Raw genomic sequence first — 115,343 nt, forward strand, 5'->3', positions numbered from 1 at the left:
GTATCATCTATCCTATTATGAAATCTATGGCCATCAGCTTCGACTCTGTTCCGGAAAAACCGGAAACCCACAGAAAATTAGGTTCTTTTTTAACGCTGAACAGTTATTACATGAACCTCATCGCTTCTTCCATGTTCCTGACAGGGACTGCGAGTAACCCGATGTGCCAGAAGTTTGCGGCCAACCTTGGCATTGATATTACCTGGATGTCATGGGCTGCTGCCGGTTTTATCCCCGGAGCGGTTGCTTTCTTTATCGTTCCTTTGGTTTTATACAAATTGTATCCGCCTGAATTGAAAAAAACAGGGGACGCTCCCAAAATGGCCGCCCAGAAATTAAAAGAAATGGGTCCTATTTCAAGAAATGAATGGTTGATGCTATTGGCATTTTTTATCCTTCTGGCTCTTTGGATATTTGGAGGCGCTCTTTCTATTGATGCTACAACGACAGCTTTCATCGGATTAACCTTATTGTTATTAACATCAGTATTAACATGGGAAGATGTAAAGGGTGAAAAAGGAGCATGGGATACCATCGTTTGGTTTGCTGTTCTTGTGATGATGGCAAGCTCTTTAAATGAACTGGGCTTTATCGGCTGGTTCAGTAACCTTATCAAGGTCCAGATCGGTGGCCTGAGCTGGCAGGTAGCTTTCCCGGTGATTATTGTTGTCTATTTTTTCAGTCACTATATTTTTGCAAGTGCTACAGCTCACGTAGCGGCTATGTATGCAGCCTTGTTAGGCGTGGGAGTTTCTTTAGGAATTCCTCCTATGTTACTGGCAATGATGCTGGGTTTCATGGGTTCAATTTATGGGGTTCTCACCCATTACGGACACGGCCCGGCACCGGTATTCTTCGGAAGCGGATATGTTGATCTCAAAGCCTGGTGGCTCAGAGGTCTTGAAATCGGGATTGTATTATTAATTATCTACATGGTTGTAGGAGGATTGTGGATGAAAGTTTTAGGATATTATTAATTATTAAATCAACTCTATGTTATCAACATTGTCAAGAAAAATGCTGATGTGTCTCACGGGACTCTTTCTGGGATTCTTCCTGCTGATTCACTTTCTGGGAAATCTCCAGTTATTTTTACCGCAAGAACAGGCACATCTTCAGTTCAACGCCTATTCTCACTTTTTATCAGGAAATATTATCATTAAGATCGTGTCCTATGTTTTGTATGCCAGTATTATTCTGCATGCGGTAGATGGATTAATGATTACTTTAAAAAACAGAAAATCAGGAGGAAGCTATCAGAATGACAGACGCGGAAGAGCCAGCCAATGGGCTTCCCGTAATATGGGAATTCTGGGAACATTAATTTTAATCTTCCTCGTGATCCACTTCCAGAATTTCTGGTATATCTATAAGTTCGGAAACCCGCCATTGGATGAAAACGGAAATAAAGACTTATACATTCTTGTCGTAACGGTGTTCAGAGAATGGTGGTATGTGATCATTTACGTTATCTCCATGATTGCGTTATGCTATCACATGATTCACGGAATTCACAGTGCGGTAAGAACATTGGGATTATACCATCCAAAGTTTGTCAAATGGGTTAAAATAACAGGAATTGCCTACTCCGTCATCATCAGTGTAGGTTTTGCCCTGATGCCCGTTTATGTATTCTTTACTTATCATTAAACAGACCTCATCATGATTTTAGATTCAAAAATACCACAAGGCCCATTGGAGCAAAAATGGGACAACTATAAAAAGAAAGCCAAGCTCGTTAATCCTGCGAATCGTAAAAAACTGGATGTTATTGTTGTAGGAACGGGGCTGGCAGGAAGCTCAATTGCCGCTTCATTGGGCGAGATGGGATATAATATCAAATCCTTCTGTTTTCAGGACAGTCCCAGAAGAGCGCATTCTGTAGCCGCTCAGGGTGGAGTAAATGCAGCTAAAAATTACAAAAACGATGGGGACAGTGTTTACAGAATGTTTGTAGATACGCTAAAAGGCGGAGATTTCAGAGCACGCGAAGCCAATGTATATCGCATGGCTGAGTGTTCTTTAAACCTTATCGATCAATCTGTTGCTCAGGGAGTTCCTTTCGGACGTGAGTACGGAGGTTACCTCAACAACCGTTCATTCGGGGGTGTACAGGTGAGCCGGACATTTTACGCAAGAGGGCAAACCGGGCAGCAATTGCTTTTGGGAGCCTATCAGGCGCTAATGAGACAGGTCGGAAAAGGTTCTGTACAGCTTTTTTCAAGACATGAAATGCTGGATCTGGTTGTTATTGAAGGGAAAGCCAGAGGAATTATTGTAAGAAATCTAGATACCGGGGAAATTGAAAGACATGCGGCCCACGCCGTCATCCTGGCAACAGGAGGATATGGAAAAATCTATTACCTTTCTACTTTAGCTATGGGATGTAACGGATCTGCAATTTGGAGAGCTCATAAAAAAGGAGCTTTGATGGCCTCACCAAGCTGGATTCAGGTACACCCTACTTCGCTTCCTCAGTCCGGAGATTATCAATCGAAATTGACATTGATGTCCGAATCATTGCGTAATGACGGAAGAATCTGGGTTCCTCTGAAAAAAGAAGAAAACAGACTACCCAATGATATTCCTGAAAATGAAAGGGATTATTACCTGGAAAGAAGGTATCCGGCTTTTGGAAATCTGGCACCAAGAGATATTTCTTCCCGCGCTGCCAAAGAAAGGATTGATGCAGGTTTCGGAATCGGACCCTTAAAAAATGCGGTATATCTTGACTTTTCAAAAGCAATCAAAGAGCAGGGAAAAGAAAAGATCAAAGAGAAATACGGAAATTTATTCGATATGTATCTTAAAATTACGGGATATGATGCGTATAAAGAACCTATGATGATCTCGCCTTCCGCTCACTTTTCAATGGGTGGGCTTTGGGTAGATTATGAACTGATGACGACTATTCCAGGGTTATTTGCATTGGGAGAAGCCAATTTTGCAGATCACGGGGCCAATAGACTGGGTGCCAACTCTCTTCTGCAAGCCTCTGTAGACGGATATTTTATTGCTCCCTATACGATTGCGAATTATCTGGCGGATGAAATCCACACAGGTAAAATTTCACCGGACGCCCCGGAATTTGAACACGCTGAAAATGCCGTTAAAAAACAGATTCAGGAATTAATCAATATCAAAGGAACAAAAACCGTTGATCATTTCCACAAAACATTGGGAAAGCTTCTTTATGATTACTGCGGACTGGCAAGAAACGAAAAAGGATTACAATTTGCCATTCAGGAAATCAGAAAATTAAAACAGGAATTTTACAACGATGTAAGGGTTTCCGGACAAGGAGACAACATGAATTCCGAACTTGAAAAAGCAGGCCGCGTTGCCGACTATTTTGAAATCGGAGAGCTGATGTGCTACGATGCTTTAACCCGTAATGAGTCCTGTGGTGCTCACTTCCGGGAAGAATTTCAAACACCGGACGGTGAAGCCCTTAGAAATGATGCGGAATATCAATTTATTTCTGCATGGGGGTGGACAGGTGAAAACAGCGAGCCGGAACTGAACCGGGAACCTCTGATTTTCGAAGAAATACAGCCAACGGTAAGAAGTTACAAATAACAAAAAACAGAAATTATGGATTTACACCTTAAGATATGGAGACAGAAAGACAGAAAAAGTGAAGGAAAACTGGTCGATTATGACCTGAAAGGATTGAATTCCCACATGTCTTTCCTCGAAATGCTGGATACTTTAAATGAAAAACTGATTACTGAAGGCGATGAACCGGTAGAATTTGACCACGATTGCCGTGAAGGAATTTGTGGACAATGCGGAATGATGATTAATGGTATCGCTCATGGTCCGTTAAAACATACCACAACCTGTCAGCTTCACCTAAGATCGTTTAAAGATGGGGAAACCATTTTAATAGAACCTTTCCGTGCAGAAGCTTTTCCGGTTAAAAAAGATTTAAAGGTAGACCGTTCTGCTTTTGACAGAATCATTTCTTCAGGAGGTTTCGTCTCTATCAACACCGGGCAGGCGCCGGATGCCACGGCCATTCCGGTTACCCACCAAACGGCAGAGGAAGCTTTTGATTCTGCGGCATGTATCGGATGTGGCGCCTGCGTTGCGACCTGTAAAAACGGAAGTGCGGCTTTATTTACCTCAGCAAAGATTACGCATATGGCACTTCTTCCTCAGGGTAAAGAAGAAAGAAGCAAACGCGTTGTAGATATGGTTACCCGGATGGATACAGAATTATTCGGGCACTGTTCAAATACGGAAGCCTGTGAAGTGGAATGTCCGCAAGGAATTTCGGTACTCAATATTGCCAGAATGAATTTTGAATATAACAGAGCATTATTCTTTAAAAAGAAATAGTTTAATGTAAAGACTGTTAAACATAAAAACAAACCACATAGACACATAGTTTTTTAATTCCTGTTATAAAGGGAGGTCTATGTACCTATGTGGTTTTATACAATTTAAATAAGCTCAGTACATACAATGATGAATTTCGTTTAATTTTTTAAGCCGTCCTCTTATTTGTTTTATCAGGTACTGATATTTGGATCTCTAAAAAATCTTCGGGATCATAATTTTTTTAGGATCATTCTCATCATACAGAATCTCTATATTGCCATGTTTAGGAACTGACGAAAGATTCAAAAGGGTGACAATCTTTTTATATACGGCAATATGTTCGGTTCCTCTGAAATCTTTGAAACCTACCTGGATCATAATTTCAGGCTGGTCATTAACGGTTAAGCCTGTCTGGCTTACACTGATGATATCCGCTTTTGCATTTCTTCCCGAAAACAGGATTTTTTCATCCTTTTTATTTTTAAAAAACTTCCCGACAATCAACTGAAAAACCAAAACATAAATAAGGGTCATCACTCCACTGAAAATAATGGGATGCATAAAGGTGAGGAACTGCCAGCCGAAATCAAAAGAGTCCCTCATGTAGAAATAATAGTATAATCCCACAATATAAGCAATCAACAATCCCACGAATATTCCTCGCAAAATGATTCCTGATGCATTGATAGCCACTTTCTGGTCGCTTAAGATAAAGTATGGCTCTTGTGAAATATTTGGATTCAGCAGGACTTTTACTTTCTTTCCGACATCAAATCTTTTTTCCTGTGGCTTGGAGTCGTGGAACGTCATTTCATGCTCAATGACTGTATTTCTGAGGTTAGGAAAAGATAGTACAATCTGAATGGCATTCATATTGGATTCGGGGAAATATTTTATGAGCTGGTAACGTGTAACAGCAGCTTCTCTTGGAATTCCGTTTCTGAGAATGGAATAAATGGTGCTTCTCTGTTGAAATGTTTTAACAAAAAGGTTGTTCACAAAGAAAACAATAATGTACCCCCAGATTAACAAAGAAAAACCGAGGTATCCATAGCTGATCGCTAATGAATTTCTCGGTTCTGTTGTAAGTTCCTCCGTCATCATATAAATGAATATCGGAAAAGGAACGCAGAAAAAGAAGAGGAAAGCTCCCCAGAAAATGATCATGAACTTCATAGCTGTTGTTTTGTAATCAGCAATAAAGTTATGATATTATTACTTAATCTGAGTTGCGCTACGAAAAATCTACAGTCCTGAAGCCAGAAGGTACTCCCAGCTTCTTTCTTCCAGCTTCCAGCCGTTATTTCTCATCTTCAATAACGCTTTTCTACTTATACTTCTTTGTCAAAATAAAGTCTGTAGTATTTTCCTTTATCATCTTCGCCGGTTTCGATTTTCTGTCTGTCTCCGTGAATATAGATGTGGAAATTTTTATCAAGTTTAATGATACTTTTAAAATGCCTCTGTGTCTTTTTCACCGCTGCCTCACTGATTGGAAATTCTTCCGCAATATTAACCTGCATATCCTGCTCGTAATCAGTTTTAAAGTTGACAAAGCTCTCAATAACATGCTCATCACCCAACACTTCATTAGCGAAATCATCCAATTTAAACTCTTCTTTTTCCTTGAAGAAATTGATGGATTTATTAAGGAAATCTGCCTGATCAGCTTTAGAGACTTCAAATTCCTGTGGTAACTGTTTCGTGATATAATCTTTATACACCATTAACGCTTCCTGGGTATGGAAATATTCGTCGTCACGTTGTTTCACTTTCAGGAAGTCTTCGAACCAGTAGTACATATCTCCGTTTTTGTTGTTGTCAACCACAGAAAGTACGTAGCCCGTATCTTTATCATTATTATATATTAAGGCTGCTTTATCAATTTTAGATAAACCGATTCCCTGGTCTTTTTCAATATCAAATGTTTCTTCCCCCGGATTAATTTTCAGGAAAGATTCTCTTTTCTCGGTTTTAAAGATCCCGATTTTATCCACTCTGTCCGGGCGGTCACTATCATCTTCAAAAAGAACAATGAAAAGCTCACCACTCTGAACTCTAGGGTTCTCTGCTGCTTCGAAAAGGTGCTTTGCAATATTTTCAGATTCCCATATAAATTTGGATTTATCATCAAAAATTTCAGAAACCGCACTGTAAACCGGATTGTTTACCAGATACGTATCACTGTAAAAATGAAAAGTTTCTTCCGATTTGAAAGATCCTAAAAAGTAATCTTCAAGCAATTCTGCCATTCCTTCCTCAAGCTTCAATTCCTCCTGGGAAAGCGTTAGGGAATCTCCGTTGATCTTATTTCCGACTCTGTGTACTATTATTTTTGAAAACATCTTTCTGAATATTTGGACTGCAAAGATATTCATTCTAATCTTTATGCGAAACTTAAAAACAAGGTTGATCTACGGAGTTTTGAACAGAAAAAGAACAGAAAATCTGTTCCGAAAACACTTTAGTTCACTTGATAACTTCAAAGCTTTGCTTTAAAAAAGACCAACCAGGATAACATTCAGGGATATTCAAAATGTAAGTGTTACCATTCTTACTAAGTTTTATAGCGGATCCTGATATTTTTTTCCAATTTGATAAAAACCTTCTCATTTTGAAATGCTTTTTTATTCTAAAACATGAACACAAAAACACGCAAAACATTAGAAATCAAATAATTGCATTAAAATCATTTTCAACGGAATAGTCTTGGCATCATAGTTTGAAAACATAGAAAAAATGGACTTAAAAACATTAAACAGAATAGACAAGTTAAGAAGATTAAAAAGCAGAGGTCCTAAAACACCTTCGTGGTTGAAGCCTTATCACATGCTATTTTTTGCTTTTTTGATCGTTTTCATCTTCGGAGCATTTATGAAAATACTTGAACAGAATCACTTTTAATATATCATCTTATGAATTATTTACAAGCCGTACAGGAAATCACTGATGTGGTTCCTGACTTTGAAAATGAAGTAAAAGAAATTAAAATTCAAAACTCCTACAGCATTATCCGGACATTTACAGAGCGCATAAAAAATATGATCCGCCAAAATGACAGAAATCTGCTGTTCAGAAGTTTACAGAAAATGGACAAAATCTATACTGACGGAGATACGGTATTAAAAAATGCTATTGAGACTACATTTATTTATTCTCTGGACAATTGTACCGCTTTTTGCAGCGAAGAATACAGAAAAGTGATCTTTAGTCATATTTCTGTCAATCTTCAGAAGGTATATTCCAGACAAATTTACAATCACGGTATATAGCGCTTTATTACATTTTTCGTCCCTTTCATTACAAAGTGTTTAAATTAAACAAAAATTAAAATAACTCACAATCAATAGATTATGAAAAATAAAATCAGAAGAATTTCAGACTGGAAAACCTGGAAAACCACGACAAACAGACATAATTCCGAAATACTGTTCACTCATATCGCAGTGATTGCAGCCGTATTTATTTTTGCAGCCTGCCTTTAAATTTTGGTATACATTTCGCTGCAATAATAAGTGTTTGAAAAATTCTTAATTATGATGAAAGTACAAATGCAAACAATTAATCAAAAAACAGCTGTTGAATACTTAAAATTTTTCTATCCGCCACTTCGCAAAGAAATCATACAGTTATCCGCTCAGGATAATTTTGCCGGGATCATGCAGGCAACGGTTAATTATCTAAAGAATCTCCTTCAGGAATCTAAGATCAGCATTATTGCGCATCACATCAAACTGATGGACTGCATCTACAGGAATGGGAATTCGTATGTAAGAAGCATGATCGAAAATCTCTTTGTAAGATCATTCGAAAGCTTTAAAAAACATGCAAAAATCCAGCATTGGAAAATCCTTTATCAATACATGCCTGTAAGCTTCCAGATTATTTATAATGAGCAGCAGAAGCAGGACAGGATATATTTTAAAAAATAATATGATATAGAATCAAAAAGACGAAATGGGCATTTCGTCTTTTTGATTTTACTGTGATTAGGTATATCTTTACAAAAAATTAATATCGATGAAACACCTTCTCTATTCCATGGCCTGTATGGCTTTCTTTTCATGTGGAAATAATGACAATACGATTGATGATCCTAAACCTATAGACAAGGATGTTTATCATTTCCAATTTAAGTATTACCGGGTAAAAGATACTGTTTTGTATCAAGGATCAACAGGTAAAAAATCGACACCTGAGGAATCTTACCTCAATACGTATTGGGAATTTTATAAAGAACCGGCCTGGAAGCAGATAGAGCTGAATATGAAAAGCCACTCCATCACCCTGATCTCAGGAACTTCTGAAAATACCACTTATCCTTTTACGTTATCCAATGACTCTGTTCTGATTCATAACAACAATGCCAAGCCAGATTATATAGGTGACTTTGATAAAAACAATGCATCCTTTACTTTAAAAAGAACTTTCAGATATATTAAAAAAGTGCCAAGAAATGATTCTGAGGGACTGTTGATCCATAAAAATTCTCTTTTTGGAACCACCGAATTCCAGAATATATTTGGAACTGTCTTTACCAACCCTGCTGATATGACAAAATCAGAAGATCAGATTTTATGGACTAATATTGAGTATACATTTTCATTGCAGTAGGTCTTCCATTCTTGACATTTCGGATGGCAACCCCATAAAAACTCCCTGGAAAAATTTCCGGGGAGTTTTTTATTTCCAAACATGATTAATATCATCATAAAGGGAATTACATTCATTAAAACCAGTGAGTTACATTTTAAAAAATCAATATTAATAAGGCTTAACAAAGAATTAATACAATATTATTTCCCTTATTCGTGTAAAAAATATATTTTTGGGGCTCAAACTTTAACCATGAAGAAACTAATTTTACCAATGACATTATTGGCTCTTGCCGGTATTACGTCAATTTCGTGTCAGAACGACATTAATGAAGAAGCTCAGCCAACTGCTGAAACTTCAAAATCCTTTAAAGGAATCAACCCAGTAGTAAGTCTTCCTTCAAAATACCTGAATTATGACGAGGTTTCCGTAGGAGGTAAAAAAATTGCCAATACTCAAAAAACAACTACTGTGACCTTAAACAGCGACCAGATGGTTGTAACGTCACCTAACAAAACATTTATTGGTGGTGTTTATAACTCTACTACGCTGGATAACCTTACCTATACACCCATCTCATATCCGACGAAACCTATTACCGTATCGTATTCGTTTCCTTCAGATTTTATTGTTGATACTATTGAAAAACCTTCGCTTTCAAGCATGAGATCATCCATGTTTAAAGCGATGAAGAGTGCAAATTTCAGTGGCCAGCAGTCATTGGCATTTGATTACAACATCAAGCAGTTCTCCTATTACAGCGAACTTAAAATCGCATTTGGAGCGAATGTAAATATTGGAAGTATTTTCAGTATTGATATCAGCGGCAGTAATAATAAGGTAAAAAAGAATACCGGAATTTTTGCAAAATTCACTCAGAAGAATTTTACCATCGATATGGATATTCCTGACAATGGTAATATCTTCAAAAATGAATCCGATCTGAATCTGGCAGCTTCTAAAAACCCGGTATACATCAACTCAATCACCTATGGAAGATTAGGAATTATTTCTCTTGAATCGGACTACTCTTACAATGAAACTGCTTTTGCTCTTAAAGCAGCATTAAATGCAAAGATGGTTAACGGATCGATCAGCATTGATGTACAGAGTAAAAAAATCCTTGAGGAATCTGACCTTAAAGTATATATTCTGGGAGGTGTAGGATCTGATGCCGTAGAGGTAGTACAGGGATACCAGGGATTCATCAACTTTATTGTTAACGGAGGTGAGTTTACCGCCAATGCTCCGGGAGTTCCAATTAACTTCACAGCAGCACACGCAGGGGACAATTCTGTATACTATACAACATTCACTGTAGAAAAATAATAATGAAAAAATTAATGTATATGATGGCAGCCATTTCAATGGTTGCCTTATCAAGTTGTGCTAATGAACTGGATAAACAAGGGAATGAAAAACCTTTGAACCGTACCCCTGAGCAGGTAATCAATATTACTTCGTTCGGAACTTATCCATCGGTATTACAATCGGGCAAGAACAGAAGCATGCTGGGCAAAGGAGATCCTGAAACATTTACGGAGACCCGCGAGTTTGAATCTTCAGAATCTATCGTATTGCCCCATTTGCAGATGTATATTTTCCCAGGGTCCCTGCTGAAAGGAAATTCTATACAGGACATGAATTTTAAACCGATTACAGCTTCTGTAAAACCAATTACCGTTTCCATGTCAATTCCGGCATTGAATAAAAAAACCGCATTTACCATAGATAAACCTTCTTTGTCAAATACCAGACAGGTGGTCCAGGATTATATCCAGTCTGCGGACTTTACCCAAAACGGAACATTAAGCTACAGTGTTGAGCAATTTACTTCTTATGATGAGCTTAAAGTGGCTTTCGGGTCTAATGTTAATACAAGATCTTTGTTTGGAAAAAATTCTTCTTCTACCAATATTGAAGAAGGGATGATCACTAAGAGAACGGGGTTCTATGTAAAGTTTTACCAGACGTCATTCACGCTGGATATGGATATTCCATCCGGATCACTGGTTAATGATACCAACCTTGATACCGGAGGTGTAGAACCTGTGTATGTAAGTTCTATATCGTACGGAAGAATGGGAGTTTTGGCCATTGAAACGAATGAACTGGCAGAAACAGCCAGAACGACAATCAATGAAACGTTCAGTAAGTTATTTGTAAAGGGAGAAAGCTATCTTACTCAGGAGGAAAAAAACTTTTTGAACGGGGCTGATTTCAATCTTTATATGATCGGAGGCAGCGGCGTTACGGCAGCGCAGTCTTTCAAAGGATATGAAGCTTTCGTTAATCATGTTTCCAAAGGCACATTTTCAAAAAGCCAGCCGGGAGTTCCTATTTTCTGTACCTATTCTTATTTAAATGATAATTCTCCGGTAAAGACTTCATTTAAATTTGATATTAAAAATCCACCGGTTTATGTAAAACTGGTTAAAGAAAATATCGTAACCAGCGGACGAATTAAAAATGCGGACATCAAGCTCTACTTTTATTCCAGTAAAAGCCAGACCAATACCATTGCCCACCCCAGCATCCGCTTTGTCATTAATAAAACAACAACGAATGGAGTGAGCGGCAACGGAGATCATTTTACTTACACGACTACCACAGAGCCTATTGTATTGCAAAATGCAGGTTTGAATACCAATATGACCATTCCCAATCAACGTTTATCAAGCCAGCAAGGAGTCTGTAAGCCAAGAGGGCAACATCCTTGTGAATTTATAATCACCAAAACGGAAGATGTAGCATACACCATCGCTCCAAGCGATAAGTACAATTATATTGTGATCAATTAAAAGATCATCGTAATTTTTATAGTTAACCAAAATTCCCCGGACTTCGTCCGGGGAATTTATTTTATTAATTTTTCTTCATAAAAACATTCTGAATCTTCTGGCTTTCTTCTTTTGTCAGCGGAGAAGCTTTTCCCAGCTTGGCAATGAAATCAGATACTTCATCCTGAGTAGCGGGAGATCCCAGGTTTTCACCTTTAGCATTGAAAGAATCAGCCAACACCTCTCCTTTGGAATTTAAGACCAGCCAGAAAGGGAGACCTGCATTTTCACCTTTGAACTTATTCATCAGTTCCTGCCCGCCTGGATTTTCAAGGGCTTTCTTTTCACCTCTTTCCTGAACATCGATGTATGCGGTAACAAATCTTTTATCAAAAATAGGCTGTGTTTCCGGCAGGTTCATATTTTTTTCCATCATTTTACACCATTTGCACCATGAGGCATGGAATACCAGCAAAACATTTTTCTTAGCTGCTTTAGCCTCTGTCAGTGCATTATTGATTACAACATCTGCTTTTTCCTGAGCCATTCCCCATTGAAAAAACAATAAAGCTGCAACCAACACGATCTTAGAATATTTCATTTACATTTTGTTTTTTAATTCTCTACGAATGTAAACATTTTCTTTAATTTAGTATATGATAAAAAAATAATCCATCAATCTAATTATTAAAGTTGATACAAACATAAAAAATGGTTGAAATAAAAAAATATTATAATCAGGAAGGCCATTCTGAACCGAGAAGGGTTATTAAGTATACTCTATTCTGGTGCTCAGGAGGAACGGCAGAAATTCTTGTTGATGAACATATTTTTGCGTTGAAAACTCATCAGACAGTAACGATTACCTCGGGACAATATCATCAGCTGATAACTGTAAACGGAGAGGTCATCGCTCTTGAATTTACGCTTGATTTTTTCAGTAAAAGCGACAGCGATATTGAGCTTATCTTTCACAACGGACTTTTCTGTCATTTTGGAATGAACGAAATAATCACGATCCGGAATGCTTACTTTTTCTCTGAAACCCTTGACAGGATTGAAAAAGAAATCGAGGAAAAACCTTATCAATATCTGATTTCCACTCATTCTATGATTGAATTACTATTGGTAGAAATCAACCGCAGCAAAATTGCCAACGGCGATGAAATCTGGAAACCGGATGCCTTGTTTTTAAAATTTCTGGAGAAGGTACGCCAACATTTTTCAGATAATTATCCGGTAGCTCAGTTTTCAGACTTATTAAATACAACTGAGGCGAAATTGAATGAAGTATCAAAGCTTCACACCCAAAAAACAGCCCAAAACGTCATTTACAGTCTCATCATTTCTGAAGCTAAACGGCTATTGCTCTATGAAAAACTGACCATCAAAGAAATAGCGTATCAACTGGGCTTTAATGATCCCTTTTATTTTTCCAACTTTTTTAAAAAGCATACCTCATTATCCCCCAAAGACTATCAAAAAAACTTAAAAAGATCTTAAGTTCAGACATCCATATCCTTTCCATCTTCAACTTTCAATTCTCAATTTTCCACTCTAATAAATTTTACATGCTTTTCCCGAAATTGTCTATTCTTTAGGCCCTGTTTTTCACTGAACTTTGTCCCTATAATTGAAAACAAAAATTACAGGTATGAAAACCAGACAAGACATCGCCGTTTTCTTATTAAGAATCGCATTAGCAACGGGGTTTTTATCGGCAGTAGCCAGCAGGCTGAATCTTTGGGGAACCCGATCATCCGGATGGAAAAGTTTTGTACAATACACGGCTGAAACCAATTCTTTCCTTCCCTCTTCATTTGCTCCTTTTTTGGCGATCCTGTCAACCATTGCGGAGTTATCTTTCGGACTTCTTCTTCTTGCAGGATATCAGGTAAAAAAAACAGCTCTTTTTGCCGCTGTCCTTAGTCTGTTATTTGCCATGGCGATGAGTATTTCTTTCGGCTGTAAAGAACCGCTGGATTATTCAGTTTTTGTTTTCAGTGCCGGAGCATTTTTATTGAGTACTTTTTCTCAATATCAATGGAGTATTGACCAGATATTACCTCAAAAACAATAACTAAAAATCATTTATCATGAATACCAACATCAACGATTACATCGTAAAAACAACACAAAACGAATGGCAACCTTTAATTGAAAAAGGAATTCATTATGAAGGTATTTTCGTACAATCATTAAAATTTGATCCTGAGAAAAACCGTTCTACCAACATTCTTCTGAAATTTGAACCGGGAGCAAGCTATCCTTATCACAATCATCCGGCAGGAGAAGAACTCTTTATCTTGGAGGGTGAAGCTTTCATTGCAGGTGCCCATCTTGAAAAAGGAGATTTTTTATACACCCCGCCGGGTTTTAAGCATTCAGTAAAATCAGAGAACGGATGTATTATATACTTCATGATTCCTGAAGAAGTTGAAATTCTCTGACAACAGTACTTTATCTGAAAAAAGTAAAAGCCACCGTAAATCATTCTTACAGTGGCTTTCTTATATGCCCAGAATATACATTTAAAATCATACACTTTCTTCCATGGAAGTTCTCCGTAACAGAACAAGTGTTTTTCTCTTTCTTATCAGGTCAATACTGATCTGAACTGAAAAAGTAAGAACGATATACAATACAATAAGTACCATCACATAACCTATTTCGTGCTGTCTGTACCCGAATATTCCTTTTCCCCAGGATATCAGAATCCATTGGATTATATACATGGAAGTCAGATTTTTGCTGCAATATTGTAACAACTGCATGAATCTGTTTTTTTTGACATTTAAGGTGATTCTGAAGATAATCCATAGAAAAATTAACGTCCATCCGGCAAAATAAATAACACCTCCCGGCCCCATATGATAAAAACCATTGTAATTGTATTTGCCATATTTAAAAACCAATGGAGCCCCAACAGCTATGAATAAAAGTCCAGCATACAACATATTTTTAAATAATTTTTTGCTGTCGTACTTCAGTTCCTGAAACCATTTTCCAAAGAACATTCCAATAATAATAAAGGACATCCACGGGAAAACAGGAAAATAAACATAAGCAGGATAATCGGTACTAAAAAGAAGATCAAGAATATAATTGATCACCGGTACATCTGCATTAATGCCGCTCACCTCTCTTGAAACGAGTGCTACCAGCAAACCAATCACCAGAATGACATACTTATTTTTAACATACTCTCTAATAAAACCAACAAAAAGCAAAGACATTCCCGCCAGCTGTAAAATATCACCCAGTTGCACCAGATACACATATTGTTGTTCTATCGGGGCATTCCATCCGTATTTCTGAATAAAATTATCAGGAGCAAAGCCAAAGATGAAAGGGATCATAAACTTCATAAAGTTCATAAAAAGTCCGGCTAGTACAAGTAAAACTCCCCGTTTTAAAGCACTGCCGAGGCTTTGGTGGCTTGAAGTCATAAAGGTAATTCCCATACAAATCAGAAAGATAGAAGTTCCTCGTCCAAGGAAAACAATAAAACTTCCTATAGTGGTTTCCGATTGTGATTTTACATTGGCATAAATAAGCAAGGTATGTATAATAATCATTCCCAATACGCTCATCCCCTTTATTAGGTCCAACGCAAGTATTCTTTTATTGTATTGTTCCATAGTGTTTAGTTTTTTAAAAACAGATTGATAAATAATATGTACAGAGGTATTTTTCTTAACATTTTTTCATGTATTATTTTGAAATTTTATTTATTCTAAATAAAAACAAATATACAGATAAAATACACATCATTGATTTTTCGATTATATTTTCATAAAAAATTAATAAAGCTCTCACAGAAAGAAGCACCAGTCACTTGTTCTTTCCTTTTGAATCATCTATCTTTGAACTTACCTAAATCACTTAGTTGAATGAATGCAGACTTACAAGCTTTCAGAAAAAATATTCCATGGATAATCAGCGACTCTGATCATTTGGAGTTTTCAGAAATGGAAAAAGGAATTACATTATCTGAAAAATTTACAGAGACATTTCCTGTTCTTACCAATCTCATCAATAATGCAAGAGTACTGGACCTAAAGATTAACGGCCAATCTTATTATCTCCTGTCATGGACTAATAAGGATAATGAGAGCTGTGGTTGGTTAAATAAAATTGAACAAGATTCTTCTCCCATACCGTTTATCGAAGAACATCAGTTATTGTTAAATGAAATAGGCGGTATTCAGGAATCTTATCAGCAGCCGGACCGGGCTTTTACCAATAATCAGAATTTCCTGTTTCTCGGATCTGCCTGTTCAACAGGAATTGAAGGTTGGGAGAATTATTACGAAGAAACCTGCGGTCAGGATCAGAAATCACCTATTGACTACAATAACCTCATCAGTTTTGCGGAAGAAGTTAATGGCAATTTAACATTATATGATCCAAAAACAAAGAAAATTTTACTTTTTGCTCCTGGTCATGCTTTTGAAAATGTTGAGCCTTTGAAAAATCAACCTGAGTATACATTTTATACCATTAATTCCGTCCCTACTTTTGTAGATTACGTAGAAACTTTAGCAACTGAATGGAAAGAAGAAATCAGAACAAGTATATAAAAAATCTCCTGCTTGATACAGGAGATTTTCAAATCAATTATTTAGTCGTTTTAGGTAATTCCGGCGGGCGCATTTTATATTTGTAGCTGTTCAGAGTTTTCAGAAATGCTACAATATCAAAGACCTCATCGTCTGTTAAATTAAGTTTTTCAATCATTCCGGATTTATGTGGAAACTTCGGATCATTTACCTGGTCTCCTTTCGGAGTTTCCCTTCCCATTCCAGCGTTGTACATCATAACAATATTGGCCAGCTCAGGGAAAAGTCCATTATGCATATAAGGCTTATTCTCTGAAACTTCTCTTAGTGTAGGTGTTTTAAACTTTCCTACATCTTCATTTTTTTGGGTTACAATATATCTTCCCAGGTCTTCATATTTCTTTCCATAGTAGGTAAGTCCTAAGTTATGAAATTTCTGATCAGAAAAATAGGATGTATTGTGGCAGTTAATACAGTTTGCTTTGGTTCGGAATAAGTGAAGTCCGTTAAGTTCAGAATCATTTAAAGCATCTTTTTTTCCGGATACAAATTTGTCAAATTTTGAAAGTGGGCTTATCAAAGAACGTTCAAATGTGGCAATAGCTTTGGTGATCTTCTCTTCTGTAACTTCTCCATTTCCGAAGGCTTTTTCAAAAAATGGCTTATAACCCTTAATTTTCCTGATATTTTTTGTAGCAAGAGACATATGAAGATTCATTTCCACAGGATTTTCAATGGGTGCTTTTACCTGTTCTTCCAATGTTCCAGCGCGGCCATCCCAGAAAAAAGTTTTAGCATATCCAATATTCACCAAAGTAGGTGCATTTCTAACTCCCGTCTGACGATCATGACCGAAAGAAACCCTGCTTCCATCTGACCAACCGATTTCAGGATTATGGCAGTTGGCACAGGAAATCTGCCCACTCTTTGAAAGTCTCGGATCGAAGAAAAGCATTTTTCCAAGCTCCATCTTATCTTCTGAATACGGATTATCTTCAGGGAACTTCATTTTGGGTAATGGCCCGATATCCTGAAAACCATCTTTGGCTTCCGGAAACAAATGAGGTGCTGGCCATTTTGACTGGTCACCACTGCTATATAATGTACGCAGTTCTTCAAGGCTATATCCGGTAGGCTTCACCGAAGTATAACTTAATAAACATACTGCTCCTATAATCGCTAAGAAAGCGAGATACCTGTCTTTCATTTCTTTTTAGTAATAAACGTTCAGTCCTACAGAGGCCATCTGATTGGCACCTCCATTGTAATCTACTGCATTTTTATAAGTACTGTTCATTATCCAGATTTGTGTGAAATTTCCAAATAATTCATACCTGATTTTACCCTGGTCAAAGATATATCCGGCATTAAAAGCAAGTCCTAACTTAGATGTTGCATCATATGCAAAATCGGGTTGAGCAATCTTTGTTACAAAGATATTCTCTTTTGAACTTTGATAAGGCTGATAATTGAATTCTTTTTCTAACGGAAGATAAAGGGTTTGTGTAATTCCCACAGACAATTTATGAGATGGCATCAGGACAAATTCCTTTTCAGCTCCCAGTCTATAATTAACATAAGAAAGTCTTCTATCCATAACCACAGAAATATCTTTCACATGATTTTTTCCATACGCTGCATCTAATCGAATTTTAAAAGCCTCATTTTTATGATTAAACCATATCACGCTATTCTGCCAGTTCAGATTTTGTTGCTCCAGTCGATAGCTTCTGTATTCTAAAGGATAATTATAATTGGTATCCAACTGATCCATGTAGGTTACCGAAGAGGCCCATTTTTTACCATTATAGTTTCCTAAAAAGTTAAGATAGAAACTATGCAAATCTGTTTTTAACCCTGAATATTTTGTATAATCTTTATGATAAGTATAACTGGCATCCTGATATTCATAGCCCCGATAAAAACGCTCGACTACATTTTTATAATCATATCCGACTGAGAGATGAGTATTATTACTATTAAAAGCATATTCACCACCCCAGATATATCCTGCTGTTTTATATTCAGAGTATTTATATTGTGTATTACCGATATACTGATTTCCGTACCCTTCATTATATCGTATATAAATACTGTCATTGGCAGGTACATGCAAATTAGCATTCACAAACATAATATTAATGTTTTTATAATGGTTGAGATAACTCATTTTACCAAAAATAGTATGTTGATGCCATTTTAGTCCCACTTTTCCGAAAGCTTTATAGGTATAGTCATCTACCTGAGGTCTCGGGTCAGCATTTTGCCGATAGGATTTGGCATACCGTCCTTCTGCTCCTACCTGGAGGATAACAGGTTTTACAGGATTATAAGCAAACTGTCCGTTGATAAAATAACTTTGTTTCTGCCATCTGGCCGAACGAGGTGCCCAGTAGTAAGAAGGGTTATATATAAATGAGGCATCGGTAGTCCTTTCATCACTGAGGATATAAGGAACATTATCTTCAGCTGTTTTATCAGCCATTAATCTTCCAGAAAGTGCAATTTTAGAATTCAGTTTATAAACTCCTTCAGATCTAAAATTAAAGCTTGTTATTTTATCGGGAGATTGAACTCTTTTAAAGTTTTGTTTTAGTGTGGAAAATTGAAAACTAGTTTGTGAAAAATCCAGTGGTTTAAAAAAAGAAAGATAAGGATTGTCTATCCTGATATTCTTCTCTACCGTACTGATATTGATACTGTCCAAATGTGATGTCTGTGCATAAAGGAACTGACTGCCAAACAAAGCCAATCCCACCATCAGGTATTGAAAAACTTGTATCGTTGCTTCTTTCTTATTGCGCATATCCTCTAGGGTTTGCTTTAATCGTTACAAAATCATTGGCTGAGTTATTAGTATCCTGCAAAATAACACGTCCATCAATAATTTCTTTTGTTTTTCTGATCACAGAAAGTCCGGAATAATTGCCCGCTGCCAACCCTAATTTATTGACTACAAATGTTCTGGATGCATCGATATCAAAAGGGAAGTCTTTAGGGGCTTTCTGTTCATCATCTGTGATATCCACTCCATCAATAATGTATTTTTTAGGAATTTGTAAAGTCAAAGAACCTGCGGTGGGAGATTTAGGATTAGCTATTTTCCTCCAGCTGGCAACTTCAGCATCAGAAGCTCTTACAATCCCGATTCCCAACATGGAATTAAGATTAAGCAACAAATCATTAGAAGCGCTTCCCCAATATGTAATCGCCATATCCGGAACCAAAATATTCTGAATATCCCATGCATAAGGCTTTTTACCTATACTTATGTTGTAATCTCCCAGATAAGTTTCAAAATCAGCCTGACTGAGATCAACTGTTTCGTCAGGGTTTTGTATGGCAACGGATTTCCCGTTAATATCATCATATGGGGCTTTATGGTTCACTGCTGTTTGTGCAATGACAATGCTTTTCCCTGGTAAAATCGGATATTGAGATCCTGCACCGGGTATTTTAATAAATGTATTGGCATATACATAATCCGTATTGGCTGAAGAGCCACCTCCTGCAGTCAAGCTCCAGTCAAACTGACCATTAGGCAAAGTATAATTCGTTACATTATTATTAATATTTCCTTCCAGTAACACTACATATAAGCCATCCGCATATATAATCTGGTCAGAGTTGTTATGAATTTCAATAAACTGATCCCTGAAACTGGCTCCGGTTTTGGCATTTGACCCTGCATAATAGTATTGTTTGATAACCAGATCCCCAAGGTTTCCACTGGAAATTCTTACTAAAGCAGCGGAAATATTGGCATTAACCGTTACTTTCTCCTGAAACCCTCCGAAGTGTACAATTTCATAGCTTGTCTGTTCTCCAACCTCTGTTTCATATTCGCTTTTCTTCAATTGCAGTTCAGCCCTGACACTATAGTTTCCCGGTAATACTGCATCCAGTTTCAGATCTCCGTTGGCATCTGTCTTTCCTATAATTTTATCGCCGGTAGCAGCATTTTCCATCGTTACGGTTGCATTGGCAACACCTTTATTGGCAACAGCAGGATATTTTGATGCATCATATTTAATATTTACGGTAAATGGTACTGGTTTAATTTCATTCTTTCCTCCGAAATCATCATCTCTGCTGCAACTTATAAGCGCAAAAAACGGAATTATTAACAAAAATATTAATCGTTTCATTATATTCATTTTTATATTATTAAAATCGATATGAAATATTTCCCCCAAAAGAAGTGGAGGTAAAATTACTGTAGACGTATCCTTTTTCGTCATATGCTTTCAAGTTGAAAACATTACTCACATACACGGAAAGCCTGAAGCCACTTAAAAAATCCTTAGTTACTCTCAAGTGAACATTGTGTAGCGTTTTATTATATAAACCTGATAATTTTTCGGCAGTAGGCTTTCTGAAGATATTCTGATATTTGATATTATCTCTTTCCCCCTCTGCAATCATCGTGATCTTTCCGTCATGATCCATGTATCCGACCGGGTAAATATCGTTAGCATTTGTAAAACTACGGTCTGAAAGGAAATGATCGGTTCTAAGGCCTATGATCAATCCTGAAGCGGCCAAGTGGTAATCAAAACTAAAACTTGCTCTCGCCATGGATGACTTATTTCTGGTGTCATTATATATTCCATACTGAAAAACAGGGTCATTTACTTTAGGATCCTGAAATGTATAAATATCAGAATCCTTTTTACCTGAAGTTTCTACATAACTTGCATTAAAACCTATGACCAGATTGAGTGCTTCTATCTTTTTGAAACTGGCCATAAGCTCAAGCCCTTTATCTACGGATGTAAAGCCATTGACAATTCTGTTCTGGAGATAATTATATTTTTCGGTTCCAACGATCTCGAAAGTAGGCACTTCCGTTCCAGTTATATTGATATTTACTTTAGCCTTATCCATCATCTTAGGAACACTCATCGTTGTAAAACCATCAAATAATCTGTTGTAGTATCCGGTAAGATTAAATGTGGCAAATGGAAACTTGTAATCAATCCCTATTTCTGTTTTCCAGCTTCTTGATGGCTTTAAGTCCGAGTTATCTCCCGGTGTAACAACCGTCTGCATAATAGCTGCTGAATAATATCCGGGCAAACGATAATCTCCCAGCAAAAGGTCATAATATCTTGGAGCAGTGTAAAGCTGATTGAGGGAAGGTGCTTTTGAGGTTAAACCTACTCCTCCTCTTATGGAAAGATTTCCCATCTGATAAGAAGTATTCACCCTGGGCGAAAAAGTTGAAAAAGAATTCTGAAGATCATAACGAAGTCCCAGATTAGCTCTGAAAATATGCCGGCTGGCAAATGCCTTGGTAACATTATCCTGAATATAAACTGCATACTGCTTGCTTGCAAATACATTATCCCGATAATTATAATCCCTCATCCCATTTGAACTTTGCCCGGCTGCCAGAATGGTATTAAATTGTCCTGCTGTTCCATACCTTCCTTTTCCTAAATTATTTCCATATCTGAAATTAACACCTACACTGTAGGAATGCAACCACTTGGATAGGGTTAAACGGGTTCCATCCACACTAAAATTCGTATAGATATTAAGTGGTTTTCCGTCTGCATATGCCTGATTTTCATAATTTGGTGGTGTATAAGGAGCATAATACACCTGATTACCTGTAGCATTTCCATAAGGACGAGCTCCCTGATTCATCCAGTACCTTCTTTCGGTAAATTGTGTTGCATAACTGATTCCCACATCCCCGCTGATCATTCTGAAAAAAGGCTTGCTGCCATTACGCGCAAAGGAATAACTCATATTATTCCCCAGTGAAAAGCTTTTGTTATCTACATTGATAATAACTCCTTTAATATCATCCGGATCCTGTTTACCTTTACTTGTATTGGTAGAAAATGCTGCTGATAGTTTATTTTTAAAACCGCTTTTCCCGTTGGAAGACCAGAGAAGATTTAAAGTAGTTCTGTCATATCCCACCAGGCTTGTTCTTGGATCTGAAAGCGAGTTCATATAATCTGCAGAGACATTAAGGGCATTGTTTTTATTAATTCCAAAACCTTTTGTTACGCCGATCTGGTAAGTTCCTTCTCTTAGTGAGGCATTCAGTCGGAGTGGAGAAGACTTTGCAGTAGTAATCACTTTGATAAGTCCTGAGGTTAAATCGCCATATTTGGCATCAGGAACACCTTGTATCACCTCAATGCTTTCAATATTATCTGTAGGAATTTCTCTGAGATCCACACCGTAGTTGGGCTGTCCGGGCATTAAGTTACCTCCGTTCGTTGAAGTATTAAAACTTAATCCAAACGCGGAGCTGTTCGCAGAGTCATAGCTTTGCATATTTTCGTTGTTGGATAGAGCAATATCGTTAACCATCAACTGTACTCCAAATGCTCTGTTTCCAAAATCGTCACCTCCGGGTATACTTCCTGAACTGGTTACAGAAGAACCGCTGGCTGTTCTGAATACAATATTTTTAAACTGGGTATTATCAAATTGTTGTACATATTGACCCGGAAGTTGCTGAAGCACATCACCAATAGAAAACGACTGAAGATTCTGGAGGGCTTCCTGCTGAATAACAATTTCAGAAAATTGCTTTTTTCTTGCCGTAAGCTGTACGCTTTCAATTCTGATTTCTGATTTTTCCCGGGAAGAACTTTTGGGAGAAAGTATTTTAAGTCGCAATTCATCACCGTCCTTCAGTGTAATGGTTTCTTCCTGATTATGATCATTACGAAAGGTCAATTGACATTTTCCTCTCAGAACCATAGAATGATCATTTTTAGAAAATTCTTGGCACTCCTTCACTCCACCATTAATAAGTTCTACTTTTTGAAGCTTGCCATTGTGGAAGAGCTCAACGGTCTGAGCAGACAACAATCCTCCTGTTGCAAAAAATACAACACCAGCTAATAACGATACTTTCACCCTTAGAATATTTAGAATGGCAAAATTAATTATAATTATTCTAAATAAAAAAAAAGAAATATAGAATTATTTTAGTTATTATTTCTTAAAACAAATAAAAGTAACTATACAATTCCCTCTATGAAGAATAAAATAATAAAATATTCAAAGGAGGAAACCGGATGATAGGGATGAAAATTATTCTGAGCGGAAACTTCTATAATACAAAACCCCGCAGCAAACTTTGTTTGCTGCGGGGTTTATCTTTATACTTAAAGTGTTCCTTACACTTATTTATTATTTTACTTCTTCGAAGTCTGCATCCTGTACATCATCAGCACCCCCTGCATTACCTCCAGGATTTTGTCCTGCTCCTGCATCAGCACCCGGCTGTTGACCCGCTGCATATAATTCTTCAGAAGCTGCCATCCATGCTGCGTCTAACGCTTCAGTTTTAGCTTTTACGTCATCAACATTTTTAGCTTCGAAAGCAGTTTTCAATTCTCCGTGAGCCGCTTCGATTGCTGCTTTTTTATCAGCAGAAAGTTTTTCACCGAATTCTTTCAATTGCTTTTCAGTCTGGAAGATCAATCCGTCTGCTTTATTGAAGATTTCAACTTCTTCTTTTTTCTTGGCATCCGCTGCAGAGTTTTCCTGAGCTTCTTTTTTCATTCTTTCGATTTCTTCGTCAGAAAGACCTGAAGAAGCCTGGATTTTGATAGACTGCTCTTTACCAGTTCCTTTATCTTTAGCAGATACACTTAGGATACCGTTAGCATCAATATCGAAAGTTACTTCAATCTGAGGAACTCCTCTTGGTGCCGGTGGAATATCTGTAAGGTCAAATCTACCGATTTCTTTATTATCGTTGAACATAGATCTTTCTCCCTGTCCTACTCTGATGCTTACAGCTGGCTGGTTGTCAGAAGCTGTAGAGAATACTTCAGATTTTTTAGTTGGGATGGTAGTATTCGCTTCAATTAATTTTGTGAATACAGAACCCATAGTTTCAATACCTAAAGAAAGTGGAGTAACGTCAAGAAGTAATACATCTTTCACATCACCTGTTAATACACCTCCCTGGATAGCTGCACCAATAGCTACAACCTCATCCGGGTTAACTCCTTTAGATGGTTTTTTACCGAAGAATTTTTCTACTTCTTCCTGGATGATCGGGATTCTTGTAGAACCACCTACCAAGATTACTTCGTCAATATCAGAAGTTGATAAACCTGCATCTTTTAATGCTTTAGCAACCGGCTCCATAGATCTTCTTACAAGATCAGCAGATAATTGCTCGAATTTAGCTTTAGTTAAAGTCTTCACTAAGTGCTTAGGACCTGTAGCTGTAGCTGTAATATAGGGTAAGTTGATTTCAGTCTGTGGAGAAGAAGATAATTCGATTTTAGCTTTTTCAGCAGCTTCTTTCAATCTTTGAAGAGCAATAGCATCAGTTTTTAAATCTACTCCTTCTTCAGCTTTGAATTCGTCAGCCATCCAGTTGATGATCACATCATCAAAGTCATCACCTCCCAAGTGAGTATCACCGTTTGTAGACAATACTTCGAATACACCGTCTCCCAAGTCAAGGATAGAGATATCGAAAGTACCACCTCCAAGGTCATATACTGCGATTTTCTGATCTTTATGATTTTTATCAAGACCGTAAGCTAATGCTGCAGCTGTAGGCTCGTTGATAATTCTTTCTACTTTAAGACCAGCAATTTCACCAGCTTCTTTTGTAGCTTGTCTTTGTGCGTCGTTGAAATAAGCAGGAACAGTGATTACCGCTCTTGTTACTTCTTGTCCAAGATAATCTTCAGCAGTTTTCTTCATTTTCTGAAGAGTCATTGCAGAAATTTCCTGTGGAGTATATTCTCTATCGTCAATTTTTACTTTTACAGTATCGTTTGGCCCGGAAACCACTTTATAAGGTACTCTTGCGATTTCTGAAGCATCATCTTTAAAGTGTGTTCCAATAAATCTTTTGATAGAGTAAACAGTCTTTGTTGGATTCGTTACAGCCTGTCTTTTTGCAGGATCACCTACTTTTCTTTCACCATCTTCTGTGAAAGCTACAATCGAAGGTGTTGTTCTTTTACCTTCTGCATTCGGGATAACAACAGGGTCTTTACCCTCCATCACAGCAACACAAGAGTTGGTTGTTCCTAAGTCAATTCCAATTATTTTACTCATAATATTTTATATTTTTTTCTAATTTTTAATTTAATTTACACTCTCAATTTCTCAATATCTGTACCATTCAAAGTTTTGTGACAAAATGACACAATAAAAATAAAAACTCCGCTTATACCGGGGTTTTGAAATCAGATTCAGGCAAAAACATCATTTTTTTGAACAGGGATATGCCAATCTTCACTCTGAGTTATTTACTTTCTTTTAAAACCTGAATGAGAAAATATCCAACATCAGGATCTACCGGATATATCCTTCCCGTATTGATACCAATACCCATTCCATTCGTGCCAAAACCAACTCCGTCTATACCCAAGCCTGAAAAACTATAAAATTTACTAAACTGTTCCGGCTTCCATTTCACCCACACAGCCATTCCCGTGATCCCTCCTTTTACAATCTTCACTTCTTCACTTTCTTTTAAAGTGATTTTCATAAATGTGTTGTCTCTCACTTCTTTTTTTTCTCCGTTTACTTTAAATTTTGAAGTTTTATCAGTATTCAAAACCGGTTCTCCAATAATATAAACATTGTTTTTTTCAACCCAAAGACTCTGTTGTTTGATATCTGAATCCTCAAGATAATAAGTATCCAAAACCAGTTCAGCGTCATTTTGGTTATCCGCTTCCTTAAAACTTACGACATGATAGGCATTAGCTCCTGATCGTTTCGCCTCATCAGCGATCGCTGTAAACAAATGTCCAAGATACGTGTTGGGGTAATGAGCTTTGTACTGTGCTACAAATGAAGACTTATAGTTGGCTTCGTTCTTTAAAGGAATCATAAATTCCCGGGGAGTCAGATTCTCCAATTTCCCTTTTTCTATTATATCTACATATTGGCTGTAGTTCCAGGTAAACAACTGCAAAAGAAGCACGGTAATAATTTTTTTCATGATTAATTTTTTTTTGGGTTTTCTGAAAATTCTGTTCCACGCCTGGTAAATAAAACATCAGAATTTCTCACCCTGGCCGTCCGTTTTTTCCAAATAAATATATTAAAAAAACATTGATATTCAGACACTTTAAAAAGACACCATTATCATAAAAAGGAATAATTCACAATCCTCTCTAAAATTAATCAAAGTTTAACCTTAGAAATAGGGGTAAAAACTTTGCGAATTCTTATTTTTGATAAAATATATACATTTAAGAATGTCTTTACACTTTAATCCAAGAGATATTACATGGCTTGCCTTTAATGAGAGAGTTTTACAGGAAGCTATGGATGAAAAAGTTCCTTTGCATTTAAGAATACGTTTTCTCGGAATCTTCTCCAACAACCTCGATGAATTCTTCAGAGTACGTGTTGCCGGATTAAAGCGTGCCATGGATTTTAAGGAAAAAGTGATTGCTGAGTCTTTTTATCAGCCTCCATCCAAAATCCTTCAACGAATCAATGAAGTGGTCATGAGGCAACAGCTTAATTTCGACAAAACCTGGAAAAAGATCCAGGCCGAAATGGCTGAACATAAAGTTTACATTAAAAACGCCAAAAATCTGACCGCAAAACAGAAAGAGTTTGTCAGAACTTACTTTGATGAAGTCGTGGAATCTAATGTAATCCCTATTCTCCTTCATGAAAATACTCCCATGCCTTACCTGAGGGACAAAAGTCTCTATCTGGGGGTAGCCATGAGAAAAAAAGACTGGCAATATTCCAGTAATTATGCTATTATTGAAATTCCTTCTCGTTTTGTCGGAAGATTCGTATTGTTGCCAACAGAAGATCCTGAAGAGAAAAATGTCATGCTTCTTGAAGATGTAATTACCTTTAACCTGCCTCACATTTTTTCCTATTTCGGGTATGATGAGTTTGCAGCCAATGCTTTTAAAGTAACAAAAGATGCGGAACTGGATCTGGATAATGATATCCGCACCAACTTCGCAGAAAAAATAGAAAAAGGACTCAAAAACAGAAGAAAAGGGAAACCTACGCGTTTCGTTTTTGACAAAGATATGGATAAAGCCCTGCTGGAGCTTCTCATCCGAAAATTGAACCTGACCAAAAAAGACAGTATTATTCCGGGAGGAAAAATCCATAATTTCAAACATTTCATGGATTTTCCTGATGTTTTTGAAGCCTATGCAAGACCCGTGGAAAGAACCTCCTTTACTCATCAGGCTTTTGAGCACGGTGAAAGAGTAACGGATGTGATTCTTAAAGAAGATGTACTGCTAACGTTCCCTTATCACAAATATAACCCGGTCATTGACCTTCTTCGTGAGGCCGCAATGGATCCCGATGTAAAGTCAATACAAATCACCGCATATCGTCTTGCAAGCAGCTCAAAGATCATCAATGCCCTGATCTATGCAGCCCGAAACGGCAAAGAAGTTACGGTAATGCTGGAACTTCAGGCAAGATTTGATGAGGAATCCAACCTGGAATGGAAAGACATGCTGGAACCGGAAGGAATCACCGTACTTGTAGGGCTCCCGAATAAAAAGGTACATGCCAAATTATGCGTTATCAAAAAGAGGGCTCACAACAAAACCATTCAGTACGGGTTTGTAAGTACCGGAAATTTTAATGAAAAAACAGCAAGAATCTACGGTGATCATTTGCTCCTGACATCAGACCGTGGCATTATGGCAGACATTAATAAAGTATTCAATGTATTAAAAAAACCGAAAGATGACTTCATTTCAGTTTTGAAAACATGTAAAAATTTATTAGTTTGCCCTCAGTTTATGCGCGAAAAGATTGTTCACCATATCGACAAGGAAATTGAGGAGGCCAAAGCCGGAAGAAAAGCTGAAATCATTGTAAAAGTAAACTCTCTAAGCGACCGTCTACTGATTGAAAAATTATATGATGCCGCCACCGTGGGCGTCACCATCAAACTTATTGTCAGGGGAATTTATTGCGCAGTAAATCAGAAAGAATTTAAAGAAAAAATAAAAGCGATAAGTATTGTAGACGAATATCTGGAACATGCCAGGGTGATGTATTTCTATAACAAAGGTTCGGAGGATCTGTATATTTCTTCGGCAGACTGGATGACCAGAAACCTTGATTACAGGATTGAAGCAGCTGCTAAAATCACTGATAAAAACCTGAAAAAGGAATTAAAAGACATTCTTGACATTCAGCTCAGAGATAATGTAAAAGCCAGAATTTTAGATAAAAAACTGAGCAATGAATATATCAGAAACGATAAAAAAGAATGCCGATCACAAATTGAAACCTATATATATTTAAAAGCTAAAACCAACAAAAAATGAAGATAGCAGCGATAGACATAGGAAGTAATGCAGCCCGACTTCTTATCAATGAAGTAAAAATAAATAACAGAAAACCTGAATTCATCAAGCTCAACCTTCTGAGAATCCCTCTCAGGTTGGGAATGGATGTTTTCACCATGGGTAAAATCGGTCACGAAAGGGAGAAAATGGTCATCGATTCTATGAAAATCTTTAGTGACCTGATGAAAATCTATAAAGTAGACCATTACAGGGCCTGCGCTACAAGTGCCATGCGTGACGCAGCCAATGGAAATGAAATCATCAGGCAGGTAAAAGATACATCGGGAATCAACATAGAGATCATCTCCGGTGACGAAGAAGCAAGTTTGGTTTTTGAAAACCATATAGCAGAAGGTCTCGACAAAGAATTCGCCTATTTATATATTGATGTGGGAGGAGGTTCTACAGAGCTTACGTTCTATGAAAATAATAAAATGGTATACGAGAGATCTTTCAACATCGGAACCATCCGTCTTCTGAATAATCTGGTTACTTTAGATAACTGGAAAGAAATGAAAGATGAGATCAAAAATAATATTGTCAGCAAAAAACCGATCGTGGCCATTGGTTCAGGAGGAAATATCAACAAAGTATTCTCCATGAGCAAAACCAAAGACGGAAAACCGATGTCACTTTCTCATCTTAAAAAAGTATACAAGGTTTTTAATGAGCTTTCTGTGGAAGAAAGGATGACCAAATACTCTCTCAGAGAAGACAGGGCTGATGTCTTGGTACCTGCGTTGAGTATTTTCAATAACGTCATGTCCTGGGCGGATATCAACAGAATCTTTGTTCCGAAAATATCTGTAGCAGACGGTTTGATTCAGAATATCTACAGCCAGCTGCAACATAAAAAATAAGTTTTCAAGAGATCAGTCATATGGAAGCCGGCATCATTGTCCGGCTTTTATTTTTCAGGAGCTGTTTCCCGCTTTCCGCTATATCTTTTTCGCCTCCCCTTTCCTCTCAGAAAAAGGATGCCGCTGCAATCGGGGCTATTTAAACAAAGGTCGCTGATTGAGTGGATAAACCCAGAAGGTTTCTGAAATCTGACAGGTTTGTTTTGATAACCATCTTATAATGTTAAAATACCTGCCGGCAGTTAAAGAAACCTCGTTATTTGTTGACGATAAATTTTGGCTAAAGCCATTGGATGCTTTCATTTTTATTGAAAGGGCTAAAGCCCGATGCTCCTATCTGTGATCTAAAAAAAGCCTTCCTTCATTCTTAAGCAAAAAAATTCATAACTTTAAAGTAAAGTACTTCTGTCAATCGTTATCTAACTAATAACATCAAAACAATGAACTCAATTAAAATAATTCTGACCGGGGCTACCGGAATGGTAGGAGAAGGAGTTTTAATGGAATGCCTGGAAAACCCCAATGTTTCTGAAATCCTTAGCATCAGCAGAAAACCATCCGGAAAAACTCACCCAAAGCTGAAAGAATATATTATATCCGACTTCTTGTCAATGGATTTCAATGATGAAGCCATAAAAGGATATGATGCCTGTTTCTTCTGCGCCGGAGTCAGCAGTGTTGGAATGAATGAAGAAGCGTATACCAGAATCACTTACGATACCACCATACATTTTGCCGGAGCCGTTTTGAATCAAAATCCTGAAATGGTTTTCAATTATGTCTCCGGAGCTCATACCGATCGCACAGAAAGTGGAAAGGTCATGTGGGCAAGAGTGAAAGGCAGAACAGAAAATGCTTTAAAGAAAATGAATTTCAAAGCAGTTTACAATTTCCGTCCCGGTTTTATGAAACCGGTTGAGGGTCAATTGAATGTAAAATGGTTTTTTAAACCTTTTATTTGGTTTTTTCCTGTTTTTTTACCGTCAAAATCACTAACTTTACACGAAGTGGGTAGAGCAATGATCAATGCCGTGCAAAAAGGATACCCTACCTCCACTTTAGAAATTAGAGATATTAAAAATTTAGCGATATGAGAGACATGTTAAAAAGAATAGTTCTGGTTATTTTTGTACTCTTACTTCTGACGGCCATTTCAGGATTTTTTTACATGCAGAAACATCCGCTGGAAGGAACCAAGTCAGGGAAGATTTTAAATTTTCTGGGTCAGCCTGCAAAATAACCCTATTCTGAAAAACACTGTGATCTATTATTTCGTTATCGATTTTTTATTTAAAAAAAACTATTTTTTAAACATTTCTTAAAATTCCATTAAAATAGTTGCGAAACATAAAGTTCATTTTTGTATTCATCTAATTGAAGTAAAAAATGATCAACAACTACCTTTTAAAAGGGTCTGTCATTGCCGCATTCTTTTTTCAGAGCGGGCTTTTCGGACAGACACTTATTCATTACTGGAATTTTAATGACAATACTTCCGCAGCTTCTATAACTGCGCCGTCCTCTACGTTGGCAAATGGTTCTATGGTAGCCATTGCAGGAGGTACCAGTGACATAGATTTTGCAGGCGGTACCGGACAGAATTTCAATATCAGTAATTCGAATGCGAGAAACGGAGACCCTTCCGGAACCCATTTAAGATTCAACAATCCTATTGGTGGAGCTTTGCAATTTAATCTGCCAACAACGGGCTACCAAAATGTTGCGGTAAAATTTACTACAAGAAGGTCCGGACAGGGAGCAGGAACCCAGTCCTGGTCTTATTCCGTCGATGGAAATACTTTTATTCCTTATCAAACCGTAAATCCTCAGGATGCAAATCCCCAGTTGATTTCGTTTGACTTCTCTGCCCTTTCAGGAGTGTCCAATAACCCGAATTTCAAATTAAAAGTGGAATTCTCGGCTACAGGAGGAGGAACAGGCGGTAATAACCGCTTTGATAACTTTACGGTAGATGCTACTTCAACGGGAGCAACAGACACAACTCCCCCTACAGTCACTTATCTTCCCATCAACAACACAAATACTGCCTCAACAACCATTAATCCTACCATTTCTTTCAACGAAAATGTCAGACTGACGGATAATTCCTCGATTAACGATTCTAATGCACAAAATCTTGCAGAGCTCCGTCTCGGAAGTTCTACAGGTACCCAAGTTCCCTTTACCACTACTTTCAGCAACAACACCATCACTATTGTTCCGACTTCCGGGTTGGTGCCCGGGCAAACCTATTATCTTGCCCTTAAGCCCAATATGGTTGAAGATTTTAGTGATAACGGTATAACAGCCGTTACTTCCAGCATTTTCACCACTGCCGGAACAACGGTTTCTCTGGATAAAAACTTCATTAAAGTCAATGAAAATTCAGGAAATCTGGCATTCAAGATTAATGTAAGTAATCCTTCTTCTGCGACCGTCAATCTCGTTGTAAAACCTGCTCCATACAGCACGGCTGATCAAAATGATTTTACATTAACCAATCAGACCATCACGATCACTCCTTCCACTTCCAGTTATACAGTCAATATTCCGATTATTGATGATACCCTTGAAGAGCAGCAAGCCGAATATTTTGTGGTAAGCCTTGAAAACCCTGTCGGAGCAAGCATTTCAGGAGATAATTCATCAACAGTTTATATTATAGACAATGATAAAGCCGCTCCGGTTCCTTCTCATCAGATCCAATTGAATTATATCGGAAGCTTTGATCCTTCCGGCACGAATAACAGTTCGACGGAAATTGTTGTACATGATCCTTCCACTCAAAGGTTATTTACGATAAGTTCCATTACCGACGTTTTTGATATCATTGATTTCAGTAATCCAACATCTCCATCGGTAGTTAAAACTGTAAACATGGCTCCGTACGGTGGAATCACCAGCATTGCCATAAAAAACGGAATTATTGCCACCGCTTCGCCCAATACCGACCCGCAGCAAAATGGTTCTGTAGTATTTTTTGATACTAATGGAAATTTCCTTAAACAGGTTACCGTAGGTGCTTTACCGGACATGATTACCTTCTCACCGGACGGTACGAAAGTAATTACAGCAAATGAAGGAGAGCCAAATGATGCTTATACTGTAGACCCTGAAGGAACTATAAGTATCATCGATATCTCAGGAGGTATTGGCAATCTTACCCAAAGCCATGTAACGACACTCAATTTCAATAATTTTGATTCACAGGTTGCTGCTCTTACTGCTACAGGGTTAAGGAAAGTGAGATCCAACAATAGCCTTTCCCAGGATTTAGAACCTGAGTACGTTACCGTAAGTGCAGACAGTCAGAAAGCCTGGGTTACCCTTCAGGAAAACAATGCCATTGCTGAAGTTGATCTTACTTCCAAAACGGTTACAGGTATCTGGGGATTAGGTAAAAAAGACATGAGTCTGCCTGGTAATGGCTTTGATGCATCAGATAACAACGGTGAAGTTTTAATTGCCAACTGGCCTGTAAAAGCCTACTACATCCCCGATGCCGTTCAAAATTATAAAGTCGGAAATACGAATTACATCATCACCGCCAACGAAGGAGATGAAAAAGACCTTCCCGGATATAGCGAGAGGACAACAGTGGGAGCTGGCTCCTATATTTTAGATCCTGCTATTTTCCCGCAGTCTGCCTTATTAAAAGCATCTTATAACCTTGGAAGATTCAGAGTATCATCTGCTACGGGAAATACGGACGGAGATGCAGAGTTTGAAGAAATTGCAGCACTGGGAGCACGCTCATTCTCCATCTTCAATGCCGATACCAAACAACGGGTTTACGATAGCGGAGATCAGTTTGAAAGATATATCGCAGCCAATTACCCGCTAATTTTCAATGCAGATAATGAATCCAATACCATTAAAAGCAGAAGCCGTGCGAAAGGTCCTGAACCGGAAGGTGTGGCATTGGGAACCATAGGCGGACAAACCTACGCTTTTATTACCCTGGAAAGAACGGGCGGCGTAATGGTTTACAACATCACTGATCCTAATAATGTAATTTTTACAGATTATAAACATTCCCGGACCACTTCGGCGTATGGTGGCGATAATGGTCCAGAAGGGCTTATCTATATTGCTCCGGAAAACACAACTACAGGAAAAGGATATGTTATTATCGCCAACGAAATCAGCGGTACGCTATCGATGTATGAAGTAGCCCCGTCACCTACACTAGGAACCGGTGAAACAAAAGACAGTCGTCCGACCTTCAATATATTCCCTAATCCTGTAAACAAAGGAAACATTCTGTATTTTAACAGAAAACAGGATTACGAATTGTTTGATATGTCCGGAAAACTGATCGGAAAAGAAAAAAATGCACTCACCATCAGTACAGCAAATCTTTCTACGGGAGTTTATCTTGTAAAAACTTCAGAAGGGCATCTCAAGAGGATTATAATAAAGTAAAACAAATAGTCTTTCTTTTTATTCAAAGCTTCGGAAATTCCGGAGCTTTTTTGGTAACAATACCGTATAATTTTAAGATCATTTAACTTTTAAACCCGGAATGGAAGGCCATTTTCTTCTTATATTTACCTGCAACAAAAACCAAAATCAATATGAAAAGTATTAAAACAGCAGGAATCTTAGTCATTCTGTTCCTTGGGACCGGGACCGCTTTTTCTCAATCCAGAAAAACAGAATCTATCCATGGTGTAGAAAAAACAGATAATGACAAAAAAATACAGGTGGAAAGAGTTGGTCACAAACTTAATTACACGCTTAATGGCGGAGTTGTAGAAGTCGAAGGTGGCGACAATATTGTTATGATCAAAGGAAGTGCGAAAAAAATATCCGTTTCGGGGACTGGTAATAAAGTATACATCGATAAAGTAGATAAAATCGTTATGGAAGGTGGTAATAATACCGTCTTCTATAAAACATCCGGAACCAAAAGCGGAAAGCCTGATACGTCACTGACCGGAGTAGGCAATAAAGTAGCAAAACAATAAAGTAAAGCTTGTTGACCTATTGAAATTCAAATTCAACAATACAAAAAATATTTATTTATAAAGATTAGCTTCAGAAAATTCTGAAGCTTTTTTTATTATTTAATTCAAATTAAATCACTTTTTTTTGATTTTCATAAATTAAGAATACCACTAAATAAATGAGATATAAAAATAAAATAAGTCAAACAAAAACCACATTAAAAACAAAATATCTACGCATATATTACAATAATTTAACTATAAAAAAGCAATAATTACATGTAATTATTCTTATTTTTAATAAAACAAAAAAAAATGCAAGAAAAAAATTTCATTCTCCTTTGCATGTTCTTTTTAATTTTCGGCCATGCACAACAAGGAGGAGTAGGGATTGGAAATACCGCTCCCAATTCGTCTGCGATCCTCGATGTCACTTCAACAAATAAAGGTTTCCAGCTTCCGGTTGTTTCTCTCACCTCAACGGCTGATATTTCTACGGTTCAGGCTCCTAAACGGGGTTTTGTCATCTATAATACAGCCGTTGCGGGTACAGGAATGTCGAGTGTCAATAAAGGATTGTATGTTTTCAACGGAACTGCCTGGGAAAAGATGTTTACGAAAGCTAATATTATAACGGAGGTTGAAAAAATTCCTTTCATTACCCCTGTTTTTGCGGCCAGTAATATTGCTACATCTTCAAGTATAGCTGGAGGTACAACGACCGGTCTTACTTTCAATACCCTTTTCAAAAACCTGCCGGCAGGTGTACAGGGTCCTGCAGGAGCCTATACCGGTTATCAGATCAAAGAAAACGGAATGTATGTGATCACTTATAATGTAGATACCAGAAACACGACAGGAGATATTAACGGCAGCTCTGCCCTGTTTGTTCAAAAGAACGGAGCTACCGTATGTACGTATGCTATGGAAAGAGATTACCAGTTTGCAGGCTTATCCAGTACCTGTACTTTAGAGCTCGTCATTGGAGATACGATTTCCTTCAGTGTTCAGTCTAACGGTACGAATTATCAGATAGGCAACACCAATGTATCTATTTCTAAAATATTAAACAACTAAATATGGTACTTATGAAAACACGTCTTTTCTGCCTGTCTTTTCTGCTGTTTGTTTCACAACTGTATTTTGGCCAGTTTGTCATAGGATCTACCAATGTTTCACCGGGAGCTATTGTAAAATTAGATGCTAATAATAAGGCTCTGAGAATTCCTAACCTGGCTATAACGGCCCGAAACAGTACAATGACACCCATTACTGCTCCTGCTCTAGGGGTGATGCTTTATAATACATCCATGGATATTAATAATGATTTAACTCCTTCCCTCGCTTATTGGGGAAGTGATAATCAATATCATTCACAGGCAACATCCACTGCTACTGAAAGTATTATTTCCTCAGCTAATATCCCATTGTTGATTTTCTCCGCAAATATAGGTCAAAAGCCTTATACTGTATTAGGTACTGCCAGTGGAGGAAGTGCCACTCCACTTACTTTAACTTCCCAGGAAATTCTTGTGGACAAATATTCAGGATGGAACCTGGGAACCAGTCAATATACAGTTCCTTCTACGGGAGTTTATCTGGTAGAATTTGTATCGGTTATGTCTAATACTGCAAATTCAGGAGGAACCAGTACTAACAGGCTGTTGGATAACGGATCATTTATTGGCTTTGTTTCGGGCAGATTTGTACTCAACAGAATGTACACTACTTTAATTAATACCCGAAATCTCACTGTAAACCATCTTCTTAGCTTTCAATATTCTTATACAGCAGGTAATTACAGAATGGAATCAGGGACAATAAACATTTATAAATATTAAAATATGGGCTCAAAATATAAATTTATATATATACTCTTGCTTATCAGTACCGGTTTAGCAAAAGCGCAAGTAGGAATAGGTACTTCAACGCCTGATCCGGGAACAATCTTAGACTTGGTAAGCCCTAATAAAGGATTACTGATTCCGAGGGTACAGTTATCCGGTAGTAACGATACCTCGACCGTTCCGGTTATTTCATCTGCAACATCAACGGATCAGGGACTGCTGGTTTATAATCTTCAGAATTCCGGTACTGCACCCAATAATGTCCTTAAAGATACTTTTTATATTTGGACAGGGACTCAATGGGAGCCAATCGCAGAGGTAACAGATACCCGTACGGAAATCAATAACCGAAATATTACTGAGCTGGTATTTACCGGAAGCCCCAGCGCCTCGACAACAGCCTACACTGCCACTGCTTACTCTCCGTGGACTACTTTAGACTTTGCTACAGAACGTGTTGATATCGGTAATGTACATACTGCAGGCACATTTACAATACCTACTACAGGATTATATTCGTTTTCAGGAATTGTTCAACTGGGAATATCCACAGCTTCGGGTACAGCAAAGACCTTTGCAGCGCAGATCATTAATACAAGTACTTCCACCGTATTGGCGACATCCTACTTTGGAACCGGTGGCGGAGGGAACGGAGGGAGTATGCCGCTGTATTGGATGGGAAATCTTACAGCCGGAACGCAAATCCAGATTCAATACAGAATGCGGGACACCACCAGTAGTAACTTAAGTGTCAATGTTATCTCCAATATTTCATTAAGAAATCATTTTAATTAAAATAAAACGACAAGCTTTTAAAAGGAGCTTAATTATATTTTTCATCAAAAAAAGACAGGCCTTGCAAAAAGCCTGTCTTTTAAAAATATATCAGATATAATTTTATTCTACGTTAACTACCTTTTCGATTTCCGGAGCATGTTGTTTAATGGTATTTTCTACACCTAGTTTTAGGGTTGAAAAATTCAAAGAACATCCGGAGCAGTTACCCAAAAGTTTTACAAAAACCTGATTATCTTTCACGTCAATAAGCTCTATATCACCTCCGTCTTTATTCAAAAACGGTCTGATGCTTTCCAGAGCTTCCATTACTCTTGTTACAGTATCTTCGTGTGTTATGTTTGTTTCCATATTTTTTCAGTTCAATTCGGTTTTTTCAAATGTAATTTGAAATGTTATTATTTTGCTTTTGGAGAACATCCGGCCATTGTTGAGATCTTCACAGCTTCAGTAGGAGGAAGGTTTTTATTTCTTTCCACCAAGCTTTCCACCATCTTTCTTGCAGTTTCTGTATAGATTTCCGCAATTTTAGAATCTTCCTGCAGTGCAGCCGGTCTTCCTACATCTCCTGCTTCTCTGATACTTTGGATCAATGGTATCTCTCCCAATACAGGAATACCTAAATCTTCTGCCAGATATTGTGCTCCCTGGTTTCCAAAGATATAATATTTATTGTCAGGCAATTCTTCCGGTGTAAAATACGCCATATTTTCGATTAATCCAAGAACCGGAATATTAATGCTTTCCATCTGGAACATCGCAATACCTTTTCTTACGTCTGCCAAAGCAACATGCTGAGGTGTACTCACAATCACAGCACCGGTTACAGGAACTTCCTGGATAATAGACAAATGAATATCACCGGTTCCCGGAGGAAGGTCAATCAACAAAAAGTCTAATTCTCCCCATGCAGCATCTCTGATCATCTGATTTAATGCTTTCGAAGCCATTGGGCCTCTCCACACTACCGCTTGGTTAGAGCCTGAGAAATATCCGATAGACAGCATTTTTACCCCATAATTCTCGATAGGTTTCATCAGGTTCTTACCGTTTACTTCTACCGAAATTGGTTTTTGCCCTTCTGTATCGAACATGGTAGGAACTGAAGGACCATAAATATCAGCGTCCAATAATCCTACTTTAAAGCCCATTTTAGCCAGAGTCACTGCCATATTTGCAGAAACTGTAGACTTCCCTACTCCTCCCTTACCGGAAGCAATAGCGATAATATTTTGAATTCCGGGAATTTGCTTTCCTTTGATCTGACTTTGCTGAATTTCACTAGGTTCCGGAGAAACGATTTTAAGTTTTAAATGAATATCTTCTCCAAACTCACTGGCAAAAGCCTGCTTCATAGCGGCTTCCAGCTTTTTCTTTTCGTGCATGGCAGGCGAATGGGCAGTCATGTCAATATATACATCATTACCCATAATCTGAAGATTATTCACCAAGTCGTCTACTTCTATTTCTTTAAGGAAATCTTGAACCTTTTCTTTCGTCAACATACTAAATATAAATTGTTCACAAATTTACGCTTTTTTTTGATAATTTAGAATCAATAAAATCTATAACATCAGGTGATAAATAAGATCAGTAAAAATTTTATCCTGCTATTTTTTACCTTAGTCAAACTAACCCTACCTTAAAACAAAACCAATGAAAGTCAATACATACCCCTCAAAACAGGCAGTTCCAAAAGGAATTTTCAATGTTGGCACCACCAGCTTCAAGTGGTATAACCTGGCAGAAGATCCTGATCAGGTTTCAAAACAAGATATTAATCATGCTAAAATATGCATTGAGAATGCTCAGGAAAAATTCCAGGACATTGAGGATCTAGGTTTTGTCATTATGCACCGGTGCGGAGAAAAGTACCTTCTCTTAGTCTGCACATGGCGAAGCGAAAATGAATTATGGGAAAGTGTTTATTACGACGGTTCCGGCCGGTTTGAAGTCTGGGACAGAAATAAAAATCATCATCCTACCTATTGCGTCTGGGAGATGGGAATTGTCTATCATGAATCTCAGGCATGGAAAAAATATCTCGGAACGGCCAGAGAAAAGGAAAATCAGAAGAATTACCTGAACGACTTTTTTGAGGGCGAGGTATAAAGAGTGGAAAAAGCCGGAAGCAGGAGGCAGGAAATATTTTCCGCCTCCATTCTCCCTTTTCTAGTTTGCTCTGTTCTTCTCATCGAATTTCACATTACGGTCTGCTCCTTTTACTTTTTTATTTCCGAAAGTATAAGTAGCCGATACCGTCAGCCTTCTTGCATCATAATAATTGTTGAAAGAGTGCGTTCCGCTGGTATAAAAGATCTGTCCCAAACTTTTGGCTTGTTTGAATATATCAGAAACCGTTGCATTGATCTGTAAATTTTTCTCCATCAAACTTATCTTTATTCCGGTAGTAAAGTTGCCCAGATATTCCCAGCGTATATTCCCGGAATTGGAAGGCAGGCGCATCCAATAGTTGGCGATCAGCTGAATGGTTTTACTTTTATTTAAGGATATATTGTTCTGAAAATTAAATTCATATCCACTTCCCTTCCTTGAGGCAGCATCCGTAGCAAAAACGTTGGTTTCCATATAGGATAAATCTGCCGCATAATTCAGTTCCCACAATCTGAAAAAAGTGTCAGAATAATTGATGGTCAGGCCGAGGCTGTTTTGGTTATAATAATTTTCGAAAGTACTGATTTTGTTTTCATCTTTCAGATTCGTAAGCTGTCCAAACGCATCCAAAGACCTTTGAAAATAAAATGAGGTTGATAATTTTCCCTTATAAACATGAGAAAACTCAAAATTATGATTAATGGAAGGCTGTAGAAACGGATTTCCCGTAAAATAAGAGTTGATATTGGTGTACCAGCGATAGGGATTGATGGCCCGGAACCCCGGTCTGTTGATACGTTTTGAGTAGCTCAGGTTAAAAGTATGATTCTCATTACTTTTATACGAAATATAGGCGGTAGGGAAAAATTTACCGTAGGAATTTTCTGTTTGCTGCCCCGATATCAGCGAATATCCGGTTATTGTAGAATATTCATACCGGAGCCCAGCCTTTGCTGACCATTTTTCGTTGAACGACTTTTCAAAACTGATATAGGCTGCATAATTTTTCTCCTGGTATTTAAACTCGTTGCTTTTTACCGGATCAGTTACATACTTTCCATCGATAAAATTTTGATAGGATATTTGTGAATTGTTATCAAAATTGGTGAATTTCACCCCGGCTTCCGTTTTAGCAAGCTGAAAAGGCAAGGTAAGATCTGCCTGGCCTGAGTATATTTTATAGTCAACCGTTGAAGGTGATTTTACAATAGATCCCTGTCCGGAATTTTCTCTCGTCACAAAATCAATGGTTGTTTCAGGATTATTTGAGAAATAATTTCCTGTGATGCTTAGTTTATGCTCTTGTTTTCCAAATTTTATATCATAATAGGCGCTTATCGTTTGCTGGGTAGTTTTTGCCCTGTGTTCTGCAGACGTTAACAAGGTATTGGTGTAGTTTTCATTCCTGAAATAGTCTGACGTATTGATAATATCCATATTAGAATGTCCGAATCCGTAGTCATAGATAAATCCTGCATTAGATTTAGAATTCAGCTGATAATCAAGACTAAAATTGGCACCTGCACCGTCCCCGAAATCTCTTCTGCTATCTGAACTTCTGAGGCCTTCGGCTCCTTCTATTCTGTAATTTTCATAAGAATATTTTTCACTTTTATTCTGTCTCAGTTTTAGTGAAGAACGCATTTTTTCATTCTGATAATTGATTGTGGCACTGTTTGAGGTTCCCGTGTAGGTTTGTTGCTGAAGTGTGGTTGTAATACTACCGCTCCATCCAAGGTTTTGATTTTTCTTCAGCACAATATTGATCAGGCCGCTGTTTCCCTGTACCTCATATTTTGCAGGAGGAGTAGTAATTACTTCTATCTTTTCAATATTTTCGGATCGGAGACTTTTAAGATAAGTGACAAGCTCGGCCCCGGATAAATTCAGTATTCTCTCGTTGATCATGATGGCCACTCCGCTTTTCCCGGCAATTGAAACGCCTGAATTATCATCTACTTTCACCAAAGGTGTCGTAGCCATTGCATCTGCCCCGTCCATCCCCTGGGAAGCCACTGAATTGGCTACATTAAAAACCAATCGGTCTGCCTTTCTTTCAATTAATTTTTTTCTGGCTGTAAGCGTCACCCCTTCGATTTGCTTTTCTACCTTTTTTTCAAGGAAAAAATCCTGTTTTACATCCCCCTGTACCGAAATATCCCTTCTGGATACTTCTTCACCATCCCTGATAAGTTTGAGAATATAATTTCCGTTTTCTGAAAGCTTAAGGGAATAGCTGCCTTTTTCATCAGAAATAGCCGTCTGATTTTTCTGATCTTTTGTCACTACCACCTCAACATAGGGAGCTATATTTCCGTCATGTAAAATTTTTCCCGTAATACTCTGTGAAAATGCGAGCACCGGCAACACCATTAGCGCAATACCTATTGTTTTCTTCATTGATTCTACTAGTTTGTAATATGACAATCCATTTGCCTGCTTTATTACGTCAATCTTGTTGTTTTTCGATATATTCGCTTTTACAAAATTGAAATATGAAAAAAAAGCTGGTTATATTTTCTTTGTTTATGACTCAGGTGATATGCGCTCAAAATTATTCACAATATGTCAATCCATTGATCGGAACCGGAGGCCATGGACACACTTTTCCCGGAGCTACAGTCCCTTTCGGGATGGTGCAATTATCTCCCGATACCAGAATAGACGGGAGCTGGGACGGATGCAGCGGTTATCATTATTCGGATTCTGTTATCTATGGTTTTTCTCATACTCACCTCAACGGAACGGGAGTTTCAGATTACGGAGATATTATGCTGATGCCTACTATGGGAAATCCCGGTCTCCATCCTAAAGATTATTCTTCCAAATTTTCACACAAAAACGAAAAAGCAACGGCGGGTTTTTATGCTGTCAGATTAGATAAAAACAATATTGATGTTCGTCTTACCACAACCAAAAGAGTGGGATATCACGAATATACTTTCAATAATCCGGGAAATGCTAATATTATTTTAGATCTTAACCATCGGGACAAACTTCTGGAGGGTGAGGTAAAAATTATTGACGACAAAACGGTTGAAGTATTCAGAAGAAGTGAAGCCTGGGCCACCAATCAATATATCTATGCCAGAATTGAGTTTTCAAAACCTATGAAAATTTCGAAAGCTGAAGCCAACGGAAAGCAAGAAAGTAAATATTTCGCAGGCACAAAACTCGCTTTGGTATTCTCAAGCGATGTTAAAAAAGGAGAAAAGATCAGTGTAAAAGTAGCGCTTTCTCCTACAGGATATGAAGGAGCCGGAAAAAATATGCTGGCAGAAGGAAAATCATCAGATTTCGAAGCGATAAAAAAGCAGGCTGAAGCAGATTGGGATCAGGAAATTTCAAAAATAGAGGCTAAGTCTAATGATAAAAATAAATTAGCCGTTTTTTACACTGCAATGTACCATGTTTTCACGCAACCCAATATCAATATGGATGTCGACGGAAGATACAGAGGAAGAGATAATAAACTTTATACAGCCAAAGATTTTGATTATTATACCGTATTTTCTCTTTGGGATACTTTCAGAGGTGCACATCCACTGATGACATTAATCGACAGAAAAAGAACCGCAGATTTCATCAATACCTTTATCAAACAATACGAACAGGGAGGAAAACTTCCGGTATGGGAACTGGCATCGAATGAAACAGAATGTATGATCGGGTACCATTCCGTTTCAGTGATTGCTGATGCTATGGCTAAAGGGATCAAGGGTTTTGATTACGAAAAAGCATTTCAGGCTTCCAAAAGCTCTGCCATGCAGGATATTTTCGGTCTAAATGCCTACAAACAGAACAACTACATCAGCATGGATGATGAGTCTGAAAGTGTCTCCAAAACCGTAGAATATGCCTATGATGACTGGTGTATTGCCCAGATGGCAAAGATTTTGGGCAAAAAAGAAGATTACCTGTATTTTATGAAACGTTCCCAAAACTGGAAAAATCTTTATAATCCTAAAAACGGGTTTATGCAGCCAAGAAAGAATGGCAACTGGTATGAGCCTTTTGATCCGAGAGAGGTGAATAACAATTATACGGAAGGAAATTCATGGCACTATTCTTATTCTGTACAGCAGGATATTCCGGGACTCATTACAGCCCACGGCGGAAAAGAAAAATTCGAACAGTTTATTGATGCTATTTTTACTGCACCGGACAAAACCACAGGGAGAGAACAGGCCGATATTACGGGATTAATAGGACAGTATGCGCAGGGAAATGAACCGAGCCATCATATTGCTTACCTGTATAATTTTGTAGATAAGCCGGAAAAAACAGATGCCAAAATAAAATATATTCTGGACAACTTTTACAAGAATACTCCTGACGGACTCATCGGAAATGAGGATTGCGGCCAGATGAGTGCATGGTATATTCTGAGTGCTATGGGGATTTATTCTGTCACTCCCGGACTGCCTGAATGGGAAACCACTACGCCTTATTTTGATGAAATTAAAATACATCTTGAAGACGGTTCTACCAGAACCATTACGAAAAATACCGGCAGGGCAGAACTAAAAAGATTGGGATTTGAAAATATGGTACCTGTGAAGGATTTAAAATATACCCAGCTTATACCTTCTCCGGTGATTTCCGCAGACAGAATCTTTGATTTCTCCACCAAAGTAGAAATTGCGCCATTGGACGCAGGAGACAAAGTCTATTATATGACAATCGATGACAGCGATGCGAATAAAAGAAAGACATTCATTCCTTACAAGGGCCCCTTTTCTATTACCAAAAGTACCCAGGTCCACGCCTATGCTGAAAGAAAAGGAGAAAAAAGCTCAGTAACGGTAGCCCACTTTAACAGAAGACCCAATTACTGGGAAATCAATACCCTATCAAAAGCTACTCCCCAATATACTGCTAATGGCAAGCTGGCTCTTATTGACGGAATCAGAGGAGATATTAACTGGAGAAAAGGAGAATGGCAGGGATATCAGGGGCAAAACTTTGAAGCGGTCATAGATTTTAAATCTCCCCAGCAGATTACCAATATATCGTCTACCTATCTTCAGGACAGCAAAGCATGGATCCTGATGCCCAAAAAAGTAGAATATTACGCTTCGATGAATGGCAAAGATTTTATTCTGCTCAAAACCATCGATAATACAATTGGTCCGAAAGATGAAAAAGTACAGATTAAAGATTTCTCCGGAGATATTCTTCCTACAGAAGCACGATACATCAAAGTAAAAGCTTACTATTCCGGTAAACTTCCGGAATGGCATCAGGGAGCCGGAGGTGAGGCCTATATTTTTATTGATGAAATTTCTGCCCATTAAGGAAAATCGAACAGTGAAACCTGAAGTTATTACTTGAAAAATTACTTTTTAAAGTCAACTTATAAAAATTTTCAGGTTTGGATACATTGATCAGATATACTGATATTGATCCATAGACTTTCAGTACTTCCTTATTCAGCATTCAGCTTCTTATAAAAAATCGCCCTTCGAAAATTCGAAGGGCGATTTTTTATCCATTCATTTTTTCAGACCACTTCAGGGCTTCAGGTTGTACTGCAAACTGATTTTGCTTGGTTGTCCAGGGGCCGAAACCCTGCAATTCCATCTTTTTATCCACAGAAATGGTGAGGTCCTGATGATAGGCTACATACCAATTGGAAGTTTCCGGTTTATCAAAGTAGATGCTTTTTACAACGAAATATTTTTCACCAAAGATTTCCCGGATAACCTTTTTAAGATTTTCAGTAAAAATCAGGTCTTTAATGTCCGGGATTTCTTTTAAAAACTGTCTTATCGCAAAGAGGTCTTCAGATTTTCTGAAATTCTCTCTTGACGTATCTATGCTGCTGAGAACATTAATTATTTCTTCAACTTCATCATCTGAAAACACTGTATTAATAACAGAAAAGCCATATTTGTCAATATGGCTTTTGTATAGTTCTAAGTTTTTTACACTCATTGTTGTTTTAAACTTTATCTAACGGTTCAGTTAATTGTCCTTCCCATTTTGATACGGCAGATGTCGCCAGTGTATTGCCTAACACATTGGTCATACTTCTTCCCATATCACAGAAGTGATCAATTGGTAAAATTAAGGCAATTCCCTCCGGTGGAATTCCGAACATAGAACAGGTCGCTACAATAATCACTAAGGAAGCTCTTGGCACCCCTGCAATTCCTTTTGAAGTAAGCATTAACACCAGAAGCATCGTGATCTGCTGTCCCAGAGTCATTTCAATTCCATAGATCTGTGCGATGAAAATAGATGCGAATGTCATATACATCATACTTCCGTCAAGGTTAAAAGAATATCCTAACGGCAGGATAAAAGATACAACTCTGCTGTTACATCCGAATTTTTCAAGTTCTTCTACCAGTTTAGGGAATACTGCTTCAGAGCTTGTTGTGGAAAAGGCAATCAGTAAAGGTTCTTTAATTCTCTTCATTAAGTCGAAAAGACGGTTCCCCAGGATCAGGTATCCCACAATCAAAAGAACGATCCAAAGAACCCCGAGGGCAAAGAAGAAATCTCTAAGATAAATGGCATACACTTTAAATATTTCAAAACCATTGGTTGCCACTACAGCTGCAATAGCTCCCAATACTCCAAACGGAGCAAACCACATGATATATCCTACCATTTTAAGGATAGCATGGGCAATAATATCAAAAAGCTTCACAACAGGCTGCGCATACGCTTCTCCAAGATTAGCCAAAGCAATCCCGAACATAATAGCAAATACGACAATCTGCAAAACTTCGTTGGTAGCAAAAGCTTCAAATAAACTTTTAGGAATCATATGTTTCACGAAATCTTCCATAGAAAAGCTTTTACTGCTTTTAAGAAGGTCTTCCGCTGAAGAAACATCCTGAATAGGGAGTTTTGTTACATGTCCCGGCTCCAGCCAATTCACCAGCATCAATCCGATAAAAAGTGAAACCAAAGAAGCCGAAATAAACCAAAGCATTGCTTTCGTTCCTACTCTTCCGATCATTTTGATATCACTCATTTTAGCAATTCCCACTACCAGAGTTGTAAAAACCAAAGGTGCTATTATCATCTGTACCAGCCTGATGAAGACTGTTCCCAACAATTTGATATTCTTGGAAAAAGGTTCTGCACTTTCCGGATATTTTACGTGTACTATGCCTCCGATTCCTACTCCCAGAACAAGGGCAATGACAATCGCTATAAAAAGTTTATTCTGTCCTTTCATATATATAGTTCAATTTGCGCAAATATAATGGTTTTTCAATTGACACAAGATTTTATTCAAATTAGGATGTATAAGGTATTCCGTTTTGAAACATAAAAATTAATTAGCTGGTTTAGAAAATATTGTAAAAAAATTAAGAAACATTTATTGAATTTTTATTCCTTTGGTATAAATTTTATTGTTACATTTGATTGTATAACAACATTAATAAATATACAATATGAAAAAAACTATCGCAATGGCTGCATTAGCTGTAGCTGTATCTTTCGGAGCGGTTTCTTGTAAAAAGAAAATTTCTGATGCCGACCTTCAGACTCAGGCTACTACTGTAGTAACTTCTAATCCCGGTGCTTCTGTTGAAGTAAAAGAAGGTGTAGCTCACTTAAGCGGAACTTTTGCTGACCAACAGTCTAAGGATGCCACGATTGCTAAACTAAAGGCAATCAACGGAGTAAAAGACGTAATGGATATGTCTACTATAGCTGCAGCACCTGCACCAGTTGAAACTACTTCTGCTGTAGATCCTGCTGTTCAGAAAAAAGTTCAGGATGCAGTGAAAGATTTCCCTACTGTAAAAGTAGAAGTTGTAAACGGACAACTGACTCTTACAGGAAATGTTTCTGCTCAACAGGCAAGAAAAATCAAAGAATCTGTAGATGCTTTGAAAATCGGAAAGTATAACAATAACCTAATTGTAAAATAATTTAAGATGAGCGAATTACAAGATAAATATTCAAGCGTAGTTTCTGCAGCACAATCTGCAGGGATTTCAAATCTTCAGGTTCAGGAGCAGGACGGAATTCTTTATGTTTCCGGAAATGCATCCAATACTTCTGCTAAAGACGCTGTTTGGAATGCTTTAGGAGCTATTGATTCTACCTATTCTGCTTCAGATATCAATATCGATGTACAGGTTGCTGGTCTTGCGTCAGGAGCATCTTTAACGGTAGCGACTGACGAATCTAACCTTAACATCAGACAGGAGCCTTCTACGGAAGCTGCTGTTGTAGGTAAAGCTGCCAAAGGTTCAGCCGTAACTTTAATCGAACAAACTTCTGATGACTGGTGGAAAGTAAAAACTGCTGACGGTCAGGAAGGATATGCTTATTCAAGATATTTGAGAGCATAATTTTGCAGAAAATCTAATTTTCAAGAAATATTTAAAAAGAAACATCCCTATGTTGGGATGTTTTTTTATTTTTAGCCGTTGGAAAAATGACGCAATGAAGAAAATCTTATTATTTTTGATCTTGGTATCCACACCATTTATTTTGCATGCTCAAAAACTACATATTGACGGCAAAGTATCGGATTTTGATAAAAAGCCTGTGGAAAATGCCACGGTATATTTGTTGAAAGAAAAAGACTCTTCCATTGTTAATTATACGTCCACCAACAAAGAGGGGAGATTTTCTCTTAAAACGGACAGGATCAGCGAACCTTCTTTTCTGAAAATTGATGCTGAAAAATTATCTTCCTATTCAAAAAAGCTGGACAACGTCACAGAATCACTATCGTTGGAAGATATTCAGCTTGATAAGAAAACTATCATCAACAAGATTGATGAGGTAAAAATCACAGTATCTCCCGTTAAAATAAAAAAAGATACTATAGAATTTAACGCATCATCTATCAAAGTGCGTCCCGACAGCAAAATTGAAGAACTTCTGAAACAGATCCCCGGTGTGGAAATCAGCAATGAAGGTAAAATAACAGCCAACGGAAAAGAAGTTGACCAGATTATGATTAACGGAAAACCCTTCTTCGATAAAGACGGCAAATTAGCCCTTCAGAACCTTCCGGCAGATATCATCAAAAACATTCAGTTTACCACCACCAAAACCAAAGAGGAAGAATTGAGCGGAAAAACACCCAAATCCAAGAATACGACCATCAATTTTAATATTGATGAAAAGAAAAATAAAGGATTGCTCACCAGAATCACCGTCGGATATGGTTCGGATAAACGCTATGAAACAAGTGGGTTGATCAGTTATTTTAAAGGAGATACTAAAATCAGTCTGCTGGCCTCTTCAAACAATATCAATTCTCAAGGATTTTCGCGGGATGAAGTTTTTGACAGTATGGGAAGCGGAAGGAATTCCTGGATGGGTTCCGGAGGTTCCGGAAGCAGCCAGAATGGAGGAAATAAGGGAATTCAAAAATCTTCCACCATAGGCCTGAATTATAGTGATAAATTGGGAAAAGATGCAGACCTGGACTCGTTCAGTCTAATGTATAATGATTCTGATACAGAAACTAAATCCAAAGTTTCAAGATCTACTCTTCTTCCACAGTATACCCTTCAGACCCAATCCGAAAATGAAGGCAATAATGAATCCAGACAATATAGTTTTACTTCTTCGGCAAAAATAAAACTGGACTCTCTGACGAATATTTATATTTCTCCCGGGTTTACAAAAAACAGAAGCCTTGCGGTTACCCGTTCAAAATCATCAACTTTAAGGGGCGATGCTTTAGTGAATGAAAGTAATTCGTATTCGAGCAATGAATCGGAAAACAATGCTTTTACACCGAGTATTTATTTCTCCAAAAAATTCAAGAAGGAAAGAAGGGTAATTTCTTCTTCCATCAACACTACCATTTCAGAATCCAAAACGAATAATCTGATTCAATCTACGAATTTATTTTATCAGGATTCCGGAAATACTTCTGACAACAGAGACCAATTAACAAACAATAAAAATCAGAATAATAATTTTGCTTTTACTGCAGGTTATACCGAACCTGTTTCTGATTCGGCCACAGTAAGTTTTGAGGTAAAGTATGAAAACAGGGGGACTAATGAACTGCGAAATGTAAATGATTTTGATAATGCCACCGGCCAATACTCGAAATATAATATGCTTTTGTCTAAAAGTATGAAGCAAAGAATTAATCAGATTTCACCTGAAATGACTTTTCAGCTCAGCAAAAGAAAACTGAATCTATGGGCATCGGTGAACCTTGATGTTTCGGATATGAATGTAAATTCCGTTTTCAATGGCCAGCAGTACAGTCTTCAGAAAAATTTTGCTCTTCCCGGATATAATCTTAATTTTTACTATCAGTTTTCTGAAGGCAAAAGCTTTAGCATCTATAACTACTCCAATTTCACTATCCCCAGCGCAGAACAACAGACTCCTTACCGGGATGAATCAAACCCCTTAAGCACCTACACCGGAAATCCTGATTTGAAAAATACATGGACCAATAATTTATCATTTTATTTCAGCAATTATAACAGGATAAAGAATATAAGCTATTACATCAATGTAGGTTTTACTTACAGAAATAACGATATTATCAATTATTCCAAATATGATGACGCCGGGAAACAGATTGTCACTTATGATAATGTGAGCGGAAACAAAAATATCAATGCGGGCGGAGGCTTAACGAAAACCTTTAAATGGAAAGATTATAAATTTTCCATTAGTCCAAGATTTACAATGATTTATAATTATAACAATGGCTTTATTAACGGACAGGCCTATACCAGCCATTCTTACAACCTCAATCCGGGATTGAATCTTGTGTATGAAATCAAAGACAAGATGACTATAAAGCCATCATATCGTCTTGGATACAGCTTTTCCAACTACCTCAATTACAATGTTGACAGGGTCAACACAGCCAATCAATCTTTGAAACTGGAATTGACTAATTATCTGTTCAAGGGAAGATTTGTTTTCGGAAATGATTTTGAATACAATACCAACTCCAATATTGCCCCAGGTTTCAAAAAGGATTTTTATTTCTGGAATACGAGCTTAGGATATTCGTTCTTTAACAAACAATTCACTGCAAAAGTTAAAATTTATGACATCCTGAATCAGAATCAAAGCGTGAGAAGAACCATTACAGATTCTTATTTCGAAGACAGGGAAGATCTTATCTTGAAACGATACATCATGTTCTCGATCAGTATGAAGCTGAATAAATTTGCAGGTAAAAAAATGTAAACACCATACTTTTATATATTTTCTGATTATGGCCGGGATTTTTCCGGCTATTTTTCTATCTGCCATGCGGGCCGTAAGCGAAGCCATCTCATTCATTAAGTATATAAATTTCCTTTGCATGAGCCTGTTCCTATCATTTTGATACAATGATTCTCCATTTCAATCATAGATTTTATGAAAAATATTGATCAGATTTACCCATGAATGCATAATCATATTCCATTTTTAAAGGAAGATTCACAGAATAAGCGATAATAAGAGCATTTTTATTTCTAAATTAGCCGTAAATTTTTTTTATGAAAATCCATATTTCAATTTTATTTATTTTATTTTTCCTTTTGGGGAAAGCACAAAATACCGAGCAGAAAGACAGCTTTGTAAAAGATAATTTCACCAAAAAAGAATTTTATATTCCAATGCGTGACGGGGTTAAACTTTTCACTTCGGTTTATATTCCAAAAGATATTTCCAGCAAAAACAAATATCCTTTCCTGATGCAGAGAACCTGCTACAGCGTTGCTCCTTATGGGGAAAATGAATACAAGTCCAAAATTGGTCCTAATACCTATCTGATGAAAGATAAATATATTTTTGTCTATCAGGATGTACGGGGAAGATACATGAGCGAAGGAACTTTTACCAATATGACTCCGCAGGTAGAACGCAAAACAAAGAAAGATGTTGATGAAAGCACAGATACCTATGACACCATTGAATGGCTTTTAAAAAATGTAAAAGATAATAATGGCAAAGTAGGTCAGTTCGGAACTTCATATCCTGGATTTTATACCGCTGTAGGAACTCTTGCACAGCATCCTGCTTTAGTGGCATCCTCTCCACAGGCTCCGATTTCTGATTTCTGGAATGACGACTTCCTCCACAACGGAAGATTTATGCTGGGGTATTTCAGAACTTTTCCTGTATTTGGCGTTCAAAAAACAAAACCGGAAAACAAAGGCTGGTATATGGATTCTTTTATCAAACAAACTTCTGAGGACGGATTAAAATTCTACAGGGATCTTGGAACCCTGAAAGAAGCCTATGAAAAATATTACAAAGATAATTTCTTCATGACAGAAATTATGAACCATACCAATTATGACGAATTCTGGCAAAAAAGAGGACTACTTCCTCATTTGAAAAATATCAATCATGCCGTCATGACTGTGGGAGGATGGTTTGATGCTGAAGACCTTTCGGGGCCTTTAAATATTTATAAAACCATTGAAAAGACCAGTCCTAAAGCTAAGAATACGATTGTAATGGGACCTTTCTCTCATGGCGGATGGTCACAGGAGCAAGGAAAACATTTCCACAGCGAAACTTATTTTGGAGACAGCATTGCTACCTATTATCAAAAAAATGTGGAAACAAAGTTCTTCAGTCATTACCTGAAAGGAAATACCAAAGAAGATGCAGGGCTTCCTGAAGCTCTGATGTATGATACCGGAGCTAAGGTATGGAAAGAATTTGCTTCATATCCTCCAAAAAACGCACAGAAAGTCAATTTTTATTTATCTGATAAAACATTACAAAAGTCTTCAGGTCAGGGGTATTCAGAATACTACAGTGATCCTGACAACCCGGTCGTGAGTTCTGATCATTTAAAAGATTTCAATGGATTTACTCCTAAAAATTATATGTCCGAAGATCAGAGATTCGCAGTGGGAAGGCCAGATGTTTTAACTTTCACTACAGATATTCTGACAGATGATATCACTTTTGCCGGAGAAATCATGGCCAAATTAAATATCGCCTCTTCTTCTACGGATGCTGATTTTGCTGTAAAATTAATTGATGTTTACCCTGAAGATTTCAAACCTGCAGAAAAGAAAGATGGCGTTATTTACGGAAATTACCACCAGATGGTAAGAAGTGAGATCATGCCTGCCAGATTCAGAAATACAAAAGAAAAAGGGGAAGCATTGGTTCCCAATCAAAAGACAGCTGTAAATTTCAGGCTTCAGGATGTGGTTCATACTTTTAAAAAAGGACATAAAATCCAGATTCAGATCAGCAGCACGTGGTTCCCGTTGTTTGCGATCAATCCGCAAAAATTTTTAGACAATCCGAATTTTGCAACAAAAGAAGATTATACTAAAGCTTTTATAAAAGTATATGGTGACAGTTCGATTGAAGCTGATATTTTAAAATAAATAAAAAGCTGTCCGTTTGGGCAGCTTTTTTTATTTTTCGCAGGTTGAGCTGATGGTGTAGAAATTTGCGGAAATTTTTTATTCTTCAATGGTTCTGAAAGTGAGGTTTATTCTCGGTGTGGTCACTTTCGTAGTGGGTGGAAGCCTATGAAGCCAGTTGTCCTGGGTTGCTCCTTTCATAATTAATAGACTTCCGTTTTCCAGAAATATTTCAACCTTTTCTTTAGATGTTTTGTGTTTGAATAAAAATTTTCTTTCAGCACCAAAAGTCAGAGAAGCAATTGCGCCATGCTTTTTAAGATCCGTTTCTCCGTCGCTGTGGTAAGCCATCCCCTCACTGCCATCATGATAAAGATTCAACAGGCACGAGTTATAGGTTTCTCCTGATACTTCTTCACATTTCCGTTTTAATTCCAGCAATTCCGGGGTCCAGAATCTGGCATATTTCGTTCTTTTGGAATAGGTATATTCAAAAGCTTTTTCCCCAAACCAGGCTACTTTACGCTTCGTTAAGATCAGTTTTCCATAGATCATCGCTTCATCATGTTCCCAGGGAATCTGATTCAGTAAATACTCATAGTAGAAGGCAGATTCCTCTTTGGAAAAAATTTTACCATAATAGTGAACAGTTCCATCATGGGGAAGAATATTGAAAGGATAATCTGAAATATTTTCAAATAGACTCATCATAATTTTTAATTTGTAAAATGTTATGACTTTATGATCAAACACAAACTACACCCATATCTTCGGGAATAATCCGATCGGTTTTGCATCATCAATCGTTCAATCAGAACAATTGATCCGGTGGTTTTAGCAAAAAACATTATCAAATGTGATTCTGACAAGGATATTTATAAGTAAACTTGTGAACTTTCCCAACCTACAATCAATTGCTTCCTATCACTTCCCCATCGGTAGCCTCCAAGATGTCCTGTAGACTGAATAACACGATGACACGGAATAAGAAATGCTACCGGATTACTGCCGATGGCCGTTCCCACCGCTCTGGAGGCTTTCGGATTTCCAATTTTTTCGGCTAAACTTCCATAGGTAGACAGTTTTCCCATTGGAATCGTCAACAGGCTTTCCCAAACTTTAAGCTGAAAATCGGTGCCTTTTAAGTGAAGTTTGATTGTATTGAGTTTTGTCCAATCTTTGTTGAATATAGACAATGCATTTTTCTGAAGCACATCCTGTTTTTCAAAAAAAGAAGCATTAGGGAACTTATGTTTAAGATTCCCCAATGCTGTTTCTTTATCGGTTTCAAAAGCCATATGACAGATTCCTTTATCCGTGGAAGCCACCAATAAAGCTCCAAAAGGGCTTTCGGAAAAGCTATAATTGATAGCAAGGCTTTTGCCCCCGTTTTTATACTCTGCAGGAGACATTCCTTCTATCTTTACAAACATATCATGAAGCCTGCTTGTACTGGATAAACCTGTCTCGTAAGCGGTGTCAAACAAGCTCGCTCTTTCTTCCTTAAGTAAATTTTTAGCATGTTCAAGACTGATGAACTGTAAAAATTTCTTCGGACTTGTTCCTGCCCAGTCCGTGAATATTTTCTGAAAATGGGCGGGACTCAAGTGAATATTCTCTGCCACTTCCTCCAAACTTGGCTGAAGCCTGAAATTGCTCTGGATATACTCTATCGCTTTGGCAATTCTGTTGTAATCTATTTGATTTTGTGTGGACATTTTTATTCTGTTTTACCTCACAAATTTCCAAAGAATATACGGCAGAAAAAATCCGATTCTTGCGGAATATTAGTTGTTGTTATAAATATCGTTATAAGCAAGCATTTTATAATATAGCTTAGCCGCAAGGAAAGCTGTTGGCTTAGCCATAGGAGAATCCATTAATTCTACAATATCAAATGCCACTACATTACATTTTTCGAATACTTTTCTTAATAACTCCAATGTTGGATACCATTGTAATCCACCCGGTTCAGGAGTTCCTGTAGATGGAGCAATAGAAGGATCGAAAGCATCTAAATCAATCGTGATGTACACATTTCCTGATACTTTTTCCAATACGTCATTGATCCAGTTTTCATTATTCGCAATTTCGTGAGCAAAGAATACTCTTCCTTCCGGTAAGTACTGAGCTTCTTCAGCATCCATAGAACGGATTCCCACCTGTACTAGGTTATGTTTCTGATTAGCTTCAAATACAGCACAAGCATGGTTAGAAGTAGATCCGTGGAAATCAGGACGCAAGTCTGTGTGGGCATCTAACTGAAGAACGGTAAGGTTTTCATATTTCTCACCTACCGCACGGATAGAACCGATAGAAACAGAGTGCTCTCCTCCAAATAAAGTAAATACCTTCCCTTCATTGTTCAAAAGCTCTTTTGTTTTCTGATAAACAGCTTCTGTCATTGCTTCAGGTGTAGAATTTTCAGAAACCTCTCCAGCCAAATATACCCCCTGAAGATAAGGCTCAGTTTGTGTTTCAATGTCGTAAAGCTCCATATTTTCAGAAGCGTCTAAGAATAATTCAGGACCTTTATCAGCTCCTTTTCCCCATGTTGAAGTTCCGTCGTAAGGAACTGTTACCAACATTATTTTCGAATTCTCCAACGTTGCGTTTTCTTCAGGAATTCCAGCGTATGTTCTCATCTTTTATTTTAAAATTTTAATGTTCTAAGATTGAAATATTGATTGCAAAGATACGAAGAAGTTGAGAGTTGAAAATGGAAAATTGAAAATTGCGAATGGAAAGAAGACCGAAAACAACTTCAGGATCCCAACATATCTTCCGGTTAGCCTGTTACGCAATTTTTTCTTACTACTATTTTCAAATTCGACTTTCCTCTTTCAACTCAAACTCCTATTTTTGTGAAAAAGTAAAAATAATGTCTTTAAAAGCTGTTCTTTTCGATATGGATGGGGTAATTGTAGACACAGAACCATTGCATAGGAAAGCCTACTTCAAAACGTTTGATGAACTGGAAATTGCAGTTTCCGAAGATTTATACACTTCTTTCACGGGAGCTTCTACCAAAAGAGTCTCTGAAACGTTAATCAATGAATTTAATTTAAATCAGACCTACGAAACCATTGCTGGCATCAAAAGAGCTCATTTCAAAGATTATTTTGATAATGACGATGAGTTTGATTTAATTCCCGGTGTAAGACAATTGATCCATCATTACTACGAAAACGGAATAAAACTGATCCTTGCCTCTTCGGCAACAATGACGACCATCAATATGGTATTTGAAAAGTTTGAATTGGAAAAGTATTTCAGCGGAAAGATCAGTGGTGCTGATCTAAAGGAATCGAAACCTCATCCTGAAGTTTTCTTACTCGCTGCTGAAATGGCCGGTGAACCTGTTGAAAACTGCATGGTGATTGAAGACTCCACGAACGGAATTTTGGCTGCTCACAGGGCTAAAATTTTCTGTGCGGCTTACAGAAGTCCACATTCTAAAAATCAGGATTACACTTTGGCAGATACAGTCGTTTCTGACTATGAAGATCTCGAACTGGATAAAATTTCAAAATATTTTTAAATAAAAAAAGCTCTCAGAATAAAATCTGAGAGCTTTTGCTTTGTATGTACTTTGCCATCTGAACGAGGTAAGATCCCTGACTTACTTAATTCTTAATGAAAAACTTAACGGTTACATTTTAAAACATTAGATCCATTAAGATTGCTTCGTCACATTCGTTCCTCGCAACGGCAGATTAAGGTCTTATTTATATCCAAGAAGTTTCAGGATATCTTCCGGTTCCTGTTTTTCGCGGAAAATTTCGTATTGTAACTCTCCGTTTTCATCTTTCTGAATCAGGACGTGTCTTGGCTGAGGCATCAGACAATGGTGTACTCCACCATAACCACCGATTGTTTCCTGGTAAGCACCTGTATGGAAGAATCCGATGTACAAAGGTTTTGTATCACTGAAAACCGGTAAATAGATGGCATTAGTATGCTGCTCAGAGTTATAATAATCATCCGAATCACACGTCAATCCTCCTAAAAATACTCTTTCATACGTATCTTCCCAACGGTTAAGAGGAAGCATGATGAAGTGTCTTGAGATCGCCCAAGTATCCGGAAGTGTGGTCATGAAAGAAGAATCGATCATATTCCACTTCTCTCTGTCGTTCTGACGTTTCTGAGAAATGATTTTATAAAGATTGGCTCCACTTTCACCTACGGTAAAGCTTCCGAATTCAGTATAAATATTAGGTTCTTCTACACCTTCTTCTTCACAGAATTTTTTAATCTGAGAAACGATTTCTTCCACCATATACTGGTAATCATAATCAAAATTCAAAGATGTTTTGATTGGAAAACCTCCCCCGATGTTCAATGAATCTACTTCAGGAGCAATTTTTTTCAAACGTGCGTATACTCGAAGACACTTATATAATTCGTTCCAGTAATAGGAAGTATCCTTGATCCCGGTATTGATGAAGAAGTGAAGCATTTTCAGTCTTGCATTCGGGTGCTCGGCAATTTTCTGGCTATAATACGGAATGATATCTTTATATCCGATTCCTAATCTGGAAGTATAGAATTCGAATTTCGGCTCTTCTTCTGAAGCAATTCTGATTCCGATATTAAATGTAGAATCAATGCTTTCTGTAAGTTTATCAAGCTCACGGTAATTATCCAGAATCGGGGTAATATTCTCGAAACCACTGTTGATCATATCTGAAATTTTTGCCAGATAATCATCGGTTTTGAAACCATTACAGATGACTTCGATATTTTTATCTACTTTTTCTTTTTCATAAAGAGACTTTACAATATCCATATCATATGCAGAAGAAGTTTCTATTGAAATATCATTTTTCAACGCTTCTTCCAATACAAAATTGAAATGACTGGATTTAGTGCAGTAGCAGTAGGTATAACTCTTTCTATATTCGGTTTTTTCAAAAGCTTCTTTAAACCAGCTTTTTGCTTTCTGAATATTTTGAGAAATTCTCGGCAGATAGCTAATCTTTAGCGGAGTGCCAAATTGTTCAACTACGTCCATCAGTGGAACGTCGTGAAACAACAAATTGTTCTCAGAAACATTAAATTCCTCTGTAGGGAAATATAATGTCTGATCAATAAGTTCCGAGTACTTTATTTTCATTTCTAAACAAGTGAATTAAGAAATGCAAAATTGCTAAAAAAGTTTGATTTTTGGGTGTTAAAATTATTATAATTTTCTATAATACCCTGATATTGTATCCCTGTGTTTTTTAACCCTGATAATCAGTAGGTAAACTTTTCAATATATTCTTTTCTTTTGCTTTCGGAAATTCCCAAAGCCTGTTGTATATAAGCATCTGCTGAACCATACTTTTTACTGATCTCTCCAAAAGTGGCGTCAAGATACCTTTTTTCTACCCAACTCAACTTTTCCAAAACCTGTATATCCATTTTAGGGTATAGAAAATGCAGGGTATTGGCTAACCGAAGCCTCTTCAGAACAAGATCTTCCCTATAGTTATTGGACAAAAGGTATTCGTTATAAATTGTTTCTTTATCAAACTTCAGAATGGTCAGAATCAGTGCCGTAATAATTCCGGTCCTGTCTTTACCGGCAGTACAATGATACAAAACCGGGGTTTCAGAATCTAATGTTTCTGTGATAATTTTCTTTACAACTTCGGGATTTCCGGTCACATATTCCTGATAAAAGCTGATCATTCTTTTGTCTGCATCAGTGCCTTTTACTTTACCTTTCAGCACAAGTTTTTTAGCCTGATCGAGCTGATCTCCCTCATCTTCAAAAGCAGAATAATTTTTATAGGTGATTTCTTTCGGGAGATGATCCGGCTTTTGGGCTATTTCTTTAGAATTTCTAAGATCGATCACCTCTTTGATTTTTAAGTCTTCCAATTGGTCAAAAGAACCTTTCCTAAGTTTATAAAGATGTCCGCTTCTATAGAAAAATCCCGGTTTTAAAGTTCTGCCTTCTTTATTTTTAATATTTCCGACCGTCCGGAAGTTGTACACTTTTTCAACTTTTATAATTTTTTCAGTATCATTTTTACCATACTCAGGGGTTTCAAACTGTTGTGTTTTACAGGAGAAAATACAACTTAATGAAATCGTTATCACTGATATTTTAATGAATGTATTCATCGGCTTTTTTAAAGTACTAAAGATTTGTGACCAAATCTTTTATGTTTCGGCTAAAGCCGATGGATTGATTTAATTTTTTTAATAAAACGGATCAGGTATACAAGTTGGGACTAAGCAAAAAATCTTATCATATAAATATAAAAAACATCGTGTCCTTTAGCTTTATTCTGAAGTTTTACAAAACGCAAGGCAGGATACTATTGCTTATTGATGAGGGAGCTAAGAAAGAATCAATGAAGTTGATTCCAACCTCTCCAGCTTTTATGACTGGTCCCATAAAATGCTGCTCAGATCAAATCACAGATAATTTTTTCCAAGAAAAACCAGCAGGTCACCGATTCCGTATTCAATAGATACCTCGTCCTCAACAGCAAAATTTCTTGTTCCGATTTGTGATGTGATCCTTAAACTGCCGTTCATTAAAGGCCAGTTTAGCCCTTTTGTCGTAATATTTTCGGCAAAAGGAAATGGATACAATGAAATCATTTTATCTTTTACTCCTTTTATCACAAAGCTTTTTGGAATAAAATAATATTCAGAAAACTCATCATAGAATTTCAGATTCATTTTATCTTTAAAAGCATAGGCAACTGTGAGGTTACCCAGAAAATGATCTTGTTCTCCTCCGCTTCCTCCGAGTACGTCTACTTCTTTATATCCCCTTTCAACAATAATATCCAATGCCTTATGAAAGTCTGTTTTATTCTGATCGGGTGTATGAATAAATCTTTCTTCATAAATATTTTCATCGGATCCGGAATGCGAGTCAAAGTCGCCTGAAATAAAATCCAGCTTACCGAGAGGAAATCCCATTCTCTTCAAATAATGAAAAGCGCCGTCTGTGCAGGCAACCAGTGCATAATCTTCTGGATCGGGAAGTGATTCCGGAGCATCTCCGTTGATAAAAAGCAATACTTTATCTCTCATTCGGGTTCCAGTATTCTTCCGGTTCATTGTTTAATTTTGAAACATACCTCGCCAATACAAAAAGATAATCTGAAAGTCGGTTTAAATATTTGATTAATTCAGGACGTACTTCTTCTGATTCATTCAAAAAGACTAATGAACGCTCAGCTCTCCTGCAAATAGTTCTTGCCGCATGCAAAAAAGTTGCAGACTTTCCACCTCCCGGAAGAATAAAATACTGCAAAGGCTCCAGTTTATCTTCAAAAGAATCCATCCACTGTTCCAGTTCTTCAATCTCCGTTTCAGAAATAATGATGGGAAGACGCGATTTTCCGTTAGCCAGCATTAGCTTATCTGCCGGTGTAGCAGCTTCTGAACCTACTGTAAACAGGTCAAACTGAATTTTCTTTAATTGTTTTAAAAGCTCTTCGTCTTCAATATGGCTTTTTGCAATTCCGATGAATGAGTTTAATTCATCTATATTTCCGTAGCTGTCTACTCTTGCACTTGCTTTGGAAACTCTCGTTCCGCCATATAGAGCAGTCTGGCCTTTATCTCCTGTTTTCGTATAAATTTTCATAGTACTAAAATACTTTTTTTTGTACAATGTAAAAAGTAAAATGTAGTAATAGCTTCCTGTTCTACCTGAAAAAAATAAAACTGACATTAGAAATTAATGTCAGTTTGTATATGTGGTTCTTATATCGAAGTTGTTTAAACTTTTATATTGATTATTTTAGCCACAAAAGATTAAACGCTTAAGTTTTTTTAGAGTCAAGCTTTATGCATAAGGAGTACACCTAAGTTGTAAGAAATTCTTTGCTTTTCATCTTGGGTCAACTTTTCTTCGGAATCATGTTAAAATTACTTAGGTGTGGTTATGTAAAATTTAACCAATTTTATCTTTGGATTATTTTCCCTTTGTTAAGCATGATAAAGCAATGTCAGTTTCTTTATCTCAGGTTAAAAAATATAATTGACATTGAGCTGAAAAGTTGTTCCGTTAAACCCAAACTGATTTACTTCCCACGGATATCTGAACCTTCCTCCAAGATCTGTTACTATATCTCCTTTGGTATCTATTACATCGGGATAAATATTGAATAAATTATTTACGACTCCGGAAATTTTAAGGTCTTTCGTGATTTTATAGGTTAAAACGACGTCTGTAACTACCTTACCGGAAAATGTCTGATCTTTGGCAGGATCAGCTGCGTGCTGCCAGGTTACAGAACCAAAATAAGTATTATTTAAGTTAAAATTAAACTTTGTAATGTCATACGAAAGGCTAAGAATAGTTTTTGTTTTCGGCCTTGCTGAGGTAATTCTGGATTGTTCTTTTCTATCAAAAAAGTTTTCCGAATAACCATTTTTAGCCAAAATAGGCGGAACGGCAATATTATCAACGATTTTAGTTTCGTTATAATTGAAAGCTGCAATTACTCCCAATTTTCCTTTTCCAATGGCAGAAGTATAATAATTAGCTACGAAATCTATCCCTTCAGTAACCGTATTTACGGCATTGGTGAAAAACTTCAGGGAGGTTATTTTATTGTTATCTAATATTACTTCCACAGGGTTTGTTGTGTCCGGGTTACCAGGAGTACCGGTTTTGTAACCAATGTCTCCTGAGAAAAGTACGCGGTCTTTAATTTTTATCCTGTAATAATCTGCTGTAATAGTCAGATTATTAAAAGGTTTCACAGCCAATCCACCGGTAATATTAAAGGCTTTTTCAGCGTTTAATTTTGGTACACCAAGATCAGATCTTACAATTTGAGAATCATTATTAAAGGTTCCCTGATTAGCTACAGTGTTGCCTGTAATTTTGGTCTGAACATTGGAATAATAAATCTGGTGTAGTGAGGGTGCCCGAAATCCTGTAGAAACAGACCCGCGGAAGACTAATTTATCATCCAGGAACTTGTATCTTGCATTTCCTTTCCAGGAAACATTATTTCCAAAATCACTAAAGTTTTCATATCTCACGGTTCCTCCAAGCAACAGGTTTTTTGTAACATCCCATTCAGCATTTATATAAGCTCCAACATTCTGGCGATTTTTATTAATTTCATTTTGAGGCTGCAGTCCCGGAAATGATTCTGCACCACTTCCTATATAAGATGACTCTGCCCCTGCTTTCGCCTGATAATTTTCATTGCGCACTTCAGCTCCAGCTCCCAACACAAGCGCACCAAAATCGCGGCTGATATCTATATTCCCTATAATATTACTGAACTGATGGCCCCCTGCTTTAAAACTGGTTGGTGAATTTGCGCCCAAAGAAACATTAATGGTATTTCCTACAACATAATCTACTGCATTAGAGCCAAAGGTTGCACTCCCGTCAAAATTCCACTTTCCAAACATGCCTTTCCACCCTGAGGTTAAATTATAATCGTAAACATCTGTTTTAAATTCCGGCTGAAATCCATTGTACGGCTGTCCTTTTGGGGTTAATAAACCAAAATCTGAAGGCACCCAATAAGGTGTTCTATACAAACCGTAACTGGTCCCGTTTCTGTAAGTTGTACCCCCAAAAGCATAAAATTTTCCCGTTTCACTTGTGGGCAATTCAAAATTGACGAACATATTGGCAACTTTTGTGTCGGGTTGCCCGATGATCATTCCTAAACCGGGATTAGCCTGCGTCCAGGCATTATCAACACCAAAAAGTTCATCTTTTGTAGCAGAACCTGCGCGGTTGGTTTTATTTTGGGATGAAAATCCCAGGGTAAGATTCAGGCTTCCATTTTTTGCAATCCTGATTCCTGTATTAAAATCTGCTCCGATATTAAAGCCGTCTCCTTTTGAAGTAATCCCTGAAAAAACATTGACGGTGCTTTTTCCAACGCTGTTTTTAAGAATAATATTGATTACACCTGCAATAGCATCGGAGCCGTATTGTGCAGATGCTCCGTCCCTCAATACTTCTACATTTTGTAAGGCGGCCGACGGGATACTTTTCAGATCTGTACCTACTTCACCTTTTCCCGGTGTATCATTGACATAAATGAGAGCGCTTTGATTTTTTCTTTTATTATTAACCAACACTAATGTCCGCGATGGTCCCAATCCTCTTAAATCTGCCGGATCAAAATGAGCCGTTGCATCAGAAACAGTTTGCTGGGATGAATTGAAAGATGGAACAGCATAAGTTAAAGCTTTATCAAAAGTAATTTGCCCTGTGGATTTTAATTGTGCAGCAGAAATATTATCAATGGGAATTGCTGAGGTAATGATGGTTCTGGGTTTAGTTCTACCTGTTGTAACCACAACTTCATCTATTTTATTTTGTTTTATGGTATCCTGAGCATATCCCATGGCACCGGCTCCGCTTAATACTAATGCACACATTTTCTTATTAAATAATTCTTTTTTCATATCAATTAGTAATTATTTAATAAATCTAATAAAAATACCAATATTAAATACAAAAATAAATCATATGTTATGAATAATATCCATCAAATCACAAAAATAGTATTGATTTATAAACTGACAACAGATTTTCAGACATCAAATAGCCTGTTAGTAATCTGAAAAGAAATGTAGTAATAATGATAGTTTACAAAAAATGGCCGGTAAAAACCGGCCATATCCAAATTATTTATTTACCTCTACATACTGTAATACGGTCTTATTTTGGGGGTTGTAGATTAAAGTACTACTGTTGGGAAATCTTTTAAGCTTGTAATACTGAATATTTTTATCAGTCTTAATTTCCTCTATAAAACTTGTATCAATAACATTCTCCGGAATAAACTTTGATACAAAATCAATTTTGTCGATGATGCTTTGACCATCAATTTTTCGGGCTGTTTTGTCAGACTTGGTTTCGTCGGACGTTGGCTGACCTTCCAAAAAGGGAAGCAATACAGCGATATCGGCTTTATATTTAAAAATATACCCTTCCGAGCCGGAAGGAAATTTAAACTTCTTTCCTTTTTCTTCTGAAACAACCGGTGCCCCGGCACTAGGGAATACATCATTAAATTTAACATCCTGAGAATTTACCAGAGAGTTGATAGATTCGCTGACTGTTCTTTTTACCGTCTCCTCTACTGCCTGTTGTGCCTTTTGCTGGACCGTTTCTGTTGTTTTTTGAACAGTCTGGTCAATTTTTTCTTCGATTTTATTACATGATATTAATAAAAGCCCTGTTATTACAGGTAAAATATACTTCTTCATAATTCTATTCTAATCGGATCAATTTCTTTTTATTAATTCACTTTTCTTTTAACGGAAAAGTAGGTACAGATATTTTAGCAAAAAATAAAATATTTTTCATTGGTGAAAATTCTGCTGACAAACTGTTGTCATCATCCGGTCTTACCTTTGTATCAACAACAAACAAAAACCATACAATTATGACAACTACAGCTACAGCCACGAAACAATTCATGACATCTGATCAATTATTAGAAGATTGGCAGGGGCACAGAAACCTTACAAGAAGAGTTATTGAAGCTTTTCCTGAGAAAGATTTATTTGAATTTTCAATAGGCGGAATGAGACCTTTTGCAAAGATGGCAACAGAATTAATCAGCATTGGAGGACCTGCTTTAAAGGGAATCATTGAAAATAACATGAAAGCCTACAGTGAAGAAGGCTTCCATCCGACTACCAAAGAGGAAATCTTAAAAAAATGGGATGAAGAAACAGAAGTCATCAATCATTATTTCCGTCAGATTTCGGAAGCGCGTTTCCAGGAAACATTCAACCTGTTTGGAGAATATGAATTCCCGGTGTACCAGAACATCCTTTATTTTATCGATAATGAGATCCACCACCGTGCCCAAGGCTATGTGTACCTTAGATCTTTAGGTATCGAGCCTCCTTTCTTCTGGGAAAGATTTTAAAATAACAGAAACCATTTCAACTATTGTCAACAAAAGTCACTTTAACCTCAGCAAAACTGCTGGGGTTTTATTGATGTCTTTCTGCCATTTGTGTCAGTAGTTCCCTGAGTCTCGTACGAAGGCTTTCAGGTTCCAGAACCGTTGCATAGTCTGCAAAAGTGATAACCCATCTCGGAAATCCGTCATTGATCCATTCTGTTTCAAAGGTCAATTCTACTCCTTCAGGGGTTTCAGCTTCTTCAATGAGACCATAATATTTCTTGGAATTTACCAGGTGAGACATGATTTTTTTATCTACTAAAAGCCTGGCTTTCTCTTTTTGGTTGTGAGATTTTTTCCGATAGTCATTCACCTGTCCATATTCCTGTAAAAACGGATTCATCGTTTTGGAAATTTTTAAAATCCTGTCGATTCTGAACTGCCTGAAATCACTCCTCAATGTGCAATAGGCCATGATATACCAGAAATTAAATTCAAAGAATACTCCCACAGTTTCAATAGTTCTGGTCGTCACTCTGGAGTCTACTGTCTGATACTCTATCGTCAGTTGGGTTTTATCGGCAATGCTGTCTAAAATAATTGGAATGACATTTTTCAGCGAATCTTCGGGCTGGGTATGAAAATTAAAGACATCAATCTGTTTTTCAATATTCTGAATTAAATTTTTATCAGAATGCCGCAATACTGACCGTACTTTTTCCATCGCAGTCTGATAATGATCTCCTAAACTCTGGTGTGAAAACTTTTGCATCAGTTTTTCTGCAGTAATGAAGCTCAATACTTCTTCCTTGGTAAACATTATCGGCGGAAGTTTGTAACCATCCATTAGAGAGTAACCGTTCCCGGCCTCTCCCACGATCGGAATCCCGGCATTTTCCAGTGTTTTTACATCCCTGTAAATTGTTCTGATACTGACATCAAACTTTTCAGCTAAATCCTGTGCTCTGACAACGGACTTAGACTGGAGCTGGGTAAGGATCGCGGTTACCCGGTCGAGTTTCTTTAAATAGTGATCATTCATAATTGCTACTACAAAACTAAAAAATCTTTTGTCAGATCTGATTTATCAATGCAATAGTTTTTTCTAATTTTCTTTAAACGTATTGACCAATTTATCAAGATTCAAACTTCTTGCAGATGCATCAAAAATTTCACGGTAAACCCCGTCTCTGTTATAAAGTTCGTCATGCGTTCCATTTTCCACGACTCTTCCCTTTTTCATTACATAGATCGTATCTGAATCTAAAATCTGGGATAATGAGTGGGAAATAATGACCACTGTTCTTCCTTCTTTTATCGCATCCAGAGAATTTTTGATCTGCTCTGTAGCGATAGCATCAAGACTGGCGGTAGGTTCATCTAAAAAGATAATCGGAGGATTTTTCAAAAACAATCGGGCAATGGCAATTCTCTGCTGCTGGCCTCCTGAAAGCTGGGTAGCATCGTGCTGGTACTGATCCGGCAAATCCATAATTTGCTCATGCAGATACGCTTTCATCGCTGCTTCCTGAATTTCCTCAAAAGTGGCATTCATATTTCCATATCTGATATTATCTTCAATACTTCCCTGGAAGATGTGGTTTCTCTGAAGAACTAACCCAAGATCGCTCCTGAGAAAAGTATTTTCAAAATCATTTAAATTAACTCCGTCCAAGACGATTTCTCCCGAATCCGGAAGATAAAATTTACACAAAAGATTAATGACCGTTGATTTGCCCGCACCGCTGAGCCCAACCAGGGCAGTAGTTTTTCCGTTTTCGATCTTCATCGATACATTATGTAATGCCTGAGTACCATTAGGATAAGTAAAATCAACATTTTTTAATTCGAAAGTCCCTTTAATATCTTTTTCAATGAAATTTCCGTTGGGTTCTGTTTCATTGTCTGCATTTAAAATATCAAAATATCCTTCAGCATAAATCATTGCATCATTCATATCATCGTAAATCCTGTGCAATTGACGGATGGGAGCTGAAACATTGTTAAAAAGCATGATATGAAGCATGATGGCCCCAATTGTCATTTGCTGGTCCAGGACGAGATAAACTGTCAGAAGAATAATTAAAACGACTCCAAACTGCTCGATAAAAGTCTTTAAACCATCATAAATAAAGTTGGTTCTTCTGGTAAACATCTGGCTTTCCATCAGCTGCATCTGAAGATCATACTGTTTTTTGCCCTCAAATTTTTCACGCACAAAGCTTTTGATAACCATAATAGAATTGATTAAATTCAACAGCCCGGAAGTCTTCTTTTCTCTTTGGTTTCTCAACTGCCTGCGTACTCCGCTTAATTTTTTTGCCTGAAGAGCACTGATATAAAAATAAATAGGAACAATAACCGTGGAAACCAACCCGACATAAACATTCTGCATGTACATAATGATCAACGCAATAATTGCATTGGAGAATAACGGAAGAATATCAATGAAAAAATTCTGAACCAGCTTGGTTAAACTTTCTATTCCCCGGTCTATTCTGATCTGTAGTTTGCCGGATTCATGATTTTCGTCGTTAAAATAGGCTACTTTATAGGTTAAAATCTTATCTATTGCAGATTGCGCCAGCACAGAACTTATATTGATCCTTATTTTTTCTCCATAAAACTTCTGTCCGAAATTGATGAAGATATTCAACAGTTCTTTTCCCAATAAAATAACAGAAATTACAATTAAAATATGGATTCCTTCGGACATCGGGTGAGGAAGATGAGTCAGGTTAGTGACCTCATCAACGGTATACTTCAACACAATAGGGTTGACCTGCGCAGCCAATGCTCCCAAAAACGTAAGGAACAGGGTCCCGTAAATCATCGGTCGGTAAGGTCTGATAAATGGAACCAGCTGTTTATAAATGCCGAATAAGGTAACGGTTCTGTTAAAAGGTTTAGCCATAGAAATCATATTTAAATGAAAACGTACCGCTTTCAAAAGAAAAAGGTACGTTTTTATTATTATTTTAAGCTCGTTAATTTATTATTTTAGCTTTTATTTTTTCAAAGTTCAAGAATAAAATAACCTTCGATCCAATTGTAATATTCTGAATAAAGTCTTGGATTTTATCCTTCATACATATAAGTCGTAAGATAATGTAATTCTTTTTTACTGGCTTCCTTTGATTCAGCTTCTGCCTGCTCTTTCGAATATTGCGAATTGATTTCTTTTTTCTGGAAAACAAATGAATTATTGGCATTCTTATCGACCACATCATTAAAAATATGTTCAATTTCTGAATTTGCCAGTGATGCAAAACTGATATCTTCAAATCCGTACATCAGCCTAAGGTCGTCAAACTGTTTGAAGTTTTCATTTACAAATCCCTGGAACTGGGCTTTAGAATCAAAATTACCTGCCCAGATATTGTAGGCATATTTTTTCTTTTTGGGTTTATCTAAAATACTCTGGTACACGAAATTCTCTCCAAGATAAGCTTCTCTTACCTGCGGATCGTTGGCAAGCTCTTCGGGAAGTCCTTCTTTAAGGATCTTTCCTTCAAACATGATATATGTTTTGTTGGTAATTGCCAGGGTCTGCTGTACATTGTGATCGGTGATAAGGATTCCGATATTTTTGTCGACAAGACTTCTCACGATTTTCTGGATATCTTCAACAGCAATAGGGTCTACTCCGGCAAAAGGCTCATCCAAAAGAATAAAGTTCGGGCTTGTCGCAAGGCAGCGTGCTATTTCTGTTCTACGTCTTTCTCCTCCGGAAAGAAGATCTCCCCTGTTTTTGCGGACATGCTGTAAGGAGAACTCCTCAATCAGCTCATCACATTTGATTTGTTGTTCACGCTTTGAAAGATTGGTCAATTGCAACACTCCCATGATATTCTCTTCCACAGATAATTTTCTGAAAACAGAAGCTTCCTGAGCGAGATACCCGATGCCTTTCTGGGCTCTGCGATACATCGCATCTGTAGTGATCTCCTGCTTATCCAGAAAAATTTTTCCTGAGGTGGGCTTAACCAACCCTACGATCATATAAAACGATGTGGTTTTACCTGCTCCATTGGGACCCAGCAAACCAACAATTTCTCCCTGTTGAACCTGTACAGAAACGCCTTTTACAACTTTTTTAGGACCGTATTCTTTGATTAAGTTTTCTCCGCGTAAAATCATAGGGCAAATATATCAAAAATATAAATTCACTTTATATCAATATAAGTTTTGTTTATCTGAAATTCAATTCCTGTCTGCTTCATATGGTGTAACATTTGATGATTTTCAATTACTTATACTATTACGAAATCCTTTAAAACATTAAGAAATGGAAAATTACGGCTATACTAAAACAGAAAATACCGCCAGTCAGCAAAACGATATTCCTTACCGCTCAGAAAAGAAACTTCCTGCGGCCCTGTTGGGAATTCTTGTAGGCTGGCTGGCTTTAAATAAATTTTATCTAGGATATACCAAAGAAGGTATTATCCAATTGGTCCTGAACATTGTGACTTGTGGCATTGCTTCTGTCATTCTTTTTATTGAAGGGATTTTATACCTGTTTATGACTGACAAACAGTTTGATGACACCTATGTATACGGAAGAAAAGGCTGGCTATAGATAGGTGTGCAAAAGAATGTGATATATTTTATTTAATTTAGATCAACTCACTCAATAAAATATTCACTCATGAAAAAATTAACAAAAAAAGAATTAAAAGGAATCAAAGGAGGTTATTATTATACCTATCCTGATAAAAACGGAAACTGCTTTCCGGGGTGGTATCTGTGTCCGACAAAAATTTGTCTTTTAGATCACCCTGAAAATCCCATACGCCCGGAAGATCCTTTCTGTCAGGGTTGATAATGAAAGATTATCCCAGATTATTATTATAAAAGGCTGTCTCCTGAGACAGCCTTTATTTTTATAGGGAATTATGCCTTATTTATTCAACAATATGGCGGCTTCTTTAGCAAAATATGTAAAGATCATATCTGCTCCTGCTCTTTTGAAACACGTAAGACTTTCAATAATGGTTTTATCATTATCCAGCCAGCCGTTTTGAGCTGCAGCTTTTACCATTGCATATTCTCCACTTACATTATAAACTGCAATAGGAAGATCGATCGCTTCACGCACTTTAGAAACAATATCAAGGTAAGGAAGCCCCGGTTTGATCATGATCACATCGGCACCTTCGTCGATATCTTTATAGACTTCGTTTAAAGCTTCACGGGTATTGTGGAAGTCCATCTGATATGTTTTTTTATCCTTCGGAATTTCCATGTCGTCTTTTGGAGCGCTGTCCAGAGCACTTCTGAAAGGTCCGTAGAATGAACTTGCATATTTAGCTGCATAGCTTACGATTCCTACATCTGTAAATCCGCTTTCTTCCAATGCTTCTCTGATCACAAGCACTCTCCCATCCATCATATCACTAGGTGCTACCAGATCAGCTCCTGCTTCCGCATGGGATACTGACATTCTGGCCAATGCGTCATTGGTAGCGTCATTTAAGATTTTTCCGTTTTCAATGATTCCGTCGTGTCCGTAGATAGAATAGGGATCTAAGGCTACATCCGGCATAACAACCATTCCCGGAACGGCATCTTTAATGGCTTTGATGGTATTTTGCATCAGTCCGTCTTTGTTCCAGGCTTCTTTTCCTGTATTGTCTTTCAGGTGATCAGACACTTTCATGTACAAATTGACCGCTTTTACGCCTAAAGAAAATAATTCCTTACATTCCTTCACTGTTAAATCTATGCTTCGCCTGAAAATTCCCGGCATCGATGGGATTGCCTCCTGCATGTTTTCGCCCTCCATTACAAAGATTGGCATTACAAAATCATCAGTTGTAAGAAGAGTTTCTCTTACCAAACCTCTGATAGATTCATTAACTCTAAGTCTTCTATTTCTTGAATGTATCATTTTGGAATACTTTTTGAATAAGTTTCTACAAATTTACTACAAGTTCTGTAAAAAAGTATTGTACGAGATTGTAGATTTTTTTATATTTGTTATAAACATTCGAGAAATTATAAATTTGATGAAAAAACTTTTACTTTTAATTTTATTTTTAGGCACTTTTGTTGGGTTTTCCAACAATATGCAAGCTCAGCTAAAAGAGCCGGGATCCATCACTCAGAAAGCTGATGATGGTGTATTGCTTGCCTATCCAAATCCTGCAAAGGATTTCCTTATCATTAAGGCAAAGGATTCTTCTTTAAGAATCAAAAGCGTGACTTTTTATTCAATTTTGGGTATGCAGGTCGCCAATTATACAGTCAATATGAATTCCGGAGAGATTAATATTGAAAAATTAAAACCCGGAAAATATCTGATTCGCTATATTTTAAGTGACAATACGCAAAAAGTTACTCAAATCGTGAAACAATAAATTAAAATCCTGATAATCATCAGGATTTTTTCTTTTACATGAATTCCTTCTAATAATTCCGTAACTTTCAGGACTTTTTTATACTAATTGTAAAAGAACATTTAATGTTAAAAGCTGAACATATTAAAAAGACCTATAATGCCGGTAAAAAGGTCGCCCTGGATGATTTCAGCATCCACGTTCCCAAAGGCAGCATTTATGGCCTTTTAGGACCCAACGGAGCCGGAAAGACATCCTTTATCCGTATTATCAACCAAATTACTCAGGCAGACTCAGGAGAAATCTTCATTAATGGGGAAAAACTGAATCCCACACATATTAAGGATATCGGATATATGCCGGAAGAGAGAGGCCTGTATAAAAATATGACTGTAGGTGATCAGATCCTTTACTTTGCAGAACTTAAAGGAATGCATAAAACTGATGCGCTGAATGAAGCCAAAAAATGGTTTGATAAACTTAATATCGACCAGTGGTGGAAGAAAAAGCTATCCGAACTTTCTAAAGGGATGGCACAGAAGATTCAGTTTGTAGTCACAGTACTTCACCGGCCACATCTTCTGATCCTCGATGAGCCGTTCTCAGGTTTTGATCCTGTAAATGCCAACCTGATTAAAGATCAGATTATTGATCTTAAGAACAACGGCACCACCATTATCCTTTCAACCCACAGAATGGAAAGTGTGGAGGAAATGTGTGATTATGTTGCGCTCATCAACAATTCTAAAAAAATTATAGACGGAAGAGTCTTTGATGTAAGAGAAAAATTCAAGAAAAATATATTTGGGATTACCCTTTCAGAAATCAATAATGAGCAATTTGAAAATTTCAGGGAAAGGTATGAGATATTCAATTTCTCAAATGAAAATAACCTTGTTTCCTTTGACCTGAAAAATGAGACTGACCAGAATCACATTCTTCTGGATCTTGTGCGTGTAGGTAAGGTGAGATCATTCGACGAAAGGATTCCCAGTATGAATGAAGTGTTTATTAATGCCGTAAGTAATCATTCTTAATTTTTATGAATAATATTTTTTTAATTACAAAGAGAGAATTTCTTACACAGGTTAAGAAAAAATCTTTCATCATATTGACATTGCTTGCACCTGTTCTGATCATAGCTTTCGGAGCGGTGATCGGACTGATGTTTAAAGCCAACGAGTCTCACAGTATTATAGAAGTTGTAGACAAAAGCGGACTTTTTACCAACCAGTTTAAGTCTAACGATAAGGTTGATTATGCATTTGTATCAGCTGCAGATGAAAAATCAAAGATTAATACTCTAAAAAGCAATGAATCTATTGCAGGTATTCTTATTCTGCCGGAATTAAAAAACAATAATTTTGATGAATTGGAAACAGGAGCAAGATTGGTAGTCAACAGTAAAATAGGACTTGATACAAAGCAGAAAATCGTTTCCGATATCAGTAATGTTATTAAAAAAGAAAAAATAAAGCACCTGGGTATCCAGGAAGCACAACTGATTGACCTTGATAAAGGGTTTAGCCTTAAGACTATTAATGTTTCTGATAATAATAAGGAGGATTCTGATCTTGCTTTTGGGGTAAAAACCGGGCTTAGTATGATTTTGATGTATGTGACCTTTATGTTTATCATCATTTACGGGGTCCGAGTTATGCGAAGCGTATTAGAGGAAAAAAACAACCGCGTGGTGGAGATCATTATTTCTTCTGTTAAGCCTTTTGAACTGATGATGGGGAAAATCCTGGGGGTAACACTGGTTGCCCTTACTCAGTTTGTCATTTGGATTACGATGTCTGTAATCGGAGCTATAGTTTTGAATACAGGTTTTTCTCCAGTACCGAAAAATATTCCGGGTGGAAATGAGCAGATGGCAAGTAAACTTGATGTTTCACAATTGGCTACTCAAATCTCTCACAGCTTACTGGAAATGAATTTCCCGTTAATTATTTTTGTATTCATCATTTTTTTCCTTTTGGGATATATTTTCTACAGCTCGATCTATGCTGCAATAGGCTCCGCAGTAGACAATGAGACAGAAACCCAGCAATTCACTTTATTTGCCGTTTTACCGCTGATGCTGGGGATGTATGGAAGTTTCTCATTAATGAACAATCCTGACGGTCCGTTGGGCTTCTGGCTATCGATTATCCCGTTTACTTCACCGGTTGCCATGATTGCAAGAATTCCTTTCGGAGTGCCGGCATGGCAGATTGCCTTATCAATAGTGCTGTTACTGGGAACAACGATCTTCATGATTTTCCTGGCAGGAAAAATCTATCGTGTGGGTATTCTGATGTATGGGAATAAAGCTACTTTAAAAGAAATCTGGAAGTGGATTAAAGGCTAGTGAAATACCAGAAAAATAAATTGGTTACAGACTAAAATATAAAAATCCCGGAAATTACTTTCCGGGATTTTTTATATTCTTAATAAATGATTTATTTGAATATGTAGCTTAAAGAAAGGGCTAATACCTGCTCTGATTTTTTCTTATCAGTACCTCCTCTTTCTTTTGCAAGACCAGGATAGGTATCAGAAAGACCTAAATCATATTTAAGAGCGACTTCAAGCTGCCTTTTATAACTGTATCCGACACCCAGTGCAAGTCCCCAGTTAAAGTTTTTTGCTTTACCGTTTACTCCTGATGGTTGTGTAGGATCAGTAACATCCGGATCATAATAAGGTCTTCCTACAGGAGCATCTTTTACGTTCTGGTTTACCAGAAAGTTAAATCTCGGACCAATTAATCCAAAGAATTCTGATGCTGCTTCTGAAAAGTATCCTTTAAAATAAAGAGGGACGCTTAGGTAGTTATTTGCATATACTGCATCATAACCATCTTTTCCTTTAGCATCTTTATCTTTACCCGTTTCTCCGGCACCGTAGTATAAAACTTCGGGTTGTATAAAGAACTGATTGCTTTTTCCTACGGGAATTAAAGCCAAAGCTCCACCTTGAAAAGCGTATCTTGGGCCTGAAGGATTATGGGCATTGGCTACTCTGGAGTAGTTCAAGCCTGCCGTAACCCCGAATCTTGTGCTTTTCCATTGAACTTGCGCAAATGACAAAGCAGAAAGAGTTAAGGCTGAGGCTAATAAAAGTTTTTTCATATGTTTTGTTTTATATTATCCTAGAACTTTCGCTACAGTAGCACCGATATCAGCAGGAGAATCAACAACGTTGATGCCGTTTTCTCTCATGATTTCCATTTTTGCCTGAGCTGTATCTTCTGCACCACCTACGATAGCACCAGCGTGTCCCATTGTTCTTCCTTTCGGAGCTGTTTGTCCAGCGATGAAACCAACAACCGGCTTAGTAGATCCGCTTGCTTTGTACCATCTTGCTGCTTCAGCTTCCAGACCTCCACCGATCTCACCGATCATTACAACCGCTTCAGTTTCCGGATCATTGATGAATAATTCTAGAGCTTCTCTTGTGGTTGTACCAATGATTGGGTCACCACCGATACCGATTGCTGTAGAAATACCGTAACCTGCTCTTACTACCTGATCAGCTGCTTCGTAAGTAAGGGTTCCTGATTTTGAAACGATTCCAACTTTTCCTTTTTTGAAAACGAATCCAGGCATAATACCAATTTTAGCTTCTTCAGAAGTAATGATTCCAGGGCAGTTTGGTCCGATTAATCTGCAGTCTCTGTCAGCAATATAAGATTTTACTTTAACCATATCAAATACAGGAATACCTTCAGTAATACATACAATTACTTTGATACCTGCTTCAGCAGCTTCCATAATAGCGTCTGCTGCGAATGCCGGTGGTACAAAGATGATACTTACGTTTGCTCCTGCTTTTTCAACGGCATCAGCTACTGTATTAAATACCGGTTTTCCTAAGTGCTCGCTTCCCCCTTTTCCAGGAGTAACACCACCTACTACGTTTGTTCCGTATTCAATCATCTGACCTGCATGGAAAGTACCTTCGTTTCCAGTAAATCCTTGTACAATTACTTTAGAATCTTTGTTTACTAAAATTGACATTTTATTGTTGTTTTAATTTATTTATTTTCAGTTTATACGTCAGACAAAAATAATGATTATTTGTCGTTAAAAAAATTTTTGAATCTGATTTTATTCATCATATTTTTTCAACAGATTGATCAAATCTTCATCCTTCAGTCTGTTATAATTTATATTTTCAATAAGCGGCTCCAGCTCCGGTTTATCCGCCATTAATTCTTTTAATTTCTTTCTGTTATTGACAAAAAGATTTAAAGGTTGTCTTATATCTCCTTTGAATAAAACGTCTGAAGTGAGGGTTGAACCATCATAACCGTGACGTCTATATGCCCTCACCCATTTTATTTTTTGACCGTCGTATAGAAGTTCAACCAAAGTTTTTGAGGATTCTGCCGGAAAATAAATGAAAGTTCTCGGTTTATTTTTAAGATCCGTAAATTCTATTTTTTGAATTTCAGGAGCGGGATATTTAATTGTTTTCCCATTTTCCAAGATTTTAATTTTCCTGTCTGCTACGGCTATCTCATCAATCAGATCACTCTCAAAAAGATTGGTTCTGAAAGGAATTTCAGCTTCTACAATTCTATTATCATTAAATAAAATTTTAGATTTGATATCTGATCTCTGTGCAAAACTTACGGCATAAATAAAAAGAAATAGTACTGTTAACTTCTTCATTACAAATTTCTCAGTTTTACTTCTTTTTTCAGATAAGTTTTGAAATCTTCAGCAAACATCCCGATGTAGGTGCCTTTTTCCAGGTCTCTGTTGACTCCTGTTTTTCCTAAAAGTACGGATCCTGCTTCTACTTTCTTACCGGAAGCAATACCGACCTGCCCCCATAATGTGACTTCGTCACCAATGATACAACATCCCGCAATTCCTACCTGTGAGGCAATAAGACATTTTTTTCCGATCACGGTATCGTGTCCGATCTGAATCTGGTTGTCCAGTACAGAACCTTCTCCGATTACTGTAGAATCAGTAACTCCTCTATCAATTGTACAGTTGTTTCCAATTTCAACATTATTCTCAATGACAACATTTCCTACGGAGATCAGACGGTCAAAGTTGCCATCCAGTTTTCTATAGTAAAAAGCATCGCCACCAAGCACAGTTCCGGACTGAATGATCACATTGTCTCCTATTTCAGTTCTGTCACCGATGACAACATTAGGAAAGATCAGGCAGTTTTTTCCGATCTTCACATTATTTCCGATCACTGCAGAAGGGTGTATTTTTGTTCCGTCCCCGATTTCTGCATCATGAAGTTCTTCTGTGAAATTATATATTCTTGTAAAATGAGTATTGATCTTATTAAAATCTCTGAATGGGTCATCAGAGACAAGAAGAGCTTTTCCTTCAGGACATTCAACTTCTTTATCAATTAAAATAATGGTAGCTGCGGAATTTAATGCTTTGTCGTAATATTTAGGATGGTTGACAAAAACAATCTCTCCCGGTTTCACCATATGAATTTCGTTGGAGCCCAATACTTCAAAGTCTTCCGGACCAACAAATTTTGAGCCTATTAAATCAGCAATCGTTTTAAGCTTTTGCGGAGAATGGAATCTCATAACAATAGATTTTCTTATAAAACAAAATTCGGAATGCCAATGCAAACCGAATTTATGTAAATTGTATTTATTCTTTTACTCTTTCTAAGTAGCTACCGTCTTCGGTGCTTACTTTAATTCTGTCACCAGGTTCAATAAATAAAGGAACCATCACTCTTGCTCCTGTTTCAACGATCGCGTTTTTAAGAGCATTGGTTGCTGTATTTCCTTTCACTCCCGGATCAGCCTCGATTACATCAAGGTAAACTGATTGTGGAAGTTCAGCAGAAAGAGGAGTTTCATCAACTTCTTTCAGAATGATTGTTACTTCTTCCCCAGCTTTCATAAACTGAGAGTTCTCAATCATTTCTTTATTTAAATATAATTGAGAGAAGTCATCATTATTCATGAAGTGGAATCCGTTCTCGTCATCATAAAGATACTGGAACTTTCTTGTGATTACTTTTACTTCTTCAATTTTGTGTCCTGCAGAGAAAGTATTATCAATTACTTTACCGTTTGTTACAGATTTTAATTTAGTTCTTACGAAAGCTGGTCCTTTTCCAGGTTTTACGTGAAGGAACTCGATTACTTTAAAAATATCATTGCTGTACTCGATGCAAAGCCCTTTTCTGATATCGTTACTTGTTGCCATTAGTATATATTATCTTTTTTCTTAATTTTTTATTGGGCCATCAGCGGATTACGTATTGCCATTCAGCCTGTGAGCAATTTTGTTGTTACTGGTTGCTTTCTTTGCTTGTTCCGTATCCTTTTACAATACCTCTTGGAGAGTTTTGGATAAATTGTAGAATTTCATCTCTCTCAGCTGTTGGCAGCATTTCTTTTTCAATATGCGCCATTGCCTGAGAAACATTCATTTTCATTTGGAAAATCGTTCTGTAGATTTTTTGAATTTCAAATATCTTTTCATTGGTAAACCCTCTTCTTCTTAAACCAACAGAATTGATTCCTGCATAAGACATTGGTTCTCTCGCTACTTTCACATAAGGCGGAATATCTTTTCTTACCAGAGTACCTCCGGAAATCATTACATGTTTCCCTATTTTACCAAATTGGTGAACAGCTGATAAACCTCCCATTACAGTATAGTCTCCAATCTCAACATGTCCTGCAATACCGCAGCCATTTACAATGATAACATGATCTCCAATCACGCAGTCATGTGCAATGTGTGAGGTTGCCATAATAAGACAGTTTGCTCCTATTTTGGTATGTCCTAAGGCTTTTGTACCTCTGTTTACCGTAACACATTCTCTGATGGTAGTATCATCACCGATAATTACCTGAGTATCTTCACCATCAAACTTCAGATCCTGAGGAATTGCAGAGATTACAGTACCGGGAAAAATCCTGCAGTTTTTTCCTATTCTTGCTCCATCCATGATGGTAACATTCGGACCGATCCAGGTTCCTTCTCCAATTTCTACGTCCCCAGCAATTGTAGTAAAAGGTTCTACAATTACATTTTTGCTGATTTTCGCGCGTTTATCTACGGCTGCTAATTGATGGATCATTTAATCAACTTTATTTTTTGCAACTTGAGCCATAAGCTCTGCTTCTACTGCCACTGTATCTCCTACATATCCATATCCTTGCATGTGAACGATACCTCTTCTGATAGGTTCTATCAATTCAATTTTGAAAATAAGAGTATCTCCGGGAATTACTTTTCTCTTGAATTTCACTTTATCAATTTTAATGAAATACGTAGAATAGTTTTCAGGATCCGGAACGCTTGCTAACACAAGAATACCTCCTGTCTGAGCTAACGCTTCTACCTGAAGAACTCCCGGCATCACAGGTTCTTTTGGAAAATGTCCAACGAAGAAAGGCTCATTCATGGTTACATTTTTCAATCCTACCACATGGGAGTCTGAAAGCTCAAGAACTTTATCGATCAATAAGAACGGTGGTCTGTGAGGCATAAGCTTCATAATTCCGTTGATATCGAATACCGGCTCTTTTGTAAGATCAAAATCCGGAACGTTTTTCTTTTTCTGCAATTTCCACTGACGGTTTAATTTTTTAGCAAACTGAGTATTCACATAGTGCCCCGGTTTGTTGGCAATAACTTTTCCTTTTATTTTCACTCCTGCTAAAGCCAGATCACCGATTACATCTAATAATTTGTGTCTTGCAGCTTCGTTCGGATAGTTTAGGTTCAGGTTGTCAAGAATTCCGTTGGGTCTGATAGAAACATTATCTTTACCAAAGGCTTTTTTCAGTTTTTCTGTAGTTTCAGGGGTAAGATCTTTATCTACATATACAATAGCATTAGAAATATCACCTCCTTTGATTAATCCGTGATCCAAGAGCATTTCCAATTCGTGCAGGAAGCTAAATGTTCTTGCCGAGGAAATTTCGTCTTTAAATTCGGAAATATTTTTAAGAGTGGCATTTTGGGTTCCTAACACTTTAGTCCCAAAATCAACCATTGTTGTTACTTCGTAAGTATCTGACGGGATAATGGTAATCTCCGAACCGGTAGCCGGATCACTGTAAGTAAGAACTTCTTTTACCACCAGATATTCTCTGGCTACATTTTGATCTACCACACCAACGCTTTCGATAGCTTCTACAAAGAATTTTGAAGATCCATCCAGAATCGGAGGTTCAGAAGCATCCATTTCTAAAACCGCGTTATCAATATCACAACCTACCAAAGCTGCTAAAAGATGTTCGCACGTGGTAATTTTCACCCCTAGTTTTTCTAATGTCGTTCCTCTTTCTGTCGCTACAACATAATTTACATCTGCCTCAACCTGAGGATGCCCCTCAAGGTCTGTTCTTACAAATACAAAACCTGTATTTTCTTTTGCAGGTTTAATGGTAAGTTTTACTTCTCTACCAGTATGAAGACCAATTCCAGAAAGAGTAACCTCTTCCTGAAGTGTTTTTTGCATATCACTCATTAGTATTATCTTTTGAGGTATTCTCAAGATTATTTATTCTGCTTACAATTTCAGTAAAGTTTCTGAAATGAACATAGTTTCTCAAATAGTCATTATAGCTGATCGCCGGTGAACCATACAGTGTTTCTTTATCATTTACACTGGAATTCACGCCACTCTGAGCCTGAATTTTCACCTGATTACCTATTTTGATATGTCCTACGATGCCTACCTGACCTCCAATCTGGTTCCAGTCTCCGATAACGGTTGAACCTGCAATGCCGGCTTGTGCCGCAATGACGTTATTCTGTCCTATTTTTACATTATGGGCAATCTGGATAAGATTATCGATTTTGGTTCCTTTTCCGATAATGGTAGAACCAATGGTTGCTCTGTCTATACTACAGTTGGAGCCGATTTCAACATCATCTTCAATAATGACATTCCCCAGTTGTGGTATTTTCTTAAATCCTTCTGCCGTTGGCTGAAAACCAAAACCATCACCACCTATGACGGTATTGGAGTGAATAACACAATTATCTCCTATGATGCAATAGTCGTAGATCCTGGCTCCGCTGTCTATTTTACAGTTTTTGCCGATTTTCACTCCTTTTCCTATATAAACGTGAGGATAGATCTGTGATCCGTCACCGATTTTAGCTTTTTCCGAAACGTAGGTAAACGCTCCGATGTAGGCTTTTTCACCAATCACGGCTGTATCATGAATAGAAGAACCGTTCTCGATGCCTTCTTTTCGTCCTTTCATTTCCTGATATAAATTCATCAGAATCTGAAAAGAAAGATACGCATCCTTTACAACGATTACGGTAGGGGTATAATTATTTTTAGCTAAAAGCTTTTCCGAGACAATAATTACGGAACATTTTGAGGTATCAAGATAATGTGAGAATCGATCTTGTGCTATAAAAGAAAGATGCCCTGATTCGCCATTTTCAATTGGTGAAACCCCAGTAATAAGTGCATTCTCGTCACCTATTATTTTTCCGTCGATAAAACTTGCAATTTGCGAAGCTGTAAATTCCATATTCTGCAAAGATAAGAAATTCTATAATTTGCAAACATTTTTTGATTTGAGATCGTGAATTTTAATATTCTTTAAGAATCTATGCGCGAAATATCTCTCGGAAACATAAGGATGTAGCGTGTGGTCTTATTGACCATTAAGCCTGATAAAAGCTGGTCTTCCGACTCATGCAGCTTCATTTTCTTACCGTTTTTCTGTAATAAATAGATGGGCTGTTTTTCTGTATCGTATGGTAAAAGTTTTCTTTTTATCTCATAAACAAGTTCAGCTGCGTTATCGATTCCGAAAAATTCATTTGTTTTCTTTATTTTTTCTTCAATGTTTTCTGCAGTAAACGGATGTGAAGAAATAATTGTTTTCGGCAAATTTCTCTGAATCACACATTTACACCAATAAGACAAAACAAAGTCTTCAGAATTCTGCCATTCTTTCATAGCCTGAATAACATCGTTATCATCAAGCTGCGTAAATCTTTGTACATCTTCGTCCGTAGCTGCACCCTTGTTTCGGTATAAAAAATATTTGAGATGATCTGTCGCAGGAAGCTCAACTCCCTGAGAGATCAGATACTTAGCCCGCTCAAGAATCTTAACCAAAAGAAATTCAGCCAAAGCAGAGGTCTTATGATAATAGACCTGCCAGTACATGAACATTCTGGCTGTCAGGAAATTTTCAATGGAATAAATTCCCTTGGCGTCAATCACCAGTTCTCCTTCTTCACACACATTCATCATAGAAACGATGCGCTGGGTATTAATATTCCCTTCGGAAACACCGGTAAAGAAACTGTCTCTTTTAAGATAATCAAGCCGATCCACATCCAACTGGGAAGAAATCAGCTGGTTGAAAAATTTCCTGTGGTATTTTCCCTGGAACATTTCAATAGCCATTGACAGCTGACCATCAAATTCATCATTAAGCTTATTCATCAATAGCAATGAAAGGTTTTCGTGATGCCAGTCGTCCATCAGCATACTTTCAAGTGCATGGGAAAAGGGACCATGACCAATATCATGCATTAAAATAGCCAGCATTGCCCCTTTTTCCTCTTCTTCGGATATTGTAACGCCCTTTTGCTTTAATGTTTCCAATGCTGTAAACATCAGGTGCATTGCTCCCAGGGCATGATGAAATCTTGTATGGGTAGCTCCGGGAAAAATCAGGTTCAGCAGCCCCGTCTGCCCGATTCTTCGCAGCCTCTGAAAATAAGGATGTTCAATGATATCAAATAAAATTTCGTGAGGTATTTTGATAAATCCGTGAACGGGATCGTTGATGATTTTTAGCTTGTTCTGCATTGAAAGGTCAATATTAGTAAACAAAGTTAGGAATTTTAAATTTGAAGGATGATTAAATTGATATTAAAAGGAGCGCAGTCAAAGAAAGAGCGCTGAAACATACTTCCTTCAACTTACAATGATCAATAATGGATCTTAACGACAGCTGATTTCGAGACATTAGCAATTATACTTTGCTCTCCCTTCGAGTACCCTGCTTCCAATCTCTTTTGGTTGTTTCAATTATTCATCAAAAAACCCTTGTGGTTATTGCATTAATCACCTATCTTTGAGAAAACTCAATTCTTTTGATGAGAAAATATTCTCTTTTCATTTTTTTATTTTTTTGTCTTCATTTTTCCGCACAAGCAGTATCAGAAACCCAGAAACTGGAATCTCTATGCAGAATTTGGGGATTTCTGAAATATTATCATCCCAAAGTAGCTCAAGGGCGTTTTAACTGGGATCAGCAACTCTTCCAGAAAATAGATGAGCTTAAAAGCATTGATGATAAAAAAGAGCTGAATACTTTATATGCCGAGTGGATCGACAGTCTTGGAAAGATAGAAACCTGCTCAGAATGTTCAAAAAAAAATGATAAAGTATATTTTCTCAAAAATTTCGATCTGAGCTGGATTGAAAATAACGACCTGTTCAGTAAAAATGTAACCAAAAAACTTCATTACATAGAAAACAACAGAAATCTCGGAGATTCTCATTATTTAGGGAAAGGCGGCCGAAAGGTATATTTCAGAAATGAAAATTCTTACGGTTCAAGATTCACATCTCAATCGATCAGCTTGCTGGAGCTGTTCCGGTATTGGAATTATGTAGAATATTTTTTCCCTTACAAATATGAAACCGACCAAAACTGGAATAGTGTTTTGACAGAGATGATTCCAAAGTTTCTTAATATTGACAGTGATGAAACTTATCATTTGACATTGGCGGAACTGGTCACAAAAACTGACGACTCCCATGCCTATCTTTTTTCAAAAGAGATCAGTCTTAACCAATATGGTAACAGAAGGGTTCCTGTAGAATATTCGTATGCGGAAGGAAAATTGGTAGTTACAAAAATTAATTCCACTGCGTTTGAAGAGAAAACACCTTTACTTGTGGGAGATGTCATTTACGATGTTAATGGTAAAACAATTCCTCAATTGGTTAATAGTTTTGGGAAATATGTTCCGGCTTCGAATTCCTGGGGAAAAATAGAGAAAGTAAAAAGCCATTTCCTTTCAACCAACAGAGACTCCATTTCTATGAAAATTGAAAGGGGCGGTCACAATTTATCCATTACCTCCCGAACATATTTTGCAAAAGATATTATCCGTACCCAAAATAAAAGTCCCGAAAACTGGAAACTTTTAGAAAAGCAGATCGGCTATGTGAATATGGGAATTCTCAAAAAGGAGGACCTGGATATGATGTACAAAAACCTGCAATCGACCAGGGCTATTATCTTTGACCTCAGAAATTATCCCAACCAAACGATTGAACCTTTAAGCCAACTTATACTCCCGGAAATAGCGACTTACTATCTGTTCACATTTCCGGAAACCGATTACCCAGGAAAATTTTATAGCAGGAAAAATATTATTGGCCGAAGAAATAAGGAATACTACAAGGGTGATGTTGTCGTATTAGTCAACGAAAGTACACAAAGCCAGGCTGAGACCACAGCAATGATGCTAAGGCAACATCCGAAAGCTAAATTGATCGGGAGCAATACCTCGGGAGCAAATGGAGATGTCATCACTTTCAAAATTGCCGGCCTCGATACACGCTTTACGGGGCTTGGCGCGTACTATCCTGATGGCAGAGAAACACAAAGAATCGGAATCATTCCTGATATCATTGTGAAGCCTACTATACAAGGGATCCGGGAAGGAAAAGATGAAGTATTGGAAAGAGCTTTGCTTTATATAAAAACGAATAATTGACCGTAGCCAAAAATGAAATACCTAATCGCATTTTCATTTAACTATTATTTAACTTTTAAACATCCTAATTTGTGAGATTTTAAAAGGAATTGGTCAACATTTTGATAGAATAATCATGTAAAAAATAAATTATGTCAGAAAAGATATTATGGATCGATGATGAAATAGATTTACTTAAACCTCATATCGTATTTTTGGAAAAAAAGGGCTACAATGTAACTCCTGTTAATAATGTAAATGAGGCTTTGGAACTTATGGATTCAGAGAAATTTGCCTTAACATTAATTGATGAAAATATGCCTGGGATCTCCGGGCTTGAAGCTATTCCTATGATCAAGGAAAAAGACAATTCCTTAAAAATAGTTATGGTGACCAAAAGTGAAGAAGAACATATCATGGAAGAAGCCATAGGTTCCCAAATCGCTGATTACATCCTGAAACCGGTAAATCCTAACCAGATTTTACTTTCATTAAAGAAAAATCTTCAGCAGGATAATCTGGTAGAACAAAAAACTATCTTACAGTACCAGCAGGAGTTCAGAAACCTTTCTATGGAACTTTCTTATCTGAGAACATACCAGGAATGGGCTGAGTATTATAAAAAGATCCTAAGCTGGGAGATTAAGTTTGATAAAGTAGCAGATAATGAGTTTGCCGACCTTTTACAATCGCAAAAGGAAGAAGCTAATATTCAGTTTGCCAAGTTTATTGAAAAAAACTACGCTGACTGGCTTACCGACTCAGATAAACCTCTTATGAGCCACACGCTTTTCAAGGAAAAAGTAAAACCGGAAGTTGAAAAAGAGAAGGTGCTTTTGCTGATGGTTGACAACCTCCGTTATGATCAATGGAAGGTAATCGAGCCGTTATTTACAAAATATTACAATAAAATATCTGAAGATTATTACTACAGTATTCTTCCTACTGCGACACAGTATGCAAGAAATTCTTTCTTTGCCGGTTTAATGCCCTCGGAAATCGAAAAACGTTTCCCTGATAAATGGTTCAATGATAATGAGGAGGGAAATAAAAATGAATATGAGCGTGATTTCCTGGAGGACCAAATGAAAAGAATCGGCCTTGGATCAAAATCCATGAAATATTTAAAGGTTTTGAATGCTGATTTTGAAAGAAAAATCTATGACGATTTCAACCAGCATAAAAACAATGACCTTCTGGTTATCGTCTACAACTTTATCGACATTTTATCCCACGCCAAAACAGATAATCATATCGTAGATCAGCTCATCCGTGATGATAAAACTTTCCGTTCTCTGACTTTTAACTGGTTTGAAAATTCTTCATTATTGAAAATCATCAAAACGGCAGCAGAAAACGGTTACAAGCTGGTTATTACTACCGATCACGGAACGGTATATGTGAAAAAGCCAAGCAAAGTGGTGGGTGACAGAGAGACCTCTACCAATATCAGATATAAAACCGGTAAAAGTCTGACCTATGACGACAGCGATGTATGGGCAATCACCAACCCTGAAAAACTTTTCCTTCCCAAAGGAAATTTAAGCTCGAAATATATTTTTGCCAAAAACAATATATTCCTGGCTTATCCTAAAAATTATAATCATTTTGTAAATTACTATAAAGAGACCTATCAACATGGTGGAATCTCACTGGAAGAATGTATCATTCCTATCAGTGTTTTAGAACCCAAGTAGTTTTTTCATAGTTTATTTAATTTTGGGTATAAAGCGGAAAAAATCGAATGATTTTTTCCGCCTTTTTTATAACGGCCTCTATAATACGGTTTGCCAGATCCGCTACTCTTTTAGTATTTCTTAAACCTAGTTCTCTATCGTCCTTTCTTTTACCGGAAAATCAATCCGGCAATTTTCCCCCTCCACCATTAACTGAAAAAGAACTACCTAATGGAACGGCAATCCCATAAGCAGTACTGCTTATGGTAAAGGTAAGTTTACCATTGCCAACAGCCATTTAAGAATAGTTATTTTGACATCAACCGTATTGAAACCATACATTTTAATTCATTGATCAGAAGGACAATCGTAATAATAATTTCCACGGGCATTGATATCAATGGTCTGCCCCACCCTTTATATGTGGGGTGGGAGCAGCTTTCACAAAAACCATCTCTTCATCCTGATTCTGACCATACACTCCATTTTGGTAGGCATCATAGATTTACCATTATTTTAAGGCACTCATTTTGCATACTAGAAGACAACTTTAATAAATATAATTTTATGAAAAAACACATTTTTATTGCGACAGCATTTGCTGCCTTATTTTTAACCTCATGTAATAAAGAAAAGCAAGCAACAGATTCTGCTTCTACTCCTGTAGACAGTGTTGCTGCTAAGCCGTCAGATTCAGCAGCTGTTTCAGGAGCTCAGGATGAAATTGTAAAAAGTACTTCGAAAGACAGCAGTGGAAAAACATTGGATATGACTTTCAATAATACCAAAAATACAGCTACAGTAGTTTTCAATAATGAAACAATTGAACTGCAGGGACAAAAACCTGCATCAGGAATATGGTATAAAAATAATCATTATGAACTGAGAGGTAAGGGTGAAGAAATAGAACTTACAAAAGACGGTAAAACAGTTTTTAAAAAATAAAATCACTTACTTAAACTATAAAAAGTCGGCTTTGAAATTCAAAACCGGCTTTTTTATTTCCGCCTCTTTTTTATAGTTCATATTTTTGTAAAAAATAAATCATGTTTATTATCTCGCTTACCTATAAGAGTTCTATTGAAAATATAGAAAAACTTATTCCCGAACATAATATTTTCCTCCACAAACATTATGACTCTGGACAGTTCATTGCCTCAGGAAGAAAAGAACCAAGAACAGGAGGGATCATTATTGCTAAAGCAGCCTCTAAAAAGGAGATTGAACAGATCATCACTGAAGATCCTTTTTATATTCACGAGGTTGCAGATTATGCGATCACCGAATTTATTCCATCCAAATACGACGAAAATTTTAAAACATTTATAAAAGAATAATGAGATTAATTACATACAATGTTAATGGAATCAGGGCCGCATTTACAAAAGATTTTTTAGGCTGGTTAAAAACTGCTGATCCGGATATTATCTGCATCCAGGAAAGTAAAGCGGGAAATGACCAGATTGATATTGAAAGTCTTGAAAAATTAGGATACCACAGTTACTGGCATTCTGCCGTAAGAAAAGGCTACAGTGGAGTCGGTATAGCGTCAAAAATAAAGCCCAGGCATGTAGAGTATGGTTGCGGTATTGAAAGCTACGATAATGAAGGAAGAATCATTCGTGCTGATTTTGACGGATATTCTGTAATTTCTGTATATGTACCTTCTGCGTCCAATATAGAGCGGCTGGATTTTAAAATGCAATTCTGCCATGATTTCTTAGCGTATATTAAAAATTTAAAAAAGGAGATCCCTAACCTAATTATTTCGGGTGATTTTAATATATGTCACGAAGCAATCGATATTCACGATCCTGTTCGCTTAAAAAATGTTTCCGGGTTTCTTCCTATGGAAAGAGAGTGGATGACTAATTTCATCGATGAGTGCGAACTGATTGATGGTTTCAGGTTCTTTAATAATGAACCGGAAAATTATACCTGGTGGAGCTACCGTCAGAACTCAAGGGCTAAAAATAAGGGTTGGAGATTAGATTATACTTTTGCTTCTTATAATTTAAAGGAAAAGCTCAGCAGAGCGGTTATTTTGAAAGAAGCTGTTCATTCCGACCATTGTCCTTCTTTACTGGAATTGGATGTGTAAAATATCGTAATATACCATAACACAAAAGCCAGCTGGAATCAGCTGGCTTTTTTAATTTAAATCATAAAATTAATCGACAATTTCATATTCGACCGGAATTGTACCATGACTGATATCTCCGATCTCGTCGAACGCTGCTTTAGACATATCTAAAGATCTTGATGAATGGAAAGGCCCTCTGTCATTAATTCTTACTATTACCTCTTTTCCATTTTTAAGGTTGGTTACCTTAACGTTTGTTCCAAACGGAAGCGTTCTGTTTGCTGCAGTAAACTTTGAGTTATCAAAGATTTCTCCGCTAGCGGTTTTTCTACCGTTAAATTTATCGTGGTAGTACGATGCATAACTTGTTTTTTTCGCATCTAAGGCATTATTCGTGAAAGAATAAATACCCAGGGTTGAAATCATCATTATGATTACGAGAATGAATCTTTTCATCATGTTGAACTTTTATTGGTTTTGACGGAGCAAATGTATCAGGAATCTCCTTAACTCCCTATTCGATTTATTAAAAACAGTTAACAAAACCATAAATAAATGTTAACAACCCTTGTAACCCCCTATGGATAGGGATTTTAGACCACACTGTTAAAAAGTGTTAAAAAAATAGCTAAAAAGTTAACAGAATTAACTACTTTGCGCATAATTTAAAAAAATAAAATTTATAAAATATTAATAATCAATAGTTTACGTAAACTGAAATTTTTCTAAAAAAGTTATGTTTTATTTTACTGCAAAAACCGGTCCTTTTTACCGCTGTTATTTTGCACTACAGACTATGAATGTAAACCACAATATAAACTTCATAATCTCCCTGAACATTGAAAGACTGTTTTATCCCGTTCAATATAGTAGATCACATACTATATTAATAAATACAATACCGCCAGATTTTATTACCCAGTAATAAAAACAAAAAACCAATGAGAGGGAACTCATTGGTTTTTATATGTAATTAATTAAATTTATTATTTAAGGTACTCTAATACATAATCATATGTACCAGACGGATACACTACCGACATACTTGGAGAACCAGTAACTGCGTTACCTGCAGTAGTCGCAATAGTATAAGAGTATAAACTTCTGTCATAAACCGTGTTGGTACCCGCTTTATAAATAGTGATGGCATACATAGCACTCATTCCTGCAGGTGCCGGAATATTTACAGCAGTAGAAGTACCACTAGCTGTGAAAGTTCCTTTGATTGCATATACCTGAGCATTATTTACCTGAGTATTTGTAATGGTTTCAGTAGGAAGGATATTCACTTTTCCAGCATTCGCATTACCACCAAGCGGTCTCCATACCCCTGGCTGTACTGAACTTGTAGTAGAACCTGTTGGGTTATAATAATAGTAGAATCCCGGAGTTACAGCAGTAGCAGTTGAAGATCTTTGTCCTGTGGTTAAAGTAGTACCTGTTGCATTGTTATAAACAACCATACCATCAAACCAAGTAGGGAAAGTACTTCCATCAGCAAGAGAAGTATCAAATTGGAAATTGACCAAGTCTACACTTGGCACAACAATTCCTTTTCCTACGTTTGCACCAGCACCAGCTTCTGTACTAAAAGCAGAACTAAGGTCGATTGCAACGTTAGAGTTATTAATAGCAGCATTTTGTGCTCCGTTATTAAGGCTTACCTGCGCATTTACTAGAGAACCAAAAGCAACAATAGCTAAAAAATTAAATATATTTTTCATCTTATTCTTAAGTTTTAAAAGGGTTATTTCTGAGGTGAAGACCAAGTAGTTCCTGTCCAAACGAATTCAATACCTCTGTTTTGGTTAACAATTAAGTTTCCTAATATGGTAGGAGGTGTATCTCCTGCTCCGTTAGTAAACGTTAATGCTGTTGCTGTTGTATTGTTATTAATTACTTTAATAATACGCCCGATATCTGCAGGAGTATTTGTAAGGGAAGGAAGTGTAATAGCAACACCCGTAGTAGCTCTGGTAACGATAACGTTATCTGTAGACTGAAGAGTATACGTAGGGTTGGTTACAATAGTAGCATTTCCTCTGATACCTTCGTATCTGGAAACACCTCCGCCTCCACCTACAGCTACCCAAACGGTATTGGGAGCATCATAGTAATAAAACCCAGTTGCGGTAACATTTGCTGTTTTTCCAGCTGCAGTACCGTCTAGCGTCGTCACGAATGTAAGCGCACCATTTTGTGCAGTTACATAAGCGCCATCTTTAGCTGCTAATTGAGCTCTTGTTAAACGAGGGACTAGCAAGGCATCAGGTCTTGTATTATCTGTAGTATTCGCTACTACATCTAAAGTTGCGGCTGGTGTGGTCGTGTTAATCCCCACACGCCCCTGCTGAGCCTGGGAAAGTGCCGAAAGGCAAACCAGCATAGTTGCTGTTAATAAAAATTTTTTCATAAGTTTTTAAAGATTTTAATTACATTATTTTTCATCAATATTTTCACAAGGAAAAAACAAATCAATGAGTGATTAACATCATAAAGCTAATATAAATAAAAATATATTTGGATCAAATATAAGCTTCATTTTGGTAAATAACTTATTGAAAGCACATGATTTAAAAACATTGCTTATGGCGCAAATTTAAGACATAATTTTCTAATTTGAATACTTTATGAAAGAAAATTAAATTTTCTTAACATTAGCAAGCATCAATTCATTGAAAACCAACAACATAAAAAAATACACCAGAAAATATTTAAGTTAATTTTGTTTAATAATTCTACTAATTTTATTCTTACAGCGATTTGCGTATGATTTGATTCATAGCACATTAGCTTTATATCAATTCGCCGTATAAGTCAAATTCTTCAGCTGATGTAATTTTAACTTCCGCAAACTCTCCTATAGAAATATAAGTATCTTCAGCTGAAACCAATACTGTATTATCTACATCCGGTGAATCGTACTCAGTTCGACCGATAAAATAATTTCCTTCTTTACGATCAAAAATACATCTGAATATTTTACCAATTTTCTCCTGATTTTTTTCCCAGGAAATCTGAGATTGTACTTCCATGATCTCTTCTACTCTTGCTTCTTTTACTTCCTGAGGGATATCGTCTTCCAACACATAGGCTGTCGTATTTTCTTCATGTGAGTAGGTAAAACATCCCAGTCTGTCAAATTTTTGTTCTCTCACCCAGTCTTTCAGTTCCTGGAATCTTTCCTCTGTTTCTCCAGGATAGCCTACAATTAAAGTTGTTCTGATAGCCATATCAGGAACTTTTTCTCTGAATTTTCCCAGAAGGGCATCTGTCTTCTCGTGGGTGGTTCCTCTCTTCATTGATTTCAACAAATCGGAATTGATATGCTGAAGAGGGATGTCAATATAATTACAAACTTTAGGTTCTTCACGGATAATGTCCAGAACATCTTCAGGGAAACCGCTTGGGAAAGCATAGTGAAGACGGATCCATTCTACTCCTTCTACTTTTACCAGTTCTTTTAATAAATCGCCTAATGCACGTTTTTTATAGATATCTAAACCATAGTAGGTAAGATCCTGAGCAATAAGAATCAATTCTTTTGTCCCTTTTTTAGCCAATTTTTGTGCTTCGGAGACCAGTTTTTCAATAGGTGTGGAAACGTGTCCTCCCCTCATCAGAGGGATTGCACAGAAAGAGCATGGTCTGTCACAACCTTCAGAGATTTTAAGGTAAGCGTAATGTTTCGGAGTGGTTGTCAGTCTCTCTCCTACGAGCTCGTGTTTATAGTCTGCCCCCAGGTGTTTTAAAAGAACAGGAAGATCTCTTGTACCAAAATATTGGTCTACATCCGGGATTTCTTTGATCAGATCCGGCTTATATCTTTCAGACAGACATCCTGTAACAAATACTTTTTCAACCTCACCTCTATTTTTTGCTTCTACATAATCAAGAATGGTGTTGATCGATTCTTCTTTAGCATTATCAATAAATCCACAGGTATTAATTACAACGATATCACCACGGTCTTCGTGAACCACTTCTTTGCCGTTGGCTTTCAGCTGGCTCATTAATACTTCTGAATCATAAACATTCTTGGAACATCCAAGAGTGACCACATTGATTTTCTTCTTCCCTACCGATTTTGTACGCATCTTTTTGATTTTGAGTCTGCAAAGATACAAAATATTGAAGAGTTAATAATTAAAAAATAAAAACCACCTTACAAAAGTGGTTTTCAGATATATATTTAAAAGTTTTTTTCTTTGAAGCCCGGGGCGTTCTTATCTTTTTCTGATAGTATGGCATCTTTTTCATCAACTTTCCAGTCGATTGCAAGGTCCGGATCATTAAACTTTACACTACCTTCAGATTCTTTGTTATAAAAATTATCACATTTATAAGAAAATACAGCGTCGGTACTTAAAACAGAAAAGCCATGCCCAAATCCTCTCGGGATGTAAAGCTGCATTTTATTTTCTGCTGTAAGTTCTATACCGAACCACTTTCCGAATGTTGGCGAATCCTCACGAAGATCTACAGCCACATCCCAAACACTTCCTTCAAGGCATGATACCAGTTTTGCCTGAGCATGTTCTCCCTTTTGAAGATGCAACCCTCTTAGTACGCCGTACGATGATTTGGAAATATTATCCTGTACAAAATGGCCGTTCATTCCGGTCAGCTCTTCAAATTTTTTCTCATTGAATTTTTCAAAGAAATAGCCTCTTTCATCTTCAAAGATGGTAGGTTCTATAATGTAGCAATCTTTTAAGGGGGTTTCTTTTATTTTCATGTTAAAGTTTTGTTCTGTTTTATAATCCGTACTGCTTTTTCAGACTTACTTTTAATCCTACATACAGAATTCCTAACGGAATAAAAATAATCAGGACGATAGCCCACACCGGAAGATCGGAATATATCAGAAAGATATTCACAATTACCTGTATGATAGCATAAACACTACTAATCACCAAATGTGAGACTTTTTTTTCATTCGCGAAAAGCTGATATAAATGTCTTCTGTGTGCCTCAAAAATATTTTCTTTTAAGGATAGTCTTTCCATAATGGTCAGGACGACCTCCATTCCGTAGACAGAAAGTAATAATATATATTTATACTCACCGGTTTTCATGATGAGAAGGGTAATTAATCCTATGATCCAAAATCCGATTCCCATACTTCCTACGTCACCGGCAAAACATTTTGCTTTTTTTCTAAAATTAAAAAACAGAAAAACAAGTGATGCCAATATCGGATAATAAATAAAGTTTTGATCTGTGAATTCTACGATATCTTTATTGATATAAGCCAACGAGCCTAAAGTAATAAGACTGTATACTCCTGTCATCCCATTAATTCCATCCATAAAATTATAGGCATTCAGCGTTCCGATGATGATGACAAAAAGCATTGGCCATGCCCAGAAAGGCATAAGCTCAAAAGCTCCCGTAAAATATAAAAGAAGAATTACGGCTAATAAGTGCACGGAAAGTCTGATTTTGTTTGACAATGTTTTAACATCATCAATAAAACTAATCCCACAAATGGCTAACAATCCTAATCCAAAAGACCAGTAATTCTGAATGGCCTCATTATAATTGAATATACAAAAAATGATAAAAGCGATAGGAAAAATAATACCTCCCCCTCTCAGGGTGATCTGAGTATGGGCACTTCTGTGATTGGGTTTGTCGATAATATTGTATTTGTCAGCAATTCTGAAATATACCAACATTGAAATAAAAAGTATAACCGTTACTATTGAAAATTCCATAAATTATAGTTGAAATTTTTCCATTACATTGGAAGGATTAAAATTTAATTCTTTTCGTACCTTTTCATTGGAGAAGGTCAATGAATCTGTTATTTTTCTTAATCTTAAAGAATTAATCGGAGCCTTGTTTCCAAGTAAATCACCCAATTTTGCTAATGATTTTGCCACAAAATAAGGAATACTTAATGGTGATTTCTTATTTAGTTTTTCTGAAATCTTATCCGAAATTTCTTTAAAACTTGGATTATAATTATCACATACATTGTAAACTCCCCCGTCTTTACCAATTATATGAACCACAAGCTCTGCAAAATCATCTACCCAAAATATACTTTTTCTAGCTGTTCCTCCAGCTATATTAACATATTTCCCATTATTCACAGCATTGATCATTTCTCCCAGATTTCCCGGAGGATTTGGTCCCGCAATTAATGAAGGTCTCAAAATAAAAAGCTTCACATTCTTTTCTTTGCACCACGAGATCAGAAAATCTTCAGCCATGATTTTGCTTTTAGCATAAGGACTATATCCTTCCAAAGGCGTATGCTCTTTTATATTTTCTCCAAAATCTTTCCCATAAACAGCCACTGTACTAATAAAAATAAAATATTCAGGAAGATTTTTCTCCAATGCGTTGCAAAGGTTTTTTGTTCCATCAAAATTTACCTTATAAAAGAGATTTTCTTCGTCCTGATTTTGAGGAATCGAATGCGCCTTACCTGCAGCATGAAAAACAATATCAAACTTTTCTTCAAATGGAGCTATGGCATTGGTTATATTAAATACATAATCCGCATGAGAAGTTCCAAAAGTTTTCACCTCAAAATTTTCTTTCCGAAGCAACGGAATTACATTTTTTCCTAAAAACCCATTGGCACCTGTAAATAGCACTTTCATTTAAATAATATTATAAAATTTGTTCAATATAATTTTTTCTGAAAATTTTGTTTCGGCAATCTGTCTTGCTTTTTCTTTCTTCAATTTTAAGTCAGTGATTGAATTTTCATCGAAAGAATTAAAAAAATCCAAAAGTTTTTCCTTCTCAAAATGTTGAAATGAATATCCTATATTTTCTTCTCTTACAAGCAGATCAATTTCACTGTTTTTTTCACCAATGTATAAAATAGGTTTTCCTGCAGCTAAGATATTGTATGTTTTTGAAGGTACACCTAATCCAAACATTTTAGGTGCTAAACTTACAAACGACACATCAGCTTTATTTAATACAGACAGCTGGTCTTCTCTTGAATAACCACCGTCAAAATAAACATTTTTCATTTGATTATCCTGTACATATTCAATCATACTTTGTTTAACAGCTCCTTCTCCTACAAAATAAAAGACCAATCTTTCATTATTCACTTTTTTAATAACCTGTAATAATTCCAGTAATCCCTGAACTCTTCCTATATTTCCGGCGTACTGAAAAATAATCTTATTTTTTATAGGTGAGTCATCATGAAAAACTTCTTGTTTTGACATTGGGTAAATATTTTCAATATCTCCCCAGTTTTCAATAATCTCAATTTTCGATGTGCTATTATATTTTCTGATTTTTCCTTTAATAACCTTCTGCATATCTCTGCCCAATGTGATCAACACGTCAGCATTTGAATATGCTTTGTCAAAAATACTTCTGAGAAGTTTATATGGTAATGCTTTTTCTGATTTAATAATTCCCGCAGGAATAGTATTTTCCGGAAAGACATCATGTACCAAAATAACCAGTTCAATTTTTTTAATTTTTTTAAGTATTGAAATAAGTAAAATTAACGGAGCAGGATTTGTCACAATAAAAACCTTCTCTCCTTTCTTCACATTCTTCCAAAGATAAAAAAAGATAGAAAGACTTAGAAAAATAAATCTCAGGGACCTGCTTAATAGGCTATTTTTATTCCCTGCAAAACCTTTTATTCTATGAACAAAGACATTGGAGTTCAAAACAAAGCTCTCACTTCTATTTTGTTTATCATATACCGGATCACCACAAATGACTTTTACATTATATTTTCCTGAAAGTCTGTTTGCTATTTTGGTCAAAATAAAAGAGGTTGAAGTTTCTTCGGGATAAAAAAGCTCGGTTGCGATCCAGAGATTTTTCATTATTTTTTGCTCCAAACTACTCGGTTTATATAATCGGTATAACTTAAAATAATTCTTACCATCTTCTCAGAAACATTAGGCATTGAGTAATCTGCTACGGGTCTGTAGTTTCTTTCTTTTCCTACTTTCTGTTGTTGTAACTGAGCCAGTCCCTGTAAAATTCTTTCGGGGGATAATCCGACCATCATTACTGATGCTTCTTCCATTGCTTCCGGTCTTTCATGAGCTTCCCTGATATTCAAGGCTCTGAAATTAAGAATAGATGATTCCTCTGAAATAGTTCCTGAATCTGAAAGCACAGCACATGAACGCATCTGTAATGCATTATAATCATGGAATCCCAGAGGTTTTAAAAATTGAATTTCAGGACGCATTTCAATCTGCATCTTATCAATCATATTTTTGGTACGTGGGTGTGTGGAAACAATGATTGGATACTGATATTTCTCAGCAATTGCATTTAAAGATTCCATCAGTCCTTTAAAATTCTTTTCGGAATTGATATTCTCTTCACGATGCGAAGAAATCACAAAGTATTTTCTTTCCTCAAGATTCAGACGCGAAAGTACATCCGAGCTTTCAATCTGTGGCAAATAGTGATTCAGGACCTCAAACATCGGTGAACCTGTTTTGATGATTCTATCTGCAGGAAGTCCTTCTCTTAAAAGGTATTCGCGTGCAATATCAGAATATGTAAGGTTAATATCTGAGGTATGGTCTACAATTTTACGGTTTGTTTCTTCAGGCACCCTTTGATCAAAACATCTGTTTCCGGCCTCCATATGGAAAATAGGAATCTGACGTTTCTTAGCAGGAATTGCACAAAGGCAAGAATTGGTATCTCCCAATACTAAAAATGCATCCGGTTTCAGACTTTCCAAAAGAGGATCTATTTTAATAAGAATATTTCCTACTGTTTCTGTAGCGGTCTTACCTGCCGCTTCTAAAAAATAATCTGGTTTTCTTAATCCTAAATCTTCAAAGAAGATCTGATTAAGCTCGTAATCGTAATTCTGCCCAGTGTGGACAATAATATGTTCTATAGCTTCAGAAGCGTCTAAAGCCGTTAATACTCTTGATAATCTAATGATTTCCGGTCGCGTACCTACGACTGTCATTACTTTTAATTTCTTCATCATTACAAAATAAAATTATAGATATTATTACTGCTGAAAAGCACCAAAATTCAATATTGGCAAAGATACAGTAAGAAGTTTGAACAAGTATAAGATACTGAACGAAAAATAAAAAGTAGGGTAAATAATTAACATTTGCCTTAATATACTTCACCCTAAATTTTGTCAAATCCTTAAAATATAAACAAAAGAGAATAACTCCAACAATGCCCATACTCATTAATAATTCGACAAATACATTATGGGGATACATTGCATCTTCAAATAAAATACGGCCTCCAAGAAGAATATTATTTTTAAAAACATCGAATCCTTTACTCAGATAATAAGATCTTCCGTAAGCATTTCCTTCAAAAATAGCATCATACATTCTTTTGATAAAACCAAAATCGGATATTGAAGTCTGCATTAAAAAATAAATGCCTATAATAAATAATAGTACGGTAGACAACAATGCGATCCAATATCTTAATTTGTTTGCATACACTACAAATAAAAATAAAATAACAAATGCTGCCAGCATAGGACTTCTTGCCGAAGAGGTAATGACGGTAAAGATGCCCAATAGCATTCCCAAAGTTGGTTTCAGTGGCTTCTGTGGTATTTGAAAATAAGTAAATACGGAAATGATCATCAACGATAATCCGTAGTGTCCCATACTTATGTAATGACTGGTGAATATACCGCTTGACTGGTGATAAATATTCCATACGAATATAGTATACAGACAACTTATAGCAAGAATAACCAATAAAAAATTAAATATCAGCCGGTTCAGTTTTACAGCAATCTCTTTTGAAAAATTGATACTTAAAACGGCTATGTATGGAAGCATATTTGAAAACACAATGCGAATATAAATCTCATATTTGGTTTTTAACACTTCGGGTAGGTAAGTATCATTGTTAAAGCTGTAAATGGCCTTAATTAAGTAAAATATCCAAAAAAGTATAACAAAAAATACTGTAGTCTTTCTTTTTTTTAAATTATCAAAATTCTTGTAAATAATATAAATGCTTACCAATGCCATGAGCATTCGGAAAGGAACTGCAAAATACTTATTTGAAGTTCCCAGGGGCATCGCTAAAGAGTAAACAAAAATATATCCGAAAGTTAAAAAAAATAGGAAAAGAAATTCTATGTTATACTTTTTTAGTATTTCCATATTTATACATTTAGGAAATAGGTATCTGCGTCTTCAGGATTAAATGGCTCATTGATCCAAAAGATTGTGAATAACTCTTCTTCTCCTATATTTTTAATATTGTGGGTATACCAGATTGGCATATCAACGTAAGCGGGCTCACTCCCATCCAGATAAAAATCAAGTACTTCGTCTGTATCGATTTTTCTAAGCTGTATTAAAGCTTTTCCTTTTATTACTGCGAATCTTTCTATTTTTCTGGTATGAAAATGATTTCCTCTTGTAATTTCCGGAACGGTTGTTGAAAAAGAGCACTGACCTCCAATACCTAAACGGATAACTTCAACAAAAGCTCCTCTAGGATCAATATGCTGAGTAAATTTTACAGGATAATGTTCTTTGATATCAAAATAACATCTGAATGTATTGAAGAGATTTAAATCAAATGAAGAGGTCAGTTCAGGAATTTCTCCGTTATCAAAGTACAGTTTTTTATAATTGCTAAGTTTTTCGAGAACTTCCGAAACTTTATTTACAGAAGTATGCGGAACTTCATATAACTCTTTTGTTTCTGATCTTTCAAACTGAGTTATAATTTCCTGTACGAGCTCTCCTACGTAGATGAGTTTCACTTCACTATCATTATCAATATGTGGCACTTCGCCATGTGTCAATTTATGGCAAAAGGTTGCTATAAAGGAATTATAATTGGGCTTACCAAAAGGCCCAAATACATTTGGAATAATCATCCCGGTGAATGTACCTCCGGATCTTTTTGCCCATTCTGAAAAAAGCTCTCTTCCTTCTTTTTTTGATTTCCCGTATAAATTATCTTTTTCTTCCTGTGATGAAGAGGAAAAGATGATGTGAGCTTTTGAACCGGTTCTGTCCAGTGAAGAAATCAGATTTTTAACTAACTCTATATTATTATTAAAAATAACTTCAGGATCGGGATGACGATTCATGGCCGCCAAATGTACAATCACATCACACTGGCTCACAAAATGATCCAGCTGATCAGAATCATCAAAAAAATCTCTTTTAAAATCAATCCTTTCAAATTCCTCAGGTTTTAATCCTAAAGTGTTATATAAATAAGATCCTACAAAGCCATTCTGACCTGTAATTCCAATTCTTTTCATATTATAAATTTTCAAAATATTCTATAGGGAAACGATATTCATCAGCTATTTCACCTAAAAAATGATCTGCCATCACCAACAATCTGGACTGTTCTTCCAGTGCCTGAATTGCACTTGCATATCCTCTCGGGATATGAAGAACATGCAAACCTCCGGCATTTAATTTAAATTCTAAAATTTCTGTGTTTGGTGATGGTGATTTCCAATCGTCTATTTGTATTAATCTTATTAAGAAACTTCCCTGAAGAGCAGAAAACCAACGTTGCTCAACCTGATGCCCTGTCCAACCTCTAATAAATTGGGTATCTGCATTTTCAATACAGTACATTCTTTTAATTTCAGATGCATCAAAATTGTTATTGAAAAAGAGTTTTCCTCTTTCATCAGAATATTCTCCACCTTCAAAAATAGTCGGTTTATTCATGTATTTTAGTCGGGATATTGCATTACATCTTCTCCTAAAACTTCTTTTCTGATCAGCGGAAGCTTTAATAACAGCTTTTTCATTCCTTCTACATCCTGTTGTTCAGTATTGTGGGAATGATAATCTTCTATCTTAGAGATATCCTCCACACCTTCAGAGAAATATTGAGCGTAATTCAAGTCTCTGTTATCGGCCGGGATTCTGTAGAAATCTCCCATATCTTCTGCCTTGATCATTTCTTCACGGGTACATAAGGTTTCATACAATTTTTCCCCGTGTCTTGTACCTATTATTTTAACAGGATTATCTGCTTTAAACATTTCTTTTAATGCCTGAGCCAGATCACCAATTGTTCCCGCAGGAGCTTTATTCACAAATAGATCTCCAGAGTTACCATGTTCGAATGCAAACAAAACAAGGTCAACTGCTTCTTCCAGAGACATTAAAAAACGGGTCATATTAGGGTCTGTAATGGTAAGTTCTCCTCCCTCCTTAATCTGTTTAATAAATAGAGGAATAACAGATCCTCTTGAGGCCATTACATTTCCGTATCTTGTCAAACATACCACTGTTTCTTCAAGGTTTCTGGAGGCCGCTACTGCCACTTTTTCCATCATTGCTTTAGAGATTCCCATAGCATTAATAGGATAAGCGGCTTTATCTGTACTTAAACAAATAACCTTTTTAACTTTATTTTTTGCCGCTGCTTCTATAACATTTTGTGTTCCTTCCACATTTGTTTTTACAGCCTGCATTGGAAAGAATTCGCAAGACGGGACCTGTTTCAGTGCTGCGGCATGGAAAACATAGTCTACCCCTCTCATTGCAGGCTCTATACTATTAAAATCTCTTACATCACCAATATAGAATTTCAATTTATTACTTTTAAATTGATTTCTCATATCATCCTGCTTCTTCTCATCTCTGGAAAAAATACGAATCTCTTTAAAATGATCTGTATGTATAAATTTTCTCAAGACTGCTGTTCCAAATGAACCTGTTCCTCCTGTAATAAGAAGTATTTTATCTTTTATCTGCATATGCGTTTTTATTATTAAATTTTCATGTTATAGAGTCTTTCCCAAACTGCAATATTGTAAAGTCTCCATTCCAACTCTCTATCAGCTATAAAACTAAATTTCTTTTTTGAAATTTCCTTAATAATTTTAGAGTTATTTATAGCTTCTAAAATATGTTCGGATCTTGGCCACCAATATTTTATCGGAGGTTCAAACCCAATTTTTCTTTTGTTATAAACAATTTCATCTGGTAAAATTTTCTCTAAATTCTTTCTAAGAATATATTTTGACCATCCTTCCCCAATTTTATAATTGTTATTGATGGAGAGGCATATTTCAATTAATTTATAATCTAAAAAAGGAAGTCTGGATTCTACCGAATAAGCCATTGAATTTTTATCTTCCCACTTTAAAAGTTCTGGTAAATGACTATAAAATATTTCGTGCTTCTGAAGCTCGAATATATTTTTATATGATTTTGCAAGATTTTGAGCTTTTGAAAAATCTATTGTATTGTAATATTTGTCTTTTAATATTCTGCCATTTATTCTAAAAAAAAGCTTATTGATAAAAGTATTTGAATAACACAAATAAATTGCTATGGCTTTCATCATTGAAATATTATAGTGGCTTCTTACATTTTTTAAAAATTTGATTTTGCCAAATAAGCTATGGCTTCTTAAATATCCAGCAGTATATTTACTATATCCCAACAGTACTTCATCAGCTCCTTGCCCTCCTAAAAATACTTTAATTCCCAATTTATTTGCCTCTTTCATTAAAAATTTCTGCATGTAAACGGAAATACCACCAAAAGGTTCTTCATGTTTCATGATCACTTCTTCAAATGTATCCTCAAACTCATCAGATTTAGGGGTTACAATATCGTGGTTAACTTTGAGTGTATCAGTAATGACTTTGGCTAACGCACTTTCATCATTATCATCATCCATGGATCCTACAGTGACAGCTGTAAAATTATCACACTTTTTTGACTCATTAAGAATTTTGGAAGCTATTGAAACCACATAAGAACTGTCCAGACCACCACTTAAGGCAGAGCCTATTTTAACATCGGACCGAAGTCTGAGTTTTACGGAATTTTCAAATTCTTTTTCAAAAAGGGCAATGGATTCATCTATATTTAATTGATTGATTTCCTCTTTATATGGAATATCATAATATCGATAGATCTCAAATGTATTCGTAGTTAAATCATATTCAAGATTATGAGATCCGGGTAACTTTAGTATTTGATCAAAGAATGTTTCGTTAGTTTCGTATGGCATGCTAAAAATCAAATATTGTAAAAGAATCTTAAGATTAACTTTTTCAACTTTTTCAATTTCTAATATGGGCTTTATTTCTGATGCGAAGAGGAATTTTTGATCATCTACATAATAATAGAATGGTTTTACTCCAAATCGATCTCTTGAACAAAATAATGTATTGTTTTTAGAATCAAATATAGCAAAAGCCCACATTCCATTGAATTTCTGTACACAATATTTCCCCCAAAAATCATAAGCAGCAATTAAAACCTCTGTATCTGAATTTGTTTTAAAGGTATAATTATTTTGTATAAGCTCTTCTCTTATTTCTAAATAGTTGTATATGGCGCCGTTAAAAACAAGAACCTGCTTATCTTCCCAGATAAAAGGTTGATTTGCGGCCTCGCTGACATCAATAATGGATAGTCTTCTGTGACCTAATCCTATATTTTCATGAATAAAAAAGCCTTCCGCATCAGGACCTCTGTGTGACAATTTATCTGTCATTTTTTTAAGAGACTCTTCTGATATCGGAATAGAATTTTTATGTATGAGACCAGCGATACCGCACATTAATTAAAAATAATTTTTAATTAGACCTTCTTTATCTGTAAAATTAGGATAGTTAATTAACACAGCTTTTAACTTGCCTTTAAAAACAAATAAACTACCAGCTGCAGCACCAATAATACCAAATTTTTTAATAAGTTCACCTATATCTTCCATTTTACCAGCACCACCAATGGCTGTAAGTGGTAATGTAGTTTCTTTTCGCGAAGCTTCAATAAGCTTCATATCATACCCCTTCATCTCGCCATCCTTATCAATAGAATTAATAACGATCTCTCCGGCACCTAGCTGTTCAAATTTTTGAATAAGCTCAAAGGGTGATTTTCCTGTGGATTTTTTTCCGTTGTGTGTGTATACTTCGTACCCTCCGAATAATTTCTTTTTCACATCCAGTACGACAACTACACTCTGACTTCCTACCTTTTCCGATATTTCTCTGATAATATCCGGATTATTAATAGCTCCTGCACTAAATGCTATTTTTTCTACACCTAAAGAAAATATTCTTTGTGCTTGTTCGACGGTTGTTACTCCTCCTCCGTAGCACAATGGCATTCTGCATTCTTCAGCCCAATGTTCAATCATTTTAAAATCAGGTCCTCTTCCTTCTGCGGTAGCATCAATATCTAAAATAATAAGCTCATCAACTTCCTTTTCATTAAAAATTCTCACCGCATTCATAGGGTCTCCCAAATATCTTGGATTTTTGAAATGCTCGGTTTTTACCAATCCTTTATCATGAACCAAAAGGCAAGGTATAATTCTTGGTCTTAACATTTTTCTGCAAAGTTCTTTAATAATTGAATTCCAAAATGGTGGCTTTTTTCCGGATGGAATTGAGCTCCAAAAATATTGTCATGATTGACAGCACTTGTAAAGTTGATTCCATAATTTGTTTCTGCAATAGAATCATTTTCATTGTTACATTTGAAATAATAACTATGCAAAAAATAATATCTGGGATCAATTTCCAAATCTTTCAGAAGCGGTGTTTCTTTTACAATTTTAATATCATTCCATCCCATATGAGGTAATGGTAATTTAGCAGAAACCTGCGAGGCATCAAATTTGTGAACATGTGCATCTATCCATCCCAATCCAGGAAGATTTCCCTCATCACTGCCTTTAGCCATCATTTGCATTCCCACACAAACTCCCACTACTGGAATTTTCTTATTAACAACCAGATCATTCACCTTATCTTTCATCCCTGAATCTGTGAATCTCTGCATAGCGTAATCAAAATGACCTACCCCAGGAAGAATAAGTTTAGTTGCAACATTAAGATCTTCCACTGTTTTTGCTGTACTTGCCGGAATATTAAGTTGTTTATATATATTCAAAAAGGCGTTAATATTTCCAACGCCATAATCAATGATTGTAACCATATTGTTATTTAAATGCTCTTTTTTCCAAGCCTAATATTTGCATTATTTTGGTTCCCAACTGAATCAGTTTGTAATTATTTTTATAGTCTTTAAATGTTTTGTTTGGACCATTAAAATACCCCCAAAGCTCATCAACTGTAAAATCAAGTTTTTTTGCTACGTATTCAAACTCTTTCATTAATTCATCTTCAGGTAATTCCGATCTGGACACTCTATCTAAAGCTGCCTCTCTTGTTAGCTGCCCTGTAAGAACCAAACTTGACAGGTGATTCTTTCTTTTATCAAATCCAAATTTTCTTGGTAACCAGAATGCTTCGTAGAATCTTGTGAATCTTGATTCATGGTGCTTATGCTGATATCTCTGCCACCCGAATTTTTCTTCTAACAAATCTTCAGCTTCTTTTTTGATGAATCTTGTATGGTCAAGAGGTTTCACTACTCTTACTCCATTGATCAATCTATATTGGATTTTATATTTGAATATATCACATCTAGGGAATGTTTTTAGTTTTCTTTCTCCAAATTTTTTATGAATATCATTTACATATTTCATATCTGTCTGATAATAAGCTCCCCAATGAAGCGGTTCTCTTACACATTCGGTTGAGAAGTTACCTCCCGTTAAAATATATTTTATCCCGTTTTTAGCACAATAATTGTAAAGTGATGAGAAAAACACAAGATCCTGAGGAGTATCGATATCTGGTACCTGAGATTTGATAAAAGCTCTCTGAAGGTCTTTCATTTCTTCCCAGTTGATCACATCTGTATAAAGATCTAATCCCAAACCGTCAACAAGATTCTTAATATTATTAGTAGAAACATCGGAATTCCAACCAGCGTCTACATGATAAAGCATCGGTCTTAAGCCCCATTTTTCAACTGCTAAATAGACAAGATATGAACTATCTAAACCTCCGGAAATACCGATGATACAATCATAGTCTTTTCCTTTACCTTCAGCTTTTATTTTATCGATTACCTTTTGGATTTCCTGTTCCCCTTGTTCATTAGGATGCCAGTTTGGTAAAATATTATTATAATAATTTCCACAATAATCGCATACACCTTTTTCATCAAATATAATGGTCTCGTCTGTAGTATCCATGATACAATTTACACAAACTTGTGGATTTCTATTTTCACTCATTTTATGAATTTTAATTGCAAAGTTAAATAATTATTAGAACTATCTCTATTAAATTTTTTTGATCAATTTGTAAGTTTTCTGATATTTTATTTTCAAAAATTATAGACGAATATTATCATACATCTCCTTATATACATTTGCTAATTTTAGCTTATACAGGTTGTAATTATAATTCTTCAAAAAAAATGTTCTAAGATGTTTCTCATCAATTACAATTTCTTTTGTCGATAATTTTTTTAATATGTTCACAAAGCTATCATAATCATCATATTCTATACCAAAACCGAAATTATGTTGTTTTATTTCTTCCCATACATCTTTTTGCCCTAGGCTCACAATCATTGGTGTGCCCACCATCAGGCAGTCAAAATACTTAGTCGGGAATGCATACACGTTGTTTAATAGCTTGGGATCATAAAGCTGAGGAACAACCAATGACTTTTGAATAATTTTTAGTGCATGAAGGTAAGGGACCTTGGGTAAGAAGGTAACATTAGTTTTGTTACTCAAAAAGTTAATTTCACTTTCATCCCTTAAATCTCCTGCGAAAACAAAATGAAATTCAGATAAATTATCATCTTGAATAGCCTTAAATAATAAGTCTTTACCTCTTGTTTCAGAAAAATAACCTAGTATGGGAATCAACGGCTTTTCAACAGGAATATTATAGAGTGCTCTGAGATCAATGTTTTCCAATTGATCATATACGTCTTCTGCAGAATTGGGCAAAACAAAATATTTGTTTTCAGAAAGCTTAAACATTCCGTAATGGGAAAAATATTGTTTATCTGGAAAAATGACAAAGTCTGCCAATTTCATACATAAATTATCCAGAAATCTGATCACTGAAGAAATGACGATATTCACACGATACGAAACCGCAACATAGTCTCTCGGATCGTAGATAACTTTTGCTTTTCTGTTAATGAACAGACGATAAAATAATGCAGGAAAAATTGTATAAAAAGTAAATGCAATAACCATGTTTGGTTTTTTCTGCAACAACGTTTTTAATAACCAGATTTGATATTTAACGAACTGAACCAATACCCCAAGACTCCTTGGCGGTGCTGTTTCTTTATATACTTTTTTAGGAATATTTTTGAAAATTACCTCATTAACATCTCTTTCGTATCCTAATCTGGCCCAATAAACAAATTCTAATTCATCAAAATTTTCATTTAAGGCATTTACCACTCTTCGGGTTGCTGTCGTTGCGTCAAAATAGTCTGCAAATAACAACAGTGACTTTCTATTTCCCAATTTAAATATTTATTTAATTTTCATTACTTTATCTTCCTGCTTGGCTTGGTTCTGAAATATAACCTTGGTATCTGAAACATTTCTCAAAATACTATCGTATATTACATATTCTTCATATTTATATTTAAATTTATAAACGCAGGTTAATCTTTTATAAACTTAATTGTTTTTTGCTGAATATTAACTATATAAATTCCTTTTGGCAAATGTGAAACCTTAATCTTCATTGATTCATCAATTTTACCTTTCAGAATAGTATTTCCAGTTACATCATATATAGCAAATTCTTCATTTGCCTTGATCATCGAATGATTATTAAAATTAATTACATCTTTAACAGGATTTGGATAAATTTTTAGTTCCTCTTCTTTCTTTCGATTATCCTTAATTCCCAAAAAGCTTTCATCCGTTAACCTGAAAACAACTCTTGCAAGTTTTCCTTCCGGTGTATTGGTATCACCAAAAACAAGAAGTTTATTAGTTGTCGGTTGCAATATAATATCATTAAATTTAGCATCATAACCATTGTAAATTATTTGCGTCATTATACCTACACTGTTCAGAGAGGTATCTAAATTTCCATTGATATCCAATTTAGCAATCATAGGCATATAACTGTAGGTTCCACTCTTATTATTATCTCCAACCAGATAGATTTTATTATTGATGATCTTCATTGTTCTGCTGTTAAAAGTTTCAAGACCGGTTAGGTTTTTATATCCATTTTGTCCAAAACTTGTATCTAAAGTACCATTGCTATTCAGTCTCATCAAAATATTTCTTATCGGGCTGTAACCTTTCATAAGCACTAAGATTTTATTATCTGGTGTTACAGCAATACTTTTTGCAGTAAAACCTTTGTTAGGCTCCGGTGCCTGCTGTGAGATTCCGTTAACTCCAAAAGAAGTGTCTATTGTACCATCAGCATTAAACTTTCGGATAAAAACATCATATATTCTTTCATCTTTATTAAAGTTTGAAGTGGTAATATAAATATTGTTATTATCATCCATTGTCACACTGGATGTATAATCTCCCGGTCTAGTATGGGTATAAAGTTTTCTTCCTGTTCCGTTAAATGCAGTATCTAAATTACCATCTGCGTTAAACTTAATAATTCCAAATCTAAAATACTGACCTTCAACATACATGTACGCTGAATTATCTGCTAAAACCTTAACGTTTAAAACTTTAAACGTGGAATCAGGTATGAAATATGGATAACCTACACTTGTCAAACTATTTCCATCAGCAGAAAACTTACCTATACGATATCGATCCAGACCATTTGGAAATTGCAATCCTGCTATAAAATTCTCATCATTATGGTTGCTATAAAAAACTTCAGCTTTTATATTACTATATTGTCCCCAATTATATTCTGCGCCTGACAAACCATTGTTTCCATAGCTTAGATCCAGTTTTCCTTCTGCATTGTATTTTCTCAGTCTAAAATTAGAATATCCATTAAAGTTATTTTTGTCAACAATCCTCCCCGAAAAATCAGTAATTTTCACACCTAAAAAAGGTTCATATTCAGTCTGATGGATGCTTTCACTTTCATAGATTACGTTGGCTAAAGGAGCTAGTGAATATTCCAGTCTTCCATTGGTTTCGCCATACGTATTATCCACATAAACAATTTGTGAGGATAAGCCTGTATAAAATAGGACTCCCATTAATGATAATAAATAATTTTTTGTTTTCATAGGTTTTAGTTTTTCAGTTTATATTTATTTCAATTTTAAAATAATTACTGGTTAGGTTGATTCAATATTTTCGATCCACTTACCTGAGAATCAAACTGGTTGCCCGTAAATTCTTTAAATTTCACTTTTCCCTCAGAAAATCTTGCTCCTGAATCTCTCGCTCCAATAAACTTATTATTTTTTATAATTATTGTTTTTTGATCTCCATCTGGAATATATAAAGAATACTGTGTATACTTAGGGTTTCCTTTCAGATAATTGTTTACAATTTGTCTATTATTTCCTGACTGAATAAATATACCTGAACTAAGACCATTTTTGTCATTCCCAGCTAAGCCAATATTAGTAATGGTATTACTATCCATAACGATATTAGTTCCTGATCCTTCATCAAAAATTCCATTCTGCTGGATATTTTCTATTGTATTTTTATATATTGTCAAGTTATAATTCTCTTTCAAATAGATACCTGATCTTTTACTCGTTAGAATCTGATTATCTAAAACCTTGCTATTTTTTGAAAACCTAATATTAATTCCATCCTGACCAATATTTTTTAAGATATTCCCGGTAATAGTTACATTTTCTGCATATACCTCGTTACCTTCAGTATTATTAAACAGGATACCATCTCCTAGGCCTGTATCTGACACAGTATTATTTTTTATCAATATATTTTTACTAATCCCCGGAGGAATCTTTTTACTTCTATTTTGTATTTTTATTCCAGATCCATTAACTTTTGTAATTTTATTATTTTCGATAATAATATCTGAACATGAAGCATCAACATAAATTCCATGTTCTAAAGGCAAATTATAAATTTGATTATCTTTTATCGTAATATTTTTGCTTCCTTCAGCAATCATAATACCTTGTGAACTATTAGTAATCCGGTTATTTAAAATACGGATATCTTCTCCACCCAATGTAATTCCTGTAACATCTTTTTGATAATATTTAGGATTATTCAATCCTATTCCTTCACAATAATTATTTTCAAACAATACATTTTTTACTTTCCTTAATCCAGAGGCAGGAGAATACGAAAAGTTATAAAAATTATTGTCGCAAATTTTTACATTTTCTGCCCCAAAACATAATATCCCTACTGAAGGAGATGAGGATGTAGGTGAATAGTCATTTCCATATCCTTTTAGATTTATTTGAGAAATCGAAATATCTTTTTTACCTACGCAATCGAAAATAGGTTTTCCCGGAGCAGTTTGTATAATCGTTGCATGATTTCCGAGAATTTTTTGTCCGTTTTTCAGGTATAGGGTCCCATTAATCTTATATGTTGTATTAGCAGGAAATTCTACAATATTCTTTTGATTAAGTAATGTTTGCAGGTTTTTCGTATCATCATCAGTATTTTTAATAAAAAAATTTTTTAAAGAAAATATGATTGATATTATTAATAGTATTTTTCCCATTTGTATTTTTTATAAAATTACTTAAATCTCACATATATTACCATCAGATAAAATAATAAATATCCATTACTTAAGAGGTTACCTATCAGACCTGAGCTGAAAAGATTATAAAAAAGCAAAGGAATAATACATATTACGGCAATATTTTTAGTATTAATCATATCCTTCACCATTTTTCCTAATAGAAATGAAAATAGGAAAACCCCAAGATATCCATAATTGATAAAGGCCTCTATCAAATAAAATTGGTTGGCATTTCCTGTTTCACTACCCCCGAATTGACTTTGATATAAAGCTCTTTCGAAATTAATACGTTCCAAACCAAATATTGAAGATAACAAACTACTGGTTGCACCATATAAATACTCTCCATGAAATTCATTTGAAAAAAACAATTCAAGTCCCTGGTAAGCTGTAATTACAGGAACAGCAACCATTCTCCATACAACAGCTTCAAAAATTGTAGTGGGAATATGATAAATACTGAAGAAAGGCTCATCTCTGCTTGCATCAATGGCATCAAATTTTGAAAGAAGAAACATTAAACTGATTAAGGCTAAAATTACTCCGCAACTTACAATTAAGTAGGTTTTTTTATTTTTTGATTTATAATACAAAAAGAAAAAAACAGGAATTGCAATTTTCAGAAAATACCCCTTTTCCAAAAATGAAATAGAGTATAATACAAATACCAATAAATACAGAAATCTTGATTTTTTTTTGTAAAAAAAAGCTCTTACAATAACAAAAGGGAAAAACGTACTGTCTATGATCGTTATTAAATAACTGAAAATAATTTCAAATCCTTTTCTGTCTTTTAAGAATCCTTCTCTTAACCCAAAAAGATCTTCCTGGCTAGCACCTCTGAGTGAGGCCAATATAGGCAGTTCTCCTGCAGTAGCTATAATTAATAAAACAACCAGGATATAAATAATAAATATACATTTACTAAAAGTATCCCCATTAATAACCAAATATTTTTGTTTATGATTGGGGAAAAAATTTATAAAAAATGACATCAGAAATCCAAACACAGATAAAAGAGTTATGCCTCCTAAAGTCTCACTTATATTTTTATCAACTGAGCTTCCCATAAAAAATATGGGAATAATACAATAAAAAGTCAAAAAAATCACACAATAACCAATTGCAAATATTTTTTTAATTTTTTTTATATCTATTTCAGTATTATACATAGTCGTTTTAATTTTTATTTATTACACTTTTCATAATGTAATAATATATTGCATATAATATTGTCTCATGAATTACATAAATCCATAATAATGTCTTTATTGAAAAGAAACATCCAATAATAAAAATAGTCATTGATGTAAAAAAATATATAGTTTGCCATCTTGCAACTTTATTGAGTTCCTTCTTAACTATCAAAACAGTACTTAAAGGAGACACAATAAATTTCATCATTGATGCTAAAGCAATAATTTCAATAAATTCGCCTGCTTCTTTCCATCCTTTTCCGAAAACAATCAAAGCCAGATCTTCTCCAAAGAAGAACAATGGCAAAAATATAAATATTGAAATAAGGCAAAGTATATAAGTACTTTGTAAAAATGTTTTCTTTATAAGGTCATTCCTTTTTTCATTATAGTAGTCTGACAGATTTTTAAAATACACCTGTCCTATTGCAGTACTAATAACAGATATAGGGGCCGTCAGTACTCTATTAGACATTGAATAAGATCCCAGTTGAGATGAGGTATAGAATTTCTTTATAAAAAAAACAGGAGCATAGCTGCTTACTGTATTCATTAACGATGAAGGTAAAATCAAGGTAGGAAACTTTTTATATTCAAATGCCAAATGTTTGATTTCATTTAAATCTATTCTACGCAGGTGGGGCAAAAAATTAATTATAAAAATAATGAAACAAAACAACCCTCCTAATATATACCCGTAAATCAGCCCATCTTTAACATTATAAAAGATAAAACTTCCGGCAACAATTAAGACAGATTGAAAAATCCTGATAAGGTTTAATATTTTATATTTTTTCATCCTATTATACCAATAGGAAATGACGTTATAACAAACCGTAAAAAATATAGAGAATGGTAATAAAAAATAAAAAAAATCTAAATCTATAAACCAGCTTACAGTATAGAATACGATTCCGGTTAAAACACTAACCGAAATCGCGAGTACTGTTATTAGTTTGATAATATTCTGTGCATCTTTATCTTCTTCAGGTAATACTATTGCATACTCGTACATTCCGGAAGCACTCATCCCTATAATTAGAGAAAAAGCCATAAAAATGGCCAGATCTCCAAAATTCGCAGGTGAATATATCCTTGTCAGGAAAGGGCTAAACAGAACTGGGATAAATTGACTAATCCCTGTTCCTACCATTAACAAAAAAGAGTTCCTGATGCTAGATGAGTTGATGATATTTTTTATTTTCTCTCTCAAGATCTAACCTTTTGGAGTGTTTTTTAATGCATAAATTTTTTCGATGATATCGACTACTTTCAATCCTTCTAAAGCATTGGTTGTAATCGTATTTCTTCCTTTAATTACGTCAACAACATTCTCAATAATATAATGATGATTGGCAGCAGAGCCTTTATAAGCACCATAGTCATTCCCCGGATTCGTAGGAGCAAGTTCAGGCATTACATAATCTTTTACATTACAAACTTCTACTTTGTCCATATATTGGCCACCAATTTTAACGGCTCCGTTTTCGGCAATGATGGTCATTGAGCTTTCCAGGTTTTGGTTCCAAACAGAAGTTGAATAGTTTAAAGATCCCATTCCTCCGTTTACAAAATCAAAGCTTACAAATCCTGAATCTTCAAAATCGGTAAGTTCTTTATGGTTAAAATCAGCAAATTTTGCTTTAATATTTGTTATATCTCCGAATAACCAGTACATGATATCTATAAAGTGAGAGAATTGTGTAAACAATGTTCCACCATCTAACTCTAGTTTGCCATGCCATGACTCCGGTTTATAATATCTGTCATCACGGTTCCAGTAACAATTTAACTGTACCATGTATATTTCACCAAGCTTTCCGCCTTCTACCATTTCTTTGATCCATGCTGACGGCGGAGAGTAACGGTTTTGCATTACGGCAAATACTTGCTTGTGCTTGTGAAGAGCCTGGAAAATCAGCTTTTCAGCATCTTGTTTATTGAGAGCCATTGGTTTCTCCACAACAACGTGCTTTCCGGAGTCAATAACTTTGTAAGCCTGCTCAAAATGGAATCCATTCGGAGAAGCTATATTTACAACATCTGCTTCTATCCCGGAGTTTAAAAAATCTTCCAGTGATGAGAAAAACGGAACATCATAGCTTTCTATTCCTAAAACAGATTTATCTTTTACATCAATTAATGCTACTAACTCACATTCAGAATTTCTTGACACCATTTCTGCGTGTCTCTTTCCGATATGTCCACATCCTACAACTGCAAATTTTATTTTTTCAGACATTGTTACTTGTTTAAATTTTCGAAACTTTATTATTATCTATTTTGTATTTTTCTCCACTTTCACTGCAAACAGCCACTCCTTCTTCATTAAATTCAAGGCGTTGCCCATACTCACTCATCCAGCCTAAGTGTCTTGCAGGATTTCCTACCACTAAAGCATAATCAGGAACTTCCTTTGTAACAACGGCACCAGCTCCTATGAAAGCAAACTGTCCGATATTATGTCCGCAAACAATGGTTGCATTGGCACCAATAGAAGCTCCTTTCCCTACATGTGTTTTAAGATACTCATTCTTTCTGTTGACTGCACTTCTAGGATTGATTACATTGGTAAAAACCATTGAAGGCCCCAGAAAAACGTCATCATCACATGTAACCCCTTCATAGATGGAAACATTATTTTGCACCTTAACATTCTTTCCTAAAACCACTTTAGGTGAGATCACAACATTTTGTCCAATATTGCATTGTTCTCCCAAAATACATCCAGGCATAAGATGTGAAAAGTGCCAAATTTTAGTCCCATTACCTATCTGACATCCATCGTCTATAACAGCTGTTTCGTGTGCAAAGAAATCCGACATAATATTCTGTTTAATGATTAGTTAAAAAAGTTTTTAATTTCAGATATAATGAAATCTGAAGCTTCCTTATCAAATTCCGTATGAATAGGAAGTGAAATGACTTCCGAGCAAAGTTTCTCAGTAACCGGTAGGGTAAAACCCTCTGTCACATATTGTTGAAAAGCTTCTTGCTTGTATAATGGAAGCGGATAATAAATCATACTTGGTATGTTCTTTTCACCAAGAAATTTTTGCAATTCGTCTCTTTTTCCATTTTTTACTTTGAGAGTATACTGGTGAAATACATGAGTAGAGTTTTTTGCTCTAGCAGGAATTTCAATATCAGAGATACCGGCAAGGTTTTCGTCATAATAGGTTGCCATTTTATTTCTTGATGTTGAATATTCGTCAAGATGCTTCAGTTTAACTTTTAGAACAGCAGCTTGTATTGTATCCAATCTTGAATTACAACCTAATACTTTGTGATAATATTTCTTTTCCTGCCCATGATTTGCTATCATTCTTATTTTTAGAGCAAGATCATCATCATTCGTCATCAAAGCACCTCCATCACCATAGCAACCTAAGTTTTTTGAAGGGAAAAATGATGTACAACCAATATGTCCTATGGTACCTGTTTTTTTTACTGTTCCATCTGAAAAAGTATAATCAGAACCTATAGCCTGCGCATTATCTTCTATTACAAATAAATTATGTTTTTGTGCAAATGCAAGAATCTTTTCCATATCGGCACTTTGCCCATATAAATGGACAGGTACGATAGCTTTAGTATTTGGTGTAATATATTTCTCCAAACCTTCAAGCTCAATATCAAAAGTATTTTCATTGACATCTACCATAATAGGCTTTAAGCCTAAAAGTCCCATTACTTCAGCAGTAGCAACATAAGTAAAAGCAGGGCAAATAATTTCATCCCCTGGTTTTAAGTCTAGGGCCATCATTGCGATCTGTAAGGCATCGGTACCGTTAGCACACGGAATAACATGTTTTACGCCTAAATATTTCTCAAACTCCTGTTGAAATTCCTTTACTGCGGGACCATTAATAAATGCGGTATTGTCTAAACAATTTTGAATACCTGCATTTACTTCTTCTTTTATCTTTTCGTATTGATTTTTTAAATCAACCATTTGGATTTTCATATGCTATTTAATCTTTAAGTGTTTCTTGAAAATAAGCCATTTTATATAAGTTCGCTTATCGTGTTTCCTATGGAAAGACACGAAGTGGCAGCAGGGCTTGGTGCATTTCTTACATGAATGATATTTCCGTTTTTCACAATATCAAAGTCATCAATCAATCCTCCATTCCTGTCACACGCCTGAGCTCGCACTCCTGAACCACCGGGAACAAGGTCGCTTTCCTGAATTTCCGGCATTAATTTTTGCAATGCTTTTGTAAAAGCGGATTTTGAAAGAGAACGGTGTACCTCTCCCATTCCTGTTTTACCATATTTGGCAACAATTTTTCTAAAACCTGGCCACATAAGCGTTTGCATGGTTTCATTAAAATCAAAATCAAAAAATTTATATCCTTCTTTTTTAAAAGCTAACACAGCATTAGGACCTGCTTCTATATTTCCATCAATCATTCTTGTAAAATGAACTCCTAAGAACGGGAAATTAGGATCAGGTACAGGGTAAATAAGATGTTTTACCAAATGCTTTTTCTCATCCTTAATTTTATAGTATTCGCCTCTAAAAGGAATAATGATGACATCATTCTCCTGATTGGTCATTTTTGTAACCTTATCTGAATAAAGTCCGGCACATGAAACCAATTTAGAAGTCTTAAATTCAGCAGTAGCGGTTTGAACTATAATCTCATTACCTTTGGTAACAATATTTTTTACTTCCTGATTAAATCTGACTTCTCCCTCCAGTTCTTCAAAAAGTTCTTTTATTTTTTGGGCAACACCGGGATAGTCTATAATACCTGTTTGAGGAACTTTAATGGCTCTCACCCCTTCACAATGAGGTTCTATTTCACGAAACTCTTCTCTTGAAAGGTATTGTAAATTTTCAAGACCATTTTCTACTCCTCGTTTATAAATATTATCCAGAAGAGGTAATTCTTCCTGTGAAGTTGCTACTATTATCTTTCCGCAGAGGTCATATTTAATACCGTACTTTTCTGCAAAATTGATAACAGAGTTGTAGCCTTCAATACAGTTTTTTGCTTTTAAGCTTCCTGGTTTATAATAGATACCACTGTGAATCACTCCGCTGTTATGTCCGGATTGATGCAGTGAAACATTATTTTCTTTTTCTAAAATAAGAATCTTAGAACCCGGGTTTTTCAGTTTAGTTTGGTATGCAGTTGCCAATCCTACTAAACCTGCCCCGATGATTATGACATCATAATTCATTGGTGATTATAATCTTGCGTCTACTAAATTTCTATCTAAACAAGCCTTAGTATCAAAAATCACAGCATTTTCTCTTTTTAATTCTGCAAGATCCATTTGAAGGAATTCATTATGAGACACTGCAATAATAATTGAGTCATATTTTTTACCTTCCTTAAGAACGTCAAGAATATCAATGCCATATTCATGTTTTACTTCTTCTTTACTTGCCCATGGGTCATAAATATCTACATTCACTCCATAATCAATAAGTTCTTTGTAAATATCTACTACTTTCGTGTTTCTTACATCCGGACAGTTTTCTTTAAAAGTAACTCCTAAGATAAGAGCCTCTGAATTTTTGATAACTCCTCC

General features: G+C 36.1%; 104 protein-coding genes and 1 pseudogene (2 of these 105 only partly in view). 41 read left to right on the top strand and 64 right to left on the bottom strand.

The features are described 5' to 3' along the window. The 4 genes in view from M030_RS0116610 to M030_RS0116625 are tightly spaced (at most 16 nt apart) and all read left to right on the top strand, a layout consistent with a single transcriptional unit that may run on beyond the window. Positions 1 to 977: the 3' portion of an anion permease gene (locus tag M030_RS0116610; RefSeq protein WP_027374530.1), read on the top strand. Its footprint begins 454 nt before the window's first position; only the last 977 of its 1,431 coding nucleotides appear in the window; its start codon lies off the left edge, out of view; its stop codon occupies positions 975 to 977. Positions 978 to 993: 16 nt separating this feature from the next. Next, positions 994 to 1,650, top strand: a complete 657-nt coding sequence (locus M030_RS0116615) for a succinate dehydrogenase cytochrome b subunit (RefSeq protein ID WP_027374531.1) — start codon at positions 994 to 996, stop codon at positions 1,648 to 1,650. A gap of 12 nt (positions 1,651 to 1,662) precedes the next feature. After that, on the top strand, positions 1,663 to 3,579 hold the full coding sequence (locus M030_RS0116620) for a fumarate reductase/succinate dehydrogenase flavoprotein subunit (RefSeq protein WP_027374532.1): 1,917 nt from the start codon (positions 1,663 to 1,665) through the stop codon (positions 3,577 to 3,579). Between the two features lie 15 nt (positions 3,580 to 3,594). Continuing rightward, positions 3,595 to 4,344, top strand: a complete 750-nt coding sequence (locus M030_RS0116625; protein ID WP_027374533.1) for a succinate dehydrogenase/fumarate reductase iron-sulfur subunit — start codon at positions 3,595 to 3,597, stop codon at positions 4,342 to 4,344. A gap of 195 nt (positions 4,345 to 4,539) precedes the next feature. Here the strand turns inward: M030_RS0116625 and M030_RS0116630 are convergent, their stop codons facing one another. Beyond that, positions 4,540 to 5,502: a hypothetical protein gene (locus M030_RS0116630; protein ID WP_034722753.1), complete on the bottom strand. Its 963-nt coding sequence runs from the start codon at positions 5,500 to 5,502 to the stop codon at positions 4,540 to 4,542. A 155-nt stretch (positions 5,503 to 5,657) separates the two neighbouring features. Continuing rightward, a complete protein-coding gene (locus M030_RS0116635; RefSeq protein WP_027374535.1) occupies positions 5,658 to 6,671 on the bottom strand; it encodes a nucleoid-associated protein in 1,014 nt (337 codons plus the stop codon). A 570-nt stretch (positions 6,672 to 7,241) separates the two neighbouring features. Here M030_RS0116635 and M030_RS0116645 point away from each other — a divergent pair. The 6 genes from M030_RS0116645 to M030_RS24360 all read left to right on the top strand — a co-directional run bounded on the left by M030_RS0116645 (position 7,242) and on the right by M030_RS24360 (position 11,723). Further along, entirely contained in the window at positions 7,242 to 7,598 is a 357-nt protein-coding gene (locus M030_RS0116645; protein ID WP_027374536.1) for a hypothetical protein, read from the top strand. Between the two features lie 81 nt (positions 7,599 to 7,679). Then, positions 7,680 to 7,811, top strand: a complete 132-nt coding sequence (locus tag M030_RS25985) for a hypothetical protein (protein WP_262483297.1) — start codon at positions 7,680 to 7,682, stop codon at positions 7,809 to 7,811. A 51-nt stretch (positions 7,812 to 7,862) separates the two neighbouring features. Continuing rightward, the gene (locus tag M030_RS0116655) at positions 7,863 to 8,258 is read left to right on the top strand and encodes a hypothetical protein (RefSeq protein WP_027374537.1); all 396 of its coding nucleotides are present in this window, start codon (positions 7,863 to 7,865) and stop codon (positions 8,256 to 8,258) included. An 88-nt stretch (positions 8,259 to 8,346) separates the two neighbouring features. Beyond that, positions 8,347 to 8,940: a hypothetical protein gene (locus tag M030_RS0116660; protein ID WP_027374538.1), complete on the top strand. Its 594-nt coding sequence runs from the start codon at positions 8,347 to 8,349 to the stop codon at positions 8,938 to 8,940. A 234-nt stretch (positions 8,941 to 9,174) separates the two neighbouring features. Next, positions 9,175 to 10,251 carry a thiol-activated cytolysin family protein gene (locus tag M030_RS0116665; protein ID WP_027374539.1) on the top strand — a complete coding sequence of 359 codons (1,077 nt, stop codon included), beginning with the start codon at positions 9,175 to 9,177 and terminating at the stop codon, positions 10,249 to 10,251. Positions 10,252 to 10,253: 2 nt separating this feature from the next. Then, on the top strand, positions 10,254 to 11,723 hold the full coding sequence (locus M030_RS24360) for a thiol-activated cytolysin family protein (RefSeq protein ID WP_051585129.1): 1,470 nt from the start codon (positions 10,254 to 10,256) through the stop codon (positions 11,721 to 11,723). A 64-nt stretch (positions 11,724 to 11,787) separates the two neighbouring features. Here the strand turns inward: M030_RS24360 and M030_RS0116675 are convergent, their stop codons facing one another. Continuing rightward, positions 11,788 to 12,303, bottom strand: coding sequence for a thioredoxin family protein (locus M030_RS0116675; RefSeq protein ID WP_027374540.1), 516 nt, complete (start codon positions 12,301 to 12,303; stop codon positions 11,788 to 11,790). A gap of 110 nt (positions 12,304 to 12,413) precedes the next feature. On the opposite strand from M030_RS0116675, the gene M030_RS0116680 reads away from it, so the two are divergent. The 3 genes from M030_RS0116680 to M030_RS0116690 all read left to right on the top strand — a co-directional run bounded on the left by M030_RS0116680 (position 12,414) and on the right by M030_RS0116690 (position 14,152). Then, on the top strand, positions 12,414 to 13,205 hold the full coding sequence (locus tag M030_RS0116680) for a helix-turn-helix domain-containing protein (protein WP_027374541.1): 792 nt from the start codon (positions 12,414 to 12,416) through the stop codon (positions 13,203 to 13,205). 151 nt (positions 13,206 to 13,356) lie between these two features. After that, positions 13,357 to 13,782 carry a DoxX family protein gene (locus M030_RS0116685; protein WP_027374542.1) on the top strand — a complete coding sequence of 142 codons (426 nt, stop codon included), beginning with the start codon at positions 13,357 to 13,359 and terminating at the stop codon, positions 13,780 to 13,782. 16 nt (positions 13,783 to 13,798) lie between these two features. Further along, positions 13,799 to 14,152 carry a cupin domain-containing protein gene (locus M030_RS0116690; RefSeq protein ID WP_027374543.1) on the top strand — a complete coding sequence of 118 codons (354 nt, stop codon included), beginning with the start codon at positions 13,799 to 13,801 and terminating at the stop codon, positions 14,150 to 14,152. Between the two features lie 87 nt (positions 14,153 to 14,239). Here the strand turns inward: M030_RS0116690 and M030_RS24365 are convergent, their stop codons facing one another. Continuing rightward, entirely contained in the window at positions 14,240 to 15,343 is a 1,104-nt protein-coding gene (locus tag M030_RS24365) for a heparan-alpha-glucosaminide N-acetyltransferase domain-containing protein (RefSeq protein WP_051585131.1), read from the bottom strand. Between the two features lie 252 nt (positions 15,344 to 15,595). On the opposite strand from M030_RS24365, the gene M030_RS0116700 reads away from it, so the two are divergent. Continuing rightward, entirely contained in the window at positions 15,596 to 16,285 is a 690-nt protein-coding gene (locus M030_RS0116700) for a hypothetical protein (protein WP_027374544.1), read from the top strand. A 37-nt stretch (positions 16,286 to 16,322) separates the two neighbouring features. Here M030_RS0116700 and M030_RS0116705 read toward each other — a convergent pair whose 3' ends face one another. From M030_RS0116705 to M030_RS0116730, 6 genes are all read right to left on the bottom strand, one after another. Then, entirely contained in the window at positions 16,323 to 17,471 is a 1,149-nt protein-coding gene (locus M030_RS0116705) for a cytochrome-c peroxidase (protein WP_027374545.1), read from the bottom strand. A 6-nt stretch (positions 17,472 to 17,477) separates the two neighbouring features. Continuing rightward, positions 17,478 to 19,070, bottom strand: coding sequence for a DUF6850 family outer membrane beta-barrel protein (locus M030_RS0116710; RefSeq protein ID WP_027374546.1), 1,593 nt, complete (start codon positions 19,068 to 19,070; stop codon positions 17,478 to 17,480). Next, a complete protein-coding gene (locus M030_RS0116715; RefSeq protein ID WP_027374547.1) occupies positions 19,060 to 20,412 on the bottom strand; it encodes a DUF4876 domain-containing protein in 1,353 nt (450 codons plus the stop codon). Before M030_RS0116715 ends, M030_RS0116710 begins: the two co-directional genes overlap by 11 nt. A 19-nt stretch (positions 20,413 to 20,431) precedes the next feature. Continuing rightward, positions 20,432 to 23,152 (bottom strand): TonB-dependent receptor plug domain-containing protein, encoded by a 2,721-nt coding sequence (locus tag M030_RS24370; RefSeq protein WP_228375262.1) that lies wholly within the window; start codon positions 23,150 to 23,152, stop codon positions 20,432 to 20,434. A 276-nt stretch (positions 23,153 to 23,428) separates the two neighbouring features. Beyond that, positions 23,429 to 25,327 carry a molecular chaperone DnaK gene (gene dnaK, locus M030_RS0116725; protein ID WP_027374548.1) on the bottom strand — a complete coding sequence of 633 codons (1,899 nt, stop codon included), beginning with the start codon at positions 25,325 to 25,327 and terminating at the stop codon, positions 23,429 to 23,431. 190 nt (positions 25,328 to 25,517) lie between these two features. Continuing rightward, complete coding sequence (locus tag M030_RS0116730; RefSeq protein ID WP_027374549.1) at positions 25,518 to 26,222, bottom strand: hypothetical protein; 705 nt, start codon at positions 26,220 to 26,222, stop codon at positions 25,518 to 25,520. A 259-nt stretch (positions 26,223 to 26,481) separates the two neighbouring features. On the opposite strand from M030_RS0116730, the gene ppk1 reads away from it, so the two are divergent. The 9 genes from ppk1 to M030_RS24380 all read left to right on the top strand — a co-directional run bounded on the left by ppk1 (position 26,482) and on the right by M030_RS24380 (position 37,026). Further along, positions 26,482 to 28,554: a polyphosphate kinase 1 gene (gene ppk1, locus M030_RS0116735; RefSeq protein WP_027374550.1), complete on the top strand. Its 2,073-nt coding sequence runs from the start codon at positions 26,482 to 26,484 to the stop codon at positions 28,552 to 28,554. Continuing rightward, positions 28,551 to 29,435: an exopolyphosphatase gene (locus M030_RS0116740; protein ID WP_027374551.1), complete on the top strand. Its 885-nt coding sequence runs from the start codon at positions 28,551 to 28,553 to the stop codon at positions 29,433 to 29,435. Before ppk1 ends, M030_RS0116740 begins: the two co-directional genes overlap by 4 nt. Positions 29,436 to 29,875: 440 nt before the next feature. Next, positions 29,876 to 30,529 carry an NAD-dependent epimerase/dehydratase family protein gene (locus M030_RS0116755; RefSeq protein WP_034722754.1) on the top strand — a complete coding sequence of 218 codons (654 nt, stop codon included), beginning with the start codon at positions 29,876 to 29,878 and terminating at the stop codon, positions 30,527 to 30,529. Further along, complete coding sequence (locus tag M030_RS25610; RefSeq protein WP_155857876.1) at positions 30,526 to 30,675, top strand: hypothetical protein; 150 nt, start codon at positions 30,526 to 30,528, stop codon at positions 30,673 to 30,675. Before M030_RS0116755 ends, M030_RS25610 begins: the two co-directional genes overlap by 4 nt. A gap of 146 nt (positions 30,676 to 30,821) precedes the next feature. Continuing rightward, complete coding sequence (locus tag M030_RS0116765; RefSeq protein WP_027374553.1) at positions 30,822 to 33,860, top strand: choice-of-anchor I family protein; 3,039 nt, start codon at positions 30,822 to 30,824, stop codon at positions 33,858 to 33,860. Between the two features lie 152 nt (positions 33,861 to 34,012). Next, a complete protein-coding gene (locus tag M030_RS24375) occupies positions 34,013 to 34,405 on the top strand; it encodes a DUF3060 domain-containing protein (RefSeq protein WP_027374554.1) in 393 nt (130 codons plus the stop codon). A gap of 294 nt (positions 34,406 to 34,699) precedes the next feature. Continuing rightward, positions 34,700 to 35,461, top strand: coding sequence for a hypothetical protein (locus M030_RS0116775; RefSeq protein WP_027374555.1), 762 nt, complete (start codon positions 34,700 to 34,702; stop codon positions 35,459 to 35,461). 11 nt (positions 35,462 to 35,472) lie between these two features. Then, positions 35,473 to 36,225 (top strand): hypothetical protein, encoded by a 753-nt coding sequence (locus tag M030_RS0116780; protein WP_155860267.1) that lies wholly within the window; start codon positions 35,473 to 35,475, stop codon positions 36,223 to 36,225. 36 nt (positions 36,226 to 36,261) lie between these two features. Further along, positions 36,262 to 37,026 carry a hypothetical protein gene (locus tag M030_RS24380; protein WP_155860268.1) on the top strand — a complete coding sequence of 255 codons (765 nt, stop codon included), beginning with the start codon at positions 36,262 to 36,264 and terminating at the stop codon, positions 37,024 to 37,026. Between the two features lie 102 nt (positions 37,027 to 37,128). Here M030_RS24380 and M030_RS0116790 read toward each other — a convergent pair whose 3' ends face one another. Continuing rightward, entirely contained in the window at positions 37,129 to 37,377 is a 249-nt protein-coding gene (locus M030_RS0116790) for a NifU family protein (protein WP_045500144.1), read from the bottom strand. 47 nt (positions 37,378 to 37,424) lie between these two features. Next, positions 37,425 to 38,531 carry an Mrp/NBP35 family ATP-binding protein gene (locus tag M030_RS0116795; RefSeq protein WP_027374558.1) on the bottom strand — a complete coding sequence of 369 codons (1,107 nt, stop codon included), beginning with the start codon at positions 38,529 to 38,531 and terminating at the stop codon, positions 37,425 to 37,427. A 151-nt stretch (positions 38,532 to 38,682) separates the two neighbouring features. Between M030_RS0116795 and M030_RS0116800 the strand changes: the two genes are divergently transcribed. After that, positions 38,683 to 39,138, top strand: a complete 456-nt coding sequence (locus M030_RS0116800; RefSeq protein ID WP_027374559.1) for a hypothetical protein — start codon at positions 38,683 to 38,685, stop codon at positions 39,136 to 39,138. A gap of 60 nt (positions 39,139 to 39,198) precedes the next feature. Here M030_RS0116800 and M030_RS0116805 read toward each other — a convergent pair whose 3' ends face one another. Continuing rightward, positions 39,199 to 41,541 (bottom strand): TonB-dependent receptor domain-containing protein, encoded by a 2,343-nt coding sequence (locus M030_RS0116805; RefSeq protein WP_027374560.1) that lies wholly within the window; start codon positions 41,539 to 41,541, stop codon positions 39,199 to 39,201. 95 nt (positions 41,542 to 41,636) lie between these two features. Here M030_RS0116805 and M030_RS0116810 point away from each other — a divergent pair, with 95 nt between their 5' ends. After that, a complete protein-coding gene (locus M030_RS0116810) occupies positions 41,637 to 44,438 on the top strand; it encodes a GH92 family glycosyl hydrolase (RefSeq protein WP_027374561.1) in 2,802 nt (933 codons plus the stop codon). A 190-nt stretch (positions 44,439 to 44,628) separates the two neighbouring features. Here M030_RS0116810 and M030_RS24385 read toward each other — a convergent pair whose 3' ends face one another. Next, positions 44,629 to 45,078 (bottom strand): hypothetical protein, encoded by a 450-nt coding sequence (locus M030_RS24385; protein WP_228375264.1) that lies wholly within the window; start codon positions 45,076 to 45,078, stop codon positions 44,629 to 44,631. Positions 45,079 to 45,085: 7 nt separating this feature from the next. Next, entirely contained in the window at positions 45,086 to 46,336 is a 1,251-nt protein-coding gene (locus tag M030_RS0116820) for a dicarboxylate/amino acid:cation symporter (protein WP_027374562.1), read from the bottom strand. Positions 46,337 to 46,556: 220 nt separating this feature from the next. On the opposite strand from M030_RS0116820, the gene M030_RS0116825 reads away from it, so the two are divergent. The 4 genes from M030_RS0116825 to M030_RS0116840 all read left to right on the top strand — a co-directional run bounded on the left by M030_RS0116825 (position 46,557) and on the right by M030_RS0116840 (position 52,457). Beyond that, positions 46,557 to 47,039, top strand: a complete 483-nt coding sequence (locus M030_RS0116825) for a BON domain-containing protein (RefSeq protein WP_027374563.1) — start codon at positions 46,557 to 46,559, stop codon at positions 47,037 to 47,039. Between the two features lie 6 nt (positions 47,040 to 47,045). After that, positions 47,046 to 47,465, top strand: a complete 420-nt coding sequence (locus M030_RS0116830; RefSeq protein WP_027374564.1) for an SH3 domain-containing protein — start codon at positions 47,046 to 47,048, stop codon at positions 47,463 to 47,465. Between the two features lie 94 nt (positions 47,466 to 47,559). After that, positions 47,560 to 50,301 carry a TonB-dependent receptor gene (locus M030_RS0116835; protein WP_027374565.1) on the top strand — a complete coding sequence of 914 codons (2,742 nt, stop codon included), beginning with the start codon at positions 47,560 to 47,562 and terminating at the stop codon, positions 50,299 to 50,301. Between the two features lie 296 nt (positions 50,302 to 50,597). Continuing rightward, positions 50,598 to 52,457, top strand: coding sequence for a CocE/NonD family hydrolase (locus M030_RS0116840; protein WP_027374566.1), 1,860 nt, complete (start codon positions 50,598 to 50,600; stop codon positions 52,455 to 52,457). 78 nt (positions 52,458 to 52,535) lie between these two features. Here M030_RS0116840 and M030_RS0116845 read toward each other — a convergent pair whose 3' ends face one another. From M030_RS0116845 to speB, 3 genes are all read right to left on the bottom strand, one after another. Beyond that, entirely contained in the window at positions 52,536 to 53,144 is a 609-nt protein-coding gene (locus tag M030_RS0116845) for an alpha-ketoglutarate-dependent dioxygenase AlkB family protein (RefSeq protein ID WP_027374567.1), read from the bottom strand. 167 nt (positions 53,145 to 53,311) lie between these two features. Beyond that, positions 53,312 to 54,154 carry a bifunctional helix-turn-helix domain-containing protein/methylated-DNA--[protein]-cysteine S-methyltransferase gene (locus tag M030_RS0116850; RefSeq protein ID WP_027374568.1) on the bottom strand — a complete coding sequence of 281 codons (843 nt, stop codon included), beginning with the start codon at positions 54,152 to 54,154 and terminating at the stop codon, positions 53,312 to 53,314. Positions 54,155 to 54,223: 69 nt separating this feature from the next. Then, complete coding sequence (gene speB / locus M030_RS0116855; RefSeq protein ID WP_027374569.1) at positions 54,224 to 55,081, bottom strand: agmatinase; 858 nt, start codon at positions 55,079 to 55,081, stop codon at positions 54,224 to 54,226. 236 nt (positions 55,082 to 55,317) lie between these two features. Here speB and M030_RS0116860 point away from each other — a divergent pair, with 236 nt between their 5' ends. Beyond that, the gene (locus tag M030_RS0116860; protein ID WP_027374570.1) at positions 55,318 to 55,977 is read left to right on the top strand and encodes an HAD family hydrolase; all 660 of its coding nucleotides are present in this window, start codon (positions 55,318 to 55,320) and stop codon (positions 55,975 to 55,977) included. A gap of 183 nt (positions 55,978 to 56,160) precedes the next feature. Here M030_RS0116860 and M030_RS0116865 read toward each other — a convergent pair whose 3' ends face one another. From M030_RS0116865 to M030_RS0116890, 6 genes are all read right to left on the bottom strand, one after another. Further along, positions 56,161 to 57,555 (bottom strand): decarboxylase, encoded by a 1,395-nt coding sequence (locus M030_RS0116865; protein WP_027374571.1) that lies wholly within the window; start codon positions 57,553 to 57,555, stop codon positions 56,161 to 56,163. 122 nt (positions 57,556 to 57,677) lie between these two features. After that, positions 57,678 to 58,553 carry a tyrosine-protein phosphatase gene (locus M030_RS0116870; protein ID WP_027374572.1) on the bottom strand — a complete coding sequence of 292 codons (876 nt, stop codon included), beginning with the start codon at positions 58,551 to 58,553 and terminating at the stop codon, positions 57,678 to 57,680. Positions 58,554 to 58,850: 297 nt separating this feature from the next. Then, positions 58,851 to 59,480 (bottom strand): thiamine diphosphokinase, encoded by a 630-nt coding sequence (locus M030_RS0116875; RefSeq protein ID WP_027374573.1) that lies wholly within the window; start codon positions 59,478 to 59,480, stop codon positions 58,851 to 58,853. Further along, positions 59,470 to 60,039, bottom strand: coding sequence for a cob(I)yrinic acid a,c-diamide adenosyltransferase (locus M030_RS0116880; RefSeq protein ID WP_027374574.1), 570 nt, complete (start codon positions 60,037 to 60,039; stop codon positions 59,470 to 59,472). The genes M030_RS0116875 and M030_RS0116880 overlap by 11 nt, the downstream gene beginning before the upstream one ends. A 383-nt stretch (positions 60,040 to 60,422) precedes the next feature. Beyond that, on the bottom strand, positions 60,423 to 62,843 hold the full coding sequence (locus M030_RS0116885; protein WP_027374575.1) for a TonB-dependent receptor plug domain-containing protein: 2,421 nt from the start codon (positions 62,841 to 62,843) through the stop codon (positions 60,423 to 60,425). Between the two features lie 222 nt (positions 62,844 to 63,065). Further along, the gene (locus M030_RS0116890) at positions 63,066 to 63,650 is read right to left on the bottom strand and encodes a hypothetical protein (RefSeq protein ID WP_027374576.1); all 585 of its coding nucleotides are present in this window, start codon (positions 63,648 to 63,650) and stop codon (positions 63,066 to 63,068) included. Between the two features lie 179 nt (positions 63,651 to 63,829). Between M030_RS0116890 and M030_RS0116900 the strand changes: the two genes are divergently transcribed. Further along, a complete protein-coding gene (locus tag M030_RS0116900) occupies positions 63,830 to 64,321 on the top strand; it encodes a DinB family protein (RefSeq protein ID WP_027374577.1) in 492 nt (163 codons plus the stop codon). Between the two features lie 67 nt (positions 64,322 to 64,388). On the opposite strand, the gene M030_RS0116905 is transcribed toward M030_RS0116900, so the two are convergent. The 3 genes and pseudogenes from M030_RS0116905 to lptB form a co-directional block, all read right to left on the bottom strand. Next, the gene (locus tag M030_RS0116905; protein WP_027374578.1) at positions 64,389 to 65,342 is read right to left on the bottom strand and encodes a helix-turn-helix transcriptional regulator; all 954 of its coding nucleotides are present in this window, start codon (positions 65,340 to 65,342) and stop codon (positions 64,389 to 64,391) included. 63 nt (positions 65,343 to 65,405) lie between these two features. Beyond that, positions 65,406 to 67,133 (bottom strand): ABC transporter ATP-binding protein, encoded by a 1,728-nt coding sequence (locus M030_RS0116910; protein WP_051585150.1) that lies wholly within the window; start codon positions 67,131 to 67,133, stop codon positions 65,406 to 65,408. 581 nt (positions 67,134 to 67,714) lie between these two features. After that, a pseudogene (gene lptB, locus M030_RS24390) lies at positions 67,715 to 68,440 on the bottom strand (LPS export ABC transporter ATP-binding protein); the annotation flags it as partial. A gap of 148 nt (positions 68,441 to 68,588) precedes the next feature. Here lptB and M030_RS0116920 point away from each other — a divergent pair. Together M030_RS0116920 and M030_RS25615 are read left to right on the top strand one after the other, a co-directional pair. Further along, positions 68,589 to 68,882, top strand: coding sequence for a TM2 domain-containing protein (locus M030_RS0116920; protein ID WP_027374580.1), 294 nt, complete (start codon positions 68,589 to 68,591; stop codon positions 68,880 to 68,882). A gap of 69 nt (positions 68,883 to 68,951) precedes the next feature. Then, positions 68,952 to 69,125, top strand: a complete 174-nt coding sequence (locus tag M030_RS25615; RefSeq protein WP_155857875.1) for a hypothetical protein — start codon at positions 68,952 to 68,954, stop codon at positions 69,123 to 69,125. 78 nt (positions 69,126 to 69,203) lie between these two features. Here the strand turns inward: M030_RS25615 and hemB are convergent, their stop codons facing one another. Beyond that, positions 69,204 to 70,193 (bottom strand): porphobilinogen synthase, encoded by a 990-nt coding sequence (hemB, locus tag M030_RS0116930; protein ID WP_027374581.1) that lies wholly within the window; start codon positions 70,191 to 70,193, stop codon positions 69,204 to 69,206. A gap of 118 nt (positions 70,194 to 70,311) precedes the next feature. Between hemB and M030_RS0116935 the strand changes: the two genes are divergently transcribed. The 3 genes from M030_RS0116935 (at position 70,312) to M030_RS0116945 (ending at position 72,994) form a co-directional block, all read left to right on the top strand. Then, entirely contained in the window at positions 70,312 to 70,662 is a 351-nt protein-coding gene (locus tag M030_RS0116935; RefSeq protein ID WP_027374582.1) for a T9SS type A sorting domain-containing protein, read from the top strand. Positions 70,663 to 70,766: 104 nt separating this feature from the next. Next, positions 70,767 to 71,678 carry an ABC transporter ATP-binding protein gene (locus M030_RS0116940; protein ID WP_027374583.1) on the top strand — a complete coding sequence of 304 codons (912 nt, stop codon included), beginning with the start codon at positions 70,767 to 70,769 and terminating at the stop codon, positions 71,676 to 71,678. Positions 71,679 to 71,683: 5 nt separating this feature from the next. Next, positions 71,684 to 72,994, top strand: coding sequence for an ABC transporter permease (locus tag M030_RS0116945; protein ID WP_027374584.1), 1,311 nt, complete (start codon positions 71,684 to 71,686; stop codon positions 72,992 to 72,994). Between the two features lie 91 nt (positions 72,995 to 73,085). On the opposite strand, the gene M030_RS0116950 is transcribed toward M030_RS0116945, so the two are convergent. The 9 genes from M030_RS0116950 to M030_RS0116990 all read right to left on the bottom strand — a co-directional run bounded on the left by M030_RS0116950 (position 73,086) and on the right by M030_RS0116990 (position 81,438). Next, positions 73,086 to 73,757: a porin family protein gene (locus M030_RS0116950; RefSeq protein ID WP_027374585.1), complete on the bottom strand. Its 672-nt coding sequence runs from the start codon at positions 73,755 to 73,757 to the stop codon at positions 73,086 to 73,088. A 15-nt stretch (positions 73,758 to 73,772) separates the two neighbouring features. Further along, positions 73,773 to 74,645: a succinate--CoA ligase subunit alpha gene (sucD, locus tag M030_RS0116955; RefSeq protein ID WP_027374586.1), complete on the bottom strand. Its 873-nt coding sequence runs from the start codon at positions 74,643 to 74,645 to the stop codon at positions 73,773 to 73,775. Positions 74,646 to 74,735: 90 nt separating this feature from the next. Next, on the bottom strand, positions 74,736 to 75,302 hold the full coding sequence (locus M030_RS0116960) for a hypothetical protein (RefSeq protein WP_027374587.1): 567 nt from the start codon (positions 75,300 to 75,302) through the stop codon (positions 74,736 to 74,738). Beyond that, a complete protein-coding gene (locus tag M030_RS0116965; RefSeq protein ID WP_027374588.1) occupies positions 75,302 to 76,201 on the bottom strand; it encodes a UDP-3-O-(3-hydroxymyristoyl)glucosamine N-acyltransferase in 900 nt (299 codons plus the stop codon). The genes M030_RS0116960 and M030_RS0116965 overlap by 1 nt, the downstream gene beginning before the upstream one ends. A gap of 67 nt (positions 76,202 to 76,268) precedes the next feature. Continuing rightward, on the bottom strand, positions 76,269 to 76,835 hold the full coding sequence (gene efp / locus M030_RS0116970; protein WP_027374589.1) for an elongation factor P: 567 nt from the start codon (positions 76,833 to 76,835) through the stop codon (positions 76,269 to 76,271). Positions 76,836 to 76,920: 85 nt separating this feature from the next. Then, positions 76,921 to 77,718, bottom strand: coding sequence for an acyl-ACP--UDP-N-acetylglucosamine O-acyltransferase (lpxA, locus tag M030_RS0116975; protein WP_027374590.1), 798 nt, complete (start codon positions 77,716 to 77,718; stop codon positions 76,921 to 76,923). Continuing rightward, positions 77,719 to 79,116: a bifunctional UDP-3-O-[3-hydroxymyristoyl] N-acetylglucosamine deacetylase/3-hydroxyacyl-ACP dehydratase gene (locus M030_RS0116980; RefSeq protein WP_027374591.1), complete on the bottom strand. Its 1,398-nt coding sequence runs from the start codon at positions 79,114 to 79,116 to the stop codon at positions 77,719 to 77,721. It lies immediately after the preceding gene. Then, the gene (gene lpxD, locus M030_RS0116985; RefSeq protein ID WP_027374592.1) at positions 79,109 to 80,140 is read right to left on the bottom strand and encodes a UDP-3-O-(3-hydroxymyristoyl)glucosamine N-acyltransferase; all 1,032 of its coding nucleotides are present in this window, start codon (positions 80,138 to 80,140) and stop codon (positions 79,109 to 79,111) included. Before lpxD ends, M030_RS0116980 begins: the two co-directional genes overlap by 8 nt. A gap of 71 nt (positions 80,141 to 80,211) precedes the next feature. After that, entirely contained in the window at positions 80,212 to 81,438 is a 1,227-nt protein-coding gene (locus tag M030_RS0116990; RefSeq protein WP_027374593.1) for an HD domain-containing protein, read from the bottom strand. A 290-nt stretch (positions 81,439 to 81,728) separates the two neighbouring features. On the opposite strand from M030_RS0116990, the gene M030_RS0116995 reads away from it, so the two are divergent. The 5 genes from M030_RS0116995 (at position 81,729) to M030_RS0117015 (ending at position 87,119) form a co-directional block, all read left to right on the top strand. After that, positions 81,729 to 83,363 (top strand): S41 family peptidase, encoded by a 1,635-nt coding sequence (locus tag M030_RS0116995; RefSeq protein ID WP_027374594.1) that lies wholly within the window; start codon positions 81,729 to 81,731, stop codon positions 83,361 to 83,363. 131 nt (positions 83,364 to 83,494) lie between these two features. Further along, positions 83,495 to 85,039: a bifunctional response regulator/alkaline phosphatase family protein gene (locus tag M030_RS0117000; protein WP_027374595.1), complete on the top strand. Its 1,545-nt coding sequence runs from the start codon at positions 83,495 to 83,497 to the stop codon at positions 85,037 to 85,039. A 546-nt stretch (positions 85,040 to 85,585) separates the two neighbouring features. Next, the gene (locus tag M030_RS24395) at positions 85,586 to 85,963 is read left to right on the top strand and encodes an MliC family protein (RefSeq protein WP_051585136.1); all 378 of its coding nucleotides are present in this window, start codon (positions 85,586 to 85,588) and stop codon (positions 85,961 to 85,963) included. A 101-nt stretch (positions 85,964 to 86,064) separates the two neighbouring features. Continuing rightward, positions 86,065 to 86,355, top strand: a complete 291-nt coding sequence (locus M030_RS0117010; protein ID WP_027374596.1) for a YciI family protein — start codon at positions 86,065 to 86,067, stop codon at positions 86,353 to 86,355. Beyond that, the gene (locus M030_RS0117015) at positions 86,355 to 87,119 is read left to right on the top strand and encodes an exodeoxyribonuclease III (protein WP_027374597.1); all 765 of its coding nucleotides are present in this window, start codon (positions 86,355 to 86,357) and stop codon (positions 87,117 to 87,119) included. Before M030_RS0117010 ends, M030_RS0117015 begins: the two co-directional genes overlap by 1 nt. A gap of 69 nt (positions 87,120 to 87,188) precedes the next feature. Here M030_RS0117015 and M030_RS0117020 read toward each other — a convergent pair whose 3' ends face one another. The 27 genes from M030_RS0117020 to M030_RS0117150 form a co-directional block, all read right to left on the bottom strand. Next, positions 87,189 to 87,560, bottom strand: coding sequence for a septal ring lytic transglycosylase RlpA family protein (locus M030_RS0117020; RefSeq protein WP_027374598.1), 372 nt, complete (start codon positions 87,558 to 87,560; stop codon positions 87,189 to 87,191). A 527-nt stretch (positions 87,561 to 88,087) separates the two neighbouring features. Further along, the gene (locus M030_RS0117025; RefSeq protein WP_027374599.1) at positions 88,088 to 88,825 is read right to left on the bottom strand and encodes a hypothetical protein; all 738 of its coding nucleotides are present in this window, start codon (positions 88,823 to 88,825) and stop codon (positions 88,088 to 88,090) included. 23 nt (positions 88,826 to 88,848) lie between these two features. After that, complete coding sequence (locus tag M030_RS25045) at positions 88,849 to 89,514, bottom strand: hypothetical protein (protein ID WP_051585137.1); 666 nt, start codon at positions 89,512 to 89,514, stop codon at positions 88,849 to 88,851. A 382-nt stretch (positions 89,515 to 89,896) separates the two neighbouring features. Next, the gene (rimO, locus tag M030_RS0117035) at positions 89,897 to 91,198 is read right to left on the bottom strand and encodes a 30S ribosomal protein S12 methylthiotransferase RimO (protein ID WP_027374600.1); all 1,302 of its coding nucleotides are present in this window, start codon (positions 91,196 to 91,198) and stop codon (positions 89,897 to 89,899) included. A 95-nt stretch (positions 91,199 to 91,293) separates the two neighbouring features. Beyond that, the gene (gene rfbC, locus M030_RS0117040) at positions 91,294 to 91,839 is read right to left on the bottom strand and encodes a dTDP-4-dehydrorhamnose 3,5-epimerase (protein ID WP_027374601.1); all 546 of its coding nucleotides are present in this window, start codon (positions 91,837 to 91,839) and stop codon (positions 91,294 to 91,296) included. Positions 91,840 to 91,858: 19 nt separating this feature from the next. Then, positions 91,859 to 92,821, bottom strand: coding sequence for an MraY family glycosyltransferase (locus tag M030_RS0117045; protein ID WP_027374602.1), 963 nt, complete (start codon positions 92,819 to 92,821; stop codon positions 91,859 to 91,861). Between the two features lie 3 nt (positions 92,822 to 92,824). Then, on the bottom strand, positions 92,825 to 93,718 hold the full coding sequence (locus M030_RS0117050; RefSeq protein WP_027374603.1) for an NAD-dependent epimerase/dehydratase family protein: 894 nt from the start codon (positions 93,716 to 93,718) through the stop codon (positions 92,825 to 92,827). After that, positions 93,719 to 94,924, bottom strand: a complete 1,206-nt coding sequence (locus M030_RS0117055; protein ID WP_027374604.1) for a glycosyltransferase family 4 protein — start codon at positions 94,922 to 94,924, stop codon at positions 93,719 to 93,721. After that, on the bottom strand, positions 94,924 to 96,060 hold the full coding sequence (gene wecB, locus M030_RS0117060; RefSeq protein WP_027374605.1) for a non-hydrolyzing UDP-N-acetylglucosamine 2-epimerase: 1,137 nt from the start codon (positions 96,058 to 96,060) through the stop codon (positions 94,924 to 94,926). Before wecB ends, M030_RS0117055 begins: the two co-directional genes overlap by 1 nt. Further along, on the bottom strand, positions 96,008 to 96,895 hold the full coding sequence (locus tag M030_RS0117065) for an O-antigen ligase family protein (protein WP_172957709.1): 888 nt from the start codon (positions 96,893 to 96,895) through the stop codon (positions 96,008 to 96,010). The genes wecB and M030_RS0117065 overlap by 53 nt, the downstream gene beginning before the upstream one ends. Before the next feature lie 332 nt (positions 96,896 to 97,227). After that, complete coding sequence (locus tag M030_RS0117070) at positions 97,228 to 98,346, bottom strand: NAD-dependent epimerase/dehydratase family protein (RefSeq protein WP_027374607.1); 1,119 nt, start codon at positions 98,344 to 98,346, stop codon at positions 97,228 to 97,230. A gap of 1 nt (position 98,347) precedes the next feature. After that, a complete protein-coding gene (locus M030_RS0117075; RefSeq protein WP_027374608.1) occupies positions 98,348 to 98,770 on the bottom strand; it encodes a WxcM-like domain-containing protein in 423 nt (140 codons plus the stop codon). Positions 98,771 to 98,775: 5 nt separating this feature from the next. After that, a complete protein-coding gene (locus M030_RS0117080; RefSeq protein WP_027374609.1) occupies positions 98,776 to 99,810 on the bottom strand; it encodes a polysaccharide biosynthesis protein in 1,035 nt (344 codons plus the stop codon). Positions 99,811 to 99,824: 14 nt separating this feature from the next. Further along, positions 99,825 to 101,633 carry an asparagine synthase (glutamine-hydrolyzing) gene (gene asnB, locus M030_RS24405; protein WP_051585138.1) on the bottom strand — a complete coding sequence of 603 codons (1,809 nt, stop codon included), beginning with the start codon at positions 101,631 to 101,633 and terminating at the stop codon, positions 99,825 to 99,827. Between the two features lie 3 nt (positions 101,634 to 101,636). Further along, positions 101,637 to 102,407 carry an AglZ/HisF2 family acetamidino modification protein gene (locus tag M030_RS0117090; RefSeq protein WP_027374610.1) on the bottom strand — a complete coding sequence of 257 codons (771 nt, stop codon included), beginning with the start codon at positions 102,405 to 102,407 and terminating at the stop codon, positions 101,637 to 101,639. Then, positions 102,401 to 103,018: an imidazole glycerol phosphate synthase subunit HisH gene (gene hisH / locus M030_RS0117095; protein ID WP_027374611.1), complete on the bottom strand. Its 618-nt coding sequence runs from the start codon at positions 103,016 to 103,018 to the stop codon at positions 102,401 to 102,403. Before hisH ends, M030_RS0117090 begins: the two co-directional genes overlap by 7 nt. 4 nt (positions 103,019 to 103,022) lie before the next feature. Next, complete coding sequence (locus tag M030_RS0117100; protein ID WP_027374612.1) at positions 103,023 to 104,168, bottom strand: N-acetyl sugar amidotransferase; 1,146 nt, start codon at positions 104,166 to 104,168, stop codon at positions 103,023 to 103,025. A gap of 99 nt (positions 104,169 to 104,267) precedes the next feature. Next, positions 104,268 to 105,431 carry a glycosyltransferase gene (locus M030_RS0117105; protein ID WP_138143211.1) on the bottom strand — a complete coding sequence of 388 codons (1,164 nt, stop codon included), beginning with the start codon at positions 105,429 to 105,431 and terminating at the stop codon, positions 104,268 to 104,270. A gap of 143 nt (positions 105,432 to 105,574) precedes the next feature. Continuing rightward, positions 105,575 to 107,140, bottom strand: a complete 1,566-nt coding sequence (locus M030_RS0117110) for a T9SS type A sorting domain-containing protein (protein ID WP_027374614.1) — start codon at positions 107,138 to 107,140, stop codon at positions 105,575 to 105,577. A gap of 44 nt (positions 107,141 to 107,184) precedes the next feature. Beyond that, positions 107,185 to 108,576, bottom strand: coding sequence for a nitrous oxide reductase family maturation protein NosD (locus M030_RS0117115; RefSeq protein WP_027374615.1), 1,392 nt, complete (start codon positions 108,574 to 108,576; stop codon positions 107,185 to 107,187). A 17-nt stretch (positions 108,577 to 108,593) separates the two neighbouring features. Beyond that, a complete protein-coding gene (locus tag M030_RS0117120; RefSeq protein WP_081806353.1) occupies positions 108,594 to 109,772 on the bottom strand; it encodes an O-antigen polymerase in 1,179 nt (392 codons plus the stop codon). 7 nt (positions 109,773 to 109,779) lie between these two features. Continuing rightward, positions 109,780 to 111,009 carry a lipopolysaccharide biosynthesis protein gene (locus M030_RS0117125; protein WP_130867553.1) on the bottom strand — a complete coding sequence of 410 codons (1,230 nt, stop codon included), beginning with the start codon at positions 111,007 to 111,009 and terminating at the stop codon, positions 109,780 to 109,782. Positions 111,010 to 111,012: 3 nt separating this feature from the next. Continuing rightward, the gene (locus tag M030_RS0117130; RefSeq protein ID WP_027374618.1) at positions 111,013 to 112,038 is read right to left on the bottom strand and encodes a Gfo/Idh/MocA family protein; all 1,026 of its coding nucleotides are present in this window, start codon (positions 112,036 to 112,038) and stop codon (positions 111,013 to 111,015) included. Between the two features lie 10 nt (positions 112,039 to 112,048). Further along, a complete protein-coding gene (locus M030_RS0117135; protein ID WP_027374619.1) occupies positions 112,049 to 112,621 on the bottom strand; it encodes an acyltransferase in 573 nt (190 codons plus the stop codon). 17 nt (positions 112,622 to 112,638) lie between these two features. Continuing rightward, positions 112,639 to 113,763 (bottom strand): DegT/DnrJ/EryC1/StrS family aminotransferase, encoded by a 1,125-nt coding sequence (locus M030_RS0117140; protein ID WP_027374620.1) that lies wholly within the window; start codon positions 113,761 to 113,763, stop codon positions 112,639 to 112,641. Positions 113,764 to 113,804: 41 nt separating this feature from the next. Further along, positions 113,805 to 114,989 (bottom strand): L-2-hydroxyglutarate oxidase, encoded by a 1,185-nt coding sequence (lhgO, locus tag M030_RS0117145; protein ID WP_027374621.1) that lies wholly within the window; start codon positions 114,987 to 114,989, stop codon positions 113,805 to 113,807. A gap of 6 nt (positions 114,990 to 114,995) precedes the next feature. Continuing rightward, positions 114,996 to 115,343 carry the 3' end of a nucleotide sugar dehydrogenase gene (locus M030_RS0117150; RefSeq protein WP_027374622.1) on the bottom strand. It continues 948 nt past the right edge of the window, so only the last 348 of its 1,296 coding nucleotides appear in the window; its start codon lies off the right edge, out of view; it ends in the stop codon at positions 114,996 to 114,998.

Origin of the sequence: Chryseobacterium sp. UNC8MFCol (genome assembly GCF_000482305.1) — a bacterium.
Classification (GTDB): domain Bacteria; phylum Bacteroidota; class Bacteroidia; order Flavobacteriales; family Weeksellaceae; genus Chryseobacterium; species Chryseobacterium indologenes.

Coding starts and splice junctions, on each gene's coding strand:
- lpxD (WP_027374592.1), bottom strand. CDS start 80,140: ATGGAATTTACAGCTTCGCAAATTGCAAGTTTTATCGACGGAAAAATA.
- asnB (WP_051585138.1), bottom strand. CDS start 101,633: ATGTGCGGTATCGCTGGTCTCATACATAAAAATTCTATTCCGATATCA.
- M030_RS0116795 (WP_027374558.1), bottom strand. CDS start 38,531: ATGTTGACGAAAGAAAAGGTTCAAGATTTCCTTAAAGAAATAGAAGTA.
- dnaK (WP_027374548.1), bottom strand. CDS start 25,327: ATGAGTAAAATAATTGGAATTGACTTAGGAACAACCAACTCTTGTGTT.
- M030_RS0116940 (WP_027374583.1), top strand. CDS start 70,767: ATGTTAAAAGCTGAACATATTAAAAAGACCTATAATGCCGGTAAAAAG.
- M030_RS0116910 (WP_051585150.1), bottom strand. CDS start 67,133: ATGATTTACGGGACCCTGTTCCTTACGTTTTTGGGAGCATTGGCTGCG.
- M030_RS0116860 (WP_027374570.1), top strand. CDS start 55,318: ATGTCTTTAAAAGCTGTTCTTTTCGATATGGATGGGGTAATTGTAGAC.
- lpxA (WP_027374590.1), bottom strand. CDS start 77,718: ATGATCCATCAATTAGCAGCCGTAGATAAACGCGCGAAAATCAGCAAA.
- M030_RS0116865 (WP_027374571.1), bottom strand. CDS start 57,555: ATGAAAATAAAGTACTCGGAACTTATTGATCAGACATTATATTTCCCT.
- M030_RS0117045 (WP_027374602.1), bottom strand. CDS start 92,821: ATGGAATTTTCAATAGTAACGGTTATACTTTTTATTTCAATGTTGGTA.
- M030_RS0117115 (WP_027374615.1), bottom strand. CDS start 108,576: ATGGGAAAAATACTATTAATAATATCAATCATATTTTCTTTAAAAAAT.
- M030_RS0117140 (WP_027374620.1), bottom strand. CDS start 113,763: ATGAAAATCCAAATGGTTGATTTAAAAAATCAATACGAAAAGATAAAA.
- M030_RS0116920 (WP_027374580.1), top strand. CDS start 68,589: ATGGAAAATTACGGCTATACTAAAACAGAAAATACCGCCAGTCAGCAA.
- sucD (WP_027374586.1), bottom strand. CDS start 74,645: ATGTCAATTTTAGTAAACAAAGATTCTAAAGTAATTGTACAAGGATTT.
- M030_RS0117120 (WP_081806353.1), bottom strand. CDS start 109,772: ATGTATAATACTGAAATAGATATAAAAAAAATTAAAAAAATATTTGCA.
- M030_RS0117075 (WP_027374608.1), bottom strand. CDS start 98,770: ATGAATAAACCGACTATTTTTGAAGGTGGAGAATATTCTGATGAAAGA.
- M030_RS0116630 (WP_034722753.1), bottom strand. CDS start 5,502: ATGAAGTTCATGATCATTTTCTGGGGAGCTTTCCTCTTCTTTTTCTGC.
- ppk1 (WP_027374550.1), top strand. CDS start 26,482: ATGTCTTTACACTTTAATCCAAGAGATATTACATGGCTTGCCTTTAAT.
- M030_RS0116810 (WP_027374561.1), top strand. CDS start 41,637: ATGAAAAAAAAGCTGGTTATATTTTCTTTGTTTATGACTCAGGTGATA.
- M030_RS0116775 (WP_027374555.1), top strand. CDS start 34,700: ATGCAAGAAAAAAATTTCATTCTCCTTTGCATGTTCTTTTTAATTTTC.
- M030_RS0117025 (WP_027374599.1), bottom strand. CDS start 88,825: ATGAAAAATATATTTAATTTTTTAGCTATTGTTGCTTTTGGTTCTCTA.
- M030_RS0117070 (WP_027374607.1), bottom strand. CDS start 98,346: ATGAAAAGAATTGGAATTACAGGTCAGAATGGCTTTGTAGGATCTTAT.
- M030_RS0116805 (WP_027374560.1), bottom strand. CDS start 41,541: ATGAAGAAAACAATAGGTATTGCGCTAATGGTGTTGCCGGTGCTCGCA.
- M030_RS0116635 (WP_027374535.1), bottom strand. CDS start 6,671: ATGTTTTCAAAAATAATAGTACACAGAGTCGGAAATAAGATCAACGGA.
- M030_RS0116840 (WP_027374566.1), top strand. CDS start 50,598: ATGAAAATCCATATTTCAATTTTATTTATTTTATTTTTCCTTTTGGGG.
- M030_RS0116890 (WP_027374576.1), bottom strand. CDS start 63,650: ATGAAGAAGTATATTTTACCTGTAATAACAGGGCTTTTATTAATATCA.
- M030_RS0117135 (WP_027374619.1), bottom strand. CDS start 112,621: ATGTCGGATTTCTTTGCACACGAAACAGCTGTTATAGACGATGGATGT.
- M030_RS0116645 (WP_027374536.1), top strand. CDS start 7,242: ATGAATTATTTACAAGCCGTACAGGAAATCACTGATGTGGTTCCTGAC.
- M030_RS0116830 (WP_027374564.1), top strand. CDS start 47,046: ATGAGCGAATTACAAGATAAATATTCAAGCGTAGTTTCTGCAGCACAA.
- wecB (WP_027374605.1), bottom strand. CDS start 96,060: ATGAAGAAATTAAAAGTAATGACAGTCGTAGGTACGCGACCGGAAATC.
- M030_RS0116945 (WP_027374584.1), top strand. CDS start 71,684: ATGAATAATATTTTTTTAATTACAAAGAGAGAATTTCTTACACAGGTT.
- M030_RS25045 (WP_051585137.1), bottom strand. CDS start 89,514: ATGAAAAAATTTTTATTAACAGCAACTATGCTGGTTTGCCTTTCGGCA.
- M030_RS0116755 (WP_034722754.1), top strand. CDS start 29,876: ATGAACTCAATTAAAATAATTCTGACCGGGGCTACCGGAATGGTAGGA.
- M030_RS0116685 (WP_027374542.1), top strand. CDS start 13,357: ATGAAAACCAGACAAGACATCGCCGTTTTCTTATTAAGAATCGCATTA.
- M030_RS0116730 (WP_027374549.1), bottom strand. CDS start 26,222: ATGAAAAAAATTATTACCGTGCTTCTTTTGCAGTTGTTTACCTGGAAC.
- M030_RS0116655 (WP_027374537.1), top strand. CDS start 7,863: ATGATGAAAGTACAAATGCAAACAATTAATCAAAAAACAGCTGTTGAA.
- M030_RS0116850 (WP_027374568.1), bottom strand. CDS start 54,154: ATGTCCACACAAAATCAAATAGATTACAACAGAATTGCCAAAGCGATA.
- rfbC (WP_027374601.1), bottom strand. CDS start 91,839: ATGAAAATAAAAGAAACCCCCTTAAAAGATTGCTACATTATAGAACCT.
- M030_RS0117055 (WP_027374604.1), bottom strand. CDS start 94,924: ATGAAAAATCTCTGGATCGCAACCGAGCTTTTTTATCCCGAAGAAACT.
- M030_RS24360 (WP_051585129.1), top strand. CDS start 10,254: ATGAAAAAATTAATGTATATGATGGCAGCCATTTCAATGGTTGCCTTA.
- M030_RS0116960 (WP_027374587.1), bottom strand. CDS start 75,302: ATGAAGAAGTTAACAGTACTATTTCTTTTTATTTATGCCGTAAGTTTT.
- M030_RS0116995 (WP_027374594.1), top strand. CDS start 81,729: ATGAGAAAATATTCTCTTTTCATTTTTTTATTTTTTTGTCTTCATTTT.
- M030_RS0117015 (WP_027374597.1), top strand. CDS start 86,355: ATGAGATTAATTACATACAATGTTAATGGAATCAGGGCCGCATTTACA.
- hisH (WP_027374611.1), bottom strand. CDS start 103,018: ATGGTTACAATCATTGATTATGGCGTTGGAAATATTAACGCCTTTTTG.
- M030_RS0116675 (WP_027374540.1), bottom strand. CDS start 12,303: ATGAAATATTCTAAGATCGTGTTGGTTGCAGCTTTATTGTTTTTTCAA.
- M030_RS0116690 (WP_027374543.1), top strand. CDS start 13,799: ATGAATACCAACATCAACGATTACATCGTAAAAACAACACAAAACGAA.
- M030_RS0116780 (WP_155860267.1), top strand. CDS start 35,473: ATGAAAACACGTCTTTTCTGCCTGTCTTTTCTGCTGTTTGTTTCACAA.
- speB (WP_027374569.1), bottom strand. CDS start 55,081: ATGAGAACATACGCTGGAATTCCTGAAGAAAACGCAACGTTGGAGAAT.
- M030_RS0117020 (WP_027374598.1), bottom strand. CDS start 87,560: ATGATGAAAAGATTCATTCTCGTAATCATAATGATGATTTCAACCCTG.
- M030_RS0117080 (WP_027374609.1), bottom strand. CDS start 99,810: ATGCAGATAAAAGATAAAATACTTCTTATTACAGGAGGAACAGGTTCA.
- M030_RS0116935 (WP_027374582.1), top strand. CDS start 70,312: ATGAAAAAACTTTTACTTTTAATTTTATTTTTAGGCACTTTTGTTGGG.
- M030_RS24375 (WP_027374554.1), top strand. CDS start 34,013: ATGAAAAGTATTAAAACAGCAGGAATCTTAGTCATTCTGTTCCTTGGG.
- M030_RS0116665 (WP_027374539.1), top strand. CDS start 9,175: ATGAAGAAACTAATTTTACCAATGACATTATTGGCTCTTGCCGGTATT.
- M030_RS25610 (WP_155857876.1), top strand. CDS start 30,526: ATGAGAGACATGTTAAAAAGAATAGTTCTGGTTATTTTTGTACTCTTA.
- M030_RS0117130 (WP_027374618.1), bottom strand. CDS start 112,038: ATGTCTGAAAAAATAAAATTTGCAGTTGTAGGATGTGGACATATCGGA.
- M030_RS0116950 (WP_027374585.1), bottom strand. CDS start 73,757: ATGAAAAAACTTTTATTAGCCTCAGCCTTAACTCTTTCTGCTTTGTCA.
- M030_RS24395 (WP_051585136.1), top strand. CDS start 85,586: ATGAAAAAACACATTTTTATTGCGACAGCATTTGCTGCCTTATTTTTA.
- efp (WP_027374589.1), bottom strand. CDS start 76,835: ATGGCAACAAGTAACGATATCAGAAAAGGGCTTTGCATCGAGTACAGC.
- M030_RS0116740 (WP_027374551.1), top strand. CDS start 28,551: ATGAAGATAGCAGCGATAGACATAGGAAGTAATGCAGCCCGACTTCTT.
- M030_RS0117110 (WP_027374614.1), bottom strand. CDS start 107,140: ATGAAAACAAAAAATTATTTATTATCATTAATGGGAGTCCTATTTTAT.
- M030_RS0116615 (WP_027374531.1), top strand. CDS start 994: ATGTTATCAACATTGTCAAGAAAAATGCTGATGTGTCTCACGGGACTC.
- M030_RS0116885 (WP_027374575.1), bottom strand. CDS start 62,843: ATGAAAAAAGAATTATTTAATAAGAAAATGTGTGCATTAGTATTAAGC.
- M030_RS0116900 (WP_027374577.1), top strand. CDS start 63,830: ATGACAACTACAGCTACAGCCACGAAACAATTCATGACATCTGATCAA.
- M030_RS0116880 (WP_027374574.1), bottom strand. CDS start 60,039: ATGAAAATTTATACGAAAACAGGAGATAAAGGCCAGACTGCTCTATAT.
- M030_RS0116800 (WP_027374559.1), top strand. CDS start 38,683: ATGAAAGTCAATACATACCCCTCAAAACAGGCAGTTCCAAAAGGAATT.
- M030_RS0116875 (WP_027374573.1), bottom strand. CDS start 59,480: ATGAGAGATAAAGTATTGCTTTTTATCAACGGAGATGCTCCGGAATCA.
- M030_RS25985 (WP_262483297.1), top strand. CDS start 7,680: ATGAAAAATAAAATCAGAAGAATTTCAGACTGGAAAACCTGGAAAACC.
- M030_RS0117050 (WP_027374603.1), bottom strand. CDS start 93,718: ATGAAAGTGCTATTTACAGGTGCCAATGGGTTTTTAGGAAAAAATGTA.
- M030_RS0116765 (WP_027374553.1), top strand. CDS start 30,822: ATGATCAACAACTACCTTTTAAAAGGGTCTGTCATTGCCGCATTCTTT.
- M030_RS0116705 (WP_027374545.1), bottom strand. CDS start 17,471: ATGAAAGACAGGTATCTCGCTTTCTTAGCGATTATAGGAGCAGTATGT.
- rimO (WP_027374600.1), bottom strand. CDS start 91,198: ATGCGTACAAAATCGGTAGGGAAGAAGAAAATCAATGTGGTCACTCTT.
- M030_RS0116820 (WP_027374562.1), bottom strand. CDS start 46,336: ATGAAAGGACAGAATAAACTTTTTATAGCGATTGTCATTGCCCTTGTT.
- M030_RS0116710 (WP_027374546.1), bottom strand. CDS start 19,070: ATGCGCAATAAGAAAGAAGCAACGATACAAGTTTTTCAATACCTGATG.
- M030_RS0116905 (WP_027374578.1), bottom strand. CDS start 65,342: ATGAATGATCACTATTTAAAGAAACTCGACCGGGTAACCGCGATCCTT.
- M030_RS0116870 (WP_027374572.1), bottom strand. CDS start 58,553: ATGAATACATTCATTAAAATATCAGTGATAACGATTTCATTAAGTTGT.
- M030_RS0116835 (WP_027374565.1), top strand. CDS start 47,560: ATGAAGAAAATCTTATTATTTTTGATCTTGGTATCCACACCATTTATT.
- lhgO (WP_027374621.1), bottom strand. CDS start 114,989: ATGAATTATGATGTCATAATCATCGGGGCAGGTTTAGTAGGATTGGCA.
- M030_RS25615 (WP_155857875.1), top strand. CDS start 68,952: ATGAAAAAATTAACAAAAAAAGAATTAAAAGGAATCAAAGGAGGTTAT.
- M030_RS0117010 (WP_027374596.1), top strand. CDS start 86,065: ATGTTTATTATCTCGCTTACCTATAAGAGTTCTATTGAAAATATAGAA.
- M030_RS0117065 (WP_172957709.1), bottom strand. CDS start 96,895: ATGCTTCCATACATAGCCGTTTTAAGTATCAATTTTTCAAAAGAGATT.
- M030_RS24385 (WP_228375264.1), bottom strand. CDS start 45,078: ATGAGTGTAAAAAACTTAGAACTATACAAAAGCCATATTGACAAATAT.
- M030_RS0116625 (WP_027374533.1), top strand. CDS start 3,595: ATGGATTTACACCTTAAGATATGGAGACAGAAAGACAGAAAAAGTGAA.
- M030_RS24365 (WP_051585131.1), bottom strand. CDS start 15,343: ATGGAACAATACAATAAAAGAATACTTGCGTTGGACCTAATAAAGGGG.
- M030_RS0116680 (WP_027374541.1), top strand. CDS start 12,414: ATGGTTGAAATAAAAAAATATTATAATCAGGAAGGCCATTCTGAACCG.
- M030_RS0116790 (WP_045500144.1), bottom strand. CDS start 37,377: ATGGAAACAAACATAACACACGAAGATACTGTAACAAGAGTAATGGAA.
- M030_RS0117000 (WP_027374595.1), top strand. CDS start 83,495: ATGTCAGAAAAGATATTATGGATCGATGATGAAATAGATTTACTTAAA.
- hemB (WP_027374581.1), bottom strand. CDS start 70,193: ATGATACATTCAAGAAATAGAAGACTTAGAGTTAATGAATCTATCAGA.
- M030_RS0117090 (WP_027374610.1), bottom strand. CDS start 102,407: ATGTTAAGACCAAGAATTATACCTTGCCTTTTGGTTCATGATAAAGGA.
- M030_RS0117100 (WP_027374612.1), bottom strand. CDS start 104,168: ATGAGTGAAAATAGAAATCCACAAGTTTGTGTAAATTGTATCATGGAT.
- M030_RS0116660 (WP_027374538.1), top strand. CDS start 8,347: ATGAAACACCTTCTCTATTCCATGGCCTGTATGGCTTTCTTTTCATGT.
- M030_RS0116620 (WP_027374532.1), top strand. CDS start 1,663: ATGATTTTAGATTCAAAAATACCACAAGGCCCATTGGAGCAAAAATGG.
- M030_RS0116715 (WP_027374547.1), bottom strand. CDS start 20,412: ATGAAACGATTAATATTTTTGTTAATAATTCCGTTTTTTGCGCTTATA.
- M030_RS0116825 (WP_027374563.1), top strand. CDS start 46,557: ATGAAAAAAACTATCGCAATGGCTGCATTAGCTGTAGCTGTATCTTTC.
- M030_RS0116965 (WP_027374588.1), bottom strand. CDS start 76,201: ATGAGATTCCATTCTCCGCAAAAGCTTAAAACGATTGCTGATTTAATA.
- M030_RS0116700 (WP_027374544.1), top strand. CDS start 15,596: ATGAATGCAGACTTACAAGCTTTCAGAAAAAATATTCCATGGATAATC.
- M030_RS0116980 (WP_027374591.1), bottom strand. CDS start 79,116: ATGAGTGATATGCAAAAAACACTTCAGGAAGAGGTTACTCTTTCTGGA.
- M030_RS0116990 (WP_027374593.1), bottom strand. CDS start 81,438: ATGCAGAACAAGCTAAAAATCATCAACGATCCCGTTCACGGATTTATC.
- M030_RS0116845 (WP_027374567.1), bottom strand. CDS start 53,144: ATGAGTCTATTTGAAAATATTTCAGATTATCCTTTCAATATTCTTCCC.